Below are 115,343 nucleotides of genomic sequence, written 5' to 3'. Positions count from 1 at the left end.
GCCGAAGTCACCGCCTTGGGCGCCCGCGCCGTCCCCCGGACAGTGAATCTGGCGGACCCCGCCGCGATCGCCGGGGCCGCCCGGGAAGCCCGGGCCGAAGGGCCGCTCGCGCTTCTGGTGAACAACGCCGGGATTGTCCGCGGCGCGTACTTCTGGGACCACACCCCGGACCGTGACATCGCCCTGACCATGGACATCAACGCTCTGGCACCCATGTATGTCACCCTCGAATTCCTGCCGGACATGATGGCCGACGCCGGCCGGCCCCGCCGGATCCTCAACGTCGCCTCCGCCGCCGGCACGGTGTCCAATCCGCGCATGAGCGTCTATGCCGCGTCCAAATGGGCCGTCATCGGCTGGAGCGACTCGCTCCGGCTCGAGCTGGAGCAGCAGGGCTACCGCCACCTGGCCGTCACCACGTTTTGCCCCAGCTACATCTCCACCGGCATGTTCGAAGGGGCCCGCGGTCCCCTGCTGACCCCGCTCATGACACCGGAGGATGCCGTGGACCGGGCCTGGCGGGCCACCGTCGCCGGGCAGCCGCAGCTAATCGCCCCCGGGATGGCCAAACTGGGCAAGGTGCTCAAGGGCATCCTGCCGGTGCGGGCCTGGGACTTCGTGGGCGGGAAGGTCTTCGGGATCTACTCCACCATGGACAAGTTCACCGGCCGCGCCGTCCCCGACACGAAAGCGGGCCCCCGATGACCGCGCCGCTCCCCCTTCCGTGGCAGCGCGCCGCGACGGGCGCCAACCTGCTCTCCCCGGACGGTTCCCTGGGCGTCACGATCTTCGAGGAGATGACCACCCTGGCCCTCAGCACGGGTGCCATCAACCTCGGCCAGGGCTTTCCGGACGAGGACGGCCCCGTGGAGATCAAGGAGGCCGCCCAGGCCGCCATCGCCGCCGGCGCCAACCAGTACGCGCCCGGCAAGGGCATCCTGCCGCTGCGGGAGGCGATCGCCGTCCATCAGCAGCGGTTCTACGGGCTCACTCCGGACCCCGAGACGGAGATCATCGTCACCACCGGCGCCACCGAAGCCATCGCCGCGTCGCTGCTCGCCCTGGTGGGCCCCGGCGATGAGGTGCTGACGTTCGAACCGTTCTATGACTCCTACGGCGCCATCATCGGGCTCGCCGGCGCCACCCATGTCACGGCCCCGCTCCTGGCCCCGGACTTCATGCCGGACCCCGCCGCGCTGGAGGCCGCGTTCAGCGCGCGCACCAAGGTGGTCCTGATCAACAATCCGCACAACCCCACCGGTGCCGTGTTCCCCCGCGAGGTGCTTCAGCGCGTCGTCGAACTCGCCGAGAAGCACGACGCCGTCATCATCACCGACGAGGTCTACGAGCACCTCACCTTCGGCGCCCGGCACATCCCTGTCACCACGCTGCCCGGAGCGGCCGAACGCACTCTGACCATTTCCTCCGCCGGCAAGACCTTCTCCTTTACCGGCTGGAAGATCGGCTGGCTCTCCGGGCCGGAGCATCTGGTGGCCGCCGCCCGGACCGTCAAGCAGTTCCTGAGCTACAGCTCCGGCACGCCCTTCCAGGCGGCCATCGCGGTGGGGCTGGGCCTTCCGGACGAGTTCTACACCGGCATCGCGGACACCCTCCGGTACAAGCGCGACATCCTCAGCGAGGGACTCCGCGCGGCCGGCCTTGACGTCCTGACGCCGCAGGGGACGTACTTCGTGAACGTAGATACCTCTCCACTGGGCATCACCGATTCCGTGGAGCTGGCCCGCAGGCTCCCGGCCCTCGTGGGTGTCGCCGCGATCCCGGTGCCGGTGTTCTGCCACGCCGACGGCGCCGAGCGCACCCGCAGCCTGCTGCGCTTCGCGTTCTGCAAGCAGCTGCACGTGCTGGAGGAAGCGGCCGAGCGGCTGGCGACCCTGCGCGACAGGCTGTGAGGATGGCCGAGCAGCAGCCCGGCGCCTCACGGTTCCTGCGGACCACGGGACAGCACGCCGAGATCGAATCGGATCCCTTTACCGACGGCGGCTTCGTGCTGAGCATCGGCGGCGCGGAGCAGTCCCACGTCAACCTGGCCGATCCCGGGGACATCTTCTACGAATACCTGCGTAGGATCGGGCACGTGGTGGACCTCGCCGCTCCGTGGGGCGAGCCGATCACGGCGCTGCACCTGGGTGCGGGCGCCCTGACGCTGGCCCGCTACATCCAGGCCACCCGCCCAGGCTCGGTCCAGTACGCCGTTGAACTGGAGCGGGAGTTGCTGGACTTCGTGCTGGCGCAGCTACCCCTGCCGGAGGGAACGCAGCTGCACACGGTGATCGGCGATGCCCGCGAGGCCCTCGCCGGGCTTCCGGCGGAGCTGCGCTTCGACGTCGTGATCCTGGACATCTTCTCCGGGCCGGAAGCTCCGGAACATATCGCGTGCACCGAGTTCTATGAGGAGGCTGCAGCACGGCTGACGCCGCGCGGCGTCCTGATTGTCAACGTGGGCGACGAACCCGGGCTGACCCTGGTCCGCAGCCAGGTCGCGGCCCTGCGCCGCGCCATGTCGGACGTCGCGGCCTTCGCGGAGGCCGGGATGTTCACCGGCCGGTACCCCGGCAACATCATCCTGACCGGGACGCAAGGCCCGTGGCCCGAGGTCTGGACGGCGGCCCTCACGGCCCGCGGTCCGCATCCGGCCAAGGTCCTCGCCGGCGTCGAACTGGACGTACTGTCCGATTAATCCGCAGCCGCGACGCCGGGTTCGGCGAACCACAGGCGGGTTTCCCCGTACTTCTTCTCGGCAAATCGTTCCACGCCGTCGGGCCACTCCGGTTCGGGGCTCCGGGAGGAGCGTTCCACCACGACGACGGCCCCCTCGCCCAGGTGCGGCACCAGCTTGGCCAGAACGGCGGCGAGGGCCGGCTCGTCCAGCGGGTACGGCGGGTCCAGGAACACCAGGTCCCAGAGCACGGCGTCGGCGGTCCGTTCCAGGAACGATTCGACCTTGGACCGGTGCACGAAGACCACCTTGCGGCGTGCCACGGTGTTGACCAGGTCCGCGTTCTTCTGGCAGACGGCGCTGGCCTTGGCATCGAATTCGACCAGGTCCACAGAGTCGGCGCCACGGCTGCCGCTCTCCACGCCCAGTGAGCCGGAGCCCGCGTAGAGATCCAGCACCCGGGCACCGGCAATGACGTTGAAGGCGTCCAGCCGGGAAAACAGTGCTTCCTTGACGCGGTCCGTCGTGGGACGCGTCATGTTCCCGGGGACGCTGGTCAGGGGGCTGCCGCCGGCCGCGCCGGCGATGATGCGGCTCATGCGCGATCCCCCGTGGACCTGTTTGCCTGGCTCGTGGTGCTAGCCGCGTTCAAGGAACGCCTCCTTCTCGGGGTTCAAGTATTCATCGATGGCCGCGGCGAGCAAGGGCTGTCCCGCCAGCGTGGGATCGGCGGCCACGATCCGCTGGGCGTCCTGCCTGGCCCGGGCAATCACGTCCTCGTGTTCGAGCACGCGCAACAGCTTCAGTGTGGAGCGCCCGCCGGACTGCGAGGCGCCCAGGATGTCGCCCTCCCGGCGCAGTTTGAGGTCCTCCTGGGAGAGCTCAAAGCCGTCCGTGGTGGCCGCCACGGCGTCCAGCCGGCGGCGGCTCGGATGATCCGGCTCCAGGGTGGTGACCAGCAGGCAGGTCCCGGGCAGGCCGCCGCGGCCCACCCGGCCCCGCAACTGGTGGAGCTGGGAGATGCCAAAACGGTCCGCGTCCAGGATCACCATGAGCGTGGCGTTGTGCACGTCCACGCCGACCTCGATCACGGTGGTGGAGACCAGCAGCTTGGTCCGGTTGGCTGTGAAGGAGGCCATGGTCTCGGACTTCAGGGCGGGGTCCTGCCGGCCGTGCAGTGGCGCGACGGGCACCCCGGCCAGGGCCGGCTCGTCCCGGAGGTGTTCCACGACGCCGGTGACGGAGGCGAGCTCACGCGCGCCGTTCTCGCCTTCCAGGTCCGCGGCGGACGGTTCGGCCTCGCCCGGGGTGAAGTCGCCGTCGTCGTCCTCGCCGATTTTGGGGCACACCACGTAGACCTGGTGGCCGGCGTCGATCTCCTCCCGCGAGCGGGACCAGATGCGGCCGGCCCAGGCCGGGTGCTCGGCGAGCCCCACCACGTGGGTGGAGATCGGCGCGCGGCCCGCGGGGAGTTCGTCCAGGACCGAGGTTTCGAGGTCCCCGAATACGGTCATGGCCACGGTCCGGGGAATCGGGGTGGCGGTCATGACCAGCAGGTGCGGGGGTTTGCTCGCCTTGGCCCGGAGGGCGTCGCGCTGTTCGACGCCGAAACGGTGCTGTTCGTCCACCACGATCAGTCCGAGGTCGTAGAAGGACACGGTCTCGCTGAGCAGGGCATGGGTGCCTATCACGATTCCGGCTGTCCCGGAGGCCGCGTCGAGCATGGCCTGCTTCCGCGCCGCGGTGGGCATGGAGCCGGTGAGGAGCGTGACCTGGACGGCGTCCGGACCGAACCCGCCGAGCATCCCGTCCCGGGACAGCGGCCCGAGCGTGCGCCGGATGGATTCGTAGTGCTGGGCGGCAAGGACTTCGGTGGGGGCGAGCAGGGCCGCCTGTCCCCCGGCGTCCACCACCTGCAGCATGGCGCGCAGGGCCACGATGGTCTTGCCCGAACCCACCTCGCCCTGGAGCAGCCGGTTCATCGGCGAGTCCTGCGCGAGCTCCTCGGAGAGCGTCTTGCCGACGGCGGCCTGCCCGGCGGTCAGCGTGAACGGCAGCTGGCGGTCGAAGGCGGGCAGCAGCCCGTCCGGTGCCGGGCGCCGGGCCGTCGCTTCCTCGGCGGCCAGCTGGGCCCGGCGGCGGGCCAGGGCCGACTGGAGGACCAGGGCTTCCTGGTAGCGGAAGCGGTCCCGGGCGCGCTGCCAGTCCGCCGGGGTTTGCGGTGTGTGGATCAGCCGGTAGGCGTCCGCGACCGCCAGGAATTTCTCCCGCGCCGCGATCTCCGCGGGCAGCGGGTCGCCGAGGGCCTCGAGCTCCAGGGTGTCCAGCAGGGTCGAGATGACCTTTTGGATGGACCAGCTCGTGAGTTTCGCCGTGGCCGGGTACACCGGAATCGGCATGGCCGCGAGCTTCTCCGGGTCCAGGCCCGGGGTGTCGGGGTCCTCGTCGAGCAGCAGGAAATCGGGGTTGGTCAGGCCCAGGGAGCCGCCGTAGCGCGTGACCTTGCCGGAAAACATGGCGCGCCGGCCCGGCTGGAGCTCGGCCTTGGCCCGGAACCCGTTGAAGAAGCTGACCTTGAGCGTGCCCGGCAGTCCGCCGCCGGCCCGTCCGGAACCGGCGGTCCCGGCGTCGTCGGAAATCACGACGTCGGTGAGTGAACCGCGCCGGGCGCGCATGGCCCGGGTGCTGTTGGAGATCACCCGGGCGATCAGGGTCACTTCCTCATCCAGCGGGACCTCGCTGATGGGTGTCAGCTCGCCGCGGCTGAGATAGCGGCGCGGGAAGTAGTTCAGGAGCCCGCCGACGGTGGTGATGCCGAGGTGTTTTTCGATGACAGCCGCGGAGCGCTTACCGATCCGGCGTTCCAGGCCCAGTTCAAGTTCAGCGTGCATATCCGTCGGGGTTTCGGGTTTCAGCGGCCAGGACCGGGGCCACGGCGGCAGCGGTGACGGCGGCCTCTGTCTCCGGGTCGCGCGGCAGGGCGAGCTCGCTCACGGAGATGTCCGTGGGCTCGCCCAGGGAACGGATCAGCGCAACGGCAGGTTCGGCATCCAGGACGTGGACGTGGACGCGCCAGCGGTAGTGCCCGGCAGCATCCACGGCGCCGCCCACCTGGCTCATGATCACGGAGTCGCCCATTTCGTCGAGCCGCTGCCGCATCATGGCGGCGTCCAGCGGGGACAGAGAGATGGTGCACATGAGTTCGACGCCGTCGTCGCGGGGCATGCCGACGTGGATGTGCGGATCCTGGACGTCGTAGCCGTGCAGGCCGTCCAGCAGTTCGCTCTGGAGCTCCTCGCCCAGCACGGCGGAGCGGAGGCAGTCCAGGATCAGGAGCATGCCCACGCCGCCGGCGTCCACCACATGGGCGGCGTGCAGGGCAGCGAGCTGGTCCTCCGTGTGCACCACGGCGGCCAGGGCTGCCTCGACGGCGGCGTCCAGGGCCAGGCCGAGGGTCTGGTTGCTGTCATCGCCGTCGTGCGCGGAGTCCACGGCGGCCACGGCGCGGGCAGCGGCTTCCATGACGGAGAGCATGGTGCCGGGCACGGGATCACTCAGCGCGGACCAGGCCCGGAGCTGGGCCCGGTTCAGGGCCGCAGCCAGCAGCGGCGAGCTGATCCGGGTGTGTCCGGCCAACGGTTCGGCGGCGGCGCAGAGGAACACGGCAAACAGTGTTCCCGAGTTGCCGCGGGCCTGTTCCATGGCCGCCTGGCCGGCCTGCGCCAGGACGGCGCCGACGTCGTGCTGGGCGGGGTCAGCGGCACGGGCCGCAGCCCGGGCGGTCAGGTAGAGGTTGGTGCCGGTGTCGCCGTCGGCCACGGGAAAGATGTTGATGGCGTTCAGGCGGTCGCTGTGGTTTCCGAGCGTTGTCTCCGCCTTGCTCAACCACCGCTTCATCGCTTGCGCGTTGGCGGCAATTTTAGTCTGCAAAGTGATCCCATCCCACAGCGTCAGCGGGCCTGCCCGCGATCTTTACTCCCGTGCTTTCAGTTGGTGCAGGGGTCTCTACCGAGCCTATCGCAGTGAAACCGGCAGGGAGCTGAACCCCCGCGGGGAATGTGGCCAACAGCCCGTGGTCTTCGCCCCCGCCCAGGACCCAAGGCATCGGGTCTGCCCCCAGCAGCTCCGACGCCGGCAGCAGCGGAACAGCGAGTTCCTTCAGTGCGGCGGCGTCCAGGTTCAGCACGGCATGGCTGGCCGCGGCCATGCGGTTGCCGTCGCGGACCAGGCCGTCCGAAATGTCCATCATGGCCGACGCGCCGGCGTCACGGGCCGCAGGGCCCGCGGCGAGCGGCGGCAGCGGCCGGCACTGGGTGTCCATGAGGGCTCGCTGTGCGGCCGTCAGCTCCGCGACGCTGATCTCCGACTCCAGCAGCGCCAGGCCGGCGGCGGCGCGGCCCACCGTTCCGGCCAGGGCCACCGTGTCCCCCGGCCGGGCCCCGGAGCGCAGGACCGGCTCCTTGCCGTCGAGGGTGCCCACGATCGCCACGCTGACGGCCAGTTCGCGGCCGCGGCCCAGGTCCCCGCCAGCCACCGTGCAGCCGCGAGCGCCCAGCTCCCGGATGCCGGCGGTGAGGCCGTCCGCGAAATCCTCCACCCAGGACACCGGGGTTTCCGGCGGCATGGTCAGGCTCACCACAAGGGACGTGGACCGGGCACCCATGGCGTTGATGTCGCTAAGGTTTTGCGCGGCGGCCTTCCAGCCGACGTCGTACCCGCTGGTCCGGTAGCCGTTGTTCCATTGCAGCCGGAAGTCCTGGTCAGCCACCTGCGTGTCGATGCTCAGCACCGTCCGGCCGTCCGGGGCCGCGACAATGGCGGCGTCATCCCCCGGCCCGAGCAGCAAGGACGTGGGCGCCTCCGGCCCGCCGGCGGGCTCCGGAACAATGAGCCGCGGGAAGATGCGCTCCAGCAGCTGGGACTCCGAGAGCCCGGCGACGGTCAGGCCGGCGTCCGCGGGCTGGGTTTCGGACACGGCCGTTACAGGCACGGGAGCTTCAGACACGGGAGTTTCAGGCACAGCCCTACGCTACCGCGAGGGGCTGACACCGGCGAACGGGTATTAGAAGGTGGCCTTGAGACAGCCGTACTGGGTGTTGTCCGAGGACATCCCTGCCACGCCCAGCCCCCAGGAGCAGACGGTGTACACGCCGCGTTTGGTGACCGGGATGACAATCCGGTAGCCGTGGTTGCCGGAGACCTGGAAGACCGAGTTGACGTCGGCCCTGTAGCGGTTGGCCACATACGCTGTGCCCGTGGTGGTGCCCTCCGGGGACGTGACGTACAGGTGGACGGGGACGTTTGCCCGCGTCATCCCCGGATCCAGCGCCCAGCCGCTGGCCACGAGCGCGGATCCCATCCCGCCGAGCTGGACCTTGAGGGACTCGTAGTACCCGATCGGTGCGGGCGTGGCGGCGACACGCACGGTCGAGCAGCCCAGGAGGCTGTTGCCCAGCGGGAAGACGCTGACGGCGATGCCGTAGGCGCAGATCTTGTAGTCACCCGGCGTCGTGACCGGCAGCGCCACCCGGTAGCCGTGGTTTCCGGTGGTCCCCATGACCGTGTTGACGTCGGCCCGGGACTGGTTGGCGGTATATGCGGAACTCTTGGTCACACCCTTGGGGTCGGTGACGTAGAGGTGGACCGGGATGGAGGCGGCCGGAGTTCCGGGATCCAGGCTCCACCCGGTGGCCGTGATGGTGGCCGTCGCCGCGTCCGTCTTGACCACGGTGCTTTCCAGGAAGCCGGCGGGCGCCGGTGTTGCCCGTGGCGTCACGTATTTACAGCCCAGGAGGCTGTTGCCGAGGCTGAATGCCGTGACGGCCATGCCGTAGGCGCATACCTTGTACTGCCCGCTCATGGTCACGGGGAGGTCCGAGGTGAAGCCGTGGCTTCCCGTCACGGACATCACCAGGTTGACGTCGGCGCGGCTCTTGTTGGCGGTGATGGCCTGGGACGTCGTTTTGCCTGCCGGGTCGGTCACGTAGAGGTGGACCGGGATGGACGCTGTGGGCGTCCCGGGATCGTAACTCCAGCCGGTGGCCCGCAGCACCGTTGCCCCGCCGGTCCTGGTGAGTGTCAGGGACTCGAGATAGCCGGCGGTGGCCGGTGTCCCCGCAAGGGTCAGGGACTTGCAGCCCAGGTCCGTTGGTTCGGCGCTGCTCAGGGCGTAGACGCAGACCTTATATACGCCAGCTGCGGTCAGATTGAAGGAACGGGTGAACCCGTGGTTGCCGGTCACCTGCATGACCTTGTTAACGTCCGCGCGGGCCTGGTTGGCTGCGACGGCGTAGCCGGTTGCGGTGCCGCCGGGCGGGGTCACGTAGATGTGGACCGTGGATGATTCGGAGGGCTGGGCGGTGTCGTACGCCCAGCCGGCGATGTCCAGGCTGGCCTTGGCGCCGGAGCGGTTGATGGCCATGGACTCGACGTAGCCGACCGCGGGCGCTCCGGGCGGGCGGATGGTCACGCTGGCCGCGGTGTCGGTGACCGAATCGATGCTCACCTTGGTGCCGGCGTGCGTGGTGAAGGTCTGTCCCGCCTGCCAGGCCTGGGTGTTGCTGTAGTAGCCGTTGAAGGCGGCGGCGCGGGTGTCCGGCGGGAGCAGGATCGAGGAGTTGCCGCCGCCCTGCTGGGTGATCTTGACGCCGCGGTTTCCGGCCTGCGCGATCACGGAGTCGTAGCCCACCGGAGCCCGGAGCTCGAGGTAGTAGACCTCGCCGGATTTCGGGTCCGTGAACTTCGCCGCCCGGTTGGCGGCGTCGCCGGCCCAGGGTGCGAGGGTCACCTTGCGGGGCCCGGAGACTGTGCCCAGGTTGGTGATCTCGTTGCCGTTGCCGAACCGGCCCATTTCCCAGAGGCTGGCGCTGATTTCCGGCATGACGTCCCAGTGCGAGATCCCCATGAGGTCCAGGTTGTCGCCATAGGGCTTGATGCTGCAGGTGGGATCGGCAAAGCCCGCGTAGGGGCCGGAGGCCACGTCCATGGCCCCGCTGCCGCACAGCAGGCTGTTGGCGTGGTCCATGCCCAGGGCATGCCCGAACTCATGGGTCAGCACGGGGGTTGCGAGCCGGCTGTTCTGCGGCATCAGGATGCGCCCGCCCGTGGTGCCGTTGCTGTAGGTCATGCCGGCGGTGCCATTGCTCAGGTACGCGCCGGGGATGAAGATCACCAGCGCGGTGTAGGGGCTCTGCGTCCAGCCCAGCTCCTGGGAGACCGTGTCCACGATCTGCGACGGCGACTGCGTTGAGGTCGCAGCCGACTTGTGCAGCAGTCGGGACGAGCTCAGGGCAATGTCCACGCGCCCGGCGGTGGCGTGGGCCCAGTAGCGGTTGGCCGCGCTGAGCGAGGCCTTCGCCGCGGCCATCGGCACGGCGGCGTCCGTCTCCGCTGCGGTCTTGTCGGCGAGCTGGACGGTCACCAGGGTGGTCTTCAGGGTGCCTGCCAGCGGCGCGCTTACGTAGGTGTATTCGCTCCTCGCCTTGTTGGCCGGCGGCTCGGGCCGGACAAAGTCATCCACCTGCCCCTGAGGGCTCGGGTCCGACACCGCAGGAACGGCACCCGCTGGAACAGCAACGGCCGGAACAGCAACCGAGGGAACGGCCGCCACAGCGGTTTGGGGCAACGCTGCTGCCAGCATCACGGCGGCAATCACTGTTGCCGCTATGTTCAGTTTTCGCAAGATTGCTCGCTTAGGGGTGAGACCGCCGGCGGAGACCTGGTGGTGGGAGCGACGTAAGGTGCCTACAGCATAAACGCCAATTCCCGCCTGTCACCCCACTAACTTTGATCCCTTAAATCACAACTGCATCACGCATTTTTGTTTGCAAGCTTCTGCGCAGTAATGCCGCACCATTTCGCCACCTGAAAACCGCATGCCAAACTCTTAGCCGTGCCTCCTTCCGTCGCCGCGGTCAATACCGCCACCCGCAGGGTGCTTGCCTTCGCCGTCGGAGGCCTCCTGTTAGCGCTGATCATTGCCACCCAGATGTTCGTCAACGTGGATCCGCTCAGCGTTCACCGGACCGACGCCGTCATCATGCTCGGCGGGGCGGCATCTGAGCGACTCCCGGTGGCACGCCAGTTCCAAGCCGAATTCCACATCCCGGTCCTGGTGATCTCCCACACGGACACCGTGGGCAACCGGAGCGCGGATGAGACGTGCAATTCCACAGCCTTCCCCAACCCGGACCTCATCTGTTTCAGGCCCCCGGACCTGGACACCCGCGGCGAGGCTGAGTCGATCTCCCGGCTCATCGAAGCCAACGGCTGGAAGTCCGTCACCGTGGTGACATCCAGCTATCACGTCACCCGCGCGGGTCGCCTGATCGGGCAATGCACGACGGCGGACGTCCAGATGGTTGCCTCCCACCCGGACCTGGATGTCTTCCAGTGGATCCGGCGGTTTGTGGTCGAAACGGGAGGCCTGATCGATGCCACCTTTAGGCCGGAATGCGCCAATCACGGGGCGGAAATGTAACAATTGAACCTCATCCGGTTGAACTGGTCAGCCGGTTCGGGCATCTGACCGAGGCGAGGAGGACACGCTGGAACACTCTCCCGACGGTGCTGCCCCGCTGGTTGCCGCACCCCGGCACCTGCGCAAGCGGCGCATGCACACGGAGATCCCGGACGCCCTTCTGGTGCCCGGGGCGGACCCTCTTCCGCTCAACGCGCCGCCGCCAGCAGCCGCGCAGGCTCCTGTATTTCAGGACCCGGAGGAACCCGCGGATTCAAACCCGGCAGAGTCGGGCCTGGAAGCCGCCATCCAGGAGAAGGAATCCCAGCAAGTCGCCCGCGACATGCTCCACCGGCGCAAACGGCGGGTGGCTCTTCTAGCCGTTCTCGTCGTAGCCCTGGCCGTGCCGGCCATCGTGCTGGCCCTGCTGCTCGGCTAAGCCGGGCCACAGACCTTACCAACCATTCGCACACCCTTGGGGAATAACCATGCACAGCATCATGCCGATCTTCGGAACCAGGCCGGAAGCCATCAAGATGGCGCCGATCGTCAGCGCGCTGCAGGAGTCTCCGCTCTTCCGCTGCATCGTGACGGTCACGGGGCAGCACCGCGAGATGCTGGACCAGGTCAACGAACTGTTCGGCATTGTTCCGGACCATGACCTGAACATCCTGCAGCAGGGGCAGTCGCTCTCGGCCATCATGACGCGGACCATCGACGGACTGGAGAAGCTCTTCGCCGGCACCCGGCCGGACGCCGTCGTCGTCCAGGGCGACACCACCACCTCCACGGCCGCCGCCATCGCGGCGTTCTACCACGGCATCCCGGTGGTCCATGTCGAGGCCGGGCTGCGCAGCGGAGACCTGCTCTCGCCGTTCCCCGAGGAAGCCAACCGAAAGATCACCAGCCAGATCACCCGCCTGCACCTGGCGCCCACCTCCACCAGCAGGGAGAACCTGCTGAAGGAAGGCATCAGCGCCGAGGACATCGTGGTCACGGGAAACACCGTGATCGACGCCCTGCTCGCCACCGTCGACAAGCAGCTCCCCTTCACAGACTCCCGGCTGGAAGCACTGGCGGCCGGCGACCGTCCGGTCCTGCTCGTCACCACGCACCGGCGGGAAAACCAGGGCGAATCCATGCGCAGCGTGGGACGGGCCCTGGCCCGGATCGCCGACGCCGAGCCGGACCTGGTGATCGTGCTGCCGGCCCACAAGAACCCGGTGGTGCGGGAGGCCGTCCTGCCCGCGCTGGAGGGCAAAGCCAACGTCCTGGTGACGGAACCTCTGGCCTACGGCGAATTCACCCGGCTGCTCTCCCGAGCACACATCGTCCTCACGGACTCTGGCGGAGTGCAGGAGGAAGCACCCAGCCTCGGCAAGCCGGTCCTGGTGATGCGGGACAACACCGAGCGGCCAGAGGCCCTGGAAGCCGGCACCGTGAAGCTGATCGGCACGGACGAGGAACGGATTGTTGCCGAGGTGACCAGCCTCCTGCACGATTCCGCGCACTTCGCGGCCATGGCAAACGCCGTGAATCCCTACGGCGACGGCAAGGCTGCGGCCCGGACGGTGGCAGCTATTGAAGAGCTGCTCGGCGTCGGCTACCGGACGGCGGAGTTCAGCGGCGCGTAGGCGCCGGACAACCACCGGCAGGGCTGCCCGGGACCCGGGCCTCGATGTGAGCCGAGAAGGCCTTTCGTGAAACAATTAGTGTTCAGCAGGCAAGGATGCGGGTTGCCAGCATCACGTTGTCCGTCGGCGGATCTGGTACCCCGGATTCGACCCTGAACCGACGGCGACGCCAGGGGGTGCAAGTGGACCGCAGGGACTTTCTACGACTATCAGTGGCGGCCTCAGCCGCCGCCGCCCTGGCGGCGTGCACCCCCGATACTTCGCCCGGCCCCCGACCGCCGTCGACCTCGCCCACACCACTGCCTCGTCGACCCATACCCCCGTACGCGAGCAAGGGCCTCGGCATGCCGCGCTTCGGCGGATTCGGTTTCAAGGAGCTGGATTCCCTGAACCTGGACTGGTTCTACGACTGGGGACCTGACTACCCGCCCCTCCGGGCTGCTTCGAGCCAGGCCGCTGAATTTGTGCCAATGGTCTGGGGGCGCGGCTCCTTGGAACGGAAGGCCATAGAGCAGGTGCGGTCCGAAGTGTCCTGGACAGGCGCCGACAATCTCCTCGGCTTCAACGAACCCGACCACACCGGCCAGGCGGACATGTCCGTGGACACTGCCATCAGTCTCTGGCCCCAGCTGGAACAGGCCGGCCTCAGGCTGGGCTCTCCGGCCCCGGTTCAGGCGCTGGGCGACTGGCTCAAAAATTTCATGGACCAGGCATCCAAGAAGGACCTGCGGGTGGATTTTGTCGCGATGCACTGGTACGCGCCGCCCCACGGGGACTCGTTCCTCCGCACGGTGGAGAAACTGCACGAACGCTACGGGAAGCCCGTCTGGATCACCGAATACGCCGTCGCCGACTGGAAGGCCACTGCGAAGTCGCCCAGCCGGTTCACGGAGAAGGAAATCCTGGCGTTCATGAAAGAGACCGTCACCGGACTCCGGAAGATGCCGTACGTGGAGCGTTTCGCCTGGAAAACGCGGGCCCACGGCGACCCCATCATGGGCGCCTCCGCCCTGTTCCGGAGCAACGGCTCCCTCACCCCCACCGGCGAGCTCTACCACTCCCTCTAGGACCGACCTTCAGCCAGTGCCGGTTGCCGCTGGTGGCCCGCAGAAAACTGCGTCTTTCCTGTGTAAAACCGGGACTTTCCTGAGTATTTGCCGTGCTATGTTGACTTCAGCCACAACTGAATCAGGGACCCCACAGGCCAGAGCAGTCACACCCCGACGCCGCCATCCGTGAGCGGAATCCGTCGGGACGCACGCCGCCGCTGGCCTTTGTTGTCCCCGCAGCAGTCACAGAACCCAGCAACCTTCCACGAAGGGAACTCATGGAACGCCGTAAGTTTCTCACTATGCCCCTGGCTGCAATGGCGGCGCCCGGCGCCCTGCTGGCCGCCAATGCCGGAATCGCACAGGCAGCTACGGCCCCGACCGCGATCCCGACCGTCCCCGCCGTCACGCTGCCCGCCGATACGCAGAAGGGGTTCGGTTGGGGCGGGAAAGACGCCTTGGCGCTCACGCAGATCAAGAGCCTGAAGCTGGACTGGCACTACACGTGGGGGGCGCACTACAACGTCACCACCAACCCGCCCTTTGTTCCCATGGTCAAGAGCGAACGCACGCTGCTGGAGCAGGATGCCCTGGGCTGGGTATCGCGCCAGCTGGCGGAAACGAAGACCAAGCACCTCCTGGGCTTCAACGAGCCCGACAACACGGCCCAGGCGAACATGAGCGTGGACAGGGCCATCGAGCTCTGGCCCAAGCTGATGGCAACCGGGCTGCGGCTCGGGTCCCCGGCGTGCACCAGCCCCCGCAGTGCGTGGCTGGCCGACTTCATGACCAAGGCCAAGAACAAGGGCCTCCGTGTGGACTTCTTGACAACGCACGTCTACGCCTGGCCCAGGGCCGATGACTTCCTGAACAAGATCACCATGATGCACGAGAAATATGGCAAGCCCATCTGGGTGACCGAGTACGCGGTGGCCGACTGGAACGCTACGGCTACACAGCCTTCCATCTATACCCGGGCGCAGACCGAGGACTTCATGCGGGCCACCGTCGCCGGCCTGCGCGCCATGCCGTTCGTCGAGCGCTTCGCCTGGAAGACCCGCCCGGCAGGCGACATCAGGATGGGTTGCTCCGCCCTCTTCCACACCAACGGCTCCCTCACCACCACAGGCAAGCTCTACGCGTCCCTGTGAGGCGCTGAGCGCCTCCTGCTGTGGCCGGACACCCAGGTGTCCGGCCACATTCCGTTAAGCTGTCCGTTAACCAAGGGAAGGATCCCGCCAGAGCGTTTGCTCCGGCGGGATCCTTCCTTGTTGAACGTGTTGTATCAGCTGTGAGGCCGATGTGCCGCTAGTTGGCGGCGGCGAGCTCCAGCAGTTCGCTCTTGTGGCCAAGCGAGACGATGTCCCAGCCTGCCGCGGTCCACTTCTCGTGGTCCAGGACGTTGCGTCCGTCAAACATGCGCTTGTGGGACACAGCGGCGGCCAGCTCAGCGGGATCGACGTTCACGAATTCGTTCCATTCCGTCAGCAGCATGACCAGGTCGGCGTCCGCCACGGCCGTCGCCAGGGAGTCAACGTAGTTCAGGCGCGGGTAGCGCTTGGCGGCGTTGGCATTGGCGGCGGGGTCGTAGACGCTGACGTCCGCTCCGCTGTTGAAGAGCCTGGCGGCGACGTCCAGTGCCGGTGAGTCGCGGACGTCGTCGCTGTTGGGCTTGAACGCGACGCCGAGGACGGCGACGCGCTTGCCTTCCAGCGCGCCTAGCAGCGTCTCGGCGACGTGGACGGCGCGGTCACGACGGCGGAGGTTCACTTCGTCGACTTCGTTCAGGAAGCGCATGGTGCTGTCCAGGCCCAGCTCGGATACCCGTGCCTGAAGCGCCCGAATGTCTTTGGGCAGGCAGCCGCCGCCGAAGCCGATGCCGGCGTTGAGGAAGCGGCGGCCGATCCTGGCGTCGAGGCCGATTGCGTCGGCCAGGGTGCGGATGTTGCCGCCGACGGTCTCGGTGACCTCGGAGAAGGCGTTGATGAAGGAGATCTTGGTCGCCAGGAAGGCGTTCGCCGCAACCTTGACCAGTTCAGCCGTCTCAAAGTCGGTGGAGATGAACGGGGTTTCTCGGCTGATGGCGTCGGCGTAGACCTCGCGCAGAGTCGCTTCGGCGGAGGCGGAATCCACCCCGATGACCAGGCGGTCGGGACGCAGGGTGTCCTCCACGGCGAAGCCCTCGCGCAGGAACTCGGGGTTCCAGGCGAAGTTGACGGTGACGCCGTCGCGCGCTTCTTCGGCGACGAGACCCTTGAGACGGCGTGCGGAGCCCACCGGAACGGTGGACTTCCCGACGATCAGGGAGTCCTTCGTCGCGGCGCGGGCAATGGCTGCCACAGACGCGTCAACGTAGGTCATGTCAGCAGCGTGCTCACCGGCGCGCTGCGGGGTGCCGACGGCGATGAAGTGGACATCACCGAAGGCGCCGGCTTCTTCGAACGAAGTGGTGAAGCGCAGGCGGCCGGACTCAGTGTGCTTGCGCAGGAGCTCCGGCAGGCCGGGCTCGTGGATGGGCAATTCGCCTCGGCTGAGGCTGTCGATCTTTTCCTTGTCGACGTCGACCCCGAGTACCTCGAAGCCGAGCTCCGCCATGCATGCCGCATGGGTCGCGCCGAGGTATCCCGTACCGATCACGGTTAGTCGTAGTGTCACTAGTCCCCCAGTAGCTGCAGTAAATTTCATTGCGTTGGGCGCAGATGGCGCATCCAAACGGGACCACTATATATCGTTTGGTCACGGTGTCCCTCCCCTTGCCCCTGGAAGTGACATAGCTCTAGCGGCTGGCACCCCATCGCACGCCACTTGAAATTACTGGACTCCCTCAGTCATCGAGACCAGCGAGGACAGCCGCGGTGAGGAAATGGCTGATCGGAACATGACTACCATGTATCCATGCTGCAAACGATTCCCGTGATACCTGCCGACAGGATCGACGCTGGTGCGACGAATGTACCCGTCACAGAGGTCTCTGCCCACCTCCCCTTTGCGCCAGCTTCTGGTCACGGAGCCAGCAGGTACTCTGCCGTCTTGTCGGACGGCCTGCCCCTGGAGGCACTTCTCGTCAACAAGAACTCAGATCTGCTGGTTGTAAGCCTCCACGGCGCTACCGACCGCAACAAATACCAACTACCCCGCTTCGAGTGGCTGCGGAGCCTGTTGACCACGGAATTCAGCAGCTTTTACTTCTCGGACCCCACGCTTCATCATCGCGACGATTTGGAGCTGGCCTGGTACACGGGCTCCGCAAACCTCGACTTGTACCCGCTCCTCGCGGAGTGGGCCTGTTCGGCTGCCGATGCAGTCGGCGCGAAAGGAATTCTCTTCCTGGGGTCTTCGGGTGGCGGGCTGGCGGCTCTGCAAATGGCAACTTACATCCCTGGGAGTATGGCGTTGCCGTTCAGCTGCCAGACGAGCATCGCGAACTACCTCATTAACGGGACCCTTATGGGAGCACAGCGCAGGTACGTCGAAACCGTCATGCCGCACCTCGCCCCGGATGGGCCATGGTCACTGACACCAGATGAAGACTGGTCCGTCCCGCTGGGCCCCAGGTCTTCAGCTCTAGTCCGGTACAGCCAGCATCAGCCCAATCTTGTGTACTACGTTCAGAACAGCAATGACTTCGCACACGTCGAACAGCACTACCGGCCGTTCCGCGATGTCATCGAAGCAGGCCCCAACGCTGACAATGTGCGCTTCCACGTCTACGAGGGTCCGAAAGCCCACAACCCTCCCGTTCCCACGGTATTTCACGAGCAATTGGACAATGCCGCGGAATGGCTTCGGAGCACGCTTTAGTTAGTACGGCGCAACTATTTTGCGTGTCGATCTGCCCCAATGACAGGAGTAAGCCACGTGGCTGAAGATAGATATTTGGTCATAGCTAATGCTTACCCTAATGATTCCAATATCTACAACTATGGGTTTTTACATCGCAGAGTAAAAAAATATCTCGACGCCGGCCTGGCTATTGACGTTTTTCGCATCGATGCCAATGAACCCGAGCTAAGAACCTACGTTTTCGACGGAGTCACTGTCACTACGGGGAATCGAGACATTTACACGCAATATATCTTGGCCTCTGATCACGCAAGCTTTCTGGTCCATTTCCCATTGGACTACATCATTGCCCCGCTAAGCACCCACAAACCGTCAACTCCGATCATCGCGTGGCTTCATGGCTACGAGACCCTAAGTTGGCACAGGCGATGGTACGACGCCGTCGACGTTGCGGGATTCATGGATAGAGTGAAGAGCCTCAGAGCGCACGGCGAGAACAAAAAAGTCCCGTTCCTGCGACAGCTCTATCAGGCCGAACATCGTGATATCAGGTTTGTCACCGTCTCCAATTGGTTCCTGAAACACAGCGTAGAGCCGGATGCGGGAGTTCGCGTTTCGAACGTAAGCGTCATACCAAATGTGGTTGACACCGAGCTTTTCCCTTACATTCCTAAAGATCCGGCCCTGCGGCATAAAGTGCTCATCATCAAACCGTTCACGGGGTACAAATATGCCAACGATCTGGTTGTGAAGACAATCCTCACCCTTCGCCAATCGCCTTCCTTTGACAAGATGCAGTTCAGCATCTACGGCGACGGCCCGTTTTTCGATGAGACACTCGAGCCGCTTCGGGGATTGGAAAATGTGCACCTCACCAAAGCATTTCTACTCCAGGAGGATATCGCCCGTCTTCATGCCGACCATGGCATTTTTCTCAGCCCTACGCGCTGGGATTCCCAGGGAGTCTCCATTGGCGAGGCCATGAGTTCCGGACTTGTTCCGGTGTCCACAGCGATTTCAGCTATCCCCGAATTCGTAACCCACGGGACGAGCGGCCTCCTTGCCGCCCCTGAAGACCCTGACGATCTGGCTTCCTGCGTGGAAATGCTGGTGGATTCACCTGAAACTTTTGCCCGCCTCTCCGAACAGGCGACAATCCAGGCCCGGGAGGTTTGCGGGCCAGAAGCAACCACCGACCGGGAAATCCAACTCATCAAGAATCCGGAGCTCGGACGGAATACGGACACAGGAGAAGTGGCCTGGGAAGCTGCTTATTCCGACCTTGAAGACGAGCTTTTCTCTGTATTGAACCATTTCTCGGAAAGACTGGATGCACCGGTCATTGCTGATTCCGCTCCGCCTTCGAAGTAGTCAAATCCCCCCGGCAGCATCTGCACACTGCCGACATATTGGGGGTGTCCCGTGGGGCAACGCGAGTAGGACCAAGTAGGCCGGCGGTGCGCGGACCACCCGTGTGCTTTCTTCTCTTGAGGGATTGACTGCGCTCTAGCAGCCAGAAGTCGTTGAGGCGGCGGCTGCTATCAAACGTTATCCGCGTCTCCCCATATGGTTCGTTTAATCGCGTCCTCCACCGGGACAGGAGCACATCATGAACGTCGCACCCGGCACGGATTCGGGGAAAGGGACTTCTGCAGGGGCCGCAAACCCACGAAGGAGTTCGATGAGCACTTCAGCCAGGCGTGCATCCGCAAGAAGTGAAGCAAAATCCCAACGACCAACCGTCCAGCGCCTGAGCATCGTGGCGACGTGCCTGAGTGCCCTGCTTGTCGCAGGGGGCGCACTACCCGGCCAGGCGTCTCCTCCACCGGATGCCACGCTTAAGCCTGGGCACGGCAAAGTCATCGCAGATCACTTCATCGTCGTCCTCAAAAATGGATCTGATGCTGCGGCGGTTGCGCGCCGCAATAATGTGAAGACGAAGTATGTCTATACCGCTGCGTTGTCCGGGTTCGCGGCAACCTTGTCCAAAGCGGATTTGGCCAGAGTCCGCAAAGACTCCGCCGTCGACTACGTGGAACCAGACGGCGAAGTCACGGCGTCGAAAGAAGCACCACCGCCGGATCCCATGGCCAACAAGGCACCGGGCCAGTTCGGATCCATTTCTCCCGACGTGACCACCGACGCCACACAAACGGGAGCCACGTGGGGCATCGACCGCGTGGACCAACGTACCGGCATCAATGGCACCTACAACTACACCGACACCGGCTCAGGAGTCAGCGCCTACGTCATCGACACCGGCATCAATACCGCCCACACCCAGTTCGGGACCAGAGCCAGCGTCGGTTTCGACTCCGTAGGAGACGGCCGCAACGGACAGGACTGCAACGGCCACGGGACGCACGTCTCTGGAATCATCGGAGGATCCACGTACGGCGTGGCGAAGTCGGTGTCGCTGGTGGCAGTCCGGGTGCTGGACTGTACAGGTTCCGGGACATTCTCCGCGGTGATCGCCGGGATTGACTGGGTCACCTACAACCACAACGGACCCTCCGTCGCCAACATGAGTCTCAGCGGCGGTTTCAACCAGGCAGCCAATGACGCCGTCACGCGATCTATCGCAAGCGGAGTCACGTATGCCTTAGCGGCCGGCAATAGCAACGACAACGCCTGCAACTATTCTCCGTCCTCCACTCCATCAGCATTGACTGTCGGCGCAACCAGCCTGACTGGCGGCACAGACGTCAGGGCATCCTTCTCCAACTGGGGGACGTGCCTGGACGTATTTGATCCGGGAGTCAACATCACCTCGGCGTGGATCGGAAGCACGACTGCGACCAATACCATTTCGGGAACGTCGATGGCCGCCCCCCACGTGGCCGGATTGGTGGCACTCTATCTCAAGAGCAACCCATACGCTTCGCCCGCAACCGTCATGGCGGTTATCAAGAGCACCGCGGTCACCGGAATCGTGAGCAACCCCAACGGATCACCGAACCGCTTTGCCCGCAAGTGGAACGGCAACCTCACCGCGAACGGGGTCAGCGGCTATCAACCTGACGGTTCCTCGTGGTATCAGGCCGGCGCCGGCTATATCCAAGGCTGGCTCGCCGCGACTGCGGGACGGGACACTGATCTCTACCTCGAACGCTGGAACGGCACCACATGGGTCACGGTCGCCGCGTCAGCGACCCTGACACCACGCGAACGCATAGCCTATCTGGGGACAGGGGCCTCGTACTATCGGTTCCGCATCTACCAATTCACCGGTGGGGCCGGAAGCTACGATCTCTGGAGCAACCACCCCTCCTGACGAAGGGCGCGCAGGGCGCAAGAAGAGAGGCTTAGGTGGTTTGACCTTGTCAACCCACCTAAGCCTCTTCTAATCCCCAAATGCATGATGGGGTAAGACCCGCACTTCTGTCAGGAAGCAAATACCGTCAGCGCATTGACCATCATCGCTGCAGCGTTTTGTTGACTTCGATCCGCAAGTATCCTGGAACGGCCCTCGACCTGCGCATCCGCGTACGCTTCGGGAATCAATATCCGTTCCAAGTCAGTTTCCAGATCGACAATCTTGCAACCGACTATCGGGTAGTCGGCAAAATTGGACCAGACGCCTACATCGAGGTTGGGTCCAACTTGGAGCCCGGCGATGCCCCTTGCCCCGGCGGCCAAACACGGAGTGCCCACTGCCAGGCTCTGCATTGCGCCTCTTCCGGCTGAGACGCTAAAGACTGCCTTATTCATCAGGCGCGGAACATCGTCAGCAGGTACCCAGCCGCGCATGACGACAGAGACGTTCGGGTAGTCGACTAAATAGTTTGCCAGCTCGCGATCAACTCTGTTCCGCTCAGGGCCGTCTCCCAGAATCTCAATGTCCCAATGGATATGTCGAGCCTGGTGGAAGAGTCCGCTAATCAGAAGCTTCAGAGCTCGAACTTGGCTGCGTTTGTCCTTATCGATTCTCGACGCCATAACGATGGAACCGTGTCCGTTCACGATCTTCTCGTCGAGACCCAGGAGAGGATACTCGAATCGATCCATGTCCACGCCGTTGGGAGCGACATGGACGCGCTCCGGTTCGATTCTGCACAGGTCCACCAGAAGATCACCGATCTGCTCCGTGGTCACCAGAAAACCGTCAACCAGGTGCTGCCATGTGTAGACAAAGTCATGGTGAAAGCCATGGAACATGGCGACGACTTTGGTCTTCATGACCTCGTTCACGAACAGGGCAAATTTCCGCGACTCGAAAGGCTGCGCGAATACCATGTCATAGCGGGGCCCGTTTCGGACTTCTTCGGCAACCGCGGTCCAGTCTGCCCAGTCAACACGAATCACTTGGGCTCCGACTTCCTCGCCCTTCTCAGCAACGAGCCCGTCCCGCACGACCAGCGTTACTTCGTGGCCGCGCTCAAGAAGCGTTGCCGCAGCCCCAACGACGTATTCGTGGAGCCCACCCCATTCGGCAACGGTATAGGCCGGTAACAGAATTCTCACGAAGTCTCCTCTACGGTCGAGATGTCAGTGGCCCGGTTCGGAGCGGTCAAACTCCAGACCCAAGCCGACCGATCCGAGGAGATCAACGAGAGACGCCAGCTGTTGATCAGTAAATTCAGCGTCCGCCGGGCACACAAGTGTGGAAACTTGGAGGTCAGCAGCGAACAGGACGGCAACGGCAAGGAATGGATAGAGTTGCTCATTCCCGGCCCGCTGTCCCGCGTGAAGCCAGGCGTTGCTGGACAGCGTGAGACGGTCGAACGTAAACAGCCTGCCGGTCGCAATGTCGGAACGGACGACGTTCAGGCCGATTCTCCGGGTTGCATCCAGCGAGTTGATCCGCTCCGACCCAATTACGGCGTCCGTTTCAAGCGCCAGCTCGAGTCCCCCGCGCCACGTAAGCGTTCCAGCACCAGAGGACACGTTGGTCGGGACTATCTGTCCGTTGCCGGAGAAACGGCTGATGGCAGCTGCTACGTCTGACGACATTGCGAAGGGTGCGTGGAACCGTCCGCCCATGTGCGAGCCGAAAACCAAAGTCGTGGCAACCGCCACCCTATCGGCCCAGTTTGATGCCGGCGAGGCATCCATCCAGAATTCCGAGACAACCGGAAAGGCGTCCAAGTATTCGAGGTCGTGAGCCACGAGCCCGGCACGTCCGGATTTGTCGTTGATCCAAGACACCTTCATTATCGATTCACCAATTCCTGAATGCGCAATTCCGCTACTTCCGAATCCAATCCGTCGCTACCGCGCCGGTAGAGCGCCAGATCGGCCTCGTTCCGGCCTTCCACCGCACGCGCAAAGGCCTCAAGGGCCTTCGGCTCGTCTTCGAAGACATACACGGTGAAGGCGAATCGGTAATCTTGACTGATGGAGAGGGTGATTTGCCGCTTGAGGTCTGCCTCTTGCTCCAAGCCAGTCGGAGCGTCGGCGGCATCTGTATTCGTCCAAACGATGGCTGCAGGGATTCGGCCCGGCTTGGCCATGAGTCCGGTCAGCCCTTGGAGCCGACTGCGAAGGGCCCGGTCCAGGATTTCCGCCGGCGCCTCCCTCGGGAGCTCCATTGAAGGGTTAAGTTCACCCTCCAATCGCCCGCTAACGCCCAACTTCTGCATCGCAGCGAGGTCCTCCAGCGTCACGTTCAGGAAGTCGGCGTATTCGCCGACGATTTTTCCGGTTTCATCTTCCTCGCAGAGGATGAAGCTCGTGCTCTTGAGCTTCTGCAGGCGGCTGGCCTTGTTGGCTACATTGCCCTGAACGTGGAGCGAACGTACTGCCAGGTGGTCTGGCAGGTACTTTCCGAAGCTCTCCTCGAGCTTGCCCTTCTCCGCAATCTTGGGCCAAAGGATTGCTTTGCTTTCTTCCTTCAGTGCGGCGATGTCGTCATCGGAACCAGCGAACTGCAGCATGAATCGGGAAAGCTCAGCCGCGTACTTCTGCCGTGTGCCGTCTGAGTTACTCACCTGTGTGGGGTGCATACGACGCAGGAAGAGCACCTTTCCCGTGTGTACCCAGGACACCCCTGACCTCATCATGCGCAGCGCCAAATTGTGGTCCACGGCGCTGGAGATCGTCTCGTTGTATCGGAACTGCCGGATAAGGCGGGTCTCCACGAGCCACGTTGCGTGGCCGGGGGTTTGGCCGGTGACCAATGACACGGGCATGCAGAACTGTTCCCTGATGACATGGAGGACCATCTCGCCGGTGATGTCGTCGAAGTTGACCCAGGAACCGTAGCTGGCTTGAACGCCGGCCTTAATTCCGGAAAGGCTCACTTCGAGTCGCCAAGGCAACATGATGTCGTCGTCGTCGTGGACGGCGGTGAAGGTGCCTCGTGAAATGTCCGCCACCGTGTTCCTGGCAGCGGCGATCCCGCGGTTCTCCTGGTAGACATATTTGACGCGCTCATCGTCGAATGATTCGACTACAAGCCGGGTAGCGTCAGTGGATCCATCATCAACGACGATGAGTTCGAAATCTTCTACTGTCTGCGCCAGCACTGAGTTAATGCTGTCCCGCAGGTAGTCGGCCCGGTTGTACGTCGCAATTGCAACAGTAACCAGGGGCGGGGCGTCTGCTGGGCGGTTCTTCCAACTGGTCACGTTGCGGATGTAGGTCTCGTCTTGCTCAAGCCGGTTGAGCCGCTCGGCAATGTCACCGGCTGAATCGGCACGGGCGGCCGCAGCGTCAGAGTCATCCACGGCCGGAGCCACAAAGCAACGAATTCCCTCGGCAGAGCGCTGATCGAAGATCACTCCCATGCGTTTCATGCGCAGCTTGAGGTCGCAGAAGGCACGAGCGGTTTTCTTTTGTTTCTCGTCGAATCCACGAAGCCGCAGCAGTGAGTCTCGATCAACGAGCACCGGGCTTCCCGGAGCCCAGACGGAACGACTCACGGGGACACGTGCCGCTTCAGACCATTCCAACGTGTCCGTCAACGCGGCCGTGACGAGACGAGGCGGAAGATCCCTCCCGGGGATGATGACCATACTGGCCGCTGCAGACCGGACAGACTCGATGGCGTCCTTCAGACCAGCCGGACTAAACATCATGCAGTCATCGAGCGCAAGAATAACGTCGCCCGTCGAAATTGCGACGCCCGCGTTTAACTGAAGGCCTGCACTGTCCTCGGGATCGCATCCGATGACCTGCATCCCGGTCGCCGGCCTGGACCGCAAATCCAACTCGATGTCGTCAGCACGCTCGCCGTCGACCAGCAGGATAATTTCGTGGTCTATCCCGCTCAATGCAGCGCCGATTGTTTTCGCCGACAGCCATATCCGATCGGGGCCCGAGGTCACGGCATTCACAATGACGGATACGGTCACACGCGTGCTCAATTGAAACTCCCTAGTGGACTCGTGCGAACTACGCTGTGAACCGGACCGGAGGCGGCAGTCACGCTCGGCAGATCGACTTGGGAATACCAAAGTCTGCCAATGACTGTTGGTATTTGCTCGGGGGCCATTTCCGCGTGCCAAACCCGAACGCCGATCCGCATGGAATCAAAAGGTGTCTCACTGGCAAGGAGGCGGGGGATTTTTGTCACGGTCCCTGCCTTCATGGCCGGGACATAGGCGAAAGTCCGCTGTAACGCCTTGGAGTAGTTCCAGTTCATGTCCCGAGGATCCAGAACTTCGGAGCCGGCCGAGACATTCTCCAACGTGAGCATGAATTGCTTATCCGCATCCACATCGGCTAGGGCCTGAATCCCAATCGATAGAGAATTTCTCGGCACAAGAAGTTTTATTTCAAAGCTGTGGAGGCATTTATTATCGCCAGTCAATCTGTAATCCCTCGTCATAGTAGATTTCGCCGTATCTAGCGCTCCGCCAAATGCAAATCCGCATGCTAATCGGGATGTTCCCCATACTTATCACTGTCAAAGACCCTAGCACGCCCGCCGTGACCGATTTTCGACACCGTTAGGTATGAAGTCCCCCGCTTGGCTGCGCCGCGTCCAAGCCCTTGATCTCCGATCAGATGACAGGAGAAAGCTTCATTCACCGTCCATCTTTGCTTCACCCAGCCGGGACCCGAAGAACTCCTGGTGTGCCTCCTGGATATTCCGCAGGAAACGGTGCCGCGCGGGCGGCTCGTGGCCTTTGGACATCGGCTCAAGCACGAAACGGAGCCGTCCCGATGGGTCCATCCCGCCCGTTTCAGGATCAGTGGACCGTACTTGGGCGAACGGCGCGTAGTGTTCTTCGATGTGATCCAGGTCGTTGGAGTTTTGGACATAGCGCACGAAGTTGGGGATTTCCGGCTCGGCATAGAGCCGGCGAAGGTTGACCCGCTCCGCAAAGTCCGCTTCTACGGCGTCAATCGTGTCGTAGCCAGGGAACGCTGCATTCACGAACACTTTGGCAACCCAAGGAATGTAGTCACCCACGCGAGTCTGAGGCGAGAAACTAACAGCAAGCGACTCGGGTATGCGGCGCGAAATAGCCATAGCCGCGTACCCGCCACCGCTGGACCCGGCCAGAACGATGTGCTCGTAGCCGCCGTCGGCTGCCACCTGCTTCACAACAGCAGCGATGTCATCGGCAAGGTCCTGCTCCTTTGTGCCGATATACCACCCGAGGGGAATCTTCTCCCCCAGTTCAAGGGTCGTGTCAGCAATCAGAAGGACCCCGGCGTCCAGGTTGCCGAGCGTCCGGCGCCATTCAAAGCGGGGGAGCTGGAACTTGGACCGCACCAGCGAGCCGTGGAAGCTCACAATCAGCGTCTTGGACGGTCTGGGAGCGTACAGGGTAACAATATCCAAGGGTCCGCCGGAAGGGGACGGCACAACGTACTCGTAATGCTGCGACGCCTTGTGGTCGATCTCGCTGGCCGAGTCGATGCGGCGGATCTCTACAGCATTCCGCTCGTCCCAGGCCGTGCCGGTGGTTGTTTCTTGCAAATTCACAGAGTCTCTCCTGTTTCAAAGGCGCCCACGTTGGAGCCTGTCAGTGCAAGCGGAGCTTCCTCCGCCGGGGTATCGGGAATGGTTAGAATTTCCGGCTGGGCTACGTGGTCACCGACGGACTTTTGTCCGTGCCCGGACTCGGCGATGACCCGGAAGGTGCGTTCGTTGAGCGGAAGCCACCGTACGGGACCACCGAACACGGACAACAGGTTGCGTTCCACTGTCCCGACCTCATACTTGTGTTCATCCGTTTCCCAGTTGTAGGGCGGCTCATCCGTCCACACGGACACGGCGTCCGCTGTGTGACCGCTGCGCAGCTCGCGGCTGTACTGGAATGCGGTGGGATCATACACGTTGACTTGCGCAGAGCGCACGCGGTCCGTCGCTTCGACCCGGATAAGACGCCCTTCGTGGAAGGCCTCCATGAGCTCGTCTGAATACGATGAGTCGATGGAACTCGTGTGAAGCAGGCTCGGATAGTGCATCAGGCCAATCCTCTGTCCCTTCGCGGCCGCAACTGCCAGATGCTCCAGCATCAGCTCGGCCACCAAGGAGTCGGCGCCGAAATCGCCGACAAGCAGAATATCAAGTTCCACGTCCTGCTGATTCGCGCCGGACGGCAGGAACCGTGCAGGTGCCGGAAACGCACGTTCGGCAAGCGGGAAGTCCAAGTAGCCCGTGTGCTCGCCGGCGCGAATCTTCTTGTGCCAGTGCTCGTAGGAGTCGCGGTAGGACACCCGGTCCGGCGACCTGTACCCGAGACGGAAATCCTCCATGGAAAGGTTCGAGGATCCCACGAGGGACAGCGTCAAGGGAGCGTCACAGACCTCCAAGGGCTCGCTGTCATTGACGAGCGCCATGTACCGGAGGATGAACTCCGTATCCGCGGCCTTCCGGACGGAATCCCAGTGACCCAGGTGCTCCCGGATGGTGGCGGTGTGGAACATGGTGGAGACGTGGGCCGGGGTGATGAAGGCTCCGCGCCACCCGCGGTAGTGGAAGAAGAGGTCCTCGTCCGCACGCGTCCAGGGAGCGGAAACAAGCCTTCCGTCGCTTTGCTGCCGGGCACCCCGGACCAACTGCTCGATCTTCTGCGGGTGCTGCCAGTCATCGCCGTCGAAGATTGTGATGAATTCGCCCTGAGCCATGGTGTAACCGATGTTGCGCGACGTGTACGCACCGGCGTTGGGCTCGTTGAGCACCACCTTAGTGCGCGCATCCACGGCCAGCCACTTGTTGAGCCGCTCCGCGGCGTCCCCGCCGGAGCCATCGTCAACGATGATGATTTCGATGTTCCGGTAGCTCTGATCCAGAGCCGACTGGATCGCGAGATCCGTGTATTCGTCCGGCTTGTAGACGGGCATGACGATGCTGACGAGGGGGCCGTCCGTCACCGGGGTCGGCACCTCTGCCTTCAGCCGGAGAAATGCCGGGGCGGACCCTTCGGCGAGCGAAAGCCGGGAAAGCCCTGCCCGCACGTAGATGTCGTTAATCTCGGCGAGCCAGCGCTCGGCGTCGGCTGAACTGTCCTTGAACGGGTTGGCAGCGTTGGCACGGTAGAGGTGGAGGTCGTTGCCGTTCAGTTCGTCGGCCTTGTAGAGACCTTGAAGCCTGATGACTTCCCCGCCTTGACCGGTCCGGGCCAAAGCGTCGAGGAAGAACTCCCCGCGGCGCTTTTTGCCGAACGGCTTTGCGCCGAGCCGCTGGTAGGCGTATTTGTACAGCGTGGCCGCGTTGAGGATGTCGTCCTGGAGAATGTTCTGCCGGAAACACAGATCGGCCAGATGCAGGAGTGCGGAACGCGGCGCCTTGTCCAGGACGGGTTCCACGCTGCGCCGGCTCTTCCCCCCGATCCGGTACATTTCCAGGGCAGCCGACATGTCCCGCCAGCCCCACCGGCCCATGGTTGCCGTGCTCACCAGCACGTCGCGCCCATCAACGGAATGCAGCTTGGTCAACCGCTGGGCAAGACGTGCCTCCGGGATCCGTGAGCGGGCGCCCCATTCGACGAGAGCCCCGGGGCGCGGGGCCGGCGGAGTCGCGGCCAGCTTGGCCCGTGCGGCGATGGCGCGTTTGGTTGCCTGCCGGGACGCCTTGAGAAGCCTGTCCACGTACAGCGCGCCGACGGCCAGCGCGGCTGCGAAGACCACCACCACCAGCCCCAGGAGCCACGGGTTGCGTGCGTAGGCAACCGCAACAACCAGGGCGAAAAGGACAGCGAAGCAAGCGGCGGCCGCTTTCTTCTTCGGGGACAGGCGCGCAATTCTGCGGAGAGCTTGTTGAAGTTTCATTCGCTGAGCATCCTAAACGTGCGGTTTGGTGGTGTAAGCGGAAGGGGAAGGAACGGGCACCCGGGCGAAGTGGCTGCGCATGGCATCGAGCCGTGCTCCTGCCGAAGGCCCCGGAACGGCGCCGATCTGCGGCGGCGGGACGAAACCGTCCCATTGTTCGGCCACGCTCTGCAGGAAGATGCTGTCGTCGGGATTCCAGGTGTGGCCACCGTGTGAATCCGCGCCGGAGTGGCGTTGCATCATGTAGTTCTGGCCGTGGGAGCGGTAGATCAATCCCCCGGCGGCCTGGACGGCCTGCAGGAGGCAGCGATCGACGGCGCGGTGGACCGGCCGCCATCCGCCCAGCTGCCGCAGCTCGTCCCGGCCGAGCATCATGGTGCCACCGGCAACGTGGTCCGAGTACTGCTCGCCAAGCGGCGGCCGGCGGGTGGTGATGTCCAGGCTTTCCAGGTAGACGAATTCAACTTGTGCCCCCACCAGGGTGGCGCCGCTGAAGTCCTTTGCATGAACGAGGTCCCGCAGGTGGTGCGGGCCGTACCAGTCGTCGTCGTCCATCTTGCAGACCAGATCGCCGCTGGCGGCACTGACTCCGGTGTTCAGCACCTCGCCAAAAATCATCTCGGCCGGGACGGAGCGCAGCTGCAGCTCGCCGGGATAGGCCTCGACGGCGCGACGGACCTCGGGCAGATCGGCATCGAAGCCGTGCAGCACCACCACCACTTCCAGGGCTTCCCAGCTCTGGCGCGCCAGCTGACCCAGTGCGGAGGCCAGCTTCTCGGGCCGGCGGGTGGCCAGGACCACGCTCACGGAAGGCACGGGAAGCAGGGGCCTGCCGAGCTGGCCCAACAGGGTGTTCCAGACGGCCTTCGGGCTGTAGAGGTCCAGCGCCGTGCGGCGAAGGTCGATCGACTTCGATTCCCTCAGCACCGGAGGGTCGCCTGCGTCGAATGCCTGGACGCAGTTCACCAGCTGATCGCCGAGCAGGGAACGCACCGGTGCAGCCAGGTCTCGTGCCAGCAGCGGCACGCCGGCGACGGCGAGCTGGCTCAGGCGCCGTGCCAACTGCCAGTCCAGGCCGCCAAAGCGGGTGCCGTCCACCTCGAGGTACTTGTGGGGGCGCAGGGCCGCCAGGCCGGCTTCGCTCAGCTCTCCCCCGTGGCCGAGCTCGCCCGGTTCGAGTGCGCGCGCCGGCTTCTCGGCGTAGGGCAGGAAGCCCATGGGCGAGACGACGGCGGTATCGACCGGGGGGAGCACGGTCCCAGGCGGTGTCCAGACGGGCGGGGTGACGCGTCCGGGGTTGTCCGCTGTCTGCCCGCTCAGCTGCTCCGTGAGTTCGGCGGGCCCGATCAGCACGTCGACGGAATAGATGTCATCCGGCTCGGGCTGCAGGAGCTGCTCCGTCATGAAGCTGCCCAGGGCGTCCCCGGCGAGCCAGGCGCTGGCCGAGGGCTCGGTGATGCCGACCCGCAGTCCGCCCAGCACCGGCCGCGGCGCAACGGGGGCACAGCAGCCCAGTGCGGCCAGGGCGGCAGCATGCACGTTCACCCATTTGCCGCCTTCAACCACGACGGCGAGGCCAAGCCCGGGCACGGTGAGTGCGGTTGTGCCGGCCTTGACCTGGAGGCTGCGCGGGGTCCAGGCCGGGAGATCGGCAGCCGGGAAGAGTCCGCGGATCACCAGCACAAACCGTTGCGCCCGTCCCTCGCTGCGGAACAGGGGAAGCAGTGCCCGGCCCTCGGCCAGCGATTCCGCCTGCACAACGTAGGTGGCCCACCAGAGCTGGTCCGCAGGGACGGCGTGCTGCCAGCCGGCCCCGGTCCGGGGATCACGGTGTTCCCAGTCCGTGCGGGCGTAGTCGAGTCCAAGGTCCAGTGCCAGCTCAGCCATGGAGTGGTCCGTGGAGCCGACCAGGACGCTCTTGATCTGCATGTTCCTAGCTCCCGGCCCGGCCGGTGCGGGCCTTCAGCCGGCCCAGGATGTAAGCCGGACCCTTGCGGGCAATTGCGCGGGCACGGGAGAGGCCCCGGTTCGGGGCAAGGCCCTGCTCCAGGCGGCGGCGTTCGATCTCGGACTTCTTAAGCCGCGCCTCGAGCTGCCGGATCTGCTGCTCATAGTCGTGGCGCGTGGCGCTGTCGGCCAGGTCCCGGACCACGATATTCAGGTCAAGGGTGGCGGCAGCGCCTTTGCGCAGGTGGAGTTTGGGCTTGGGCCGGCGGAAGTCGTGCAGGCCCAGGGCACTGCCGGAGACCCATCGCTCGCCGCCGGCGCTGCGCGCAGATTGCTCGGGGTCGCCGGAGCCGGACAGCTCCCGAAGGGTGGCCGTCGGCCAGAGTTCGATCGCGCCGGGCTGCCCGTCCACCAGTGCCCTGAGGACCAGTGCCTGCGTCTGCTGCAGGGTGTCGATCATGGCCTCCAGCGAGTGCAGGGCCACGGCCGTCCCGGCGCTGAGGACCAGGGTGTAGGAGGACTCGGCAATGTGCTGTCCGTCGTTCCTGACAAAGGCGAAGCGGCGGTCGGTGGCCAGCCATTCCTCGAGCTTGGGCCGGCCGCCGTCTTCCACGAGTATGTCCACGGCGAAGTCCTGGCACGCCGAGCAGAATAGCGATGCGACGGTCCCGGCAATCTCCAGATCCGTAGCTTTCGCGGCCCGGATCAGGATCCGGACAAGTGGAGTCTCCCGCCGCGGCGTGTGCAGGGCCTTGAGCGCAAAGCCGGCCTCGCGCAGCTCTTCTTCAATGGACGCTGTCACTGCGTGGCTTCCCCTATCCACCTACGCTTGCTCCCACGGGGGTATGCGGCCGGCTGGAATCCGCAGGCTCTTGCTGGTTCCAGATGCCCTTGGTGTCAATGACCTGCTTGCCCTCCAGGGCCACGGAGTCAAGAGTCAGGAATTCGTCGTGGTCCACCAGGAGCATCACGAGATCTGCCTTAGCTACGGCTTCCTCCATGCCGTGGAGGCGCGCGAGCCCGGATGCCGCCAGCGCCGCGGGTAGTTCCTCGACGTTCGGGTCGACCACCAGGATGGTGCTGTCCGGCAGCTGCCGGACCAGTTCCTGGACGATCGTCACCGAGGGCGACTCGCGGACGTCGTCGATGTTGGCCTTGAAGGCCAGGCCGAGGACAGCGACGGTGGCGCCCGGCTGATCGGAGAGTGCCTGAACTGCCTGCCGGACCACGTGGTGGGGCTTGGAGTCGTTGACTTCTCGCGCCGTCCGGATCAGTCCGGAGTGCTCCGGGACGGCGTCCACGATGAACCAGGGGTCGACGGCGATGCAGTGGCCGCCGACGCCGGGGCCGGGGCGCAGGACGTTCACGCGGGGGTGGTGGTTCGCGAGCTCGATCAGCCTCCAGACATCGATGCCGAGGCTGTCGCAAATCAGCGAGAGCTCGTTGGCAAAGGCGATGTTGACGTCGCGGAACGTGTTTTCCACCAGCTTGGTCATCTCTGCGGTGGTGGCATCCGTCAGCAGGATTTCGCCCTGGCAGATGACCTCATACAGCCGCTTGGCCAGCTGGGCGCCTTCCTCGGTGAGGCCGCCGATCACGCGGTCGTTGGTGACGATTTCGATCATGATCCGGCCCGGCAGAACGCGCTCCGGGGAGTGCACAACGTGGACCTGCTTCTTCCCGGGAGCCGCGTCGAGCGACAGGTCCGGCCTCAGTTCCATGAGGTGGGCGCCCAGGCGTTCGGTGGTGCCGGGAGGCGACGTCGATTCCAGGACCACCAATTCACCACCGCGGAGCTTCGGCGCGAGGGCCTCGACCGCGCTGCGGAGGTAGGAGAGATCGGCCCCGTTGCCCTCGGCCAGCGGGGTGGGCACGGCAATGATGTAGGCGTCGGCCGCAGGCACGGTGGTCATCGCCACGAGGTTGCCCAAGCTGACCGCGCCCGAGACCACCACGCCCATGTCGGGTTCCACGAAGGGAACTTCTCCACGGTTGACGGCGTCAATGGTGGACTGCTTCACGTCGACGCCGGCCACGAGCTTGCCTTTGGCGGCGAAGCTGGCCGCGGTAGGCAGGCCGATGTAGCCGAGCCCGATGACGGCAACATCAAAAATCGTCTCGTCCATGTCTTCCCTAAACTAAAATGTGGTCTTCGGGCGAACCGAAGAACTGAACTTTTGAAGTAGCCAGGAGCTCTTCATTGGTGATGGGCCAGGTGTGCGAGGCCACGTCGGCGCCGCGCATCTGGCAGTAATTGAAGCGGTCTGCCGAGTAGATCCGTGCGCCGGCCTCGATGACGTCGCTCAGGAAACGCGAGTCCTCTCCGCGTGGCACAGGCTGGAACGGAAAACGCCTGAAGGTGTCCGTGGCGGCGAAGATGGTCGGCCCGGAGACTGCTTCGACGTAGCGGTGTTCCAGTTGCGGGTTGCGCAGGATAGTAGCCCCCGCGCCGGCCAGGTGCATGTAGTGTGCCCGCTTGCCCACCACCTCGGCTTCGGAGTACATCATGGCGTGGACCTGGTCGCCCAGGTACAGGGGGCTATAAACGTCGTCATCGTCCCATTTGGTGGCGAACCGGCCGTCGGCCTTCGCCACGAGGGAATTGAGGCACTCACCGAGCATGGTCTGCTGCGGCTCCTGAAGAACCACGACGTCGAGAATCCCCGCTTCCAGGCATTTGCGCCGGAACGCGGATTCGTCGATCTCAAACCCGTGCGCGAGGTACACCAGCTGGACGTCCACGCCCTGCTGGGCGGCCACCCCTGCGATAACATGCTCCAGCTGCTGCGGCCGGAAGCTCGACACGAGGACCGACACCTGGGCACGGGGGCCCGGGACGGCCAGCTCGGGCCGGGCCGCGGCCGCGATGTTTTGTGCCCGGTGGCTGAAAGTATGCTCGGCCCAAATCCTGCGCTGGGCCTTGTGGACCAGGCGCTGGGCATAGTCCGGGTTGGCGGTCAGTGCCTTCAGCAGGTGTGCGGCGTCTTCGCGCGTGCCTGCCGTGGGGATTTCATTGCCCGGGAAGAATTCCGTGATGGCAGCGCTGGGGGTCGAGACCACGCAGGATCCGGCCGCGGTGATCTCGAAAATCCGCCGCGCGCACATGGACGGCGAGTCCGTAACGGAGTTGACGTTGAGGAAGACTTTGTACGCCTTGTAGGCGGTCAGCATCTGTTTGTAGGACAGGGAGCCCACAACATGCTTCTTCAGGATCCCGGGGAACTGATACTGCGGCTGCCGGCCGAGCTGCCGGGAAAAGATCTCAAAGCCGGGGCGCTTGCCCGCCGTCGCGTCAACGGCCGCTCCCAGCAAGTACTCCATCTGCCGACGGCGGTCCTCGTACTTATGCGCAAAGTACATTCCGGCGAAGGCGATCTCCCGTGCGTGCCAGCCGTGCCGGGGCCGGGCCGGGTTGTGGATGCGCGGCTGCGCGGCGAACGGCAGCACGGAAATCCGGTCGTGACCCAGGTCCTCGCGGTAGCGGGGAAGCATGTTGGAGTCAGTGGTGAAGACGTGGTCGAAGAGTTTCGCGGCAGGAAGGAAGTCCTCGTAGTGGGGCGGGTCTTCCTTGTTCCAGAAGACCGCCGGAAGTCCGGCCGCCCGGCAACCCGCAACGAGGTCGCGGAAGACCGGTGAAGGCCCTGCCGGGCTTGTGATTTTTCCCCGCCAGAGACCGGCGTTGCCGGCCCAGGCGGATTCGACGACGACGAAGTCCAGGGCCTCGTCACGCAGCTGCTCTTCCCAGCTGTCCGGCCTAAGCGCCACGACCGTCCACTCGGCGGAGAACGCGGCAGCGGAGAAATCATCCATGATGATGCCCACGCGCAGCTGGGGATTCCTTGGCTCAGCAACGCCAACCTCGGCTTCACGGAAGATCAGGTGCCGGCCACGTCCCAAGCCGCGCCAGGCCCCTTCCGCTCCGCGGACACCGGAAAGGCTGGCCTCATCGCGTTCGGCGGTGCTGCGGTGCAGGTAGCTCTTGACCTGTCCCATGCCGCCCTGGCGGGCGTGCCACAGCGCGCGGCGCCAATACGCCGTCTTATCTCGAAAACTCATTGGCTACCTGGACCGCTTCCAGCCGTTGGGAAGCAGGGTGGTACGCATTTCGGGCAGGCTCGCCATCAGCTCAGCACGGATTTGGCGGCCGTAGTCGGCATTGCCCTCATTCATGCGCCAAATGAAGTTTCGGTATTCCTTGGCGACCTCGTCCGGGGTTCCGTCCATGATGAAGTCACCCTTGTCGATCCAGATGGCGCGGTTGCACATGCCCGTAATGGTCCCAAGGCTGTGGCTGACCACAAACACCGTTCCGGCCTGGTTCGTGACCGTCTCCATCCGTTGCTTGGAACGTTCCTTGAACTGGGCATCGCCGGTGTTCAGGGCCTCGTCAATGAGCAGGATTTCGGGGTCCACCGCAGCGGCAATGGCAAAGCGGAGGCGCGCGCCCATGCCCGAGGAATAGGAATTCATCGGGTGGTAGACCTCGTGCTCCAACCCGGACATCTCCACGATGTCATCGAACTTCGCATCGATTTGGGCGTGGCTCATGCCCATGGCCAGGCAGCCGAGCCGAATGTTCTGGGCGCCCGAGATGGAGCTGATCAAGGCGGCGTTGACGCCCAGCAGGATGGGGTTGCTCGCGGCGTAGACGGTGCCGGAGTCGGGGATGATCAGCCCCGCCAGAACCTTCATCAGGGTGCTCTTGCCTGAACCGTTGCGGCCAATGACACCAATGGAGTCACCTTGATTGGCCACGAAGGAAATCTTGCTCAAAGCCGTGGTCTTTACCGCTGTGTCGCCGAGACGGCGGTTCCTCAGGCTCTTCACAATGGAGGTCCGGGCATTGGTCCGCCCGGGAGTATGGTTCTTGGTCCGGTAGACCACCGAAATGTCATCCACGACCACTGTTGGCTCCAGGATGGGGCCGCCCGATGCCTCAAACACGTCCATAGCTCTCCTCCCCGCGCCAGAAGACAAAGAGTCCCACGGCGACCGATCCCAGTGCCCACAGGCCCAAGACCGCCCAGGCCCGCCAGGACGGTGTGGTGTCGTAAAGAACCGTGTCACGGATGACCTTGATGACCTGGAACACCGGGTTGAAATCCATGATGGTGCGCATCACCGGGTACTTGCCAAAGCGCTCCTCGGCAAAGAAGACCGCCGAGGCATACATCAGGAATCGAACCACAAATGTGAGCAGCATGCTAAGGTCCGGGACCTTCATGATCAACGGTGCCAGCATCATGCCGATCCCCAGGTTGAACAGGAATTGCAGCAGGATCGCCGGAATGATCAGGAACCACCGCCACGTGATTTCCTCGGCCGGTGCCGTGAAGATCACGAAGAGCAGCATGACGATCGTCACGGGAATGTTGGAGATGAGCTCCCGCACGTTGAGCGCCAGGGGTAGGGCCGCCCGGGGAAACTGGAAGGCCCGGATCATGGACTTGTTACTGGTGAGGGACTTGGCCCCACCCAGGATGGACCGCGTGCTCATCTGGAACGTAAAGACGCCGATGATCAGGTAGCCGATGAAGTTTTCAATGCCCTTGCTGGTGCTCAGGAACACGCCAAAGATCAGGTAGTAGCTGAGGCCGCTCAACAACGGGGTCAAGACGAGCCATGCGGTACCCAGATTGTTTTTGTCGTGGCCGCTCTGCACCCTGGCCCGGGCGTCGAACAGGATGAAACTCCGGCGGTCCCACAACTGGACCAGGTAGTCCAGGAAATCGGGCCGCTGCCCCACCTTGCTCAGCCGGGCAAGGTTCACGGGCACCGAGACGGTGGCAGGCGCCTCCGTCTGCACGGCTTCGGTTTGTTCCGCTTCCGTTTTTTCTTGGATGCTCATCTAGTTACTCCCAGCATTTCCAACTCTCGTGCCAGGGCAACCGCGTTGGCGGCCCATGTTCTTTCCTGCAACACGCGTTCCCGGCCGGAAGCTCCGAACTTTGCTGCAAGCTCCGGGTCCGAAAGCAATTCCCGGATAGCCTTTGCGAAGGCGGCAGGATCCCCCGACGCCGCCAGAAAGCCGGTCACCCGGTCCTCGACGATTTCCGCCAGTGCCGGCAGGTCGCTGGCCACTACGGGCCGTGCGGAGGCCATGGCTTCCACGGGTTTGAGGGGTGTCACGGATCGCGTCACCTCCAAGTCCTTGCGCGGCACAACGAAAACATCCAGCGCTTGATGGTACAGGGCCGTCCGGCTCCGGGGCACGCGGCCTGTGAAGATGATGCGATCGGCGTAGCCGCTTCGCTGCGCCTGTATCTGCAGCGCTGGCAGGGAAGAACCGTCGCCGACTATCAGGAGACGGAGCTGAGGCAGGTCCTCCGCGAGCAGCACAAACGCGGCCAGCAGGTCCTCAATCCCTTCATAGGGTACCAAGCTGCTGACTGTGCCAATGAATTGCCCGTCTTCTGCAAGACCGAGCTCGCGCCGGGCGCTGGCTTTCTCCTGCGGCTCGGAGAGGAAATCACCGCCAACGGCGTTGGGGGCAATCAGGACCTTGCTCCCCGGAATCCCGGCGGCGACAATATTCGCCTTCATGGCGGTCCCGAGGGTCAGCACCAGGTCAGCGTCCTGCATGACGTCCGTTTCCCGGTTCTGAAACAGCCGGTATCTCTCGCTGTTCCGGGCCTCGGGCCCACGGGTGGAGGCCCACGTGTCGGCCAACTGGCCGCGGACCTCGTAGACCCAGGGAATGCCGAGGGCCTGGGCCACGGCCCGCACTACCAGTCCGTTGACGTAGTGCGTGGTGGTGTGCAGGACACTCGGCTTGAAGTCCAGGGCCACGGCGAGCAATTCCTCCGCCTGCTGCTGCAGCCGGGCATCAATGGTCTGGGCCATCGTGGCGGGGAGGAGGCGGTGGTACCGGATGCCGTCCACGGTATCTGTGGCTTTGGCCAGGAGCTTCCCCACCTGCACGGGATACCCCATCCGCGTGACCGCCAGCACGTCCCAACCGGCCGCCTGCTGCGCCAGCAGCGTGGAGTGGGAGCGCTGGGCATAACCGCTGGCGGTGTGCGGCAGGGAATTTGTCAGAAGATGAAGGATCCGGCCGGGAACCGGTGTGTAGTCCCGACGCTCCAGCGACGGCGATGCGTCCGCCAGAATTGCCGCTTCGGCCGCCAGGCGCGCCCGTTGCCGCAAGCCCGCCGCTCCCGCGCCGTCGAGCGCCTCTACAGCTTCGCTGACGGCGCCGTCGTACCAGAGCCGCCGTGCCCGGGCCTGTTTTGCATGCTGCGCCGTGCCTGCCTTGGCCAGAAAGACATCCGACATCGCCGGAAGGTTGGCGGCGAGGGCGACGTCGGCGAGGCGCCGCGCGCGCTCACCTTCGACCTTGCCGCTGGCGGCGATGCGTAGCCGGCGTTCGACGTCGGAGCCGTCTCCGGCGGCGAGTGCCGCGAACAGCACGGCCGCGGAGGTGGAGTCTTTAGGGGCGAGTTGGCACAGGCGCTTCGCGAGCGGAAGCACGGCCGAGGGCATCCTGCGCGAAAGCTGCAGGAACAGGATGACGGGATCGTCGGTCAGGTGCTGCCTGACGACGCTCTGGGCCAGCCTGACGTTGTTGAGGAGCTGCATCATCGGTTAGTGCGGGTTTCCGCGAGCAGTTCGGTGATGAGTTCCATGTAGCGGCCGGCGAGTTGCCCGTACTCGGCGTTCGCTTTGACCCACTGGCGGCTGTCGCCGTTGCGGACCAGGCGGCCGCGGTCGGCCGCCAGTTCGCGCCACAGAGCCGCCAGCTCTTCCGGGTCACTGGCCACGATGTCGCCGGCCTCGGCGTCAGAGACGATTCTGGCCGCTTCTCCACGCACCACGGCGGTGATGTGCCGGCCGATGGCCAGGACCTCGTAGGTCTTGGACGGCACGGTGGTTTCGAAGGACTTCCAGTCGTCCCGCAGGGAGACGATGCAGGTGTCAGCCGACGAGTAGCGTTCCAGCATGTCGTCACCGGTCAGGGGCGGGTGGAAGGTGACCGGAGCCTTCAGCTCACGTGCCAGCTTCTCCAGCGCGGGCCTCTGCGTTCCGTGGCCCACCATGTGCAGATGCATGGAATCTCCCACGAGGGCGCTCGCGCGGATCGCGACGTCGAGCTTCTGGCTCTCGCCGTGGTTGCCCAGGTACAGGGCCTCGAAGACGTCCCGCTCGGGTTCAGGCGGCCCGACGACGGGGATGGCGTCCAGGTGCACGCCGTTGCTGACGGTGGCCACATTGCGGACTCCGCGCGATCGCAGCGTGGCGGCGAAACCCTCCGTGACGGTGACCACGAGGTCCGCCCGGTGCTGGACAAAGTCCACCACGTGTTCTACAACGCTCTTGACGCTGCCTTGGACCAGACGGGCGTCACGGGCCAGGTCCGGCCAGGCATCCCGCATTTCCACGATCAGCGGGACACGGCGCATTTTGGCCAGGGCATAGCCTGCTGCCAGTGACGGCAGACCGGGTGCGGTGACAATGACGACGTCGGGCTTGCGGACCATCATTCCGGCCGGGACTGACAAGAAAGCGGAATAGCACTGATCCAGCAGCCGTGCGGCACGGGAGTTGCCGTGGCGCAGGTACGGGACGTGAAGAATCTTCTCGGTGAACTGTCCGTTGCGCAGCCGGAACGGCCTGCCCGCCATCCAGCGCGGGAGGGCCCGCCTGCCGAAGGGGTAGTGCGCCACCGGCGTTACGACGTCGACGTTCCAGCCCGAGTGGGAAAACTCCTTGATCATGGCCGTCCAGCGCCGCTGCGGCGGACTCTGTTCGGGCCAGTAGGAGTGGGTGATCAGCGTGATCTGCAGGCCGTCATCCGTGGTTTTGGCCGCACTCGACTCCATCAAGACTTGATCTTGCATGGGTGTCAGGACTTACGGGTGCGCGGAAGACCAGTGGCTTTTTTCGAGCTGATGAACCTGAAGTAGACAAAGCCCAAGCCCAGCAGGACAAGCACGGTAATGGCCTGAACAGCCAAGGGGCTACCAGTGGCAACGGCCACTGCAGCCTGGACCTCTGACTTCACCATGACGGGAGGGTCGGTAGGCGTGGCGATGACGGCGGGGGCCGTCGACGGCGCGGCCGTTGGGGTGGGCGTGGGGGTCGGCGTCTCCGACGGGGTTTCTTCAACGACGGGGGCCGGCGCGACAGGTGCAACGACGGCCGGGGTTTCCACCACGGGAGCGGGCGTCTCGAGCGGCACAGCCGGCGGCTCGACGGGCACGACAGGTACGACGGGCGGGACTACCGGCGCCGGGGCCGGGTCCACCGGAACCGGCGTCACAACCGGCGGGGCCGGAGTTTCCACCGGCGTCGGCACGATCACGGGTTCGGTCGGCGTAACGGGCGCCGGATCCGTCGCCGGGACTGTCGGTCCCGGGTCGGCGGGCGTCTGGGAGGGTGAGACCGCCGGAGCCAAGGGGCTCGGGACCACCAGGTCATCGGCGTTTGCGGCTGTCGCCGTGCCCGCGACTGAGGCGGCCAGGAGCAAAGCTCCCAGCCCCATTCGTATAGTTTTCTTTCGGCTGCACGACGTCATCGACAGTCCCTCCCCCACAGTGCGAGATTGAATCAGGTGTGCGTTATGCGGCCAACACTAACGTCATTGTCGGCAGAGCCCCAGAGGTGCACGAGGTCCCAGTCTACTCGAAGGCTAGAGTCAGGCTGTTCAAAGAGATGCTACCCGCAGACCCGAAAGTGTGGCCATAGCGCCACGCGGGGCGGGTTAAGCTGGATGAATGCTCCCGTTCAGCCGCCTTGTTTCCGCGCGTTTTCCCCTTCTTGTGGCGGCTGCCGCAGCCGGCCTGGCGTTGACATCCTGCTCACCGGTAGTCGACGTCACGCCCGCGAAGGACGCCGCGAACGCTGCCTGCGCACCCATGATGCTGGCCCTTCCCGATGCCATTGGCGACGCCAAGCTGCGCAAGACCAATGCCCAGGCGACGGCGGCCTGGGGAGACCCGTCCCTGGTGATCCTGCGCTGCGGTGTCAACGTTCCGGGCCCCACGACGGACCGCTGCGTGAGCGTCAACGGCGTCGATTGGGTCATCAAAGAAGGCAACCCGGTGTGGACGCTGACGACGTTCGGCCGCGAACCGGCCACAGAGATCCTCATGGATCCCGACAAGATCAGCTCGGCTACCGTACTGGCGGATCTCTCCCCGGCGGCGCTGAAGATTAAGGCCACCCGGAACTGCGTCGGCCAAGAGGACCTGCAGAACCTGCCGACCAGCAAGTAAGGGACCCGGCGCCGTGACGCCGGGCCCGGCGCCAGTGCCCCGCGGGGCCTAGCGCAGCCCCGTCTTGCGGTACAGCGCGAGGTAGATCAGCTCGTCGATCAGTTCCGCATAGCCCAGGCCAGTGGCCTTCCACATCTGCGGGTACATGCTCTTGGGCGTGAACCCGGGCATCGTGTTGATCTCATTGATGATGAGCTCGCCCTCAGGCGTGTAGAAGAAGTCGACCCGGCTCAGTCCTTCGGCGCCGACAGCATCGAAGGCGACGGCGGCCAGTTCCCGTACCCGGGCGATTGCCTCGTCGGGAAGGTCGGCCGGGCAGCTGAGCGCGGCGGCGTCGTCCACATATTTGGCGTTGAAGTCATAGAACTCGTGTCCGCCGCCCGCCACGGAAATCTCGCCCGGCATGGACGTCCGGGGAGCATCGGTCCCCCGGCCTTCCAGCACGGCGCATTCAATCTCGCGGCCCGTGATGCCGGCCTCGATGACCAGTTTGGGGTCGTGCTCGCGGGCAGCCTCGATCGCGGCGTCCAGGCCCTCAAGCGAATCCACCTTGGAGATGCCCATGGAGGACCCCGCCCGGGCCGGCTTGACGAACACGGGGAAGCCGAGCTGGTCCACGCGTTTGCGGACGGTCTCGGGATCCGTGAGCCACTGCCGGTCGGTCACGGCGATGTACGGCCCCACGTGCAGCCCGGCCGACTCAAAGACCACCTTCATGAAGTGCTTGTCCATGCCGACGGCTGACGCCAGCACGCCGGCGCCCACGTAGCGGGTGTCGGAGAGTTCCAGGAGGCCCTGAATGGTCCCGTCCTCGCCGAACGGCCCGTGCAGGAGCGGGAAAACGACGTCGACGGCGCCGAGTTCCTGCGGAACCGCGTTCGGGGAGGCGACGATCAACTGGTGCTCGCCGCCGATCTCGGCCAGCGCCACGGTCTGCGTCGACGGCGCCACTTCAGGCAGCGACGTCGCCGAGAGCGACCATTCGTTGGTGTCGCCGGAGGCCAAGACCCACTGGCCGGTCTTGGCGATCCCGATGGGGATGACGTCGTACTTGTCCTTGTCGATCGCACCGAGGACGCCGGCGGCTGTCACGCAGCTGACGGCGTGCTCGCTGGAGCGGCCGCCGAAGAGCACCGCGACGCGGGGTTTGGACTGGCCTGTGCGGGCTTCTGTGGTCATGTTGTTCTCTGACACTCTCAGTAATCGCCTTCGGGTTTCAGGTCCCGGGACAGCAGCAGCGGACCCAGTTCGTCTACGGACAGTTTTCCGGCCAGGACGGCGACGACGGCTGCCGTGATCGGCATGTCGACGCCGAGCTTTCCGGCAAGTTCGTGGACCGCCTGGCTGGACTTGATGCCTTCCGCGGTCTGCTTCATCTCGGCCGTGACCTGATCGAGCGTCAGTCCCTTGCCAAGCAGCCGGCCGGCGGTGTGGTTTCGGGACAGCGGGGAGGAGCAGGTGGCCACGAGATCGCCCAGGCCGGCGAGCCCGGCCATGGTCCGGGCCTCGCCGCCCAGGGCAAGGGTCAGCCGGGAGGTCTCCGCCAGGCCGCGGGTGATCACCGAGGCCTTGGTGTTGTCCCCCATTTTCTTGCCTTCGCAGATTCCCACGGCCAGGGCAATGATGTTCTTGACGATTCCGCCGATTTCGACGCCGACCACATCAGTGGTGGTGTAAGGGCGGAAGTAGGGCGCGGTGCAGCTGCGGGCAATCCAGCCTGCCGTGATCGGATCCGTGCAGGCCACAACGGACGCAGTCGGCTCGTCCCGGGCGATCTCCATGGCCAGGTTGGGCCCGGAAACCACGGCGACGCGGTTGGCGGGCAGGTCCAGCTCCGCGCAGATGACCTCGCTCATGCGGGCATCGGTGTGGAGCTCAAGGCCCTTCATCAGGGATACGACGACGGCGCCCGGCGTCAGGTGCTTCTTCCAGGCCCGCAGCTGCGGGCGGAGGGTCTGCGCCGGAACGGCCAGGATCACGAGTTCCGCACCGGCCAGAACCGCGGCGACGTCCGTGGACGCCGTGATGCTGGACGGAAGCTTGATGTCCTTCAGGTACTGCTCATTGACGTGCAGTGCGTTGATCTGGTCGACGACTTCCGGACGTCGGCCCCAGAGTCGGATGCTGCGCTCGACTCCGGAGGCGGTGGCGGCGTCGGCGACCACTTTAGCGAAGGTGGTCCCCCATGAGCCCGCCCCCAGGACAGCCACGGTGGTGGCGGAATCCGTTTCCCGGAAGGCCGGCGCCGGAAGATCCGCCGTCACTGATTCCGCGGTCATGTGGTGACGTCCGGGTCAATGCGGCCGTGGGTGGGCTGGTTGTGCGCTGCCGGGTCCCAGCGCTCTGCCGGCGGCTGTTCGCCGCGCAGCCCGGCCAGGAGGCCGGTTATCGCGTTCATGATGACGTTCGTGGCGGCGGTGAGCGTCGCCCGGTCCAGCGGGCGGCCTTCGAAGGCGCTCAGGTCCACGGGATCCCCTACTACCAGGCGGGACGTCTTGCGCGGGAAGAGGTACAAACGCTTGGCGTAGCGGGGCAGGACCTCTTGGGCACCCCAATGGGCCATAGGCACCACGGGGATGCCACTCTCCAGCGCCATGCGCGCGGCGCCGGTGTGGCCCTTCATCGGCCACAGGTCAGGATCCCGGGTCAGGGTCCCTTCCGGGTAGATGATGATCGCCCCGCCCTCGTCCACGATCTCCTTGGCGAGTTGCAGCGAGCGGTTCGCTCCCGCCGTCGTGCGTTCCACCGGGATCTGCTTGGTGGACCGCAGGATCGCCCCCAGAACCGGAACCTTGAAGAGGCTGGCTTTGGCGAGGAAGTGCGGCATCCGCTTCTGGTTGTAGAGCATGTGCCCCACTACCAGCGGGTCGATCTCCGTGCAGTGGTTGGGGGCGGCGATGAAGCCCCCGGCGGGCAGCTTTTCCAGGCCTTCCCATTTCTTGCGCATCAGCAGATTCATCACCGGCCGGACGATCCCGGCGACTGTCACAAATGTGGCGTGGCTCTTGGCCGTTTCCTTCACAGGGCCCCCGCTACTTGGCCGACGTGATGTCGAAATCGGCGCCGAGGCCCGCAAGCTTCTCGGTGAAGCGCTCGTAGCCGCGGTTGATGATGTCAATGCCTGTGACGCGGGAGGTGCCGGTGGCGGCCAGTGCGGCGATCAGGTGGCTGAACCCGCCGCGCAGGTCCGGCACGTCGATGTCGGTGCCCTTGAGCTGCGCCGGTCCGGAGATCACGGCGGAGTGCAGGAAGTTGCGCTGGCCGAAGCGGCACGGCACGCTGCCGAGGCACTCGCGGTGCACCTGGATGTTGGCGCCCATGCGGATGAGGGCCTCGGTGAAGCCGAAGCGGTTCTCATACACGGTTTCGTGCACGATCGAGACGCCCTCGGCCTGGGTCAGGGCGACGATGAGGGGCTGCTGCCAGTCGGTCATGAAGCCCGGGTGAACGTCCGTTTCGAGGACCAGCGGGTTGAGCTTGCCGCCGCGGTGGTAGAAGCGGATGCCGTCGTCGCCGATGTCCATGCCGCCGCCGACCTTGCGGTAGGTGTTCAGGAACGTCATCATGTCGCGCTGCGTGGCGCCTTCAACAAAGATGTCGCCGCGGGTGACCAAGGCCGCGGAAGCCCAGGAGGCCGATTCGTTGCGGTCGGAGAGGGCGCGGTGGTTGTAGCCGCCGAGGTCCTGGACGCCTTCGATCCGGATGGTCCGGTCAGTCTGGACGCTGATGATCGCGCCCATCTTCTGCAGCACCGCGATGAGGTCCACGATTTCCGGCTCGGTGGCCGCTCCGGAGAGTTCGGTGATGCCCTCGGCGCGCGTGGCGCTCAGCAGGACCTGCTCGGTGGCGCCGACGGACGGGTACGGCAGGGCAATTTTGGCACCCTTGAGGCCGTTCGGGGCGGAGATGTGGATGCCGCCGGGGCGCTTCTCCACCACGGCGCCGAACTGGCGCAGGACATTCAAGTGGTAGTCGATCGGACGGTCGCCGATCTTGCAGCCGCCCAGGTCCGGGATGAAGGCCTCGCCGATGGCGTGGATCAGCGGCCCGCACAGCAGGATCGGGATGCGCGAATCGCCGGCGTGGGCGTCGATCGCCGTGCTGGAGGCGGTCTTGGCACCCTTCGGGTCAAGCGTCAGATCACCGGTGACGGGGTCCTTATCAACCCTGACGCCATGGAGTTGGAGCAGGCTCGTGACAACCTCGACGTCCTTGATTTCCGGGACGTTGCGCAACACCGATGGTTCATTGCCCAGCAGGGCAGCCACCATGGCTTTGGGGACAAGATTCTTGGCCCCGCGAACGGTGACGCGGCCAGTTAGCGGGACGCCTCCGCGGATTGTCAGAACACTACTCATATACCGGTTTCCTCACGACTACTCGCCCCCAAATCCTTACAAAGGCTCCAGCTAAGCATAGGAGTATCCGTTACCGATCCGAAATACGGAGCCCTTCGGCGGGGCGCGCGGCGGGTGTTTGTGCGGATGTCCAGCCCCGACGAACACGAAAGAAAACGAATGCCGCCGTCGAGTCTTAGGACTCGACGGCGGCACATCATCACCGGACTCAGCGGCCGGCGGCGTCCCGAAGTCCGGAGCCCCGGAGCCGGGGGCACTGCCCCGGGGTCCTAGGACAACCGGGCGGGCAGCGTCTTGGGCTTGAAGGAGGGCCGGGTGGCCTCGTACGCGGTGATGTCTTCTTCGTGTTGAAGGGTCAGCCCGATGTCGTCCAGGCCTTCCAGAAGGCGCCAGCGCGTGTAGTCATCAATCTCGAACGGCGCCACAATGTTGCCGCACTGCACGGTCTTGGAGACGAGGTCCACCGTGACCTCGGTGCCGGGGGCGTTCTCGAGCTCCTTCCAGATGAGTTCGATGTCGTCCTGGGCCAGCTCGGCGGCGAGCAGGCCCTGCTTGCCCGAGTTGCCGCGGAAGATATCGGCGAAACGGGAGGAGAGCACGGTCTTGAAGCCGTAGTCCTTGAGCGCCCAGACGGCGTGCTCACGGGACGAGCCGGTGCCGAAGTCGGGGCCGGCCACCAGGACGGATCCTGCGTTGAACGGCGCCTGGTTCAGGATGAACGACGGGTCCTTGCGCCAGGCGGCGAAGAGCGCGTCCTCGAAGCCGGTGCGGGTGATGCGCTTGAGGTACACGGCGGGGATGATCTGGTCCGTGTCGACGTTGCTCTGGCGCAGCGGGACACCGATTCCGGTGTGGGTGGTGAACTTTTCCATGGCGGATCCTTCTCAGGCTGTATGGATCGAGGCTGGGTGGATCTGGGCTTCAGGGCCGGGTTTGCGGCCTGCGCTTCAGATCCGGGGAGGGGCTAGGCGACGCCGGTTCGGAGCGCCGCGGACTCCGCAGCGGGGTCCAGATCCGAGGGCGAGCTCAGCGTGCCGCGCACCGCCGTCGCCGCCGCCACTGCGGGCGAGACGAGGTGGGTCCGGCCGCCCTTGCCCTGGCGTCCTTCGAAGTTGCGGTTGGATGTGGAGGCGCACCGCTCGCCCACTTCCAGCTGGTCCGGGTTCATGCCCAGGCACATCGAGCAGCCGGCGAACCGCCATTCGGCGCCGAAGTCCTTGAAGACCTTGTCCAGGCCCTCGGCCTCGGCTTCCAGGCGTACCCGGGCCGAGCCCGGAACAACGAGCATGCGGATGTTGGGGTCCTTGGTGCGGCCGCGGATGATGTCCGCTGCGGCACGGAGGTCTTCCATCCGGGAGTTGGTGCAGGAGCCCAGGAATACCGTATCCACGCGGATGTCCTTCATCGGCGTGCCGGCCTCGAGCCCCATGTACTGCAGGGCGCGTTCGGCGGCGGCCTTGGCGTTTTCGTCGCCGAAGTCATTCGGCGAGGGCACCTTCGCGGACAGGGACACGCCCTGGCCCGGGTTGGTCCCCCACGTCACGAACGGTTCCAGAGTGTCGGCGTCGAGGTCCACCTCGACGTCGAACACCGCGCCGTCGTCAGTGCTCAGCGTGTTCCAGTATTCGACGGCTGCGTCCCACTCTGCGCCCTGGGGCGCGTGCGGGCGGCCATACATGTAGTCGTACGTGGTCTGGTCCGGAGCCACCAGCCCGGCGCGGGCGCCTGCCTCGATGGACATGTTGCAGATGGTCATCCGGGCTTCCATGGACAGGGCCCGGATGGCGGAGCCGCGGTACTCAAGCACATAGCCCTGGCCTCCGCCGGTGCCGATCTTCGCGATGACGGCCAGGATGACGTCCTTGGCGCTCACCCCGGGGCGCAACGTGCCCTCGACATTGATGGCCATGGTCTTGAACGGCTTCAGCGACAGTGTCTGGGTGGCCATGACGTGCTCCACCTCGGAGGTGCCGATGCCCATGGCGAGCGCCCCGAAGGCGCCGTGCGTTGAGGTGTGCGAGTCGCCGCAAACCACGGTCATGCCCGGCTGCGTGAGGCCCAGCTGGGGACCCACCACGTGCACGATGCCCTGCTCGGCGTCGCCGAGGGAGTGCAGGCGGACGCCGAACTCCTGGCAGTTGTTGCGCAGGGTCTGGATCTGGGTCCGGCTGGTGAGGTCGGCAATTGGCTTGTCGATGTCCAGCGTGGGAGTGTTGTGGTCCTCGGTGGCGATGGTGAGGTCCGGGCGGCGCAGCTTGCGGCCGGCGAGCCGCAGGCCTTCAAATGCCTGCGGCGACGTAACCTCATGCACCAGATGGAGGTCGATGAAAAGGAGGTCCGGCTGGGCGTTGGCTCCTTCGCCGTCCCCCTTGCGCACCACGTGCGCGTCCCAGACTTTCTCGGCCAGTGTCTTTGCCACGGCCTTCTCCCTTCACTGCGGTGATTAATGTGCGTTCCTGCGGGCTGTTGCTTCCACTGAACCAGCACAGCCAAGTAATACGCCAGCGCATTGACTTGCATCTCAGATAATGAGACGTCAATATCATTACATGGACAATTCTAGTGGAGTCGGTGTCATCGATAAAGCGGCCCATGTGCTTGACGCACTTGAGGCCGGCCCCACCACCTTGGCGCAGCTGGTTGCTGCGACCGGGCTGGCACGGCCTACCGTGCACCGGCTGGCCCTCGCCCTGGTGCACCACCGGCTCGTGAGCCGCGACATCCAGGGCCGGTTTGTCCTGGGCAGCCGCCTGGTGGAACTGGCCTCCGCCGCCGGCGAAGACCGTCTCATCGCCTCCGCCGGGCCCGTGCTCATGCAACTGCGCGACGCCACCGGCGAGAGCGCCCAGATCTTCCGGCGCCAGGGTGACTGGCGCGTTTGCGTGGCCTCCGCCGAGCGGCCGATCGGCTTGCGCGACACCATCCCCGTCGGCACCCAGTTGTCCATGAAGGCCGGCTCCGCCGCCCAGGTGCTGCTGGCGTGGGAAGATCACGACCGCCTGCTGGAAGGCCTCCAGTCCGCCCGCTTCACCCCCACCGTTCTGGCCGGAGTACGACGCCGGGGCTGGGGGCAGAGCCTCGGCGAACGCGAGCCTGGTGTCGCCTCCGTTTCGGCCCCGGTCCGCGGACCGTCCGGCCGCGTGATTGCCGCCGTCTCCATTTCCGGTCCAATCGAGCGCCTGACCCGCCAGCCGGGACGGCTGCACGCCGAAGTGGTCTGCAACGCCGGCCGTGTCCTCACGGAAGCGCTCCGCAAGACCAACGACTAAGTATGCTGTGCCCATGAAAAGCTATGCGGTGTTCCTGCGGGGCATCAACGTGGGCGGTATCAACATCAAAATGGCCGACCTCAAGAACGCGCTCAAGTCCCGTCCCTTTGCCGGCGTCAAGACCTTGCTGGCCAGCGGCAACGTGGTGCTGGCCAGCGAGCTGGACCAGGCCGGCGTCAAACAGGAATTCGAGGCGTGCCTGCGGGAGACCTTCGGCTATGACGCCTGGGTGGTGGTGCTGACGGCGGACCGGGTGACGGCCCTCGTGGAGGCCTGCCCCTACCCGGCCGACGACGCATCCACCCACACCTACCTGACCCTCGCCTCCGATACCGGCGTGCTCGCAGAACTCTTCGAGTCGGGCCGTGCCCTGGACGGGACCGAGCTCACGCAGCTGGGTCCGGAAGCGCTGGCGTGGCTCGCCCCCACCGGCGGAACCCTGGACAGTCCTTTCAGCAAGCTCTCCTCGAAGGCCAAGTACAAGGCCGCCACCACCACCCGGAATCTTCGGACCATGGTGAAAGTCCGCGACGCCGCGGCCGGGTTGTAGCCGGCCGGGGCGGAGCCCGCAGGCAGGCCGGCCGGACCGGAGCCCGCAGCCCCTGCCGCAGGGCCTTGAGCCTGCAACCGTCACCCACGGGCGACTCCACGGGCGACTGTCTTCAGTTGCGCGTTGAACGACTCCAGGCGGCGGACCTCAAGCTATCCGGGCCACAACGGGCTCCACCAAACCGCCGCGCTACACCGGGAGATCTACGAAACCGTTGCCTCGGCGGACATAGCCCCAATGGCCTGATTCCTTGTCACCCTGCATCGGTTGCTCCGTAGCCGCCCTTTTGACCCGCCAGAAGGGCAGTTACGGAGCAATCGACGGGATGAGTGGGGGTTCCGGGGTAAACGGGGGTTCCCGGGCGGCCATCAGGGAAAAGCAAAACGGCCCCGGGCTGATGCCCGGGACCGCTTCCATTGTGACCCCAGCGGGATTCGAACCCGCGTTACCGCCGTGAGAGGGCAGCGTACTAGGCCGCTATACGATGGGGCCGCGTACTTCCAGAACAGCATTTCTGCCATTCAAGCCAAATGATTGTTTCATACACTTGGCCGCTGTTTCAAATCGGCTCAGCCGATTCAAAACTTCCGAATATTCGCGGAAATCCGAGAATTTTCAGAGCTGGGATACCAGGACTCGAACCTAGAATGACGGTACCAGAAACCGTAGTGTTGCCAATTACACCATATCCCAATGGCACTTTCGGACCGGATGTTTGGGCCTAAACCCTCGCTCCCGGCGCCTCAGCACGAGTAATTACTTTACCCGAGAGTTTTCACTTGCACAAATCGGGGATCCGGCGCCGGGGCGAACGGCCCCCTCCGCCCCGAACGGGACGGCCCCAGCCGGAAAACCCGGGCCCACCCTTGCCAATCCGGCGGAAACAAGTTTACGCTCGGTAAGTTACCAACGAGTAACCACCCCTCCCCCACTCTGCTGCGGGCAGCTTTGCGACTATTTTCCAGTGTTAGCTGCATCACAGCTTCCGGGGTGGCCGGTGGCAGAGCAGCTGCCGGCGAGACCGTCGAGAGGATTCATCTGTGTCACAGAGTCGTGCCGCCGCCAGTCAGACCCGCGCCCGGACCCGCGGGCAGCAAATTGCCATCGCCATCCTGGCGCTGCTGCTCATTGCCGTACTGGGGTTCTATACCCTCGTCACGGGACGCATCACGGACGGGTCGGCCAAGCTCAAGGACGGCGCCGGCCAGGCCTCGGCCGGGGCTGATCAGTTGAAAGACGGGGCCGGTAAGCTCGCCAACGGCGCCAGCCTGGCCGATGCCGGGGCTGGCAAACTTTCCGCGGGGGCGGAAAAGGTCTACTCGGGCATCAGCAGCCAGCTCGCCCCGGGGGCGGACAAGCTCCAGGCCGGCGCCGGGGAACTGGCCGAAGGCGCCGTCAAGATCGAGACGGACGTCAACGGCAAGCTCGCCCCCGGCGTCTACAAGGTCGATGACGGTGCGCAGAAGCTCGCGGCAGGGGCCGTGCAGCTGTCCGCCGCCCTGACCCCGACGCCGGCAGGCAACGCAGAGAACAACCTCGCCGACGGCGCCACCCAGCTCGACGGGGGCGCCGCCCAGCTTGCCGGGGGCACCGCCGCACTCGCCGCAGGAACGGACCAGCTCAAGGGCTACCGCGGTGCCAACGGCAATCCCGAAGCCGGAACCGGAACCGCTGCCTTGGCTCAGGCGCTGGAACTCCTGCAGGCCGCTGCCAACGACCCTGTCCAGGGCCTTGTTCCTCTGTCCGTCGTGAAAGACAAGATCGCCAAGATCACCGCAGGCGCACGCAAGCTGGATGCCGGCGCCACCCAGCTGCAGGCCGGCGCGCAGCGGCTGCAGGACGGCGCGGGCCAATTGCATGCGGGGACGGGAAAGCTCACGGCCGGTTTCGCCACGCTGGCCGGCAAGCTCAACAGCCAGGACCCGGCCAACCCGGGCGTGGTGCTGGGCACCCGGCTCCTGGCCGACGGCACCTCCAAGATCCGTGTTGGGATGGACGGGGTTCCCGGCGATCCCGAGCACCCGGGTCTGCTCAAGGCCGCCGCCCGGATGACCGACGGCACCGTTGCCCTGAACGCCGGCATCAAGGGAACTCCGGGCGATCCGGCCAACCCCGGCCTGCTCAACGGCTCTCAGGCGCTGGCATCAGGGGCCTCCGAACTCTCGGCCGGGAACACCAAGCTGGCCGACGGCTCCTCACGGCTTGCCACGGGCGCGGACAAGCTCGCCGACGGGAACGCCCGGATCGCTGACGGCACCGGCACGCTCTATTCCGGTGCCGCAGCGGTGTCTCCCGGCACTGTGCTCAGGCAGTCCGACGCCGCGATGGCGCTAGGACTCGTCGGGGTGCTTGGGCTGGGTTCCGTGGGCGCCTTCCTGACACTGCGGCGGAAGCAGACAGCGGCGCAGGCCTCCTAGCGCGTGCCGGCGACCTTGGCAGTGCCGGCCGACGTCCTCGACGCGGAGACGTACCCAGCCTTGGAACCAGTGACTTTCACCGTCAGCGTTCGGCCCTGGTCAGCGGAGCCAGGCTTGTACGAAGCCCCGGTTGCTCCGCCAATGGCCTTTTGCGAGCGATACCACTGGTAGCTCAGCGTCACCGGGCCGGGGCCCCAGGTGCCGGGCATCGCGGTGATCGTGGTGCCCACCTTGGCGGTGCCCGGGATCGTCGGCACCGGTGCGCTGAGCGGAATGGCGACTACACCTGCGGCATTCCAATAGCCGGCCAGATAGGAGCTCCCCAGGTACTGGATACCGTCCCGGGAGAAGTGGGTGGTATCGCCAGCATTGACGCCGCCGGTCTTGGACTGCGCCAGTGCGGTGTAGGGCACACGCGCCGGGGTCTCCTGGTGGCTCGTGTCGACATTGCTCCGGCCCGGCACGGCTGCAATGCCCTCAGGTGCCATGCGGCCCAGCACAAAGGGCAGCGTGGGCGCAGCGAGTTTTGTCCGGAAGAACCCAATCAACTCATCCAGCTTCGCGCCGTATGCCGCGGCGGACATCGTCGAATTGTTTTCGCCTTGATGCCAGAGAATGCCCTTGACCTCCACCACGTAGCCGGCGGCCCTCGCGGCCCCCATTCCCTCGAGAGTCTGCGTGACCGCCAGGCCCGGGAGATCGAAAGCCGGTGCCGTCGCTGCACCAACAGACCACGTGAGGGTAGCCGGCGCACTTGTGAATCCGGTGCGGCCGTGCGCTGCGGGAATGATGAGGACCCCAACATTAGCGGGTTGGGTTTCCAAGTATTCGCGGGCCATCGTTGTAGCGGGCGAGATCCCGGTCGCAGTGTCGTGCATGTCCAGGGGGACCGTCGCGGCCCGAAAGGTGCGCACTTTTGCGCCGTACTGGAAGATCCGCGGGTCCGCCGCATCGGCCGCTTCGCCGATCGGCAGGCCGCGGCCGGACATGTTCGACTGCCCTGCCGCCAGGAACACATGCAGAATCTTGGTGGACGTCCCCGCGTGCGCGGGAACCACCCCCGCCAGCATCAATCCGGCAACCGCCAGGCCAATCACTAGCCCCCGATAGTATCTGGCCATAGCTTTATACACGGATCCCCCATCCGTCGTTGGGCGAAGCCGCCCGTGCCACTAAAGAACTTGCATTCGAAGGGAATACTACAGCGTCTTTAGTAAAACCTGCGCAAATCCTTGGGAGATTCCGGGGAGAGAATGCGGCGGAAAGGCGCCGTCATAGGGCGGAGGCCTAGGGAACCGGCTACGCCAGCAGGTCCAGCAGGGAGCTGACCTGGCGTCCGAGGAAGCCCGGGGCCGGCTCCCCGCCGCGGTTCAGCCAGACGCCGAGGAGGCCTGCCGCCGTCGAACCTTCAGCGTCGAGTAGCCGGTTGTCGCCGATGTACAGCGTTTCGCCCGGGCCGGTGCCGATGCGGCGGACACCCTCGAGATATATGGTGGGGTCCGGCTTGGCGGCACCGACGGTATCGGTCCCCACCAGGACGGCAATCCGTGCCAGCCCGGCCGCGTCCAGCTTCACGCGCTGGTAGTCGTGGACGTTGTTGCTGACGGCCCCGTAGGGAATGCCGGCGGCGTCCAAGGCATCCAGCAGCGGTCCGACGTCGTCAAACGCCCGGACGTAGCCGTGCTGGCGGCTTGCGTAGGACGTCACCCAGTGGTGGGCTTGCTCGCCGTCTTCCAGTTCGACGCCGAAGTGCTCCAGCGCCGCCCGGCCGCGGAGCAGCCGTTGCTCGTTGAACGTCAACTCACCGGCCAGGTAACGGTCGTAGAAATGGGTGGTCTCGTGGGTGAAGATCCGCCCGAACCTCACCCACCCGGCCTCATCGAGGCCGGGCAGGAGATGCTCACTGACGTCACGCAGAGCGGTCGTCATGGCGAATTCGAGGTCCACCAGGGTGTCATCGATGTCGAACAGAACCCCACGGACAGCGCCGGCGCCCAGACCCGCCGCCAGGATCGCGGGGCCCGGCGTGCGGCCGGCCATGGTCTCGTTCACAGTCTCGTTCACAGTCCCGGATCCGGGCGCGGTGTCCATCGGCGGAACGTCAGCCGCGGAAGGCGCGGAGGCGGGCCAGGGAGGAGTCCTTGCCCAGGATGACCATGGATTCGAACAACGGCGGGGAGATCCGGCGGCCGGAGACGGCCGTGCGGACGGGCCCGAACGCCAGGCGCGGCTTGACGCCGAGGCCTTCCACGAGGGCCTCCTTGAGGGCGGTCTGGATGTTCTCGGCCGTCCAGTCGGCAACGGGCTCCAGCGCGGCCAGGGCGGCGTCGAGGACTTCGGTGAGGTTCTCCGGCAGGCCCTTGCGGGCGTCGTCGGCGACGTCGATCGCGTCGTCGGCCTTGAACAGGAACGCGATCATCTCCGGCGCTTCGCCCAGCAGCGAGATGCGTTCCTGGATCAGCGGCGCGGCCTCGGCCAGGACTTCCTCCTCGCGGGCGGTGAGGGTCTCCCCCACGAATCCGGCGGCCTGCAGGTAGGGCACCAGCCGGCCCCGGAAGTCCTCCGGGTCAAGCATGCGGATGTGGGTGCCGTTGATTGCTTCGGCCTTCTTGATGTCGAAGCGGGCCGGGTTGGCCAGGACGTCGTTGACGTCGAAGTTCTCGATCAGCTGGTCCACGGTGAAAATGTCCTCGTCGGCGGAGAGGCTCCAGCCGAGCAGGGAGAGGTAGTTCAGCAGGCCCTCGGGGATGAAGCCGCGGTCCCGGAGCAGGAACAGGTTGGACTGCGGGTCGCGCTTGGAGAGCTTCTTGTTGCCCTCGCCCATGACGTACGGCAGGTGGGCGAAGACCGGCATGTAGCTTGCGACGCCGATGTCCATCAGCGCCTTGATCAGCACCACCTGGCGGGGCGTGGAGGAGAGCAGGTCCTCGCCGCGGAGCACGTGGGTGATGCCCATGAGCGCGTCGTCTACGGGGTTGACCAGCGTGTAGAGCGGGGAGCCGTCGGCGCGGACAATGACGTAGTCCGGGATGCTGCCGGCCTTGAACGTGATCTCGCCGCGGACCATGTCGTTGAAGGTGATGTCTTCATCGGGCATGCGGACGCGCAGCACGGGCTGGCGGCCCTCGGCCTTGAACGCGGCGAGCTGCTCGTCGGTGAGTTCGCGGTCAAAGTTGTCGTAGCCGAGCTTGGGGTCGCGGCCGGCGGCACGGTGGCGGGCTTCGACTTCCTCCGGTGAGGAGTAGCACTCGTAGGCGTAGCCGGCGTCGATCAGCTTGGCTACGACGTCCTTGTACAGGTCCAGCCGCTGCGACTGGCGGTAGGGCTCGTGCGGGCCGCCGACCTCCACGCCTTCTTCCCAGGTGATGCCCAGCCACTTGAGGGCCTCCAGCAACTGCTGGTAGCTCTCCTCCGAGTCGCGCGCCGCGTCCGTGTCCTCGATCCGGAACACGAACGTGCCCTTGGTGTGCCGGGCGTGGGCCCAGTTGAAGAGGGCGGTGCGGATCAGGCCTACGTGCGGGGTGCCCGTGGGTGACGGGCAGAACCGGACACGGACCGGGGTGTCAGTGGTGACTTCACCGGTGGAGGCAGCAAGCGGGGCGGAGCTGGAGACGGCGTCGGACGCGGAAGCAGTAGTCATAGTGGTACCAACATTACCAATCTCTACCGCGGCCGCTTGTCCGGAATACCGCCACGAAAACGGACAGCCGCACCGTGGATCCACGGTGCGGCTGTCCGAAATCGGCGCGAAAAACGCTTAGCGGCGCACCACAGGGTTGGAGAGGCGTCCGATGCCCTCGATCTCGACCTCAAAACGGTCCCCGGCCTGCACCGCGCCGACGCCGGCCGGGGTGCCTGTCATGATGACGTCGCCGGGCAGGAGGGTGAAGGCCTGCGAGACGATGGAGACGAGTTCCCGGACGCCGCGGATCATCTGGTTGGTGCTGCCGTCCTGGCGCAGTTCGCCGTTGAGCCGGCCCTGGATCTGCAGGTCCTCGGTGTCGAGTTCGGTCTCGATCCACGGTCCCAGCGGCGCCGAGGTGTCGAAGCCCTTGGCCCTGGCCCACTGCAGGTCCGTCTTCTGGACGTCGCGCGCGGTGAGGTCGTTGCCGCAGGTGTAGCCGAAGATCACGTCGTCCACCCGGTCCTCGGGTACGTCCTTGCAGATCCGGCCGATCACGACGCACAGCTCGGCCTCGAAGGACACGTCCTCGGAGAACTCCGGCAGCACAATGGGATCGTTGGGCCCGATCACGGAGGTGTTGGGCTTGAGGAACAGCAGGGGCTGCTGCGGGACCTCGTTGCCCAGCTCACGGGCATGTTCCGCGAAGTTGCGGCCCACGCCGATGACCTTGCTGCGCGGAATGATCGGCGCCAGGAGGCGGACGTCTTCCAGCTTGTGCTTCATGGGGGTTCGTTCCACGCCGTGGAAGAAGGGGTCGCCCTTGATGACAGTGACTTCCTCACTGCCGGGCTCGCCTTCCACGATGCCGTAGAGGGGATCAGAATCAACTACAAACCGGGCGATACGCATGGTTCCAAGCGTACCGTCCCCGGCGGGCGCCCCTCCCCCAACTGGCTCGCACTTGGGGCCGTTATGAGCGCTGAAAACGGCTTCTACTGCGAGTTAGTTGGGTGGGTGCGCAGGTAGTCCAGCTGCGCAGCGACCGAAAGCTCCGCGGCGCGGCGGACGGAAGGATCGACGTCGGCGTACACGGCGTCCGTGACGGCGCGGACATCGGCGTCAGCGCCGACGCCGGCGCCCAGGGCCACGAGCGCGGCCCGGACCTGCTTGAGTCTGCCCTGCCGGTGGTCCCGGTAGGCGCGGGCGACGGCGTCGAGCGCCGGGAGTACGGGGCCGTGGGCCGGCAGCACTGTGGCGGGTCCGAGGCGTTCCAGCTTGTCCAGCGAGTCGAGGTAGTCGCGGAGCGTGCCGTCGGGGTAATCCAGCACGGTGGTTCCAGAGCCCAGGATCGTGTCCCCGGTCAGCACCGAGCCGTGCGGGCCGTCCTGCGGCAGGTGGAAGCACAGCGAATCCGAGGAGTGGCCCGGCGTCGCCAGGACCCTGATCTCCACCCCGGCGGCATGGAGCGTTTCGCCGTCCTGCAGCGGGAGCGCGCCGTGGCAGTGGGCGGGATCCGCGGCCCGTACCGGCGCGCCCGTGAGCTCGGAAAACCTCGCGGCGGCCGCTGTGTGGTCCGCGTGCCGGTGCGTGATCAGGATGAGCTCGATCCGGCCCTCCCCGGCCAGCGCCTTCAGGTGCGGTTCGTCGAGGGGCCCGGGGTCGACGGCGACGCTGGCCGCCGCCGGGGCGCCGATGAGATAGGAGTTGGTTCCGGCCAGGCTCATGGGCCCGGGGTTCGGGGCGAGCCGGAACCGGGTCAGCTCGCTGCTGCGGACAATGCCGGCGGAGGTCTCGGAAGTCACGGTCCCATCCTCGCACTTCCTCCAGAAGGCCTTAGACGAGCAAGAGGGTCGCGATGATGAGCGGCAGGAGCCCTTCTGCGATGGCGCTGCCCCAAAGCCGCCGCTCGGACAGAAACAAAATGAGGCCGAGAACCACATGGCTCGTACAAATGAACAACAGGAGCGCCTGGCCGGCTGCGGCATCGGCTCCCCCGAGCATGATGGCCCCCGCGATGGCACCGATCCCCCAGATCACGTTGTAGAAGCCGAGATTCAACGTCCCCAGCCAGGCGGCCTGGACGTCGTCCGGTTCGGCGACGAATAGCCGCTCCAGACGCTGGTCGCGGATGAAGAACGACTCGGCTACACCGACGACGATCAGCAGGCCCCCGAAGACCACGCCCAGAACCTGGATAAGCCCGGTCATCTGCTCATTGTGCACCCGCGGCTCCAGCCTCGAACAGGGCCGATTGGACAGGTTACGCCGTACTTCAGCGCATTTTTCACCAAAATCTCAGACGCCGACGGCGGCCCCCACCGAAAGGTGCGGGCCGCCGTCGAGAGTCACAATGTTTGTCCTACATGCTGCGCCTGGATTTTGTACCTAGGCGAGGCGGGTCAGCCAGCCGTGAGTGTCCTCCACGGTGCCGGTCTGGATGCCGAGCAGCTGGGCGCGGATGGCCATGGTGGTCTCTCCCGCCTTTGCGTCTTCGGAGCCGATGAACTCGGTGGCATCCTTGAGCACGCCGATGGGGGTGATGACGGCGGCGGTGCCGCAGGCGAAGACCTCGGCGATCTCGCCGGAGGCAACCCCGTCGCGCCACTCATCCAGGGTGATCTTGCGTTCGGTGACTTCGCGGCCCATGTCCCGGGCCACCTGGATCACGGAGGACCGCGTCACGCCCTCCAGGATGGTGCCGGACAGCGCGGGGGTGACGAGCGAGCCGTCCTTCATGACGAAGAAGACGTTCATGCCGCCGAGTTCCTCGACCGCGTTGTCATTGAACTGGTCCAGGAAGAGGACCTGCTTGCAGCCGTGGGCCTCGGCTTCCTGCTGGGCGATCAGCGAGGCGGCGTAGTTGCCGCCGCACTTGGCGGCGCCCGTTCCGCCGCGGCCGGCGCGGGCGTATTCACGCGAGATCCAGATGGAGACGGGTTTGAGCTCGCCGCCGAAGTAGTTGCCGGCCGGGGAGGCGATCACGCGGAAGGAGACCTCGCGCGCTGCCCGGACGCCCAGGAAGGCCTCCGTGGCGATCATGAACGGCCGCAGGTACAGGGCCTCGCCGTCGCCGGACGGGACCCAGTCCTTGTCCGCCGCGACGAGTTCGCGGATGGCGCCGAGGAAGTACTCCTCCGGCAGCTCCGGGAGCGCCAGGCGCCGGGCGGACTTGTTCAGGCGGGCGGCGTTGGCCTCGGGGCGGAACGTCCAGATCGAGCCGTCAGCGTGCCGGTAGGCCTTGAGTCCCTCGAAGATCTCCTGGCCGTAGTGCAGCACCGCGGCGGAGGGGTCCAGGGAAATGGGACCGTAGGGCTCAATTCGCGCGTCATGCCAGCCGCCGTTGCCCTCGGCGTCGACGCTGTAGTCGACAACCGCGGTGTGGTCGGTGAAATAGTCGCCAAATCCCGGGTTCGCCAGGATGGCTGCACGCTCTTCAGCAGACTTCGGGTTCTCCGACAGGTGCTGGGTGAATTCGACGCCATGGGCAGTCTGAGTCATGGTTCCTCCACGATCGGCTGCCTGGTGTGGGAACGTGGTTCACCGTCGGACCACGGCAGCATTTTGGTGATTCGAAACTAGCTTACGCCCGTTGGCAGTACCGGTTCTGCGCTGCCTGCAGTGCAGCGAGTGCGGCCGGGGGGCTACAGCGCCGCCGCGATGGCGTCGCCCACCTCGCTGGTGGTGCGGACGGCGCCGTCGCGGGCCTCGACGTCGGCGGTGACGGCCGCCTCGATCTTCCGGGCGGCGCCAGCGAACCCAAGGTGGTCGAGAAGGAGCGCGGCGGAGAGGATCGCGGCGGTGGGGTCGGCTTTCTGCTGGCCGGCGATGTCCGGGGCGGAGCCGTGGACCGGTTCGAACATCGACGGGGCGGTGCGGTCCATGTTGATGTTGCCGGAGGCTGCCAGGCCGATCCCGCCGGTCACGGCTGCCGCGAGGTCGGTGATGATGTCTCCGAACAGGTTGTCGGTGACGATCACGTCGAAGCGGGCCGGATCGGTGACCATGAAGATCGTGGCGGCGTCGACATGGAGATAGTCGTGGGTGACCTCGGGGAACTCCTGGGCCACGGCCTCGACCGTGCGCTTCCAGAGCTGGCCGGCGAAGACCAGGACGTTGTGCTTGTGCACCAGGGTGAGCTTCTTGCGGGGACGGTCGTTGGCCCGGCGGAAGGCGTCGCGGACCACGCGCTCCACGCCGTGGGCGGTGTTCAGCGAGACCTCGGTGGCGACCTCGTGCGGCGTGCCGGCGCGCAGCGTGCCGCCGTTGCCCACGTAGGGGCCTTCGGTGCCTTCGCGGACCACGATGAAGTCGATCTCGCCGGGGTTGGCGAGCGGGCTGCCGACGCCGGCGTAGAGGCGGGAAGGCCGCAGGTTGACGAAGTGGTCCAGGCTGAAACGCAGCTTCAGCAGGAGCTCGCGCTCGATGATGCCGGAGGGGATCCGGGTGTCGCCGGGGGCTGCGCCGACGGCGCCGAACAGGATGGCGTCGCGGGTGCGGAGGTCCTCGAGGGTGGCTGCGGGCAGGGTCTCCCCCGTCTCCAGCCAGTGCTCCGCGCCCAGCTTGTAGTGGGTCTGCCGGAGCACGATCCCCTCGGCGGCCGCGGCCTTCTCGAGAACCTTCAGGGCTTCGGCGGTGACCTCGGGGCCGATGCCGTCGCCCGGGATGACTGCCAGATCAATCGTGGATGCGCTCATAATTTCAGGGTAGCCAAGGGATCCACATTCTGGTCAAGTCGTCTCACTATTCAAACACCCCCGCCGACGCACCCTCACGTCCTGCAGGAAGAAGCGAAACGCTCCCGCTCCTCCACGGCGGAGGTGCGGGAGCGTCACCCGAAACGCCGCAAGTCTGCGGGAGCGTCCGGAGGTGTGCAGGCTCAGGCGTCGGCGGGTTCCTCGTACTTCGGGAACACCGGGGCCGGAGCGGGCAGCTGGGTGCCGGCGGCGATCGGCGTGCCGAGGGCCGCGAACTGGCGCACCTCGCCCTCGGGCTGGCCGAGCGTGTCCAGGATGGCCGCCGTCGCCGTCGGCATGACCGGCTGGGCCAGGATGGACACGATCCGCAGCACCTCAAGCGTCACGTACAGGACCGTGTTCATGCGCTCGACGTCGGTCTTGCGCAGCACCCACGGGGCCTGTTCGGCGAAGTAGGCGTTCGTGTCGCCCAGGACAGCCCAGATGGCTTCCAGCGCGCGGCTGAACTCCTGCTTCTCGAACGCGGCCCGGACGGTGTCCAGCAGGGCGTTGGCCTGGTCCAGCAGCGCGGTGTCGTCGGCGGAGAAGCCGCCCGGCGCCGGCACGCGGCCCTCGCAGTTCTTGGCCACCATGGACAGCGACCGCTGGGCCAGGTTGCCGAAGTTGTTGGCCAGGTCCGAGTTCATCCGTCCCACGATGGCCTCGTGGTTGTAGTTGCCGTCCGCCCCGAACGGTACCTCGCGCAGGAAGAAGAACCGCACCTGGTCCAGCCCGTACTGCGCGACGAAGTCCGCCGGCGCCACCACGTTGCCGAGGGACTTGGACATCTTGACGCCGTTGTTGTGCAGGAAGCCGTGGATCATGATGCGCTTGGGCAGCTCCAGCCCGGCGCTCATGAGGAAGGCCGGCCAGTAGATGGCGTGGAACCGGGAAATGTCCTTGCCGATCACGTGGACATCGGCCGGCCAGTACTTCTTGAAGGATTCCGATTCGGTGTCGGGGTAGCCGACGCCGGTGAGGTAGTTGGTGAGGGCGTCGACCCACACGTACATGACGTGGGTGTCGTTGCCGGGCACCGGAACGCCCCAGTCGAACGTCGTGCGGCTGATGGACAGGTCCTCCAGGCCGCGCTTGACGAAGCTGATGACCTCGTTGAACCGTGACTGCGGGGCGCCGAATTCCGGGTGCGCCTCGTAGAGCGCCAGCAGCTTGTCCTGGTAGGCCGAGAGCCGGAAGAAGTAGCTCTCCTCGGCCGTCCACGTCACAGCGGTATCGGTTTCGCGGGAGTAGCGGAGTCCGTCATCTTTGAGAACGGTCTCGTCCTCGCCGTAGTAGGCCTCGTCGCGGACCGAGTACCAGCCTTCGTACTTGGACAGGTAGATGTCCCCGTTGGCTTCCATCTTCTTCCAGATGGCCTGCGATGCCGCGTAGTGGTCGGCGTCGGTGGTGCGGATGAAGCGGTCGTAGGAGATCCCCAGGGCGGCGTGGGCCGCCTTGTAGATCTCGGCGTTCCGGTCCACCAGCTCCTTGGGCGTGACGCCTTCCTTCTCGGCGGCCTGGGCGATCTTCATGCCGTGCTCGTCCGTTCCGGTCAGGAAGAAGACGTCGAACCCGTCCAGTCGCTTGAAGCGGGCCATCGCATCGGTGGCGATGTACTCGTACGCGTGGCCGATATGCGGCACCCCGTTGGGGTACGTGATGGCCGTGGTGATGTAGAACGGGGTTTTTTCAGAAGAAGTCACGGTCTAAATCTAGATCAGTTCGGTCAGGGTATCGCTCTGGCGGACCAGTTCGTGGTCATGTGAAGCCACCAGCACGGCAATGCCGTCGGACGTCGTGTCCTTGAGGATGCTGATGATGCGGTTAGCCGCGGCACGGTCCAGGCTGGCCGTCGGCTCGTCGACCACCAGGACCCGGGTGCCGAGGATGAGGGCGCGGGCGATCGCCACGCGCTGGCGCTCACCGCCGGAGAGCTGCGCCGGGCGGTGGCGCATGCGCCGGCCCAGGCCCACGAGGTCCAGGAGGTCCTTGGCCATGTCACGGCGCTTCTCCACCTCGCCATCCGGCACGGCCGGCAGCAGGACGTTTTCGAGTGCGCTCATCCCGTCGATCAGGGCGCCGCCCTGGTCGACATAGCCGATCAGGGCCCGGCGGCGGTCGGCGATCTCGTCGTCGCCCATGGTCTCGAGCGAGTCGCCTTCCCAGAACACCCGGCCCGACGTCGGCAGGGTCAGGCCCGCGCCGACGGTCAGGATGCTGGTCTTGCCGGAGCCGGAGCGGCCGGCGACGCAGTGCATCTCGCCGGCGTGCAGCGTCATGTTGAAGTCGTCCACGACGTTGACGGGCTCGGCACCGCCCTTGCCGCCGCCGTAGTGGATGGTGATGTTGCTCAGTTCCAGCGGGGTGGCGTGGTCCGTGGCCTTCACGATCGTGTTGGCGCGGGTCTTGTGCGCACCGCGACGGGTGCTGGCGGTCATCCGGTCGTGTGCCTCCCGGTCGAGGTTCAGCTCGTTAGTCATTGGACCACTTTCGTTGCAATCGGAATCCAGCAAAGTACAGCCACGAGGCCGGCGAGAGCGGCCCACAGTGCGGCATAGGGGGCGAGGAGGAGGCCGATGCCGAGGGCGCCCACAATACCCAGCGGCAACGCGACGGTTCCCACCATGGCATTTTCGAAGAAACGGACCTGGCCCAGCATGTCCGGGTTCCAGCCCATGGCCCGCAGAGTGCCGAGGTACTGGCGCTTGGCCTGCAGTTCGAACCGCCCGGTGACCATGGTCAGGACCAGGCCGACGGCCACGCCGGACAAGGCCAGGATGATGCTTGGGAGCGCGATGCTGGCCGCGGCCAGCCCGCCCAGCGCACTGGCGCCGGCGGCCCGGGGAATGTCGATCAGCAGGGCGACCAGTCCGCCTACGGCGGCGGCGAAAACACCGACGGCAACAGCCAGCGCGATGGTGTTGAACTTGTTGGTGCTCAGCTGCCGGTTGGCGAAGGTCAGCGGGGAATCAATCGCCATGAGCCGCTCATCGTGCTGCGGTTCCTGGTCCACTTCCTCGCGGTGGCGCAGCTGCTGCGCGGCGAAGAAGGCTGCGCCCACGTACAACGCCAGGACCGAGGCCGAGACGATCGCGGTGGCCGCAGTCCAGGTGATCAGGCTGAGGGCGATCCCGACGACGGCCAGCAGGCCCGCGCCGACGCCGAATTCGGCCAGCACCCAGGAACGGATCCTGCGCTGCGTCCAGCCCATGGCACGCAGGGTACCGGCCTCGCTGCGCCGTTTGCGGACGTAGCTGACGGTGGAGGCACCCGTTAGCAGGGCGGCACCGCACAGGGTCAGGAACAGCAGGGTCAGGTTCGTGGTGGTCAGGGAGCCGGAGACGGCGTCCGCGGCGTTCTGGCGGACCCACGACTGCTGTACGGTGCCCAGCGGCGATTCCTTGCCGGCGTCGTCCTTGGAGTAGCCGGGAACGGCGATGCTGGCGTCTTCGCGGGCGGAACCGGCCACGACGGTGGCTTCCAGGCCCATGTCGCGGATCTCGTTGGCGAGCTTCTCGATGTCGGGCTGCGCCTGCTTCCAGCTGCCGGGGACCTTGGCCCGGACGCGGACGGCGTCGATCACGTTGGCGTTAGTGTCGTATCCGCGGGCGGCGGCGAGGCCGTAGTAGTCGGTGATGGCGCCAGCGGACTGGCTGACCAGGCCTGTGGCGCTCAGGGACGGCTTGAGTTCGGTGCTGGTCTGGTTGCCGGCCGCGTCCTTCGTCAGGGTGAACGGCGCGGGGTCGTAGCCGCCCAGGGGCAGCCGGTTGACGTCGCCGGCAGCTTCCTTGACCGCCGAAGGGTCGAACGTGCCGTAGACCATGGCCAGCGGAGTGGCGAGCTTCTTGCCGGTCTCGAGGTTGTCCCGGTAGGAGCGCTCGTCGACGGGATCGCGCTGGGTCTGGTCGACGGCGGCGCCGTTGGCGGCCTTGTCCGGGAGCCGGTTCACGGTGACCCAGTCGCCGGGCGTGGCGCTCTTGTTCGCCGCGCCGTTGGCGGCGGTTTCACCGTCTTTGTACTTGGGGGCCGCGGCGAAGTTGGTGGTCCAGGTGGCCGGGTCGTAGAGGCCCTGGCTGAAGGCTGCGGTGTCGCCCATGAGCTGGGTGAGGTCCTTGGACCCGGGCCAGGCGAGGGCGAACGGGGACTTGGAGACGAACGGGAGGTAGTCCTTGTCCAGCGAGCGGGTCACGGTGCCGACGTCCTTGGTGACGTTGCCGGAGTCGTCGATTTCCTCGATCTTGACCGAGTACTTCAGGTCCAGGGCGGTGCCGGTGCGCACGATCAGCGGAATCGCCTGCGAATCGGCGGTGAGCTGGCCGTCGCGCTTGGCCTGCTGGTACTGGGTCATCAGCGGGGCCCAGTACTTGAGCTTGACGCCGAGGAAGTCGGGGCCTTCCTTGAGCTCGTCCATGCTGATGCCGTTGGTGAAGAGGCTCTCGAAGTGGCGGCCGATCGCGCCGGCGTTGCGGGCATCCGCGGGCGGGGCCTTCTCCAGCGGAGCCAGGAAGTCACCGGCCGTGCCGAGCAGGGCGCGTTCGGAGACGGGGTCGACGGCGACCACGGACTCGGTCACCTGCGGCGCCATGGGCAGGGAGACGGAGAGGTTGAAGAGGTTGTGCTCGGAGCCGCCGGCGGGGGTGGGGAATTTGATCCCGGTTTCGCCGGCCGGGCCCTGAATGCGGACGTTCTTGCCGCCGGCCACCTGCTCTTCGACCAGCTTGGCCTTGCCGAGGGTTCCTTCGGCCGTGGTCTTGAAGAGGGTCTGGTCGGAGTGGCCGTCGGAGCTGACGGCGCTGGCGGTGAGGCGGTATTTCTTCGGGGTGTCGCTCAGGACAGATTCCGCGGCCGGCCATTTGCTCGGGTCCGTGGCGGTCGGGTCGCCGGCCGTGCCGGCGAGGCCCGCGTTGAAGCCGAGGTAGTCGGTGGCGTCCAGCCGGGGCGCCTCGAGGTTCTGGGTGACGCGGGAGACCAGGCTGATGGGCGCGGCCACCGACGTGCCGGAGAGCTTCCGGATCGCGTCCAGCTGGTCGAAGCTGATGCCGCCCTGCCCGGTGGCGATGTCCGGCTGCATCAGGCCGCCGTTGTCACCGGCCTTGGCCTGGACCAGGACGTCGTAGAGCCCCCGGGAGTTTTGGTCCACGGTCCTGCTCAGCGCCGCCTGGGACTGACCCTGGACGAGGACTGACAGGCACATGGCCACGATCAAAATGGACGCGGTCAGCAGAAGCACTCTGCTTCTGATGAACCTCTGGACGGCGTTCATTGGGCTCCTGAAAGCTGGATTGCGTGCGCACGCCGCAGTTCATTTCCTGCGGAATTGAAGGCGTCCCGTGCCGGGCGTGCAAAAGTAAAGGCCGGTCTGCCGGCCAAGACCCGAAATTCGGTCCTAGCCATTGTACGCAGACCGGCCGCCCGCTCACGGACGCCGGCGGCTCTCAAGCCGCCGCCGGCGCCCTGCGGGGAGGATTTCAGTCCTCGAGGTCGACCTCGCGGACCATGTCAGCGCCGATCCCGGCCTTGATCGCGTCAAGGACCTGCTGGGGAACGGAGCTGTCGATGGTCAGAAGGGCGAGCACCTGGCCGCCTTCTGCCTGGCGTGCCACCTGCATGCCGGCGATGTTGATGTTGTTCATGCCCAGGATGTGGCCGATCGTGCCGATCACGCCGGGGCGGTCCGAGTAGGCCACCACCACGAGGTGCTCGCTGATCGGGATCTCCACCTCGTAGCCGTTGACGCCCACGAGCTTCTGGATCTGCTTCGGGCCGGTGAGGGTTCCCGCGACGGAGATCTGGCTGCCGTCGCTGAGGGCACCGCGCAGGGTCAGCACGTTGCGGTAGGACTCGGTGTCCGGCGTCGTGATGAGCCGGACGTTGATGCCGCGCTGTTCGGCGATCACCGGGGCGTTGACGTAGGAGACCTGCTCGGTCACGACGTCGGCGAAAATCCCCTTGAGGGCCGCGAGTTCCAGGACCTTGACGTCGAGGGAGGAGATCTCGCCGGCCACCTCGATGTCGAACTGCGTGAGGGAGGCGTGGGTCAGCGCGGTGAAGATCCGGCCGAGCTTTTCGATCAGCGGGATGCCCGGGCGGACGTCTTCGGCGATGACGCCGCCGGCGACGTTGACGGCGTCCGGGACCAGTTCGCCGGCCAGCGCGAGGCGCACGGACTTGGCGACGGAGACGCCGGCCTTCTCCTGGGCTTCGTCGGTGGAGGCGCCCAGGTGCGGGGTCACCACGACGTTGTCGAGCTTGAAGAAGGGCAGGTCGGTGCTGGGCTCCTTGTTGAAGACGTCGACGCCGGCACCGGCGATGTCGCCGGCCTGGAGCGCGGTGTAGAGGGCTTCCTCGTCCACCAGGCCGCCGCGGGCGACGTTGATGACGTAGGCCGTGCTCTTCATCTTCTTGAAGGCGTCGGCGCCGAGCATGCCGACGGTCTCCGGAGTCTTGGGCATGTGGATGGTGATGAAGTCCGACTGCGCGAGGAGCTCATCGAGGGTCACCAGCTGGACGCCGAGCTGGGCGGCCCGGGCGGAGGTGATGTAGGGGTCGTACGCGAGGATCTTGGTGTCGAAGCCCTTGAGGCGGGCGGCCACCAGGGCGCCGATCCGGCCGAGGCCGATGATGCCGATCTTCTTTTCGAAGAGTTCGATGCCGGTGTACTTGGAGCGTTTCCACTCCCCGTCCTTGAGCGCGGAGCTGGCCTGCGGAATGTGGCGGGCGAGGCTCAGGATGTGCCCGACCGTCAGTTCGGCGGCGGAGACGATGTTGGAGGTCGGCGCGTTGACCACCATGACGCCGGCCTGCGTGGCGGCCTTGATGTCCACGTTGTCCAGGCCCACGCCGGCACGGGCGATCACCTTGAGGTTCTTGGCGGCGGCGATGGCTTCGGCGTCCACTTGGGTGGCGGAGCGGACCAGGATCGCGTCGACGTCGGCGATCGCGGAGAGCAGCTGGGAACGGTCGGAGCCGTCAGTCTGGCGGATTTCAAAGTCCGGGCCGAGGGCCTCGACTGTGGCGGGTGAAAGTTCCTCAGCGAGGAGTACGACAGGTTTGGTGCTAGTCACCGGTGACCTCTTTAGCTCTCTTGTGTATCTGGTGGGGATTTTGGTGAATCAGGTGGTGCTGGTGAGACGGGTGGTGCTGGACAGCAGGGAAGCCGGACCCCCAGGAAAAAGGTGTCCGGCTCCCCTGCCGGGCAATATTTAGCGGGCCGCGGTCTAGCGGGCTGCGGAACCTTCGACGTAGTCCGCGTCCTGCTGCTGCCAGGCGAACAGGGACCGCAGTTCGCGGCCCACGGCCTCGATCGGGTGCTGCTCGGCCTTGGCACGCAGCGCCTTGAACTCGGGAGCGCCGGCGTCCTGGTCGTCGATGAAGCGCTTGGCGAAGGCGCCGTCCTGGATGTCCTTCAGGACTGCCTTCATGTTCTCCTTCACCTCGGGGGTGATGACGCGCGGGCCGGAGACGTAGTCGCCGTACTCTGCGGTGTCCGAGACGCTCCAACGCTGCTTGGCGATGCCGCCTTCCCACATGAGGTCAACGATGAGCTTGAGCTCGTGAAGCACCTCGAAGTAAGCGATCTGTGGCTGGTAGCCGGCCTCAGTCAGGGTCTCGAAGCCGTACTGGACCAACTGGGACACGCCGCCGCAGAGCACAGCCTGCTCGCCGAAGAGGTCCGTTTCGGTCTCTTCGGTGAAGGTGGTCTTGATGACGCCGGCGCGGGTGCCGCCAATGGCCTTGGCGTAGGACTTGGCCAGCTCCCAGGCGGAACCGGTGGCGTCCTGCTCAACGGCGATGATGTCCGGGATGCCGCGGCCGGCTTCGAACTCGCGGCGCACGGTGTGGCCGGGAGCCTTCGGGGCGATCAGGATGACGTCAACGCCCTCCGGTGCCTTGATGTAGCCGAAGCGGATGTTGAAGCCGTGGGCGAAGGCGAGGGCCTTGCCCGGGGTCAGCTTGTCCTTGATGGAGTCGTTGTAGATCGAGCGCTGGTACTGGTCCGGCGCCAGGATCATGATGACGTCGGCCCATTCGGCAGCGTCTGCGACGTTCTTGACCGTGAAGCCTGCGTCCTCGGCCTTGGCGATGGACTTCGAGCCTTCCTTGAGCGCGATGGCAACCTCGACGCCGGAATCGCGCAGGTTCAGCGCGTGGGCGTGGCCCTGGGAGCCGTAGCCGACAATGGCAACCTTGCGACCCTGGATGATCGACAGGTCTGCGTCGTCGTCGTAGAACATTTCAGTCACTTGCGTAACTCCTCTTGAGTGGTTTTTCGATGTTGTCTGTGGTGCTGCGGTTTGGGACGCAACGCTCGGCCAGGCAGTTGCCTGCGCCGTTACTTGCTTATGCGCTGCGTAAGGCCCTGTCACTCATGGAGCGGGATCCCCGCCCAACGGCCAAGGTGCCGGACTGCACGATTTCGCGGATGCCGAAGGGCTCAAGCACTGACAGGAGTGCCGTGAGCTTCTCGGGGTGGCCCGTTGCTTCAATGACCACCGACTCTGTGGAGACGTCGACCACTGAAGCGCGGAACAGGTCTGCAGCCTGGGTGACCTGCAGGCGTGTTGCGGCATCCGCACGTACCTTGACCAGGATGTGGTCGCGCTGTACGGAAGATTCTGAGGTGAGCTCGACGATCTTGATCACGTTGACCAGCTTGTTCAGCTGCTTAGTGACCTGTTCGATCAGCTCGCCGTCGGCGTCGACCACGACGGTCATCCGGGACATGCCCGGGACCTCGGTGGGGCCGACGGCCAGGGAATTGATGTTGAAGGCCCGGCGGGCGAAGAGGCTGGCGACGCGGGTCAGCACACCGGGCTTGTCTTCGACCAGAACGGACAATGTGTGGCGGGTCATGTTCAGTCCTCCTCTTCCCATTCCGGGGTCATGTTGCGGGCAACCTGGATCTGGTCGTTGCTGACCCCCGAGGGGACCATCGGCCACACCATCGAGTTGGGGCTCACGACGAAGTCGATGACCACGGGGCGGTCATTGATCTCCAGGGCCTTCTGGATGGTGGCGTCGATGTCCTCGTCGCGTTCGCAGCGGAAGGCAGCGCAGCCGTAGGCGTCCGCCAGCTTGACGAAGTCCGGAATGCGGATCGTGTCATGGCCGGTGTTGAGGTCGGTGTTGGAGTAGCGGCCCTCGTAGAAGAGGGTCTGCCACTGCCGGACCATGCCCAGCGAGGAGTTGTTGATGATGGCAACCTTGATCGGGATCTTGTTGATCGCGCAGGTGGCCAGTTCCTGGTTGGTCATCTGGAAGCAGCCGTCGCCGTCGATCGCCCAGACCACGCGGTCGGGTTCACCCACCTTGGCGCCCATGGCCGCCGGTACGGCGTAGCCCATGGTGCCGGCGCCGCCGGAGTTCAGCCAGGCGTGCGGGCGTTCGTACTTAATGAACTGCGAGGCCCACATCTGGTGCTGTCCGACGCCGGCGACGTACACACCCTCGGGTCCGGTCAGGGCACCGATGCGTTCGATCACGCGTTGCGGGGCGCTGAGGCCGTCCTCGGGTTCGGTCCAGCCAAGCGGGTAGGTTTCCTTGAGGTTGTTCAGGAATGCCCACCAGTTGGTCAGATCCGGGGTGCCGAAGGCTTCGAACTGCGTGCGCAGGGCCTCGCTCAGTTCCGGAATGATCTCCTTGACCGAGCCAACGATCGGGACGTCGGCCGTGCGGTTCTTGGAGATCTCCGCCGGATCGATGTCGGCGTGGATGACCTTGGCGTTCGGGGCGAAGGACTTCAGGACGCCGGTCACCCGGTCATCGAACCGTGCGCCGAGCGTGATGAGGAGGTCGGACTGCTGCAGGGCGGTCACGGCGGAAACGGTGCCGTGCATGCCCGGCATGCCAACGTGCTGCGGGTGCGAATCCGGGAACACGCCGCGGGCCATCAGGGTGGTCACGACGGGTGCGCCGGTCAGCTCGGCCAGTTCGCGCAGCTCGGCCGAGGCGTGGGCCTTGACCACACCGCCGCCGACATAGAGCACGGGCTTACTGGCGGCGGTGATGAGCCGGGCGGCCTCGCGGACCTGCTTGCTGTGGCCGCGCAGCACCGGCCGGTAGCCCGGCAGATCGATCTTGGGCGGCCAGGAGAACGTCATCTGGCCCTGCTGGGCGTCCTTGGCGACATCGACGAGGACGGGACCCGGGCGTCCGGTGGAGGCCAGGTGGAAGGCCTCGGCCATGACGTGCGGGATGTCGTTGGGGTCGGTGACCAGGAAGGAGTGCTTCGTGATCGGCATGGTGATCCCGACGATGTCCGCTTCCTGGAATGCGTCCGTGCCGATCACCCCGCTGGACACCTGGCCGGTGATGGCCACCATCGGCACGGAGTCCATGTGGGCATCCATGATGGCGGTGACGAGGTTGGTGGCGCCCGGGCCAGAGGTGGCGATGCAGACGCCAACCCGTCCGGTGACCATGGCGTAGCCTTGCGCGGCGTGGCCGGCTCCCTGTTCGTGACGGACCAGAACGTGGTTCATTTTGGAGGCCATCAAGGGGTCATAGGTGGGCAGGATCGCGCCACCGGGCAAACCGAAAATGTCCTGGACGCCGAGTTCTTCGAGCGAGCGGACAATTGCTTGCGAACCGGTCATAACGGTCGGGGGTACGACGTTGTTCGGTCCGAGGACAGGAGAGACGGCAGCAGTGTCGACGCCGGCGTCAGCCGGACGTTCGACGCGATCCGGAGCCTTGTGGGCTCCAGCGGACTTTGTGGCCATCAGCGAGGGGCTGATCGGCGATCCTTTGCTCATCGGACTCTTCCTTTGTGGATCTTCGGTGATCGTGGAACTTCTTGGGTCTTGCGTGGTGCTGGTGCTGCGGGAAATAAAAAAACCCCTCAGCCGAGTGGCTCTTCGAGGGGTTGCGCGTGACGGTTCGTTACCAGTCGGGCTAGTCAGCCACGCGCTTGGTAAGTACGACGACGGATGCACCGGCGGTAACGATCTCGATCATGCGTTCAGTTTTCCCTCTGAGTGAGACAAGTGTCAACGAGCCGGGCACCTGTCTCACTATTTGGACAACGCTGTCCACTGGATGAACGCCACCCCAACTAGCTCGCAGTTATTGGCCGTTATGCCCGCTCATAACGGCCACAAGTGCGAGCTAGTTGGGTTTAGCTGTTCAGCGTGCGCTACCCGCAGTACGCGCCGGTGGAGGCGCTGTGGACTAGCTTGGCGTACTTCGCGAGAACGCCCTTGGTGAACTTGGCCGGCAGGGGTTCCCAGCCGACCTTGCGGGACTCGAGCTCGGCCTCGTCGACCAGGAGGTCGAACGTGCGGGCCGCGATGTCCACCCGGATCCGGTCGCCGTCCTTGACGAACGCGATCGGGCCGCCGTCGACGGCTTCCGGTGCGACGTGGCCGATGCACAGGCCCGTGGTGCCGCCGGAGAAGCGACCGTCGGTGAGTAGCAGGACGTCCTTGCCCAGGCCCGCGCCCTTGATGGCGCCGGTGATGGCGAGCATCTCGCGCATGCCGGGGCCGCCCTTGGGGCCTTCGTAGCGGATGACGACGACGTCGCCCTTGTGAATCTCGCCCTTGTCCAGCGCGTCCAGGGCGCCCTGTTCGCGTTCGAACACGCGGGCGGTGCCTTCGAAGACGTCCGCGTCGAAGCCGGCGCTCTTGACGACGGCACCCTCGGGGGCCATCGAGCCGTGCAGGATGGTGATGCCGCCGGTCTTGTGGATCGGGTTGTCCATGGCGCGGAGCACTTTGCCGTCCGGGTCCGGCGGGTTGATCGCGGCGAGGTTTTCCGCGACGGTCTTGCCGGTGACGGTGAGGCAGTCACCGTGCAGCAGGCCGGCGTCGAGCAGGGCCCTCATGATGACCGGCACGCCGCCGATCTTGTCGACGTCGGTCATCACGTAACGGCCGAACGGCTTGAGGTCGCCCAGGTGCGGGATCTTGTCGCCGATCCGGTTGAAGTCGTCCAGGGTCAGCTCGACCTCGGCTTCGCGGGCGATGGCGAGCAGGTGCAGCACGGCGTTGGTGGACCCGCCGAAGGCCATGGTGACGGCGATCGCGTTCTCGAAGGCCTTCTTGGTCATGATGTCCCTGGCGGTGATGCCCAGGCGCAGGAGGTTGACCACGGCTTCGCCGGACTTGTGCGCGAAGGCGTCGCGGCGGCGGTCCGCGGAGGGCGGCGCGGCCGAGCCGGGCAGGGACATGCCCAGGGCCTCACCGATGCACGCCATGGTGTTCGCGGTGTACATGCCGCCGCAGGCGCCTTCGCCCGGGCAGATGGCCTTTTCGATGCGGTCCAGGTCCTCGCGGCTCATCTTCCCGGCGGCGCAGGCACCGACAGCCTCGAACGCGTCGATCAGGGTGACTTCCTTCTCGGAGCCGTCCTCGAGCTTGACCCAGCCGGGCATGATCGAGCCGGCGTAGAGGAACACGGCTGCGAGGTCCAGGCGGGCCGCGGCCATCAGCATGCCGGGCAGGGACTTGTCGCACCCGGCCAGCAGGACGGAGCCGTCGATCCGCTCGGCCTGCATGACGGTCTCGACGGAGTCGGCAATGACTTCGCGGGAGACGAGGGAGAAGTGCATGCCCTCATGCCCCATGGAGATGCCGTCAGAGACGGAAATGGTGCCGAACTGCATCGGGAACCCGCCGCCGGCGTGGACGCCTTCCTTGGCGCCCTGGGCGAGCCGGTTCAACGAAAGGTTGCAGGGAGTGATCTCGTTCCACGAACTCGCCACACCGATCTGGGGCTTGGCGAAATCGTCATCGCCCATGCCGACCGCCCGGAACATACCGCGCGCGGGCGCGGCGTGGATTCCATCGGTAACGACCCGGCTGCGGGGCTTGATGTCCGGCTTGGTGTCTGCTGCTGTTTGGGTGTCCTGACTCATGGCTCAAAGTCTAGGGGTCCGCCCCGGACCCCAACGACCCCATGAGGGAGCGTTAAGCGGAAAACCGGGAATATTTCGATCAAATAGTGGACTCTCATCTCACATGATGAAATCCGCGGCCGCTTGGCCGCGGATTCGGTGAGCCGCGTCACGCTGTTGCGGAGCTTCGGCGACAGCTTGGGCCTCGGCCTTCAGCATCGCCAGGACCTGCTGGATGGTGGTCCTGGCCGCGACGTCGGGACGGGCGAGGGCAACAATGCTGCGGTTGGCCTTTACGCCTTCGAGCGGGCGCAGCACGAATCCGCGGTCCTGGTTGCTGACAGCCGTGTACCGCGGCAGCAGGCTCAGCCCGTGGCCGGCGCTGACAAGGGCTTCGAGCACACGCAGATCGGGGAACTGCTGGGCGCGGACGGCCTGCGAGCCGGCCCGCAGCTCAATCTGGCGCAGCACGGTATCGAAGGGAAAGCCCTCGGGAACGCCCATCCAGGGGAAGCCGACGACGTCCTCGGCGCACAGCGTGGCCTTGGCGGCCAGCGCGTGCCCCGCGGGCAGGGCCACGTCCAGGGGTTCCTCCAGCAACGGCACCACGGCCAGGCCCTGACCGCCGAAGACTTCGGGACCGTCGACGCTGTGGGCCAGGACGATGTCGTAGTCCGCGGTCAGCCCGGCGAACCCGGCAACGCCGGGATCCTCGAAGTGCGCTTCGAAGCGGAGGCCCTCGATGGCCTTGACCCGGTGCAGGAGGCCCGGGAGGAACATCTCCGCGGCGCTGGGAAAAAAGGCTGCCACAACCCGCGTCTGCCAGCCCCGCCGGTAGGTGTCGATGGTTGCCTCGGCCCGTGCCATGGCGGTGGACACCTCGGCAGCAGCGCCGGCCATGGCCAGGCCAGCCTCGGTGAGCCGCACTCCCCTGCCGGACTTTTCCACCAGGACCACACCCAGTTCTTCCTGCAGGGTTTTGAGCTGTTGAGACACAGCCGACGGCGTCACGTTCATGGCCTCGGCGGTGGCGCCTACCGTGCCGCGGTCGGCGAGTTCGCGCAGAATCCGCAGTCGCTTGAAATCCATGAGGCGAGGCTACACGGCGGGCCCGGGTCGTTTTCGGTTTCCGGCCAGCTCGCGGGGCCGCCCGTGCCCTCCCGGCAGGCGGCCGTGTCGGCCCCGGGAAGGGTGGACAGCCGGCTTGGCCCGGACGTACCGTCAAGCATCGGCAACCGTGCCTCATGGACTGAATCTCATGGACTGAATATGGACTGAAAGGCTCTGCTATGGACTGGATTGTCTGGCTCGTCGTCATCATCGTGGTGGTCGCTGTGGTCTGGGCCGTGCTCAACCGCAATAAGAGCCGCACAGGCACAGGGTCCACCTCCGCCGGAACCACCAGCACCGGCGGCTCATCCGGCACGTCGGCCGGTTCGACGGCGGCGGGTGCCGGACCGGCGGGCGGTGCGATGGCGGCGCCAGCGCCAGAAGCGATGCAAACACCTGAGGCGCCCTCGGCGGCGATGCCGCCGGCCGAGATGGCTGCACCGGAGAACCCTGCGCCGCAGGCCACTGCAGAGAAGATGACCCCCGCTCCCGAACCGGCAGCGCCCCCGACGATCGAACCGGCCGCGGGCGCAGCCACGGCAGGCGCGCCGGAAGCCGCCGGCGTTGCGGACAGCACCGAGTGGGAGACCCAGTGGTCCGAGACCGCCGCACCGGCCGATGCGCATGCGGCCACGACCCACCACGAACCGGCCCACGCTGCGCACGTTCCAGGAGTTGCCGCCGAAACTCCGACAGCCGCCGAACCGGCGGCTGCTGCCGGGCCTCCGGTGCACCATCCCGAATACACCGAGCCCCACTCGCCGACACTGCCCGGAGCTGAGACGGCAGCCGCGGAGGCGGCCGACAATGAAGGCGCCAACGTCAGCGCCGGCAGCACTGCCCCTGGTGTTGCGAATGCCACCGGCGCCGCCGCCGCAGCGATGCCCGCCGCAGCGATGCCCGAGGCGCCCGGCCCCGCGACAGGAGCAGCACCAGCGGCAGCGCCCCTTGCCGACATGGAGACCACGCAGATGGCCGCCTCGTCCGCGGCAACGGAGGCTTCCGCAAGCCACACGACCGAGCCCACGGGCCACCTCGCTACTGACCAGCCCTACGGCGAGGGATCGGCGGCCCCGGCGGCCGACGGCAGCGGACCGGAAAGCTTCACCGTCAAGGGCAACGCATCGTCGATGACCTACTACGAAGACTCCAGCCCGGCCTACGAAGAAGCCCGGGCAGAAGTATGGTTCGTCTCCGCAGCACACGCCGAAGCCGCCGGATTCCGGCCGCCCCGCCGGACGCGCCAGTAGCAGCCGGCCCGGTTCCTACAACTTTCGCCTTGCTGCTCCGCCATGTCGTGGTCAGGGCAACAGCCCTCGCCGTTGCCCTGTTTGTCTCAAGCGCCTGCACCGGCGGCGGTGCCTCCTCTCCCACGCCCCCGCAATGGGGCGGCCCTGCCACGGGCGCGCCGGGGACGGCGGGTGAGCCCACGGTGGCGGAGCGGATTGACGGCCTGCAGTTGCCGTGGTCCACGGTCTACCTGCCGGACGGCACCGCCGTCGTCTCCGAACGCGACACCGCCCTGCTACGGACCATCAACGGCGGACAACTGGGCACCCTCGGCAAGGTGCCCGGCGTCGTACCCGGCGGCGAAGGCGGCCTCCTAGGCCTTGCCTTGTCCCCTGACTTCGCGACGGACCACTACCTTTACGCATATTTCACCGCGGCCCAAGACAACAGAATCGTCCGCATGCGGCTCGAGGACCGCGGCGGGCGGTGGGAACTGGGCGCCCCGGAGACTGTTTTCACGGGGATTCCTAAAGCTGGCACGCACAATGGCGGACGGATCCGTTTCGGTCCCGACGGCTTTCTGTATGTGGGAACCGGCGATTCGCAGCGCCCGGAGCAGCCGCAGGACAGCAGGGCCCTCGGCGGGAAGATCCTCCGACTCACCGCCGATGGCCGGCCGGCGCCCGGAAACCCTTTCGGCGAGAACCCGGTCTACAGCCTGGGCCACCGGAACGTGCAAGGACTCGCCTGGGACAGCGCCGGCAGGCTGTGGGCCAGCGAATTCGGCCCCGATGTCAACGACGAGCTCAACCTGATCGTGCCCGGCGGCAACTACGGCTGGCCGGACGTGACGGGCGCACCGCACCGCACCGGCTTCCTGGACGCCAAAGTCGTGTGGCCGTCGACGGCGGATTCCTCGCCCAGCGGGCTCGAAATTGTCGGCAACACCGCCTACCTGGGCGCCCTGCGCGGGCAAAGGCTGTGGGCCGTTCCCCTCAAGGGCGAATTCGCCGGCGATCCTGTGAGCTATTTCACAGGAAAGTACGGTCGGATCCGGAACGTTTCACTCGCCCCCGACGGCCGCCTGTGGCTCCTCAGCAACGGCGAAAACCCTGATTTTGCGCTGATTTTGAACCTTCACGCCTAGCTCGATTCCTCCCCCGCGCCTCGATTTCACACCGCGGCCAAACTCGTGTAGAGTTTCATGTCGTTGCGGAGAACAACGGGGAAAGAAAAAGCCCCGATGAACAAGAACAACAGATGCACCTCTAGCTCAACTGGCAGAGCAATTGACTCTTAATCAATGGGTTCCGGGTTCGAGTCCCGGGGGGTGCACCACCAAGAAACCCCGTCTTCGCAGGCTTAGCGGCCTGCAGGGCGGGGTTTCTTTTTGCCGTAATCCCTCCGAGGCGATATTTTGTCATTCCTCCGGACATGGGGGACGCTCCAGAGGAACAACTGGCAGAGACGAACGTTACTTCTTCCGACACGCCGGGTGCCGGGAAGGCCCCTGAACAGGGCTGATAGGCTCCTCCTTTGGAGTCAGGGGACTCTGGCCACTTATCGGACTATCCCAAGGATCAGCTCCCATGGACTACAGCGTCGCCCGAGCACGGGCACGGACTGCGGAAGACAGCCTGCGGCTACAGGAACCAGTCTCCATGCGCTCCATCCAGGCCCACCTGGAGTCCGCCAGGGGGCGCCGGATCGTCATCAAGCCCATCGACAACACACCCACGGACAAGGTCTGCGGCCTGTGGTTCGGACTGGACGACCTGGATCTCATCCTCCACGCCAAGGCGGCATCGGAGGTGCACCGCCAGCAGATCGTGCTGCACGAGTTCGCCCACATGATCCTCCGCCACGAGCAGGAGGACCTCTCGCACGACTACGCCAAGACCTTCTTCCCGGACCTCGGCCCGGAGCGCGTCGTCTCGGCCCTGAAGCGCACCGATTTCTTCAACGAGCTCGAGGTAACTGCCGAACTCCTTGCCGACCGGCTGGCCTCCCGCATCCGCCGCTCCTACCGGCGGCCGGACGCGGAGCCGGGCAACTTCGGGGCGGTCTTCGGATGATGCAGTTCCTCATGGCCGCGGCACTCTTCCTCTTGGCCGGGGCCCGCATTCCCGCCCTGGTTCGCAACCGCACCGACCTGGTGTTCTCCTGCGCCGTGTACGGAGCCATGGGCTCTTTGCTCATGTCCCCGATTGTCTACGTCCCCGTAGACACAGCCCTGGGCGGGATGAACCTGGTCAAACTGATCCTGAACTCCCTGATGATTATCTCCCTCTGGTATCTGCGCCTCGCCGCATACGCGGCCATCGCCCCGGAAGCCGGCGGTCGCCGGTCCTGGTGGACACGCACCCTGCCTCTGACGCTCACGCTGACCCTGCAAAGCGCGTTCTTCCTCCTCACAGGACCCACCATCACGACTCCCGCCTGGGGCATCTACGAGGACCGCTTCCCGGCCCTCCTGTTCTCACTGATGCTCACCCTCTTCATCTGTTCGATGAGCGCGGAAATTGCCGTGATCTGCTTCCGCTACGTCCCGCGTATGAGCCGCTCGTTCCGAGTCGGCTTCTCCATGCTGGGCGCCGGCTGCATCATGGGTTTCCTGGTGATGGCCGAGATGTGTCTCTCCCTGCTGGCCCGACACCTGACATTCCTGGCCATACTGGTCAGGCCTGATTTCCCTTACCATCAGCTGGAGCTGGCCGCGACCGTCCTGGCCGGCGCCGGACTCACGATCCCGGCGGTCGCCGGCAGGGGCGCCCGCAAAAAACTGCACCGCTGGAACACCGAAACCCTCGCGCGCGTCGAGTCCATCTGGGCCAAAGCGCTGCAGAACACTTCTCTTGACCGGACCCTTGAGGCCGACCCCCAGGCGCCGGTACAGGACCGGCTGCACCGGATGGTTGTCGAAATCCGGGACGCTGAACTCGCTGCGGGCACCTCGGCGACCTTCCTGACCGCGGAGGAACGCAGCTACCTGCTCTCCGTCGAAGCAAAGCTCCATGTCGCCCCTGCCCTGGCATAACCTGCGGCAGCTACAGAAAGCCCCCATGCACCTCCTGACGCACCCGACCCGCCGAACACGCCCGAGCGGTACGGACATGTACGGGATCTATCGGAACATGGTCCTCTTCGATTTCAAGACTGAAATCCATTCGGGCTTCTTCGTCGCTTACTACCGCAACTTCGCTATCCCCTCCACAGCGAGGACCCTGGCGGCGACCGGGGAGATGAAATCCCGGCCGATGAAGCGCTCCTACGACACCGGCATCGTCCTCCACGAGATCATCGCCAACGGGTTCGAGCACGAACGCAGCCAGGCCATGATCGAACTGCTCCGCCGGGTCCACAAAGGGGTGCCCGGCACCCCGGACGACTTCGTCTACGTCCTCATGACCTTGCTCGTCCTGCCGCTGCGCTGGACCGAACGTCACGGCTGGCGCCGGCTGACCGGGCTGGAGAGGCAGGCCGCCACGGACTTCTACGCCGAACTGGGCCGGCAGATGGGGCTCGAAGGCATCCCAGCCACCTTCGCGGAGGCGGAACGGTTCCTGGACGAGTACGAGGACCGGAACATGGGCCCGACCCCCGAGGGCTCGATGCTGCTCAATGCGACCGTCGCGGCCTTCGCCAGCCGTATCCCCACCCGGCTTCGCCGGTTCACCCCGACCATCTTGGCGCTGATGATGGACAAACCCGAGGTCGCTGTTGCCCTGGGCCTGAAACCCGCCCCGGCAGCGCTGCGCGTACCGTTCAACGCGGTGCTGCGGTTCCGCTCCCTCAAGGCTAGGCGGTGCCCCTTGCCAACCGCGCCCATATTTGTGCCGGGAAGGATGAACGTCGTGGCATACCCGGACGGATACACCCTGGACCAGATCGGCCCCTGGGGGAAATCAGCCAACGTCTGAGGCTCGGGGCAGCCCGGGCCCGAGCCGCATCCGCTGACCGGTTAGCCCTTGCTGCCATCCGGTGCGGGATCACTCGTCTTCGCAGGCTTAGGGGCCCGCGGGGCCGGGTTTTCTTTTTTGTCCGCTAAGCTTCCCTCATTTCGCGGCCGGCAGGGTCGTTCCCGCCCGGTCGCCAACGGCGCCGTCGGCGGTGATGCCGAAGACCTGCAGGAGGACGTCCTTGTCGCGCTGGATGTCGGTGACCGTGACGGACCGGGCCGACTTGTAAACGCGGCCGGCAGGGAACCCGTTCACGGCCACACCCCAGGAGTCAGCCGTAGGGTCATTCGATTCCCACGTGACCTTCACCTGGGTGCCGTCAGCGGAGACGACCTCGGCCTTGACGTTGGTCGGCGGGACCGGGCGCACGCCCCCTGGTCCCGGGCCCGTGCCGACGTGCACCGGGGTCTTCAGGATGTCGGCGCTGCCGAGCGGGTTAGAGACCCGCAGGATCATCACGCCTTCGAACGGCCGGGCGTAAACGTGCTTGAGGATCGGCGACTGGGTGGTCGTGTCGTAGGTGCCGTCCCCGTCCAGGTCCCACTCGTACTTGCCGATGACGCCCTCGGAGGATGAGGCGTCGAAGTTGATCTCCTGGCCGGGCCTGGCCCAGTAGGCGTTGATCGGCAGTCTAGCTACGACGTCGATCCGGCTGCCGCCCAGGGGCATCGTGTTGATCTGCAGGGCCCCGCCGGCGGCCTGGCTGGGTTGGGCCTGGCTGGGTTGGGCTTGCCCCGTTGGTCCCTGGCTGGGTTGGGCTTGCCCCGTTGGTCCCTGGCTGGGTTGGGCTTGCCCCGTTGGTCCCTGGCTCGCAGACGCCTGGCTGGCGGGTGCGGAGCTGCTCGGTGCCGTTGCCGGGACCTTGGACTCCGACGGCGGGCTCACGGCAGGTGTTGCCTGTCCCGGCTCGTGTGCGCAGCCTGTGGCCAGCATCAGTAATGCCACCGCGGTGGTCCAGCAAATTGCCCGGCACAGCCCCATGAAATCCCCCATTGACCGATCCTGCCACGGGTAAACGCCTACGGATAGATCAAGACGCCAGCAGGAAGCGTCGTTCTACCGCGACACTCACCGGGCCGAGGTTCCGTGCCGGCAGGAGGTGGAACCCTACGATGGGGAGGATGAACTCCATCCGGAAGGCCTGTCGCATAGCCGCAGTGGTTCTCGTGCTCGCGGCGTCGCCGCTCCTCCTGACGCGGCCCGCAGTGGCGACTCCCTGCACGCCTGCCGGCCTCATCCCGGTGAAGATCTGCCCCGCCGCGCCGACGCCGGGCCCGCCGTCCGCTCCCCCGGGTTCCGGTTCGACACCGCCGAGCACCCCGGCACCGTCGACGTCGGCCGCCGCGCCGTCCCCAACGCCACCGTCACAAGGACAGACGGCCCGGCCCGCACAGGTCCCGGCGCCCCCGACGCCCGGCCCGGTTCCATCCGCCGGTCAGGGCGCCGCCGGTCAATCGGCCACGGGGGCCGTTCCGGCCCCGGTCACGGCTGACACATCCGGGACTCCGGCATCGGGCGCCGGCCACGGGACCGTGCCCTCACCAGCCACGCCACCGGGCAGCCCTGCTGGACAGGATGTTCCCGGACCCGACGGGCAGAGCGGCCTCACCGGCGGGGCTCTGTTGGCGCTAAGCGGGCTCCTCCTGGGCTCCTCGGCAGCGATTGGCCTCCGCCGGCCGGGCCGGTCCTAAAGAGGCCGCCGAACCGTCACAGCGAACTGTGGCGGTTCGGCGGCCGCTTGAATGACAGCGTGTTGTCTTAGACCTTCTCGCGGGACCGGTCTACGACGTGTTCCGGCTCCTCGACGGTGAATTCCTTGGTGCGGCGGGGGAAGGCCCAGAACTTGAATTCCTTTGCCTCCGGCCGGGGCTCCCGGCGTTCCCCGGATTCCCGTGCGGCATCCTTCCTGGTATCACGCCCGAAATCCTTGTAGTTCGAATAGCACATCACTGGCCTCCTTCATGGTGATTGCCCTTTAATCGTCCTCCCGATCCGTTGGCACGTCGAGACTCTCGCTACCACCGCCGCCCCGATGTACGCTCTGTCTCAGTGACAGAGATCGCCCGCGCACCGGAAAAGGATGAACAGCCATGACCGTCCCGCCCAGCACATCAACCCCCGGTCCTGGCTGGTATCCGGACCCTGCCGGATCGGGCCGGCTTCAATGGTGGAACGGTACGGCGTGGACCGGGCAATTCAGCACACCGCAGTTCCAGGGCCAGACCCCGCGACCGGTGGAACCCCGGAGACGCATCAGTGACCGGACACCTGTCTACAACGCGTACGTCTGGACGATCGTGGCCCTGCCGCTCGTGCCGCTCATTCTGCTGATGTTCTGGAACCCGACGATCCGGTTGCGGACCGTCGGTGCACGGCAGGTCCAGACCGTTGATCCGGCGTCGATCTTTACAACGCCGTACTTCCTGCTGGTGGCCAGCGGCTTCCTGGTGTACGGCGTCTCCGCCCTCCTGGCCTATCTGGACTGGGACAAGCTGCGCAAGGACGGCGTTGTCAGGCCGTTTCACTGGGCGTGGGTATTCCTCAGCAGGGAGGTCTACGTCATCGGCCGTTCCGTGATTGTCCACGAGGTGGCGCCGCGGCGCGGGCTCGCCCCGGTGTGGGCCACGATCGGCGTAACGGTCCTCGCGGTGGTGCTGGTCGGCTTCAAGATGTCCTCGCTTGTGGCCACCCTGGCGAACCAGGCGGCGTCGATCTAGGCAGCGTAGACGTAGGCAGCCTAGACGTAGGCCGCGTCCGGGACAGGTTCCTAGCTTTCGTCTCCTGTCCGGATGATCAGGAGCGGACACCGGGCGTGGTGAGCCAGCTGGGAGGACACGGAGCCCAGCAGCATCCCCGTAAACCCGCCCAAGCCACGGGAACCGACAATCAGCAGATCCGCTTCGCGCGACGCCTCCACAAGAGCGGCCGCCGCATTGCCCTCGACAAGACGCCCGGTGACCGGAACCCCCTGATCGGCCACGCGCTCAAGTTCGTCGTTGAGGATTGTCTGTGCGTCGCGCTCGAAGCCGGCGTAGTCCCAGGCCTGGCCCGCGGCATCCGTGACGTAGGGGTAGTGCCACGAAGCCAGGACAATCACTTGTCCGTTCCTGAGCTTTGCCTCCTGGATCCCCCAATCGAGGGCTGCTTGGGACTCTGTGGAGCCATCGACCCCTACGACGACCACGAACGGGCTGCTGATAGCCATACCATTTCCTCCGACCCGGTTGAGGCTCCCTGGTTGGCACCATCATCCTCTCGCGGCCCGCGTCCGGACATCCCCCGAATAGCATGGGAAGCAGGGACTTTAGTCCCTGTCGAGAGCCCGAAACCGCGCGTTGACTGGGAAGGTGCTCCGGGCAACGATCCCGGAACGACACCGGTCCCGCAGACCCGGACCGCAGACCCCCGGCCAAGTTCCCGGGCGGAAAACTCCAGTGTTTATCATGTCGACTCCCCGATTCCCTGTCTGGGATCGCGTCCAGAGACGCGGGCTCCCGCCGACGCCAGGCCGGCCTTGCGTGGGCCGTGCGTCGGCGGGAGAAATGGGGACGTCGACCCCCTCTAAGGATCAACGTAATGAACAAGGCTATTCGCATCATCGGAACAACTGCTGTCACGGCGGCATTGGGTTTGGGCGCCAGCGCCCTGCCCGCCAGCGCCGCCGTGACTACTTCCAACATCTCTTGGAATCAATCTTCGTTCGAACACCGGCACCAGATGCGGGACAACCACCAGCACGATACCAATAACGGCTGGTGGGACGGTGAGGACCGGTGGCATGACAACGGCGACGGGTGGGGCTGGCGTGACGACAACGGCAATTGGCGTGACGACAACGACCACAACGGCTGGTGGACCGGCCACGACGGCTGCCGGCATGACAAGGACGGATTCTGGGACCATAACGGAAACCGGCACGACAACAACAAGCACGACAACAACAACAAGCACAACGACAACAAGCACAATGACAACAAGCACCACCCCCACACAATCTGGTGACCGGGCGCCGCTAAGGGCCTGGGGATAGGACTGAGCAGGACGGCGGGAATTCTCCCGCCGTCCTGCTCATCTTCGTCTTCCGTGCGGGGTGGCTAGTTCAGCGGGGTGGCATTCGCCGCGAGACCAGGCTCCGAGGCGACGGCAGGATCCGCGGCAGTGACAATGGCCTTGACCTCGGCAGACGTGGACTTGGTGGCCAGCACCCGCACAACCGCTTGAAGCTCCTGGCGCAACACGTCCGGGTCAATCGGCGTCGCGGCGAGCACTGAGCGCTCCATGTCCGCGGCGGCGGTAACGGCCTCGCGGCCTTGGTCTGTCAGCGACACCACCTGGCTGCGCCGGTCCGAGGCGCTGCGCTGCCGCGAAATGTGGCCGTGCGCTTCCAACCGGCTCAGCGTCTTGCCCATGGTCTGGGCCTGGACCCGCACCAGCTGGGCTAGTTGGGCTTGCGTCATCGGCCCGTTCGCCGAGAGCACCTCCATGGCGATCACCCCGGCATGGGTCAGGCCAATGGCCCCCAATTTTTCGTTCCAGGAGTGTTCTACGAGACGTGCTGCCGTGGACAATAGGCGGCCCGTGGGCCAGCGATCCATATCAGGCATACCCAAGAGTATAGCGAGCAGCGGATTCGTCGGGGGCCATTCCGCTCACTACGCTGGATAATCACGCCACTTAACCCCGCACTTCGCCAAGGAGACACCCGTGCCTGAACGACTCATCCCCGGTGCTGCAGCACCGGACTTCACCCTCAAGAACGCCGAAGGACAGGAAGTCAGCCTCCGCGACTTCCGGGGCCGGAGCACCGTCATCTACTTCTACCCGGCGGCCTCCACCCCGGGATGCACCAAACAGGCCTGCGACTTCAGGGATTCCCTCGCCTCACTGCAGCAGGCAGGCTATGACGTGGTGGGCATCTCCCCCGACCCGGTCGGAAAGCTCGCCAAATTCGCCGCCGCCGAGGGGCTGACGTTCCCGCTTCTCTCCGACGAAGACCACGCCGTCGCGGAGGCCTATGCGGCCTGGGGCGAGAAGAAGAACTACGGCAAGACCTACCAGGGCCTCATCCGCTCCACAATCGTTGTCGATCCCGACGGCACCGTGACGATCGCGCAGTACAACGTCCGGGCCACCGGGCATGTCGCGAAACTCCGCCGGGACCTGAAGCTCGACGCCGAATAGGTACAATGGAGCCTGACGTCCGCCGCCGGGGTTCTTCCCCCGGACGACGACGGCGCCGCGCGCGAGTGGTGAAATTGGCAGACACGCAGGATTTAGGTTCCTGTGCCTTCGGGCGTGGGGGTTCAAGTCCCCCCTTGCGCACACAGAGAGAACCCCGGTCTTCGGACCGGGGTTCTCGTGGTTTACAGCGGATTTTCCGGGGATTCCCCGGGGTTGAAAAAGAATTTCAACCCCTCACCCATCCGCGTCCTCCGAGCAGCCGAATACCCATTGAGACACCAACCAAGGGTCGGTGCCCAACAGTCGGGAAAGGGCCGCAGCGGCAAAGTTCGCCGCCGGCAACCATCGGCACAACAAAGGAGAAACCGAAATGCAGACCATCAAGCGCACCACGTTCGCCGTTGCAGGTATCGCAGCCGCCGCCATGCTCAGCCTCACTGCCTGCGGCGGATCCAGCTCCAGCGCAGCTCCTGCCTCCTCCGCACCGTCGGAAGCCAGCATGGCGCCGTCCCCGTCCATGAGCACCTCGGCCGCAGCGATGGATCCGGCCGCCAACCTCGTCGGACCCGGCTGCGCCGCCTACGCCGCCCAGGTTCCCAGCGGTGCCGGCTCCGTCTCGGGCATGGCCCTTGACCCGGTAGCCACCGCCGCGTCCAACAACCCGGTCCTCACCACCTTGACCGCTGCCGTTTCCGGCAAGCTCAACCCCAAGGTAAACCTGGTGGACACGCTGAACGGCAGCGAATTCACCGTCTTCGCCCCGACCGATGACGCTTTCAAGAAGATCGACCCGGCCACGATCGAAGCACTCAAGACGGACGACGCCACGCTCAGCAAGATCCTGACCTACCACGTCGTTCCCGGCAAGATCACTCCGGACCAGATCGTCGGCACCCACAAGACCGTTGAGGGCGGTTCTGTCACGGTGACCGGCACCAAGGATGCCCTGAAGGTCGACGGCGCCAACGTTGTTTGCGGCGGCGTCCAGACCGCCAACGCCACTGTCTACATGGTCGACTCCGTCCTCATGCCCAAGTAAGCAACATCCAAGCACTCCTGCCCCGGCTCCAGCCTGACTCCCTGGACCACTAGGAGAAGCGATGGCCCGCACCTCGTGGTGCGGGCCATCGCTTTTGCGGGCCCATGCGGCCCGTGACGGTGCGCCGCAAAAGATCCCGGACTCCGCCGTCAACTAGACTGGGGCTGTTCCGCAGCCGGCGGACCATCCAGCTCCCAGAGGTGATTCCTTCAGTGCCCAGCAGTAGAGTGCCCAGCAGGATAGCGCGGCGTATTGCCGCCAGCATCGGGGCCGTTCTCCTTGTGCTGCCGCTTGCCTCCTGCACCGGCGCCCTCGGCCCGGCACCCGGCTCCGCAACCTCCTCGGCCGCCTCCAGCACCGCTCCCACCGCGCTCTTCACCTTCGGCACCGGCTCCGATCCGCTGGGGCTCGATCCCGCCCTGGTCTCCGACGTCGAGTCCTACCGTGTCACCCGGCAGGTCCTCGAAGGACTGGTCGGCGTGGACCAGACCACCGGTGAGCCCACACCGCTGCTGGCCACCGAGTGGTCCCAGAGCGATGACGGCCGCGCGTACACGTTCAAGCTGCGCGAGAAAGTCACGTTCCAGGACGGGACGCCGTTCAATGCCGCCGCCGCCTGCACCAACTTCAACCGCTGGTTCAACTTCCCCGCGGCCCTCCGCCAGCAGGCCACTGGCACCACGTTCAAGGGCGTCTTCAAGGCCCACGCCGACCAGGCGCCGCTGTCAATCTACAAGAGCTGCACCGCCGTGGCGCCGGACAGCGTAAGGATCGACCTCACCCAGCCCTTCACCGGATTTCTCCAGGCCCTCACCCTCCCGGCCTTCGCGATGTCCTCCCCGCAGGCCCTCGCTGCCGGACACGCGGACGTCCTGGACCAGAGCCGCGGCGGCCAGCCCGTGTCCGCCTACGGCCTCCACCCGGTGGGCACCGGCCCCTACTCGTTTGGTTCCTGGGACACCGGCAGCGTCACCCTGACCAGCAACAAGAACTACTGGGGGGACAAAGGTCAGATCGGGACCATCAAGTTCGTGACATACGACAACCCGCAGACCCGGATGCAGGCTCTTCTCGACGGCAAGATCGACGCCTACGACGCCGTCACCGTGGGGAACTTCGACCAGCTGGTCAAGAGCGGCAAACAGATCATCCAGCGGGACCCCTTCTCCGTCATGTACCTGGGCATGAATCAGCAGGTTCCGATCCTGCAGAACCTCAAGGTGCGCCAGGCGATTGAAATGGCGCTGGACAAGGACACCCTGATCCGGCGGTTCTTCATCGACAACACCGCGCAGGCATCCCAGTTCGTTCCGCCCAAGCTCAGCGGCTTCAACAACAACGCCCCGTCGCTCGGCTACAACCCGGACAAGGCTAAGGAACTCCTGGCCGAGGCCGGCTACAAGGGCGAGGAACTGAAGTTCTACTACCCGCTCAACGTCACCCGGCCGTACCTGCCGACGCCGGAAAAGGTGTACGCCGAGATCAGCCGGCAACTGACCGCCGTCGGGCTCAACATCAAACCGGTGCCCGTGGACTGGACCGACGGCTACCTGCAGAAGGTCACCTCGCCCGGCGACCACGCCCTGCACCTGCTCGGCTGGAACGGCTCATACTCCGACCCCGACAACTTCGTTGGTCCGCTGTTCGGCGAGGACACCGGCGAATTCGGCTACCAGGATCCCCAGGTCTTCTCCAAGATCGCCCGGGCCCGGGGATTACCGGACGGCAAGGACCGCACGGCCGAGTACCAGACCATCAATGCGCAGATCGCGGCCACGGTGCCCGCGGTTCCCATTGCCTTCCCGATCTCGGCCCTGGCCTTGTCCGATCGGGTCCTGAAGTACCCGGCGTCCCCGGTGTTGAACGAAGTTTTCACAAAGGTCGAGCTAAAGCCTTGACGCCCGGGCCCAATTTCAGTTAGTGGGCCGTGCGGGGATATTCTGTGACAGCCAGAGCCGCTGCTATCGGAGACTGATTGTGACTTTCATTTCCAAGACCCAACATGCCGACGTCGTCCTGATTGGCGGCGGCATCATGAGCGCCACGCTCGGCGCTTTCATCAAGCAGCTTGAGCCGAACTGGACCATCTCGCTGTTCGAACGGCTCGACGAGCCCGGGCTGGAAAGCTCCGGCCCCTGGAACAACGCCGGCACCGGGCACGCCGCCCTGTGTGAGCTTAATTACTCCCCCGCAGCCAAAGACGGCTCGGTGGACCCCGGCAAGGCCCTGAACATCAACGAGCAGTTCCAGCTGTCCCGCCAGTTCTGGTCCCACCTCGTCTCGAATTCCCTGATCGGCTCCCCCAAGGGCTTCATCAACACCGTCCCGCACATGAGCTTCGTGATCGGCGAGGACCACTCCAAGTTCCTCCGCACCCGCTATGAGGCGCTCAAGCCGAACCCGCTGTTCCGTTCCATGGAGTACTCCGAGGACCAGGCCCAGATCGCGAAGTGGGCCCCGCTGATCGTCAAGGGCCGCGACCCCAAGCAGCGCGTCGCGGCAACCCGCGCCGCCGAGGGCACCGACGTCGACTTTGGCGCCCTGACCCGGGAACTGACCACCTACCTCGGCAACAACGGCGTCGAGATCAACTACGGCCACAACGTCAGCGACATCAAGCGGGCGTCCGACGGCGGCTGGGACCTCTCGCTGAAGCACCCCCGCAGCGGCGAGCACGGCTCGATCCACGCGAAGTTCGTGTTTGTCGGCGCGGGCGGCGGCGCCCTCCACCTGCTGCAGGCCTCCGGAATCCCCGAAAGCAAGGGTTTCGGCGGCTTCCCGGTCTCCGGACAGTTCTTCCGCTGCACCGACGAGACCATCGCGGCCCAGCACAGCGCGAAGGTCTACGGCCAGGCATCGGTCGGCGCCCCGCCCATGTCCGTACCGCACCTGGACACGCGCTACGTCAACGGCAAGCGCTCCCTGCTGTTCGGCCCGTACGCGGGCTTCTCCACGAACTTCCTCAAGAACGGCTCCTACCTGGACCTGCCGCTGTCCATCCGCCCGTCCAACATCATCCCGATGCTGGCCGTGGCCAAGGACAACATGGACCTTACCGCCTACCTGGTCAAGGAGGTCGCCAAGCGCCACGGCGACAAGGTCGAGGCCCTGCGCGAGTACTACCCCGAGGCCAAGGACGGCGACTGGGAGCTCATCACCGCCGGCCAGCGGGTCCAGATCATCAAGAAGGACCCCAAGAAGGGCGGCGTGCTGCAGTTCGGCACCGAGGTCATCGCCGGACGCGATGGCAGCATCGGAGCCCTGCTCGGCGCTTCCCCCGGCGCGTCCACGGCCGTGCCGATCATGATCGAACTGCTCCAGAAGTCCTTCCCCAAGAACTTCAAGGGCTGGCAGTCCAAGCTCAAGGACATGATGCCCGGCTACGGTATCAAGCTCAACGACAACCCTGAGCTCGCCGCGCAGCTGGAGGCCGAGACGGCCAAGACGCTGCAGCTCGAACAAGTCGCCGCTCACAGCTAAACCCTCCGGGCGCGGGCCGCGGCGGCCCTCTGGTTTGGGAGCCGCCGCAACGCTTATGTTGTTCCCGTTGTGCACCAGGGCTGCGCAGTACATCTGGGCACTACATCTGTGCAGTACATCTGTGCAATACGTCGTCGACCCGCCAGGAGACCATGAGATGTTCCGGCTCGCCAAGCTGTCCCTCGCCAACCGGGCCCTGATCGCACTGGTCACGGTGTTCGCCTCGGTGTTCGGCGTGATCACGATGTCCTCGCTGAAGCAGGAGCTCATCCCGTCCATCGAATTCCCGCAGATCACGGTCATCACCTCGATGCCCGGTGCGTCGCCGGAAGTCGTGGACAAGCAGATCAGCGCTCCGTTGGAAACGGCGCTCAACGGCGTCGAGGGTCTGGAGTCGACGTCGTCCACGTCCCGCAACGGCGTCTCACAGATCACCCTGGCGTTCACGTACGGCACCAACCTGGACCGGGCCCGCAACCAGATCGACCGGGCCATCTCCAACGCCCAGCAGGCCCTGCCGAAGGACGTCCAGCCGCAGGCCATCGCCGGCAGCATCAGCGACTTCCCGATCGTGTTCCTCGCCGTGTCCTCGGACAAGCCGCTCAGCGAACTCAACGCCGATCTCGCCCGGCTCAGTGTCCCCCGGCTGCAGAAGCTCGACGGCGTGAGGGGCGCCGACGTCACCGGCGGCGCCACCCAGCACATCCAGATCCTGCCGCGGCCCCGGGACATGGCGGCGTCCGGCGCGAGCATCCAGTCCATCAGTGATGCGCTGAAGAACAACGGTTCGCTGGTTCCGGCCGGCACCGTCGAAGAGCAGGGCAAGACCCTCTCGCTGCAGATCGGCAGCCCGGTGGACTCCCTCGACGCGATCAAAGCCCTGCCCCTGGGCGCCGCCCGCAATGCGGCAACGATCGGCAGCGTCGCCGATGTCAGCCTCGTCGAGGATGCCCGCACCTCCATCACGCGGACGAACGGCAAAGAAACCCTCGCCCTGTCCGTGACCAAGAAGCCCGAGGGCGACACCGTCGCGATCTCCCATGCGGTCAAGGACGCCATCCCCCAGCTCGAGGCCGAACTCGGCTCCAACGCCAAGTTCACTCCAGTCTTCGACCAGGCGCCGTTCATCGAGAAATCGATCAAGGACCTCACCACCGAGGGCCTGCTGGGCCTGGGCTTCGCCGTGCTGGTGATCCTGGTGTTCCTGATGTCCGTGCGCGCGACCCTGGTGACCGCCGTGTCCATCCCGTTGTCCCTGCTGATCACCTTCATCGGGCTTTCGGCGACCGGCTATTCCCTGAACATCCTTACCCTCGGAGCACTCACCATTGCGATCGGCCGCGTGGTGGACGACTCGATCGTGGTCATCGAGAACATCAAGCGCCACCTGAGCTATGGCGAAGACAAGATCACCGCCATTGTGACGGCGATCCGCGAAGTCGCCGGCGCCATCACGGCGTCGACCCTGACCACCGTGGCCGTCTTCCTGCCGATCGCCTTCGTTGGTGATCTGGCCGGTGAGCTGTTCCGGCCTTTCGCCCTCACGGTGACCATCGCCCTGCTCTCCTCGCTGCTGGTCTCGCTGACCATCGTGCCGGTGCTGGCGTACTGGTTCCTGCGCGCGCCCGCCGTCACGGACTCCCCGGCCGCAGTGGCCGCCAAGGCGCACGAGGCCGAGCGGCGCACGCTGCTTCAGCGCGGCTACCTGCCCGTCCTGTCCGGCACGCAGCGCCATCCGGTCCTCACGCTCGTCGCCGCCGCCCTGGTGCTGGGCGCCACCGTGGCGATGTCCCCGCTTCTCGCCACCGACCTGCTGGGCCGTTCCGGCGAGAACAGCATGACCGTCCGGCAGGCCCTGCCGGCCGGCACGAGCCTTGCCGATGCCAGCGCTTCGGCCATCCGGGTCGAGAACGTGCTGCGGGGTATCGACGGGATCCAGGACGTCCAGTCCACCACCGGCAACGCCCAGACCGGTTTCTCGGCCCTGCTGTCCACCGGCGCGTCGAATTCGACATTCACGGTGGTAACGGACGAAAAGGCCAACCAGGACAAGCTCCAGGACACAGTCCGCGCCGAGCTCGCCAAGCTCGGCGACGCAGGCAAGATCACCGTCGGTTCCCAGCAAGGCGGCTTCGGCACGTCCTCCACCGTGGATATCACCCTCAAGGCCGCCACGACCGCTGACCTCCGGACCGCCAGTGACGCGATGGTCAAGGCCATGGACGGGGTCCCCGGCAGCAGCGAGGTGGCCACCAACCTGGCCGCCAGCCAGCCGGTAGTCCAGGTCAAGGTGGACCGGGCCAAGGCCGTCGCGGCCGGCCTGAACGAAGAGCGAGTGGCCGGGGTCCTTGCCGCCACGATCAGCCCTGTTCCCGCGGGGACGGTGCGGATCGACACCGACGACTTCCCGGTCCGGATCGGCGAGGGCACACGCTTCACGAGCATCGACGCCGTCCGGCAGATCCCGCTCCCGACGGCGGCCGGCGCCGTGCCGCTGGGCAGCATCGCCTCCGTGGAACAGGTCGACGTCCCCGTCTCCATTACCGCCAGCAACGGCCAGCGCACGGCGAAGGTTTCCGTGACGCCGTCGGGCGCGAACCTCGGTGCGGTGAGCACGGAAGTCCAGAACCGGCTCACGTCAGTCCAGCTCCCGCCTGGGGTTACCGCCACGATCGGCGGCGCCACGACGCAGCAGGCCGATTCGTTCCGCCAGCTGGGGCTCGCGCTGCTGGCCGCCGTCGCGATCGTCTACGTGATCATGGTGGCTGCGTTCAAGTCCCTCGTGCAGCCTCTGATTCTGCTGGTCTCCATCCCGTTCGCGGCGACGGGAGCCATCGCCCTGCTCGTCGTGACGGGGGTGCCGCTGGGGCTGCCGTCACTGATCGGCATGCTGATGCTCGTGGGCATCGTGGTGACCAACGCGATTGTGCTGATCGACCTCATCAACCAGTACCGCCAGCCGCGCAACGGCGAACCCGGAATGAACGTGGCGGACGCGATCACGCACGGCGCCCGCCAGCGCCTCCGCCCCATCCTCATGACAGCCCTCGCCACAGTGTTCGCCTTGACGCCGATGGCGCTGGGCCTGACCGGCGGCGGCGGGTTCATCTCCCAGCCCCTGGCGATCGTGGTGATCGGCGGCCTGATCTCCTCGACCGCGCTCACGCTCATTCTGGTTCCGGTGCTGTACCGGCTCGTGGAAGGACGTCGTGAGCGGAAGGCGCTCCAGAAGTCGCTCCCCCGGGGACGCCATGCCGGGCCGGCCGTAACCGAGGATGTCCCCGACGATTTCCCTGACAGTTTCCCTGAGGACGCTCCCATACCCAGCAGTTCGCGCTAGGAGGGGGATCCCGGTGCCCCAGCCTTGGCCCGCGCTGCCCTGTGCGGCCTGTGGGTCCCCCTTGACAGCCTGAGCAGGCCACCGGCCGGCTCGACGGCGTCCCTGTGGCGGGGGCCGGCGTGGCGGGGTCCGCCGTTGCGGGGTGCGCCGTTGCGGGGTGCGCCGGGGATTCCTGCAGGACGCGGCTCGGGTGTCGCGGGGGTCATGACTTCGCGCGCCGGGTTGCCGGTATATGTTGCATTTTCCGGGACGTCTTCGCCCTTCATCAGCAGAGCGTCGGCCCCCAGCACTGAACCGTCGTGCATTGTCACCCCGTAGTTGACCCACGAATCCACACCCAGGGTGCAACGGTTGCCGATCACAATGTGGTCGGACTTGAACGTGCCGTCCTCCATGGAGTGGCCCTGAACGTGCGTTCCCTCGTTGAACGTACAATCATCACCAATCGTCACGAGGGTCTTTTCCGGCATGATCAGGCCGGCGTCGTAGAGCCGCTTTCCCACCTTGACGCCCAGCAACCTCCAAATCAGGGGCTTGAAAGGGGTCCCGTTGAACTGCGCCACGGACAGCAGCTTCCAGAGACGCTCGTGCCGCCAGAAGTAGCGGTCGTAGATGGAGCAGTACTGCGGCTTCAGACGGCGGAAGCCCATGACCGAACGCTCCACCAAGGCGGTAAACAGCACCCGGAACACGAGCAGGCCGAGCATCGCGCCCGCGACGGCCAGCACACCGAGGACGCCGTGCGCCGCAACGGCAACGGCGCCGAAGAGTGCGGCGGCAAACAGCAGGAACCAGCGCACGGCCAGGAACAGCACCATGCTCAGGATGTTGTGCCGGTTCTTGGCCGGCAGGCGCCTGTTCATGGCGTCCGCAATCTTGAGTTCGTCAAACTCCGCGTCACGCTGAACGGACCGGGGAATCTCGAAGGCGGGTGACCCCAGCAGCCCCACATCCCGGCGGACCGGGCCGTCAATCGGGATCATCACCTTCGTGGCCAGCAGACAGTTCTCCCCGACCTGCGCTCCCATCGGAAACGTGATGCTGTTCCCCAGGAAGTTACGGCCGGCGATGTGGACCTTAGAGAGCCGGAAGGAGGTGCTGGTGAAATCGGCGTTCATCATGTTCAGGCCGTCCGACACCATGGTGCCTGTTCCTACGGAACTGAGGAATGGCGACTCGTGGGACAGCGTGGGGCCGAAGTTCGATCCTGTTTGTTGCACCTTGCCCAGGTCCCAGCCCAGGACCCGCAGGTAGTGCACGATGTAGGAACTGTCGCCGAAGATGTCTTTGTACAACCTGACGTTCGAGAGCCGGGCAATCAACCGATGGATCGAAAAATGCCAGCCGTAGAGCGGATACACCACGTCCGGTTTGAGGAAGTGGTTCAGCAAGCGCGGAACGCAGATGACCGTCACCAGTCCGGTGATCAGCCCGACAATGAACAGAACCAGCGTTGCAGCCAGTACATCGGTAAAGAACGTGAAGGCTCCCAGTTGCAGGTGGCCGGTATTCAGATAGGGCGGAAGGAGCGCGGCCAGTACGAGAACGCCTGACGGAACAACCAGGACCAGCCGGTTGAGCAACTGAAGCAGGCTGTAGATGACTCTCCGGCGGGTGCTGCACCGGGCAGCCGGAACCCGCAGGTAATTGGCGCCTGTCCGGGCGGCGGGGGAACCGTGCCAAACCTGTCCTTCGGGCACGGCCTGCGAAGTCTGCAGCGATGAAGCATGCCCGAGCTGGGAGTCGTTGCCCATCGACGTTCCGATGTCGAGTGCGGTTCTCTCTGAGACAACAACGTTGCTTCCCAGCGTGACGCTGCCCTTTTCGATCATGCCTGACCGGGCCCGGTAGCACAGGAACGAGGAGTCTTTGTGGATCACCGTATTGTCACCGATAGTGAGCAGGTCCGGGCACGCCGGCACCTTCCGGGAGAAGATCACCACCCCCTTGCCAATCTTTGCGCCCAGGAGCCGCAGGTACAGCACAAAGAGCGGAGAACCGGCGAACAGGACGAGGGGGTTCGCGCGCGTCAGGGTCTTTACAGTCCAGAACCGGAGATAACCCGGGCTCCAGATCCGGATGATGCCCGGCTTCCACCGCCCGACGAGAACCCATTTGGCGATGATCGGGGTGACGGATAGGACCACGAACATGGCGGCACCAAACCCGATGGAGCGCATCCACATGTCAAAGAGGGTGGTTGCTCCCGTCGTCCATTCGTAGCCGACAACCAGCAGCCAAGCGGCATACATCATGTAACCGAGGAAAACCAGTAACTGGACTGCGCCGCACAGTGCGTACTGGAACGAGCTCACCGGGGGCATCGGTGCCGGGAGCGCAGTGCCGGTGTTTGGCACGGCCGCGCTGAGAACCGATGCGCTGTGCCTGGCTTCCAGGCATGTGGCGAGCTGCCGGACCGTCGGGTTTTCGTAGATATCCTGCATTGCTGCCGGCGGCAGGGCGGTTTCTTTTCTGATGCGGGCGCAATAGCGCGCCATCAGCAAGGAGTCCGCTCCCAGGTCATTGAAGAAGTGGGCGTCTGTGGACACCTTGTCAAGGTTCAGCACGGCGCCAAGCTGCTTCGCCAGGGCTTCTTCGGCAGGAGTCGTCGGGGCGGTGTAGGAACCGGCGGCCGCCTGGCTGATCCTGTGTTCCGGGCGGGGCAGCCGCTTCCTGTCCACCTTGTCACTGGCCATCATGGGCAGGGCATCCAATTGTTCAAAATAGGCCGGAACCATGTACCCGGGGAGCCTGGTGCGCAGCATCCGGTGAAGGTCATGGGCATCAACGAACGTGGCGTCATGGCGGAGGGTGTAGTAGGCGGCCAGTTCCACCGTTCCGGGTTCCGGCTCATAGGTTTGAACGACTGTCTGCGCAATTCCGGGCAGTTGCAGGAGGACGGATTCTATTTCGCTCAGTTCGATGCGGTAGCCGCGTATTTTGACCTGCGTGTCGATACGTCCGAAGTACTCGAGCTCTCCGTCGTCGTTGATCCGTCCGAGATCCCCGGTGCGGTAGATCCGGCCGGAGGGGTTGTTCTTGATGCCCAGGAAATCCGGGATGAAGGCCCGTTCCGTCAGGTCCGGCCGGTTGACGTAGCCCCGGGCCAGCCCCACTCCTGCCAAGCCGATTTCCCCGGTTTCGCCCGCAGGCAGGGCCCGGGGCTCCACGGGATCAACAATGACGGCCGTGTAGGTGGGCAGGGGCACGCCAAGGGACACGGGCGTGTCCGGGTCAAGGAGGGACCAGGTGGCAGTCACCGTCGCTTCGGTCGGGCCGTAGACATTCAGGAATCGACGGCCCGGGCGGTGCCAGCGCTGGACAAGGTCCCGCGGGCAGGCCTCCCCGGAGACCAGGAGAAACCGGAGACCGGGCAGATCATCCTCAAGGGTGGCCAGCAGGGTCGGAACACAGCAAAGGGCTGTGATCCGTTTCTCCTGCAAGTACTCCGCGAGCTCGGCCCCCAGCATGCTGGAGCGTCCGGGTTTAGGTACCAGGGTCGCTCCCACCATCCAGGCAACCCAGATTTCCTCCACCGAAAAATCAAAGGCGATCGTCATGCCCTGATACACCCGGTCCGTGGGCTCCATGCCGTAGACACCAGCGGCCACCCGGACAAAATTGCAGATGCTGGCCTGGTCCACCGCCACACCCTTCGGCCGGCCCGTCGAGCCGGACGTGTAGATGATGTACGCCAGCTCATCCTTGGTTCCGCCCTTGGCCGCACCGTTCAGGCGCGAGGGGTCCTTGGCGTCGACCTGGGCCTGTACAGCGTCGAGACACACCGTCACAGCGGCCACCTCGGGCATCAAGTCCTTCAGGTGCGACAGTGACAGGATCATCGCCACATTGGCGTCTTCCACAATGTACTGGAGACGGTCGGGGGGAAACCCCGCGTCCAGGGGAACATAGGCCGCGTGGATCTTCAGGACGGCGAGCATCGCGACGTAGGCACGCCACGGCTGGTCGAACAGCAACGCAATGCGGTCACCCGGGCGGGCACCACACACCAGGAGATGCCGCGCCAGCTGGTTCGCCCGTTCATCCAGTTGCAGATACGTCAGGACGATGTCCCCTGAATCCACGGCGACCTGGTCTTCCAGCCCCTGGTCCCGCAGGCGGTCACAGCGATCCTCAAACAGCTGGTCCAGCCGCTCCCCCCGCTGCCAGCGCGCGGTTTGATCCGGTGCGGCCGATGTGAGGATCGTTCCCCCCTCAGAACCGCCGTTCACCGACATCTTTCCGCGCAACTCAGGGGGTCGGGTGAGGCCGTTGCCGATCCTCGCGGTCTTGCCCATCCTTTAGCTCCTTCGCTAGAAGTGACGTGCCACGGCTCTGTCGCCTCGCGCGACAGGCGTCCTGTCTTTGCCGGATATCGCAATCCAGGTGCCGACCGGGCGGCCGCCGGCGGGCACGAGGGTGCCCATGCGGCCCGTCACCGCCGCCCCGTCCGCTGTCGCCATGCCAAACGCTAGGCGGACGGCCCGTTCGGCATCCGCGAGCCGGTCGGTGGGCGTCACGGCCCCCAGACAGGTCTCCGAGATATCGACCAGATCGAGGCCGACATCGGCGTCGGAAAGGGCCTTCAGGAATGTGCAGAAGATTTCCGGCGAGGACCTCATGCCCAGACCGGTGACGGACACTCTGCCCATCTCGCTGTCGTGCTGTAGGCCCTGAAATCCGATGGCTCCCTTGGCCGCGTTCAACACGGCAAGAGCTTGGTCCGCCTGGGCTGCCGGCAGGATCAGGGCAACGTCCGAGCGCCGCGAATCCGGGCCGGCCGGTGTCTGGACGACCGTCTGGACGTTGGCCCCGGACCGCGAGAGCACTTGGAATATGCGCGAGATACTGTCCGGTTCGTCCGGAATGCCAACGACGATGATTTTCGACGCCGAGTTGACCCCGGCTACTGCGGTCACCACGGGTTGCTCGCCGGCGGGCTGGCGCAGCGCACCGCGGTCAAGGCCAGGCAGGATCAAGGTTCCCGGTTCCGGCACGAAAGAGGACCTGACATGGATCGGAATACCGAACCGGCGGGCATATTCAACGCACCGCAGGTGAAGTACCTTGCACCCGGAGGCCGCGAACTCAAGCATCTCTTCGCTGGAGAGGACGTCCAGCTTGCGCGCTGTCGGGACAACACGCGGGTCCGCGGTATAGACACCGTCAACATCCGTGTAGATCTCGCAAATACCGGCGCCCAGTGCCGCGGCAAGCGCCACCGCGGTGAGATCCGAACCACCGCGCCCGAGGGTGGTGATTTTCCGCCGCTTCTTGGTTCTGCCCTGGAATCCAGCAACGATCGGCACTTCGCCGCGGGCCAGACTCGTGCGGACGCGGCCCGGCCTGACGTCAGTGATGTGGGCCTTGCCGTGAATGTTGTCGGTGATGAAGCCGGCCGCGCTGCCGGTGAACGTCCGCGGCACCTGGCCCAGATCTGCCAGTGCGATCGCCAGGAGTGCCGAGGACACGAGTTCGCCGATGCTCAAGAGGGCATCGAGGTCGCCGGGAAGCGGCCGGGTGGAAACCTCGGCCGCCAGGTCGCAGAGATCATCCGTGGTGTCGCCCATGGCGGACACCACCGCCACCACCCGGAATCCCTCCTCACGCGTCCTGGCGATCCGCTCGGCGGCCCGGATGACGCCTGCGGCATCGGCCAGCGACGAACCACCGAACTTTTGCACAATGACACTTCCCGGGGGGACACTTCCCGGGGGGATGCCCCGTGCTGTTTCCGCTGGATCGCCATCGTTAGCCGCTGTGGCTTTGCGGGTACCCATTTCTCCCCCGAAATCTACTTCGATTCTTGCGAGCGGTCCTTGCCCCACTGCCGGGGCGTCCGTGCGGATGATCAAACAGTGGATGCCAAGGCGACAGGAACGCCGGTGACGGCCTCTGCGGCCCCGGCGAGAATATCGAGTCCCTTCCGCAGGTTCTCGTGGCTCATGGTCAGCGCGGGCATCGCCTTGATGACCTCACCCTGCGGACCCGACGTTTCCACGAGCAGCCCACGGGCGAACGACTCAGCCGCGATCTTTTCCGCAGTCCCGGGGTGGGGGTAGTAGACACCGGCGAGCAAGCCCCGGCCACGGACGGTGGCGCCGTCGATGCCGGCCGCGATCTGCGAAAGCCCGTCGTGCAGTTGCGTAATGAGCCCCGCGACATGCGACTCAAACCTGCCGTCCTGCCAGTAGTGCTCCAGGGCAGCGGCTCCGGTGACGAAGGCGGGGTTGTGGCCCCGGAATGTTCCGTTATGCTCGCCGGGTTTCCAGATGTCCAGCTCGGGCTTGAACAGTGTCAGCGCCATGGGCAGCCCGAAACCGGAAATGGATTTTGACAGGCAGACGATATCCGGGGTTATAGCCGCATCCTCGAAACTGAAGAATGTTCCGGTACGTCCGCAACCGGCCTGTACATCGTCAACAATGAGCAAAATGTCATGCTGGTGGCATAGCTCCGCGAGGCCCTGGAGCCACGATGCCCGGGCGGCTCTGAGCCCGCCCTCGCCCTGGACCGTTTCCACGATCACGGCGGCGGGTTTGTCGAGTCCGGATCCGCTGTCCTCCAGCGCGTGCCGGAGCCACAGGAAGTCCGGCGTCTGACCGTCGAAGAATCCGTCATAGGGCATGCTCGATGCATTCGTCAGCGGCACACCGGCGCCCTGCCGTTTCATGGAATTGCCGGTCACCGACAATGAGCCCAGGGTCATCCCGTGGAATGCGTTGGTGAAGCTGAGGATATGTTGCCGGCCGGTGACTTTACGCGCCAGCTTCAGGGCCGCTTCCACTGAGTTTGTTCCGGTGGGACCGGGGAACATTACTTTGTAATCCAAATGCCGGGGCTTGAGGATGAGCTCCTGGAATGATTCCAGGAAGCGCCGCTTGGCAGGCGTTTTCATGTCGAGCGAATGAACGATGGCGCCGGAAAGTAGGTAATCCACGAGCGGCCGGAGCAGTACCGGGTTGTTGTGGCCGTAGTTCAGTGCTCCGGCCCCGGAAAAGAAGTCCAGATATTCCCTGCCATCCTCACCGTAGAGGGTGCTGCCGGCGGCCCGCTCAAACACGGTGTCCCAGCTGCGGCAATAGCAGCGGACTTCAGATTCCAAAGTTTCAAAGATGTCCATCTTTCGATGTCCCCCGTACTTCTGCGACTAGCGAAGTGTCCCGAGCGTGGATTCAGCTCAGGCTCCCGGATGACGGGCAACGGAAGGACGCAGCACGACATCTGCGGCGTGCTGATCACTGCTCCCACGGAGCCCGTATTTTTTTCACCAATGGAGTATTTCCATACGTGAACGTGGCAGCTAATGCCTGCCCGAATGTGTTGCTATGCCTAGGCTAGTCTCAGGCAGCTCTCAGCACCTGAGTATTAGGTACTTGTTTTTTCCACCCAAACGGCTGGTGGACTACCCGATTCGGTGGAGATCCAACAATTCTGCCAGCGCCTGGCAATGTCGAATAAGGACGTCCGGCCCTTGCGTTGTTGCATCAACTCTTCCGCGCATTGGCGTCTGACACGGGCGCGGACGTCAGGCCTCCGGACATTTCCTTGAGCAGGTCCGGGTTGGTGTTGGCGAGGCTGCCGTAGGCTTCGTGGCAGCAGGGTGTCAGCAACCGGGATGGCCGCAGCCGCAAGGTAAGGGAATATCCGGCCGCTCCGGGCGTTATACCGACCGATACATGCAAATGCATGTAAATCGGTTATAGTGGAAACAGTCCCCGGATCACCGGCCATGGAAAGGCACCTCATGCAGATCGGCGTCTTCAGCGTCAGCGACATCACCACCGACCCCACCACGGGCCGCACCCCCACGGAGCACGAGCGCATCAAGGCGTCCGTGGCGATCGCCAAGAAGGTCGAAGAGATCGGCATGGATGTCTATGCGATCGGCGAGCACCACAACCGCCCGTTCTTCTCCTCCTCCCCCACCACCACGCTGGCCTACATCGCTGCCCAGACAGAGCGCATCATCTTGTCCACGGCCACCACGCTGATCACCACCAATGACCCGGTCAAGATCGCGGAAGACTTCGCGATGCTCCAGCACCTCGCGGACGGCCGCGTGGACCTGGTGCTGGGCCGCGGCAACACGGCACCCGTCTACCCCTGGTTCGGCAAGAACATCCAGGACGGGATCGAACTTGCGATCGAGAACTACAGCCTGCTGCGCCGCCTCTGGGATGAGGACACCGTCAACTGGTCCGGCAAACACCGCACCCCGCTGCAGAACTTCACGTCCACGCCCCGCCCGCTCGACGGCGTCGCCCCCTTCGTGTGGCACGGCTCCATCCGCACGCCGCAGATCGCCGAAGTGGCCGCCTACTACGGTGACGGCTTCTTCGCCAACAACATCTTCTGGCCCAAGGAGCACTACCAGCAGCTGATCGGCCTCTACCGCGAGCGCTACGAGCACTACGGCCACGGCAAGGCGGACCAGGCCATCGTGGGCCTCGGCGGCCAGTTCTTCATGCGGAAGAACTCCCAGGACGCCGTCAAGGAGTTCCGCCCCTACTTCGACAACGCCCCGGTCTACGGCCACGGCCCGTCGCTGGAAGACTTCACCTCCCAGACCCCGCTGACGGTCGGCAGCCCGCAGGAAGTCATCGAGAAGACCCTGACGTTCCGGGAATACTTTGGCGACTACCAGCGCCAGCTCTTCCTGATCGACCACGCCGGCCTGCCGCTGAAGACGGTCCTGGAGCAGCTGGACCTGTTCGGCGAAGAGGTCCTGCCGGTGCTCCGCCGGGAATACGCCGCACTCAAGCCGGCGCATGTCCCCGAGCCTCCCACGCACGCCGGCCGGGTAGCCGCCGCGCTGGCCGCGGGCACCGGCGACGCCGCCGCGGCAGAGACAGCGACAGAGACCACCAGCCAGGACGCGTGATGCACGCCAAGACCACAGAATCGCCGGTGCGCCTGGCCGCGGAAACCTGGGAATCACTGTTCCGCACCCAGGTGGCGGTGATGCGCAAGCTGCAGGCGGCGCCGGCGTTCAAGGCCCTGGCGCTCAATGAGTACGACGTCCTGTTCACGCTCTCCCGCTGCCCGTCCGGCTGGCTGCGCCTGAACGAGCTCAACGACAACGTCCTGCTGAGCCAGTCGAGCCTGAGCCGGCTGGTGGAGCGGCTCGAAAAACGCGGCCTCGTGGAACGGATGCCAGCTCCCGACGACGGCCGGGGCATCCTGATCCGGCTCACCGATGCCGGAAGGGACCTGCAGAAGCAGATCGGCCGGGAGCACGTCCGGGACATCGCCGCGCTGGTGGTGCCGGCACTCTCGGCCGCCGAACAGCAGGAACTGCTGCGGCTGACCGAGAAGCTCCGCGCCTCGGTCGCCGCACGCTGACGGTCGGTGGCCGGCCGACTGCCGGCCTCGCAAAGGCGCCCCTTCCGGATACGTCCGGAAGGGGCGCCTTTGCATATGGTGCCTACCTGATGGCGACGAGCTTCGCCGGGTCTTCCACCGGCAGCACATCCACGATCGCTGTGACTTTGATGTCCTGCAGCGACAGGCTTCCGCCCACCGTCGAGAGGAAAGCTGTGTCCGAGGAATCGCGCCCGGCCGTGATTCGCAGCATGCTTTCCCGCGGTGCCAGGCCGGTGGGGTCGATGATGTGCCAGGCTCCGTTGATGTGTGCTTCGGCCACAGCGTGGAAGTCCATCGGGGTCAAGCCCGGCGCATACACGGCCGCCAGCCGGGCCGGGACGTTCTTGGACCGCAGCAGGGCAATGGCGAGGTGGGCGAAGTCCCTGCAGACACCACGACGGTGCAGGAGCGTTTCGACGGCGCCGTCGGTCCCCCGCGAGGAACCGCTGACATAGCGCAGTTCGCTGAAGACCCAGTTGCGGACAGCGTGGAGCAGCTCTTCGCCCTGAAGGCCGCCGAATTCGGCATACGCTGTGGGCAGCAGCCGGTCAGACTCCGCGTAGCGGCTGGGCCGGACATACCGGATCAGTTCCATGAGGCCCGGTTCTTCGGGCAGAGCTACACCGGTGACCGTGGCCGAGTACTCCACCAGGACTTCTGCGGGTTCGGCGAATTCCATGTAGTGGAACCGCCCGCCGTGGTGGTCCGAGAGCTCCGTCAGCGGCACCTGCCCGCCGCCCGCGGTCACCGACAGCGACTCTTCCAGGGAGTCGTACCCGGCGTTTCGGGCCACGGCCACGGCGAGCGCCACTTTGGTCTCGGCGACGGTTTTGAAGGCCAGGCGGGCGGCTACAGTGCGTTCCATGTATCTCCGGGATGTGAGGTGAGGGCAAGGAGAAGTCGCCGTCGACGGCCCGGGGATGTGCGGGTGTGCGGGACTAGTTTTTGATCTTCAGAGACATTAGCATCCGCTGGACGTTGGCAAATTCGGACCCGTCGTTAACGTACTTGGCGGCCTGGTCAAGGGTGTCGAACGCCTTTGCCGGAGCGACCTTCTGGTCCGGAGCCAACGGCTTGAGCACCGTCAGGTCGGCAAAGGAATAGTCGCCCTTGCCGTCCGGGCCGCGGACCACGTTCGGCAGCGCGCAGCTCTTGCCGCCGGCCCCGCCCACCACGTTCGTGATGCCGTAGGAGCCGAAGTACTTGTAGCCCTGGATGACCCGGAACACCACGTGCGGATCGATGGTCCCCTCGCCGCCCCGGTGCGGCAGGTCGACGGGCACGCTGCTGACCACGACGTAGTTCCGCGCGTCGCCGTCCGAGCAGGCGGGGACGGGCTGCGGCGCGAGCCCCGTCTGGAGGGTGGCCAGATAGGCGCCTTTGGCGTCTTTGACCTCGATTTTCAGTGCGCCCGGGAGCGTGCCGGCGTCGGGGGCAACGGACTGGACAATCCAGTCCTGCGGCACCTCAAAACTGACGGTCTTTGCCGGATCGGTGAAGAGTTTCCAGGCCGACGCCGTGGAGCCCGGGGTGGCGGAAACGCTGGCGGACGGCGTCGGGCTCTGGGCGGGAGCCGACGTCGTACTTTCCGTTGCGCTGCTGCCGGCCGTCCACACGGGCGCCCCCTTGCCGTCGCTGCTGCAGCCCGAGAGCGCCACCGACGCGACCGCGAGCGCGACGCCGGCGCGCAGCGCGGCGTTCCGAGTCCCGGCGGTGCCTGATCCTTTGGCAGGGTCCCTCCCAGTCATGGAGTCAGCGTAGCTTGGGTCCTGGTCCAGCGCCGGGATCCGGGGCAGAAATGCGGCACAGGGAAAGCGGATACGCTGGGGGCATGGCCGAACAGCACTTTGACGGAACGCATTTTGGGGAGCACGGCGATGCGGCAGGCATGTCAGCGCTCGATATCGCGGACTGGCGGCTGCGCACCTTTGCCCTGTACGCCACCACGCGCAAGATCGCGGCCGACAGCCCGGCGGAGGCCCATTCCTACTGGCGCCAGGAGCGGGACCGCATGTTCGGCACGCACCCTGCGTCGGCGCTGACCGCCGAGGCCAAAGCGAGCTTCGGCGGATTGAAGACGGCGGACTACGATCCGATCTACCGGTTCTATGTTCCCCTGACCCTGGAAGGCGCAGGCCGGGAAATGAACGTGGAGACCGGGACCGACGGCCTGGTGCGGTTTGTCCGGCTGGGCACGTTCGATCTTCCCGAGATGGGACAGCTCGCGGTCTGGAAACTCCGGGGCTACGGGGGCGGCATCTTCGTGCCGTTCCGTGATGCCACGGCCGGCCAGCCGGGCGGCAGCTACGGGGCCGGACGCTACCTGCTGGATACCATCAAGGGCGCTTTCCACGGTGTTCGGGGCTCCGGGCCCGACGCCGAATTCATCCTGGACTTCAATTTCGCCTACAACCCCTCGTGCGCCTACAACGAAGCGTGGGCCTGTCCCCTTGCGGGTCCGGCCAACCGGCTGGCCGTGGACATCCCCGTGGGCGAACTGTACTGAGCGGATGGAGTCCCAGCTCGAACAGCAGTCCCCCGCACCCGGCGTCGTCCGCGGGCCGAAAACCCGGCGCCACCGCGGAATCCTGCGTTACCCCGTGGTCCGGCAGCTCCTCCGGTTCACGGGCGTCGGCATTGTCTGCACGCTGACGTCCCTTGCCTTGTACGCCCTGTCCCGGCCCTGGCTCGGTGCCCAGCCGGCCAACGCGACGGCCCTGGTCCTGACCTCCTTCATGAACACCGCACTCAACCGGCGCCTGACATTCAAGATCACCGAACGCCGCCGGATGAAGCGCGACCACCTCAACGGCCTCATCGTAATCCTCGTGGCGCTGCTGATCACCGGCGGCAGCCTGGCCGTCCTGCACTGGGTCCGTCCCGAGGCCACGGTGGCCGAAGAGCTCTGGACCACTACCCTCTCCGGCTTCGCCGCCACCGCTGTGCGGTTCACGATGCTGCGGCACTGGATCTTCCGCCGCGCCCGTCACCGCTAGCGTCACCCCCGCCGAATACCTCCGTTGCGCTATCACTTATGGCTGCTCCGGGCGCCCCGGAACAGCCATAAATGATAGAGCAACGATTCAGGTGCCGAGGGTCTGGACCCCGGCGACGGCGACGCCCACGGCAGCGGCGGCCTGACGGAGCTCCTCCGCGGTCACGGTCGCATCGAAGCTGAACCGCACGGCCGTCTGGGCGACCTCGGGTTCGATCCCCATGGCCAGCAGCACGGGCGACGGCGCGTCCGAGCCCGCCGCGCACGCCGACCCGCTGGAGCAGATCACGCCCTGGCGTTCGAGTTCCAGCAGCACTGACTCGCCACTGGTGCCCGGGAAGCAGAAGGAAGCCACGGAGGGCAGCCGCTCGGTGGGATGCCCGGTGAGGATGGCCCCGGGAACACCGGCCAGCACAGCCGCGATGAAGTCCTCGCGGAGGTCCGCGACGCGCCGGGCCGGGTCCTGAGCCGGTTCTGCCGCCACGTCGGAAGCAACGCCCTCGGCCGTTTGTCCCGCCGGTCCCGGCTGTGCGGCCCGGGCAAGCGTCAGTGCCGTCGCCAGCGCCACGGCTCCGGCGACGTTTTCCGTGCCGGAGCGGCGCCCGCGTTCCTGGCCGCCGCCGTGGACCAGCGGTTCCAGCCGGGTCCGGCCGCGCACGAACAACGCGCCGCTGCCTTTGGGCGCGCCCAGCTTGTGGCCTGAAATGCTCAGCGCATCCACACCCAGCGCGCCCGTGTCCAGCGGCAGCCAGCCGGCGGCCTGGACGGCGTCGGTGTGGAACGGGATTCCGCGGCCCCGGGCCAGCGCCGCGAGCCGGGCGATGGGCTGCACCGTCCCGACCTCGTTGTTGGCGTACATCACGCTGACCAGCGCGGTCCGGGGCCCCAGCAGGGCGGCCAGCGCCTCTTCCGTGACCTGCCCGTAGCGGTCCACGGGAATCACGTCGACGCCGAAGCCATGGACGCGTTCGAGGTACCGGGCGGATTCTTCCACCGCGGGATGTTCGACGGCGCTGATCGCCACCCGGTCCAAGCCCGGATCGGCGGCGCGCCGGGCCAGGGCGATGCCCTTGACGGCGAGGTTGTCCGCCTCCGTGCCGCCGGAAGTGAAGATGATCTCCCCGGACCGGCAGCCCAGGGCCTTGGCTGTCGCGGCCCGGGCCCCGGCGAGCGCCGTGGCAGCCGTGTCCCCCAGGGAGTGGTGGCTCGACGGGTTGCCGAACTCGCCCGTAAGGTACGGCCACATGGCTTCCAGCACCTCGCGGCGGACCGGGGTGGTGGCCGCGGCGTCGAGGAAGATCACGGCGGGCCTCAGCCCGCTGCCGGGTCGGCGGCGGGGGCGACAGCCAGCTCGATATCGAGGCCGAGATCCAGGGCCGTGACGCTGTGGGTCAGGCCGCCGATCGAGATGACGTCCACCCCGGTGGCCGCGATGTCCGCCACGGTGGCGAGGTTGACGTTGCCGCTGGCTTCGACCCGGGCCCTGCCGCCCACCAGCCGGACGCCGGCCGCCAGATCGGACAGGGAGAAGTTGTCCAACATGATGGTATCCACCCCGGCGGCCAGGACCGGCTCGATCTGCTCCATGGTGTCCACTTCCACCTCGAAGTGAGTCGTGTGGCCGAGCTGGGCCTTGGCGCGCCGCAGCACCTCGGTGAGCTTCGCCGGATCGCCCCCGGTGAGGACCGCCAGGTGGTTGTCCTTTGCCAGGACGGCGTCCGAGAGGCTGAAGCGGTGGTTGGCGCCGCCGCCGCAGCGCACGGCGTAGCGTTCCAGGACCCGGAGCCCCGGCGTTGTCTTGCGGGTGTCGGTGATCCGCGCGCCGGTCCCGTCCACGAGCGCCACGAACTCGGCGGTCCTGGTGGCGATGGCGCTCATCCGCTGCACCAGGTTCAGCCCGACGCGTTCGGCCAGCAGCACGGCGCGGGCGTTCCCGGTCACCCGGGCCAGTGCAGTTCCGGCAGCAAAGGACTCGCCGTCGTTGACGAGGAGTTCGACGACGGCGTCAGGGTCGGTCAGCGTCATCGCCGCGGCGAACACCTCGCCGCCGCTCAGCACGCCGGGAACGCGGGCGTTCAATACCGCCGTCGCACGCGCCTGCGCGGGGATGAGCGTCTGCGAGGTGATGTCGCCGTACGGGGCGTCCTCCTGGAGCGCCGTGTGGAGGACGGCCAGGACGGCGGCCTGGGGCAGGCTCCCGGCGAGCGCCGCGGTGCGGGAGGGCAGGGTTTCCGGGGCAGCGGTTGCTGTCATGGCTAGATCCTTTGCATGGAGCGGGCAGCGGCATGATGCCGGCCGCTGGAGGTCAGTGAGGCGGGACCGGACTGCACGGCAGCCTCGGCATGGTCTTCCGTGGGTGCAGTGTCGTTCGAGCGGGCGGCGTCTGCCAGGCGGGAGGTGACGGCCCGGGCGGTGTCCGCCCGGTAGTGGGCTCCGACGGACTGCGTGCGGTTCAGGGCAGCCGCCACAAGCAAGCGGGCCGCGAGGAGCAGGTTCCGGTCCTCGCGGGCGCCCTGGTCCAGGCCGGCACTGTCCCCGGCGGCAAGCCCCGCCGCCCACTGCGCCAGCTGAAGCGCGGCGGCGGCGAGCTCGGCGCCGGTGCGCGTCACTCCGGCAGCCGCGGTCATGAGCCGGCCGAGGGCTGCACGGCTGAAGGGAACCCCGGCGGCGCCGGTGCGTGGAGGAACAGCGGCCGCGGACAGGTCGATGCTACCGGCGTGGACGTCCCCTCGCGCCGGTGAGAACCATGTCGTCTCCGGCGCGGGGGCACGCAGGAAGTCTTCGACGGCGCGGCGGCCGAACACGAGACCCTCCAGCAGCGAGTTGCTCGCCAATCGGTTGGCTCCCTGGGCGCCGGTGCGGGCAACCTCGCCGGCGGCATACAGGCCCGGAACGGACGTGCGGCCCCACAGATCGGTGCAGACGCCACCCATCCAGTAGTGGGCGGCCGGGGACACGGGTACCGGCTCGGCGGTCCAGTCATAACCGGCGCCCCGGGTGGCGGCCGTGATGGTCGGGAACCGCCGGGCGAGGAAGCCGGTGCCGCGGGCGGACTCGATGCCGCGCGCGTCCAGGTAGACCGGGCTGTCCGGTGCGGCGCCCGTGGCGGCCAGGTGGAGGGCGATGCTGCGGGAGACGACGTCGCGTGGGGCGAGCTCGGCGTCCGGGTGGTAGTCCGGCATGAAGCGGTAGCCCGCGGAGTCCAGCAGCACCGCCCCCTCGCCGCGGACCGCTTCGGAGATGAGCAGGGCCGGCGGGCCGCCGGGGACCTCCTCGGCGGCAAGGGTGGTGGGGTGGAACTGGAAGAACTCGAGGTCCCGCACCGCGGCGCCGGCACGCCAGGCCAGGGCGAGGCCGTCGGCGGTGGCGACGGAGGGGTTGCTCGTGCGGGCAAACAGCCGGCCGGCACCCCCGGTGGCGAGGAGGACGCCGTCGGCGGCCAGCTGGTGGGTCCGGCCGCCGGCCAGATATTCCACGCCGGTGACCCGGGGCGGCGTCGTGCTGCCGGGCCGCGAGGGTGATCCGGGCTGACCGTCGGGCCCGGCGTCGGTCAGGAGGTCCGTGACGAACGCACTGGTCTCCACCCGGAGCAGGCCCTGGACGGCCCGTTCCAGGACAGCGGCGACCAGCCCGCGGGCGATGCAGGCGCCCGTCGCGTCCCCGCCGGCGTGCAGGATGCGCGGCGCGGAATGCGCGGCTTCGAGGCCCAGGGCCGGGCCGCCGTCGGGACGGGCGTCAAAGTGCACGCCGTAGCGGCCCAGGCCGGCGATGTCCCGGACGGCCTCCGTGCAGAGGACCCGGACGGCCTCGGCGTCGTTGAGCCCGGCGCCGGCGGCGAGGGTGTCGCCGATGTGGGCGGCTACGGAGTCCCCGGGGGCGGCGTCCTCGGCCGCCAGGACGGCAGAGACACCGCCCTGGGCGTAGAAGGTATTGCTTTGCTCCAGCGTCCCCTTGCTCAGGAGGACCACCTCGATGTCACGGCCGCTGCCGGCAGCCGCGTCGGAAGCGAGCAGCGCGGCGTAGAGCCCGGCAACGCCGCTGCCGACGATCACCAGCCGCCTGGTCACGGCCGCGCCGCCAGCATGCGTTCCAGCGCCACCTTTGCCGGGGCCGCGACGTCGTCCTCCACCGTGATGCGGTTGACCACTTCGCCCCGGACGAGCGCTTCCAGGACCCAGGCAAGGTAGCCGGGGTGGATGCGGTACATCGTGGAGCAGGGGCAGATCACCGGGTCCAGGCAGAAGATGGTGTGCTGCGGGTACTCCGCGGCCAGCCGGTTGACGAGGTTGATCTCCGTGCCGACGGCGAAGGTGGTGGGCTCCGTGGCGGCGGCGATCGCCTTGCGGATGAAGTCGGTGGAGCCGGCGGAGTCGGCGGCGTCGACCACCTCCATGGGGCATTCCGGGTGCACGATGACCTGCACGCCGGGGAACTCGGCCCGGGCCTTGTCGATCTGGCCGACGTTGAAGCGCTTGTGGACGGAGCAGAAACCGTGCCAGAGGATCACGCGGGAGTCCTGCAGCGCCTGTTCATCGTTGCCGCCGAGGTCCTTGCGCGGGTTCCACATGGGCATCCGGTCCAGCGGAACGCCCATGGCCTTGGCGGTGTTGCGGCCCAGGTGCTGGTCCGGGAAGAAGAGCACGCGCTGGCCGCGCTCGAACGCCCATTCGAGCACGGTGGCGGCGTTCGAGGAGGTGCAGACGATGCCGCCATGCTCGCCGCAGAAGCCCTTGAGGGCGGCCGAGGAGTTCATGTAGGTGACCGGAATGACCGGAACCCGGCCGTCGGCGTCGGGTTCCGTGCCGAAAAGCTCCTCGAGCTGTTCCCAGCACTCGGTGACCGAGTCGATGTCCGCCATGTCCGCCATGGAACAGCCCGCAGCCAGGTTGGGCAGGATGACGGCCTGCTCGGGCCGGGACAGGATGTCCGCGGTTTCGGCCATGAAGTGGACGCCGCAGAAGATGATGGCTTCGGCTTCCGGGCGGGTCAGTGCCGCGTTGGCGAGCTGGAAGGAATCGCCCACGAAGTCGGCGTATTCGACCACTTCGTCGCGCTGGTAGAAGTGCCCCAGCACGACGGCACGTTCCCCCAGTGCCGCTTTCGCGGCGCGGATGCGGGCGTCGAGTTCGGCGTCGCTGGCGAGCTTGTACTCCTCCGGCAGCTGCCCCTGCCGCGGGGTCGACGCCGGGGCGGCGTCGGCGGATGAGGCGCCGGGACCGTACGCGGGCACCCCGGCGAGGGCCTCGGCGAGGTCGAAGTCCCACGGCCCGCGCGCCAGGGCGGGGCTGCAGGTGTTGGCCGCCGCGCCGCCTGCCATGGTGGTGGCCTGTTCGCGCGTGATCAGCTGGATTGCCGTGTTGACGCTGCTCATGGTGTGCTCCTGTTGTCTGGGTCAAGGCCGGGGCGGCCGGTAAAGCGGTAGAGGCGGGGCGGGCGGTGCTTGCCGCCCTGCAGGTATTGGTCGGTTTCTTCGATTTCCGGCGTGGCCTTGACCTGCCGGCGGAAGTTGGCCGGATCGAGTTCGCGGTCCAGGACGGCCTCGTAGACTTCCCGGACCTGGGCGAGGGTGAAGTACTCGCCCAGCAGGTGGTACGCGATGGATCCGTAGGCCATCTTGTTGCGCAGCCGCCACAGGGCGTAGTCGATGATCGCGTTGTGGTCGAAGGCGAGCTCGCCGAGCCGGTCGGCGCGGAACCAGCGCACGTTTTCCGACTCGTCCGCGAGCGCGGCCTCCGTGGGCTGGACCAGCGCCCAGTACACGATCGAGACGACTCGCTGGGTGGGTGAGCGGTGCAGGCCGCCGAAGGCGTAGAGCTGCTCGAGGAAGTTCGGGGCCAGTCCGGTGGTCTCGCGCAGGTTCCGGGACGCGGCATCCTGGAGGGACTCGGAGTGCGTGAGCGGGCCGCCGGGCAGTGCCCAGAGGTCCTTGAACGGTTCCCGGATCCGGCGCACCAGCGGGATCCAAAGGGTGGGCCGCCCGGACCGCTCGCTGGGACGCAGTGCAAAGATCACGGTGGAGATGGCCAGCGACGGCGGGGCGAGCTGGCGCTCCGAGACGTTGGCAGCTGTCGTGTAAACGGCGATTCACCCCGCATTCCAGACTTCTGGGCGGTCCCCGTGGGGACCCCCGGAAGGTGCCGGCCCGACCGCCGGACTAGTTATAGTCAATGTGACTAGAACTAATTCTACGACCACTGGCTCCTGAAGCGAAATGTTGCGGCCCTGCCGTCACTGCCGCCGCGGTTGGAAGCTCACGCCGGCGGGACAATAATCGGCGGTATGGATGCCGTGGAGATTAGATACTGCTACCTCGGAGCGGCGCGTGCGTTCCTCGAACTGGTGGAACACGTGCCCGAAGCCGCCTGGACCAGGCCGGCGCTGGGCGAGTGGGACGTCCGCGCACTGACGGGCCACACGAGCCGTGCGCTGAGCACCGTCGAGACGTACCTCTCCACCCCCGCCAGCGGAGACAGGCTCGACGGCCCGGTAGCCTATTTCCTGGCGATCCGCGGTGGCGTGCTGCCCGAGGCCATCGCCGCGCGCGGCCGCGAGGCCGGCGAAGCCCTCGGGCAGGACCCGGCCGCCGCCGTCAGGAAGCTCGTGGACCGGGTCACGGAACTCGTCGGGAAGACCCCGGACGACGCGCCCGTCGCCACCGCCGCCGGGGCAATGACCCTGATCGACTACCTGCCGACCCGCAGCTTCGAACTGGCCGTGCACGGCCTGGACCTGGCCCGCGCCATCGGCCTCCCGCCGCCCGATACGCTCTCCCCCGCTATCGCCGCGTCCCTGGAACTCGCCGGGGCCATCGGCGCGCGGCTGCCCTCGGCCCCGGACCTGCTGCTCCTGCTCACGGGGCGCTCCGGACTGCCCGGGAACCTCAGCGTCGTGTAGGGCCGCCGTGGATTCACCGGCGTCCGGCCGCGGCCTCCAGCAGCGGCAGGGTGCGCCCCTGGAAGTGGGTGTTGAGGACGATCACGGAGGAGGAGCGCAGGACGGTCCTGGTGCCGATCATGGCATCGAGGACGCGCTGGAGGTCTGAATTGGAGCGTGCGGCTATGCGGGCCATGAGGTCCGAACTCCCGGAGACGGTGTGGATTTCAATCAGCTCGGGGATCTGCGCCAGGGCCTCCACGACGGCGTCGTGCCCGAGGTCCTGGTTGATCGTGAGGGAACAGAACGCCACCACGGGGAAGCCGAAGTGCGCCGGATCGGGCTGCGGCACCCAGGAGCCGATCACGCCGCCGTCCTGCATCCGGTCCAGCCGCGACTGCACGGTGGCGCGGGCCACCTTCAGGACCCGCGAGGCTTCCAGGACAGAGGCCCTCGGTGAATCCGTGAAAAATCGGACAATCTTTGCGTCCAGCGGATCGACGTCCATGGATTCTTCCCTCCCAAGCAGCCCGGGCCGGACAAACCGTTGCCGAATTCCCGATTCAGTGAGCAAACTGCCACCATGCTCTCACGGCCTTGGCACTGCGGCGGCCGGAAAGGCCGGGCGAAAGACGGTAAATTCAATAGGTCCCATAAGGACGCCCAGATCAAAAACCACACGAAGGTTCGCCACATGACAACGAAGTCCACCGCGAAGTTACCCGCCGCCCGTCCGGCCCCGGCCCTGGGGCACAGCATGAAGCCGCGGCAGCTGACCATGATGGGACTGGGCAGTGCGATCGGCGCCGGCCTGTTCCTCGGCTCAGGTGCCGGAATCCAGGCGGCGGGGCCGGCCGTACTGATCTCCTACCTCGTCGCAGGAACCCTGATCATTTTGGTCATGTGGGCGCTCGGCGAGATGGCCGCTGCCAACCCCAACAGCGGCGCGTTCTCCGTCTACGCGCAGAAGGCCATGGGCAAGACCGCCGGCGCGACCGTCGGCTGGCTCTGGTGGCTGCAGCTCGTGGTGGTCATCGCCGCTGAGGCGCTGGGTGCGGCCGCCCTCCTGTTCACCGTATGGCCGGTGATCCCCGTCTGGGCGCTGTCCCTGATCTTTATGGCCCTGTTCACGGCGGTCAACCTCGCCGGCGTGAAGAACTTCGGCGAGTTCGAGTTCTGGTTCGCCATCCTCAAGGTGGCTGCCATCCTGCTGTTCCTCGGCATCGGCGCGGCCCTGCTGCTGGGCTGGCTGCCGGACGTCCCGTCCCCGGGACTGAGCAACTTCACCTCCAATTTTGCCCCGGCGGGCCTGGGCGGCATCGCCACCGCGCTCTTCGTGGTGATCTTCGCCTTCGGCGGCACGGAGATCGTCAGCGTCGCCGCGGCCGAGACGGAGAACCCGCAGCACAGCGTGGCACAGGCGATCCGCACCGTGGTCTGGCGGATCCTCGTGTTCTACATCGGCTCGGTATTCGTCATCGCCGCCGTCCTGCCCTCAACCTCGGCGGCCTTGAAATCCCCCTTCGCCGGCGTGCTCGACGCCGCCCGGATCCCCGGCGCCGGCGCCGCGATCACTCTGGTCGCCGTCGTCGCACTGCTGTCCGCCCTGAACGCCAACCTCTACGGCGCATCGCGCATGGTGTACTCGCTCGCCGAGCGCGGGGAGGCCCCGCGGTTCCTCTCGAGGCTCAACACGGCCCGGGTCCCCGTGCTGGCCGTCAGCGTCTCTGTCGCCTTCGGCTTCCTGGCCGCCGTCCTGGAGTTGCTCTTCCCGGACCAGATCCTGCCGGCCCTGTTCCAGCTTGTCGGGTCCACGTGCCTCGTGGTGTGGGGCTCAGCCCTCGTGTCGCAGCTGATCCTGCGCCGCCGCGCGGACCGGGACGGCACCCCGCTGCCGCTGCGGATGAAGGGCTTCCCCGGGCTGACGATCTTCGGCCTGGCGCTCCTGGCGCTGATCTTCGCCGTCGGCTTCAGCAGCCCCGAGAGCAGCAAGCAGCTCTTCAGCACCCTGGCCCTCGTCGCCGGCATCGCCGCGGCATGCTGGATCGGCGCCCGCGTCACCCGCAACCGGGCCGCCGCCCGGCAGTCCGAATAGCCTGGAGGGAGTGCCGCTTCGCTTCCGCGCAGCGGCACTCCCCCGGCACGGCCGTTGCGCCCGCGCGGCACCCCGGAGGCGGGGCACGGCCACGGCAGGCCGGATTCACGGGACGCTAGACAACTTGCCACATGTTTAGGCTTAGGGTGACGCAGAATTATGCAGTCTGGCCAGCAATACCTAGGCTGATTGCCCACCCTGCCGCCGGTGACTAGGGTCACAGGCATGGACACACTTCTCCCCGTGGCTTCCGGCGCCGATGCCGGGGCCCTTACTGCCGATGAGCTCCGCGAGCTCTATTCGCTGATGGTGGCCGTCCGGCACCTCGACACCTCGGCCATCGCCTGGCAGCGGCAGGGCATCATCCCCGGCTACGCGCCCGAACTCGGCCAGGAAGCCGCCCAGGTGGGCAGCAGCTACGCCGTGGACACCACCCGCGACTTCGTCTTCCCCACCTACCGTGAGATGGGCGTCGCCCGCACCATGGGCGTGGACATGGTGGCCTACATGTCCACCCACAAAGCCACGTGGCATGGCGGGCTGTACAACCCGATGGAATCCCGGCTGGCCCCGATCCAGGCGGTCGTCGCAGGTTCCGTGCTGCACGCCGTCGGCTGGGCCCACGGCCAGACGCTGGACGGGAAGGACGGCGTCGCCCTGACGTATTTCGGCGACGGCGCATCGTCCCAGGGCGATGTCCATGAGGCCATGAACTTCGCCGCCGTGATGAAGGCGCCCGTGGTGTTCTTCATCCAGAACAACGGGTGGGCCATCTCCGTGCCCACCGAACGTCAGGTAGCCGGTGGTTCCGTCGCCGCCCGCGCCGCCGGGTACGGCATCCCGGCACTGCACATCGACGGCGACGACGTCGCCGCCGTCGTCGAGGCAACCCGCCGCGCCTTCGCGCACGCCCGGGCCGGCAACGGACCCGTTGTGATCGAGGCGATGACCTACCGCCGCGGACCGCACTCCACCTCCGATGATCCGGGCCGCTACCGCTCCCTCGACGAGGAGCGCGACGGCGCCGGCATCGATCCGCTCGAACGGCTCCGCCAGCGGCTGCTCGCGGACGGCATCGCCGACGAGGCCTTCTTTGCGGAGGCCCTCGCAGCGGCCAAGGCCGAAGAGGAACAGATCCGTACCGGCGTCCAGGCGCTCGGATCCCGGCCCGGCACTGAAATGTTTGACCTGGTCTTCCAGGAAACCACCCCTGCCCTGCAGGCCCAGGCCGCCAACTGGCGCGAGGAGTCCGAACATGTCTAACTCGATGCTTGAAAGCGATGCTGTGGTGGAAAGTCCCGCATCAACCACCGTGATGTCCATGCAGCAGGCGCTCAACCGAGCCCTCGACGAGGTCCTGGCGGACAACCCGAGAACCCTGATCTTCGGCGAGGACTGCGGCCGGCTCGGCGGCGTCTTCCGGATTACGGACGGCCTGCAGGCCAAGCACGGCCCGCAGCGGGTCTTTGACACCCCGCTGGCGGAATCCGGCATCCTCGGCATGTCCGTCGGCCTGGCGATGGCCGGCTTCCACCCCATCCCCGAGGTCCAGTTCGACGGCTTCGCCTACCCGGCCATCAACCAGATCGTGTGCCAGATCGCCCGGATGAACTACCGCAGCCGGGGCACCATGCCCATGCCGATCACGCTGCGCGTGCCCAGCTTTGGCGGCATCCGGGCACCCGAACACCACGGCGAAAGCCTCGAGGCGCTCTTTGCCCACGTCCCGGGCCTGAAGGTCGTCTCGCCGTCGAACCCGCACGAGGCCTACCACCTGCTCAAGTACGCCGCGACGCGGCCGGACCCGGTCATCTTCATGGAACCGAAGTCCCGCTACTGGCAGAAGGGCGAAGTCGACCTCGCCAGGCACGATGCGGCCGGGGTCTCCCCCACCGGGGCCAAGGTCATGCGCGAGGGCCGCCACCTGACGCTCGTCGCGTGGGGCGCCATGGTGGCC

The 115,343-nt window shown here is 66.0% G+C and carries 94 protein-coding genes, 4 tRNA genes and 1 pseudogene (2 of these 99 running past the window's edge); 38 read left to right on the top strand and 61 right to left on the bottom strand.

The genetic code is table 11. The features are described from left to right. The 3 genes in view from ACVWZ7_RS18625 to ACVWZ7_RS18615 are tightly spaced (at most 2 nt apart) and all read left to right on the top strand, a layout consistent with a single transcriptional unit that may run on beyond the window. Positions 1–705: the 3' portion of an SDR family NAD(P)-dependent oxidoreductase gene (locus tag ACVWZ7_RS18625; RefSeq protein WP_344365535.1), read on the top strand. The gene continues 204 nt to the left of window position 1, outside the view; 705 of the gene's 909 nt are visible here — the last part of the coding sequence; the start codon falls outside the window, past its left edge; it ends in the stop codon at positions 703–705. After that, positions 702–1,910 (top strand): aminotransferase class I/II-fold pyridoxal phosphate-dependent enzyme, encoded by a 1,209-nt coding sequence (locus ACVWZ7_RS18620; protein WP_456508712.1) that lies wholly within the window; start codon positions 702–704, stop codon positions 1,908–1,910. The genes ACVWZ7_RS18625 and ACVWZ7_RS18620 overlap by 4 nt, the downstream gene beginning before the upstream one ends. 2 nt (positions 1,911–1,912) lie before the next feature. After that, a complete protein-coding gene (locus ACVWZ7_RS18615; RefSeq protein ID WP_456508711.1) occupies positions 1,913–2,698 on the top strand; it encodes a spermidine synthase in 786 nt (261 codons plus the stop codon). Here ACVWZ7_RS18615 and rsmD read toward each other — a convergent pair. From rsmD to ACVWZ7_RS18590, 5 genes and pseudogenes are all read right to left on the bottom strand, one after another. Then, positions 2,695–3,285, bottom strand: a pseudogene (rsmD, locus tag ACVWZ7_RS18610) (16S rRNA (guanine(966)-N(2))-methyltransferase RsmD); the annotation flags it as partial. The gene ACVWZ7_RS18615 and the pseudogene rsmD overlap by 4 nt on opposite strands. 30 nt (positions 3,286–3,315) lie before the next feature. Further along, positions 3,316–5,568 carry an ATP-dependent DNA helicase RecG gene (locus tag ACVWZ7_RS18605; RefSeq protein ID WP_456508710.1) on the bottom strand — a complete coding sequence of 751 codons (2,253 nt, stop codon included), beginning with the start codon at positions 5,566–5,568 and terminating at the stop codon, positions 3,316–3,318. Next, positions 5,558–6,574 (bottom strand): DAK2 domain-containing protein, encoded by a 1,017-nt coding sequence (locus ACVWZ7_RS18600; protein ID WP_237563386.1) that lies wholly within the window; start codon positions 6,572–6,574, stop codon positions 5,558–5,560. Before ACVWZ7_RS18600 ends, ACVWZ7_RS18605 begins: the two co-directional genes overlap by 11 nt. 22 nt (positions 6,575–6,596) lie before the next feature. After that, on the bottom strand, positions 6,597–7,622 hold the full coding sequence (gene thiL, locus ACVWZ7_RS18595) for a thiamine-phosphate kinase (RefSeq protein WP_456509149.1): 1,026 nt from the start codon (positions 7,620–7,622) through the stop codon (positions 6,597–6,599). A gap of 117 nt (positions 7,623–7,739) precedes the next feature. Beyond that, positions 7,740–10,358, bottom strand: a complete 2,619-nt coding sequence (locus ACVWZ7_RS18590) for a hypothetical protein (protein WP_456508709.1) — start codon at positions 10,356–10,358, stop codon at positions 7,740–7,742. 210 nt (positions 10,359–10,568) lie between these two features. On the opposite strand from ACVWZ7_RS18590, the gene ACVWZ7_RS18585 reads away from it, so the two are divergent. The 5 genes from ACVWZ7_RS18585 (at position 10,569) to ACVWZ7_RS18565 (ending at position 14,969) form a co-directional block, all read left to right on the top strand. Then, entirely contained in the window at positions 10,569–11,156 is a 588-nt protein-coding gene (locus tag ACVWZ7_RS18585) for a YdcF family protein (protein WP_456508708.1), read from the top strand. Between the two features lie 133 nt (positions 11,157–11,289). After that, positions 11,290–11,574, top strand: a complete 285-nt coding sequence (locus ACVWZ7_RS18580; RefSeq protein WP_456508707.1) for a hypothetical protein — start codon at positions 11,290–11,292, stop codon at positions 11,572–11,574. A gap of 49 nt (positions 11,575–11,623) precedes the next feature. Continuing rightward, entirely contained in the window at positions 11,624–12,769 is a 1,146-nt protein-coding gene (gene wecB, locus ACVWZ7_RS18575) for a non-hydrolyzing UDP-N-acetylglucosamine 2-epimerase (RefSeq protein WP_456508706.1), read from the top strand. Between the two features lie 344 nt (positions 12,770–13,113). Further along, positions 13,114–13,836, top strand: coding sequence for a glycosyl hydrolase (locus ACVWZ7_RS18570; protein ID WP_456508705.1), 723 nt, complete (start codon positions 13,114–13,116; stop codon positions 13,834–13,836). A gap of 284 nt (positions 13,837–14,120) precedes the next feature. Further along, on the top strand, positions 14,121–14,969 hold the full coding sequence (locus ACVWZ7_RS18565) for a glycosyl hydrolase (protein ID WP_456508704.1): 849 nt from the start codon (positions 14,121–14,123) through the stop codon (positions 14,967–14,969). 157 nt (positions 14,970–15,126) lie between these two features. On the opposite strand, the gene ACVWZ7_RS18560 is transcribed toward ACVWZ7_RS18565, so the two are convergent. Next, complete coding sequence (locus ACVWZ7_RS18560) at positions 15,127–16,503, bottom strand: UDP-glucose dehydrogenase family protein (RefSeq protein WP_116766579.1); 1,377 nt, start codon at positions 16,501–16,503, stop codon at positions 15,127–15,129. 210 nt (positions 16,504–16,713) lie between these two features. Here ACVWZ7_RS18560 and ACVWZ7_RS18555 point away from each other — a divergent pair, with 210 nt between their 5' ends. The 3 genes from ACVWZ7_RS18555 to ACVWZ7_RS18545 all read left to right on the top strand — a co-directional run bounded on the left by ACVWZ7_RS18555 (position 16,714) and on the right by ACVWZ7_RS18545 (position 20,875). Next, positions 16,714–17,619, top strand: coding sequence for a hypothetical protein (locus tag ACVWZ7_RS18555; protein WP_456508703.1), 906 nt, complete (start codon positions 16,714–16,716; stop codon positions 17,617–17,619). Positions 17,620–17,676: 57 nt separating this feature from the next. Next, complete coding sequence (locus ACVWZ7_RS18550; RefSeq protein WP_456508702.1) at positions 17,677–18,972, top strand: glycosyltransferase family 4 protein; 1,296 nt, start codon at positions 17,677–17,679, stop codon at positions 18,970–18,972. 238 nt (positions 18,973–19,210) lie between these two features. After that, entirely contained in the window at positions 19,211–20,875 is a 1,665-nt protein-coding gene (locus ACVWZ7_RS18545; RefSeq protein WP_456508701.1) for a S8 family peptidase, read from the top strand. A gap of 110 nt (positions 20,876–20,985) precedes the next feature. On the opposite strand, the gene ACVWZ7_RS18540 is transcribed toward ACVWZ7_RS18545, so the two are convergent. The 15 genes from ACVWZ7_RS18540 to ACVWZ7_RS18470 form a co-directional block, all read right to left on the bottom strand. Then, complete coding sequence (locus ACVWZ7_RS18540; protein WP_456508700.1) at positions 20,986–22,065, bottom strand: glycosyltransferase family 4 protein; 1,080 nt, start codon at positions 22,063–22,065, stop codon at positions 20,986–20,988. A gap of 24 nt (positions 22,066–22,089) precedes the next feature. Continuing rightward, positions 22,090–22,749 carry a hypothetical protein gene (locus tag ACVWZ7_RS18535; protein WP_456508699.1) on the bottom strand — a complete coding sequence of 220 codons (660 nt, stop codon included), beginning with the start codon at positions 22,747–22,749 and terminating at the stop codon, positions 22,090–22,092. 5 nt (positions 22,750–22,754) lie between these two features. Beyond that, positions 22,755–24,908 (bottom strand): glycosyltransferase family 2 protein, encoded by a 2,154-nt coding sequence (locus ACVWZ7_RS18530; protein ID WP_456508698.1) that lies wholly within the window; start codon positions 24,906–24,908, stop codon positions 22,755–22,757. Further along, positions 24,905–25,354, bottom strand: a complete 450-nt coding sequence (locus ACVWZ7_RS18525; RefSeq protein WP_456508697.1) for a hypothetical protein — start codon at positions 25,352–25,354, stop codon at positions 24,905–24,907. The genes ACVWZ7_RS18530 and ACVWZ7_RS18525 overlap by 4 nt, the downstream gene beginning before the upstream one ends. Positions 25,355–25,567: 213 nt before the next feature. Then, a complete protein-coding gene (locus ACVWZ7_RS18520) occupies positions 25,568–26,479 on the bottom strand; it encodes an alpha/beta fold hydrolase (RefSeq protein WP_456508696.1) in 912 nt (303 codons plus the stop codon). Beyond that, positions 26,476–28,770: a glycosyltransferase family 2 protein gene (locus tag ACVWZ7_RS18515; RefSeq protein WP_456508695.1), complete on the bottom strand. Its 2,295-nt coding sequence runs from the start codon at positions 28,768–28,770 to the stop codon at positions 26,476–26,478. Before ACVWZ7_RS18515 ends, ACVWZ7_RS18520 begins: the two co-directional genes overlap by 4 nt. Positions 28,771–28,782: 12 nt before the next feature. Next, positions 28,783–30,699: a glycosyltransferase gene (locus ACVWZ7_RS18510; RefSeq protein WP_456508694.1), complete on the bottom strand. Its 1,917-nt coding sequence runs from the start codon at positions 30,697–30,699 to the stop codon at positions 28,783–28,785. A gap of 4 nt (positions 30,700–30,703) precedes the next feature. Next, positions 30,704–31,519, bottom strand: coding sequence for a hypothetical protein (locus ACVWZ7_RS18505; RefSeq protein ID WP_456508693.1), 816 nt, complete (start codon positions 31,517–31,519; stop codon positions 30,704–30,706). Positions 31,520–31,532: 13 nt separating this feature from the next. Next, complete coding sequence (wecC, locus tag ACVWZ7_RS18500) at positions 31,533–32,843, bottom strand: UDP-N-acetyl-D-mannosamine dehydrogenase (protein WP_456508692.1); 1,311 nt, start codon at positions 32,841–32,843, stop codon at positions 31,533–31,535. A gap of 7 nt (positions 32,844–32,850) precedes the next feature. After that, complete coding sequence (locus ACVWZ7_RS18495) at positions 32,851–34,773, bottom strand: glycosyltransferase family protein (RefSeq protein WP_456508691.1); 1,923 nt, start codon at positions 34,771–34,773, stop codon at positions 32,851–32,853. Between the two features lie 3 nt (positions 34,774–34,776). Continuing rightward, positions 34,777–35,661 carry an ABC transporter ATP-binding protein gene (locus tag ACVWZ7_RS18490; RefSeq protein WP_456508690.1) on the bottom strand — a complete coding sequence of 295 codons (885 nt, stop codon included), beginning with the start codon at positions 35,659–35,661 and terminating at the stop codon, positions 34,777–34,779. Beyond that, positions 35,654–36,565, bottom strand: coding sequence for an ABC transporter permease (locus tag ACVWZ7_RS18485; RefSeq protein ID WP_116766566.1), 912 nt, complete (start codon positions 36,563–36,565; stop codon positions 35,654–35,656). Before ACVWZ7_RS18485 ends, ACVWZ7_RS18490 begins: the two co-directional genes overlap by 8 nt. Then, positions 36,562–38,298 carry a glycosyltransferase family 4 protein gene (locus ACVWZ7_RS18480; RefSeq protein ID WP_456508689.1) on the bottom strand — a complete coding sequence of 579 codons (1,737 nt, stop codon included), beginning with the start codon at positions 38,296–38,298 and terminating at the stop codon, positions 36,562–36,564. The genes ACVWZ7_RS18485 and ACVWZ7_RS18480 overlap by 4 nt, the downstream gene beginning before the upstream one ends. Further along, on the bottom strand, positions 38,295–39,536 hold the full coding sequence (locus ACVWZ7_RS18475; protein ID WP_456509148.1) for a glycosyltransferase family 4 protein: 1,242 nt from the start codon (positions 39,534–39,536) through the stop codon (positions 38,295–38,297). Before ACVWZ7_RS18475 ends, ACVWZ7_RS18480 begins: the two co-directional genes overlap by 4 nt. Positions 39,537–39,559: 23 nt before the next feature. Beyond that, the gene (locus tag ACVWZ7_RS18470) at positions 39,560–40,198 is read right to left on the bottom strand and encodes a hypothetical protein (protein WP_456508688.1); all 639 of its coding nucleotides are present in this window, start codon (positions 40,196–40,198) and stop codon (positions 39,560–39,562) included. Between the two features lie 232 nt (positions 40,199–40,430). Between ACVWZ7_RS18470 and ACVWZ7_RS18465 the strand changes: the two genes are divergently transcribed. Next, positions 40,431–40,931 carry a DUF3515 family protein gene (locus ACVWZ7_RS18465; protein WP_116766562.1) on the top strand — a complete coding sequence of 167 codons (501 nt, stop codon included), beginning with the start codon at positions 40,431–40,433 and terminating at the stop codon, positions 40,929–40,931. 48 nt (positions 40,932–40,979) lie between these two features. Here the strand turns inward: ACVWZ7_RS18465 and ACVWZ7_RS18460 are convergent, their stop codons facing one another. From ACVWZ7_RS18460 to leuC, 6 genes are all read right to left on the bottom strand, one after another. After that, on the bottom strand, positions 40,980–42,110 hold the full coding sequence (locus ACVWZ7_RS18460) for a D-alanine--D-alanine ligase family protein (protein ID WP_456508687.1): 1,131 nt from the start codon (positions 42,108–42,110) through the stop codon (positions 40,980–40,982). 17 nt (positions 42,111–42,127) lie between these two features. After that, complete coding sequence (locus ACVWZ7_RS18455; protein WP_344365476.1) at positions 42,128–43,210, bottom strand: NAD(P)H-dependent glycerol-3-phosphate dehydrogenase; 1,083 nt, start codon at positions 43,208–43,210, stop codon at positions 42,128–42,130. After that, a complete protein-coding gene (locus ACVWZ7_RS18450) occupies positions 43,207–43,953 on the bottom strand; it encodes a lysophospholipid acyltransferase family protein (protein ID WP_344365474.1) in 747 nt (248 codons plus the stop codon). The genes ACVWZ7_RS18455 and ACVWZ7_RS18450 overlap by 4 nt, the downstream gene beginning before the upstream one ends. A 10-nt stretch (positions 43,954–43,963) precedes the next feature. Beyond that, on the bottom strand, positions 43,964–45,289 hold the full coding sequence (gene murA, locus ACVWZ7_RS18445) for a UDP-N-acetylglucosamine 1-carboxyvinyltransferase (RefSeq protein WP_091253277.1): 1,326 nt from the start codon (positions 45,287–45,289) through the stop codon (positions 43,964–43,966). 269 nt (positions 45,290–45,558) lie between these two features. Further along, a complete protein-coding gene (leuD, locus tag ACVWZ7_RS18440) occupies positions 45,559–46,161 on the bottom strand; it encodes a 3-isopropylmalate dehydratase small subunit (RefSeq protein WP_456508686.1) in 603 nt (200 codons plus the stop codon). Between the two features lie 92 nt (positions 46,162–46,253). After that, positions 46,254–47,708, bottom strand: a complete 1,455-nt coding sequence (gene leuC / locus ACVWZ7_RS18435; RefSeq protein ID WP_456508685.1) for a 3-isopropylmalate dehydratase large subunit — start codon at positions 47,706–47,708, stop codon at positions 46,254–46,256. Between the two features lie 130 nt (positions 47,709–47,838). On the opposite strand from leuC, the gene ACVWZ7_RS18430 reads away from it, so the two are divergent. Continuing rightward, positions 47,839–48,558 carry an IclR family transcriptional regulator gene (locus tag ACVWZ7_RS18430; RefSeq protein ID WP_026266447.1) on the top strand — a complete coding sequence of 240 codons (720 nt, stop codon included), beginning with the start codon at positions 47,839–47,841 and terminating at the stop codon, positions 48,556–48,558. Positions 48,559–48,571: 13 nt separating this feature from the next. Continuing rightward, positions 48,572–49,108, top strand: coding sequence for a DUF1697 domain-containing protein (locus ACVWZ7_RS18425; protein WP_456508684.1), 537 nt, complete (start codon positions 48,572–48,574; stop codon positions 49,106–49,108). Between the two features lie 419 nt (positions 49,109–49,527). On the opposite strand, the gene ACVWZ7_RS18420 is transcribed toward ACVWZ7_RS18425, so the two are convergent. Both ACVWZ7_RS18420 and ACVWZ7_RS18415 read right to left on the bottom strand, forming a co-directional pair. After that, positions 49,528–49,600: transfer RNA gene (locus ACVWZ7_RS18420), tRNA-Glu, on the bottom strand. Between the two features lie 129 nt (positions 49,601–49,729). Then, positions 49,730–49,801 (bottom strand) — tRNA-Gln (locus ACVWZ7_RS18415). 347 nt (positions 49,802–50,148) lie between these two features. Here ACVWZ7_RS18415 and ACVWZ7_RS18410 point away from each other — a divergent pair. Continuing rightward, positions 50,149–51,525 carry a hypothetical protein gene (locus ACVWZ7_RS18410; protein ID WP_456508683.1) on the top strand — a complete coding sequence of 459 codons (1,377 nt, stop codon included), beginning with the start codon at positions 50,149–50,151 and terminating at the stop codon, positions 51,523–51,525. Here the strand turns inward: ACVWZ7_RS18410 and ACVWZ7_RS18405 are convergent. From ACVWZ7_RS18405 to ACVWZ7_RS18325, 17 genes are all read right to left on the bottom strand, one after another. Beyond that, entirely contained in the window at positions 51,522–52,646 is a 1,125-nt protein-coding gene (locus ACVWZ7_RS18405; protein WP_456508682.1) for a sialate O-acetylesterase, read from the bottom strand. The genes ACVWZ7_RS18410 and ACVWZ7_RS18405 overlap by 4 nt on opposite strands. A 178-nt stretch (positions 52,647–52,824) precedes the next feature. Next, positions 52,825–53,565, bottom strand: coding sequence for an HAD family hydrolase (locus tag ACVWZ7_RS18400; RefSeq protein WP_456509147.1), 741 nt, complete (start codon positions 53,563–53,565; stop codon positions 52,825–52,827). A gap of 61 nt (positions 53,566–53,626) precedes the next feature. After that, a complete protein-coding gene (gene gltX, locus ACVWZ7_RS18395; RefSeq protein WP_456508681.1) occupies positions 53,627–55,165 on the bottom strand; it encodes a glutamate--tRNA ligase in 1,539 nt (512 codons plus the stop codon). A gap of 117 nt (positions 55,166–55,282) precedes the next feature. Continuing rightward, on the bottom strand, positions 55,283–56,059 hold the full coding sequence (locus ACVWZ7_RS18390; RefSeq protein ID WP_116766554.1) for a fumarylacetoacetate hydrolase family protein: 777 nt from the start codon (positions 56,057–56,059) through the stop codon (positions 55,283–55,285). Between the two features lie 83 nt (positions 56,060–56,142). Continuing rightward, the gene (locus ACVWZ7_RS18385) at positions 56,143–56,952 is read right to left on the bottom strand and encodes an MBL fold metallo-hydrolase (protein ID WP_456508680.1); all 810 of its coding nucleotides are present in this window, start codon (positions 56,950–56,952) and stop codon (positions 56,143–56,145) included. A 31-nt stretch (positions 56,953–56,983) separates the two neighbouring features. Continuing rightward, on the bottom strand, positions 56,984–57,358 hold the full coding sequence (locus ACVWZ7_RS18380; protein ID WP_133247500.1) for a DUF1304 family protein: 375 nt from the start codon (positions 57,356–57,358) through the stop codon (positions 56,984–56,986). Between the two features lie 177 nt (positions 57,359–57,535). Next, the gene (locus ACVWZ7_RS18375) at positions 57,536–58,648 is read right to left on the bottom strand and encodes a branched-chain amino acid aminotransferase (protein ID WP_344365414.1); all 1,113 of its coding nucleotides are present in this window, start codon (positions 58,646–58,648) and stop codon (positions 57,536–57,538) included. Positions 58,649–58,791: 143 nt separating this feature from the next. Continuing rightward, positions 58,792–59,844, bottom strand: coding sequence for a 3-isopropylmalate dehydrogenase (locus ACVWZ7_RS18370; RefSeq protein ID WP_344365412.1), 1,053 nt, complete (start codon positions 59,842–59,844; stop codon positions 58,792–58,794). Positions 59,845–60,026: 182 nt separating this feature from the next. Beyond that, a complete protein-coding gene (gene metG, locus ACVWZ7_RS18365) occupies positions 60,027–61,586 on the bottom strand; it encodes a methionine--tRNA ligase (protein ID WP_456508679.1) in 1,560 nt (519 codons plus the stop codon). A 9-nt stretch (positions 61,587–61,595) separates the two neighbouring features. Then, a complete protein-coding gene (locus ACVWZ7_RS18360; protein WP_371129565.1) occupies positions 61,596–62,363 on the bottom strand; it encodes an ABC transporter ATP-binding protein in 768 nt (255 codons plus the stop codon). Beyond that, positions 62,360–65,146: an ABC transporter permease gene (locus ACVWZ7_RS18355; RefSeq protein ID WP_456508678.1), complete on the bottom strand. Its 2,787-nt coding sequence runs from the start codon at positions 65,144–65,146 to the stop codon at positions 62,360–62,362. Before ACVWZ7_RS18355 ends, ACVWZ7_RS18360 begins: the two co-directional genes overlap by 4 nt. A 205-nt stretch (positions 65,147–65,351) precedes the next feature. Continuing rightward, positions 65,352–66,947 carry a phosphoglycerate dehydrogenase gene (gene serA / locus ACVWZ7_RS18350; RefSeq protein WP_456508677.1) on the bottom strand — a complete coding sequence of 532 codons (1,596 nt, stop codon included), beginning with the start codon at positions 66,945–66,947 and terminating at the stop codon, positions 65,352–65,354. 153 nt (positions 66,948–67,100) lie between these two features. Beyond that, positions 67,101–68,126, bottom strand: coding sequence for a ketol-acid reductoisomerase (gene ilvC, locus ACVWZ7_RS18345; protein ID WP_091253334.1), 1,026 nt, complete (start codon positions 68,124–68,126; stop codon positions 67,101–67,103). A gap of 97 nt (positions 68,127–68,223) precedes the next feature. Then, complete coding sequence (gene ilvN, locus ACVWZ7_RS18340) at positions 68,224–68,736, bottom strand: acetolactate synthase small subunit (RefSeq protein WP_018773531.1); 513 nt, start codon at positions 68,734–68,736, stop codon at positions 68,224–68,226. A 2-nt stretch (positions 68,737–68,738) separates the two neighbouring features. Then, positions 68,739–70,637, bottom strand: a complete 1,899-nt coding sequence (locus ACVWZ7_RS18335) for an acetolactate synthase large subunit (RefSeq protein ID WP_091253335.1) — start codon at positions 70,635–70,637, stop codon at positions 68,739–68,741. A gap of 380 nt (positions 70,638–71,017) precedes the next feature. After that, complete coding sequence (gene ilvD / locus ACVWZ7_RS18330; RefSeq protein ID WP_116766546.1) at positions 71,018–72,739, bottom strand: dihydroxy-acid dehydratase; 1,722 nt, start codon at positions 72,737–72,739, stop codon at positions 71,018–71,020. A 99-nt stretch (positions 72,740–72,838) separates the two neighbouring features. Then, positions 72,839–73,807 (bottom strand): LysR family transcriptional regulator, encoded by a 969-nt coding sequence (locus tag ACVWZ7_RS18325; protein ID WP_116766545.1) that lies wholly within the window; start codon positions 73,805–73,807, stop codon positions 72,839–72,841. A 200-nt stretch (positions 73,808–74,007) separates the two neighbouring features. On the opposite strand from ACVWZ7_RS18325, the gene ACVWZ7_RS18320 reads away from it, so the two are divergent. The 6 genes from ACVWZ7_RS18320 to ACVWZ7_RS18295 all read left to right on the top strand — a co-directional run bounded on the left by ACVWZ7_RS18320 (position 74,008) and on the right by ACVWZ7_RS18295 (position 78,978). Continuing rightward, positions 74,008–75,078 carry a sunset domain-containing protein gene (locus ACVWZ7_RS18320; protein ID WP_456508676.1) on the top strand — a complete coding sequence of 357 codons (1,071 nt, stop codon included), beginning with the start codon at positions 74,008–74,010 and terminating at the stop codon, positions 75,076–75,078. 29 nt (positions 75,079–75,107) lie between these two features. Further along, positions 75,108–76,205, top strand: a complete 1,098-nt coding sequence (locus ACVWZ7_RS18315) for a PQQ-dependent sugar dehydrogenase (protein ID WP_456508675.1) — start codon at positions 75,108–75,110, stop codon at positions 76,203–76,205. 115 nt (positions 76,206–76,320) lie between these two features. Further along, positions 76,321–76,396, top strand: a tRNA-Lys gene (locus tag ACVWZ7_RS18310). A 251-nt stretch (positions 76,397–76,647) separates the two neighbouring features. Further along, entirely contained in the window at positions 76,648–77,133 is a 486-nt protein-coding gene (locus ACVWZ7_RS18305; RefSeq protein WP_456508674.1) for a hypothetical protein, read from the top strand. After that, positions 77,130–78,095 (top strand): hypothetical protein, encoded by a 966-nt coding sequence (locus tag ACVWZ7_RS18300; protein ID WP_456508673.1) that lies wholly within the window; start codon positions 77,130–77,132, stop codon positions 78,093–78,095. Before ACVWZ7_RS18305 ends, ACVWZ7_RS18300 begins: the two co-directional genes overlap by 4 nt. Positions 78,096–78,120: 25 nt before the next feature. After that, the gene (locus ACVWZ7_RS18295; RefSeq protein WP_456508672.1) at positions 78,121–78,978 is read left to right on the top strand and encodes an oxygenase MpaB family protein; all 858 of its coding nucleotides are present in this window, start codon (positions 78,121–78,123) and stop codon (positions 78,976–78,978) included. A 135-nt stretch (positions 78,979–79,113) separates the two neighbouring features. Here ACVWZ7_RS18295 and ACVWZ7_RS18290 read toward each other — a convergent pair whose 3' ends face one another. Next, a complete protein-coding gene (locus tag ACVWZ7_RS18290; RefSeq protein WP_456508671.1) occupies positions 79,114–79,686 on the bottom strand; it encodes a PKD domain-containing protein in 573 nt (190 codons plus the stop codon). Positions 79,687–80,116: 430 nt separating this feature from the next. Here ACVWZ7_RS18290 and ACVWZ7_RS18285 point away from each other — a divergent pair, with 430 nt between their 5' ends. Beyond that, complete coding sequence (locus tag ACVWZ7_RS18285) at positions 80,117–80,509, top strand: hypothetical protein (protein WP_456508670.1); 393 nt, start codon at positions 80,117–80,119, stop codon at positions 80,507–80,509. A 266-nt stretch (positions 80,510–80,775) separates the two neighbouring features. Here ACVWZ7_RS18285 and ACVWZ7_RS18280 read toward each other — a convergent pair whose 3' ends face one another. Further along, positions 80,776–80,964 carry a hypothetical protein gene (locus ACVWZ7_RS18280; RefSeq protein WP_116766536.1) on the bottom strand — a complete coding sequence of 63 codons (189 nt, stop codon included), beginning with the start codon at positions 80,962–80,964 and terminating at the stop codon, positions 80,776–80,778. 143 nt (positions 80,965–81,107) lie between these two features. On the opposite strand from ACVWZ7_RS18280, the gene ACVWZ7_RS18275 reads away from it, so the two are divergent. Further along, positions 81,108–81,734, top strand: a complete 627-nt coding sequence (locus ACVWZ7_RS18275) for a DUF2510 domain-containing protein (protein WP_344365380.1) — start codon at positions 81,108–81,110, stop codon at positions 81,732–81,734. Between the two features lie 50 nt (positions 81,735–81,784). Here ACVWZ7_RS18275 and ACVWZ7_RS18270 read toward each other — a convergent pair whose 3' ends face one another. Beyond that, positions 81,785–82,222 (bottom strand): universal stress protein, encoded by a 438-nt coding sequence (locus ACVWZ7_RS18270; RefSeq protein ID WP_116766534.1) that lies wholly within the window; start codon positions 82,220–82,222, stop codon positions 81,785–81,787. Between the two features lie 371 nt (positions 82,223–82,593). On the opposite strand from ACVWZ7_RS18270, the gene ACVWZ7_RS18265 reads away from it, so the two are divergent. Continuing rightward, positions 82,594–83,019 (top strand): hypothetical protein, encoded by a 426-nt coding sequence (locus ACVWZ7_RS18265; protein WP_456508669.1) that lies wholly within the window; start codon positions 82,594–82,596, stop codon positions 83,017–83,019. 92 nt (positions 83,020–83,111) lie between these two features. On the opposite strand, the gene ACVWZ7_RS18260 is transcribed toward ACVWZ7_RS18265, so the two are convergent. Further along, positions 83,112–83,621 (bottom strand): MarR family winged helix-turn-helix transcriptional regulator, encoded by a 510-nt coding sequence (locus ACVWZ7_RS18260; protein WP_237563374.1) that lies wholly within the window; start codon positions 83,619–83,621, stop codon positions 83,112–83,114. A gap of 100 nt (positions 83,622–83,721) precedes the next feature. Here ACVWZ7_RS18260 and bcp point away from each other — a divergent pair, with 100 nt between their 5' ends. From bcp to ACVWZ7_RS18230, 6 genes are all read left to right on the top strand, one after another. Beyond that, entirely contained in the window at positions 83,722–84,198 is a 477-nt protein-coding gene (bcp, locus tag ACVWZ7_RS18255; RefSeq protein ID WP_116766532.1) for a thioredoxin-dependent thiol peroxidase, read from the top strand. A 59-nt stretch (positions 84,199–84,257) separates the two neighbouring features. Then, positions 84,258–84,339 (top strand) — tRNA-Leu (locus tag ACVWZ7_RS18250). Between the two features lie 229 nt (positions 84,340–84,568). After that, positions 84,569–85,237, top strand: a complete 669-nt coding sequence (locus ACVWZ7_RS18245; RefSeq protein ID WP_344365370.1) for a fasciclin domain-containing protein — start codon at positions 84,569–84,571, stop codon at positions 85,235–85,237. A gap of 239 nt (positions 85,238–85,476) precedes the next feature. Then, positions 85,477–87,135 (top strand): ABC transporter substrate-binding protein, encoded by a 1,659-nt coding sequence (locus ACVWZ7_RS18240; RefSeq protein ID WP_456509146.1) that lies wholly within the window; start codon positions 85,477–85,479, stop codon positions 87,133–87,135. Positions 87,136–87,214: 79 nt separating this feature from the next. Continuing rightward, positions 87,215–88,717 (top strand): malate:quinone oxidoreductase, encoded by a 1,503-nt coding sequence (locus ACVWZ7_RS18235; RefSeq protein WP_116766530.1) that lies wholly within the window; start codon positions 87,215–87,217, stop codon positions 88,715–88,717. Between the two features lie 157 nt (positions 88,718–88,874). After that, positions 88,875–92,057 (top strand): efflux RND transporter permease subunit, encoded by a 3,183-nt coding sequence (locus ACVWZ7_RS18230; RefSeq protein ID WP_456509145.1) that lies wholly within the window; start codon positions 88,875–88,877, stop codon positions 92,055–92,057. On the opposite strand, the gene ACVWZ7_RS18225 is transcribed toward ACVWZ7_RS18230, so the two are convergent. From ACVWZ7_RS18225 to ectB, 3 genes are all read right to left on the bottom strand, one after another. Next, positions 92,054–96,355, bottom strand: a complete 4,302-nt coding sequence (locus tag ACVWZ7_RS18225; RefSeq protein ID WP_456508668.1) for a Pls/PosA family non-ribosomal peptide synthetase — start codon at positions 96,353–96,355, stop codon at positions 92,054–92,056. The two genes, ACVWZ7_RS18230 and ACVWZ7_RS18225, sit on opposite strands and share 4 nt — an antisense overlap. A gap of 15 nt (positions 96,356–96,370) precedes the next feature. Continuing rightward, on the bottom strand, positions 96,371–97,837 hold the full coding sequence (locus ACVWZ7_RS18220; RefSeq protein WP_456508667.1) for an aspartate kinase: 1,467 nt from the start codon (positions 97,835–97,837) through the stop codon (positions 96,371–96,373). A gap of 71 nt (positions 97,838–97,908) precedes the next feature. Further along, complete coding sequence (gene ectB / locus ACVWZ7_RS18215) at positions 97,909–99,180, bottom strand: diaminobutyrate--2-oxoglutarate transaminase (RefSeq protein ID WP_456508666.1); 1,272 nt, start codon at positions 99,178–99,180, stop codon at positions 97,909–97,911. 624 nt (positions 99,181–99,804) lie between these two features. Here ectB and ACVWZ7_RS18210 point away from each other — a divergent pair. Together ACVWZ7_RS18210 and ACVWZ7_RS18205 are read left to right on the top strand one after the other, a co-directional pair. Then, a complete protein-coding gene (locus ACVWZ7_RS18210; RefSeq protein ID WP_344365586.1) occupies positions 99,805–100,941 on the top strand; it encodes an LLM class flavin-dependent oxidoreductase in 1,137 nt (378 codons plus the stop codon). Beyond that, a complete protein-coding gene (locus ACVWZ7_RS18205) occupies positions 100,941–101,402 on the top strand; it encodes a MarR family winged helix-turn-helix transcriptional regulator (protein WP_456508665.1) in 462 nt (153 codons plus the stop codon). The genes ACVWZ7_RS18210 and ACVWZ7_RS18205 overlap by 1 nt, the downstream gene beginning before the upstream one ends. A gap of 82 nt (positions 101,403–101,484) precedes the next feature. Here ACVWZ7_RS18205 and ACVWZ7_RS18200 read toward each other — a convergent pair whose 3' ends face one another. Continuing rightward, a complete protein-coding gene (locus tag ACVWZ7_RS18200) occupies positions 101,485–102,288 on the bottom strand; it encodes a transglutaminase-like domain-containing protein (protein WP_116766524.1) in 804 nt (267 codons plus the stop codon). A gap of 73 nt (positions 102,289–102,361) precedes the next feature. Next, positions 102,362–103,171, bottom strand: a complete 810-nt coding sequence (locus ACVWZ7_RS18195; protein WP_456508664.1) for a hypothetical protein — start codon at positions 103,169–103,171, stop codon at positions 102,362–102,364. Positions 103,172–103,254: 83 nt separating this feature from the next. On the opposite strand from ACVWZ7_RS18195, the gene ACVWZ7_RS18190 reads away from it, so the two are divergent. Beyond that, on the top strand, positions 103,255–103,929 hold the full coding sequence (locus ACVWZ7_RS18190) for a DUF1684 domain-containing protein (protein WP_116766523.1): 675 nt from the start codon (positions 103,255–103,257) through the stop codon (positions 103,927–103,929). A 4-nt stretch (positions 103,930–103,933) separates the two neighbouring features. Next, on the top strand, positions 103,934–104,419 hold the full coding sequence (locus ACVWZ7_RS18185) for a GtrA family protein (RefSeq protein ID WP_344365332.1): 486 nt from the start codon (positions 103,934–103,936) through the stop codon (positions 104,417–104,419). Between the two features lie 87 nt (positions 104,420–104,506). On the opposite strand, the gene ACVWZ7_RS18180 is transcribed toward ACVWZ7_RS18185, so the two are convergent. Genes ACVWZ7_RS18180 through ACVWZ7_RS18160 form a run of 5 tightly spaced genes read right to left on the bottom strand, consistent with a single transcriptional unit; the run spans position 104,507 to position 110,502 of the window. Beyond that, positions 104,507–105,721, bottom strand: a complete 1,215-nt coding sequence (locus ACVWZ7_RS18180; protein ID WP_456508663.1) for a cysteine desulfurase family protein — start codon at positions 105,719–105,721, stop codon at positions 104,507–104,509. An 8-nt stretch (positions 105,722–105,729) separates the two neighbouring features. Beyond that, positions 105,730–106,671: a carboxylating nicotinate-nucleotide diphosphorylase gene (gene nadC, locus ACVWZ7_RS18175; RefSeq protein WP_456508662.1), complete on the bottom strand. Its 942-nt coding sequence runs from the start codon at positions 106,669–106,671 to the stop codon at positions 105,730–105,732. Between the two features lie 2 nt (positions 106,672–106,673). Beyond that, positions 106,674–108,485: an L-aspartate oxidase gene (nadB, locus tag ACVWZ7_RS18170; RefSeq protein ID WP_456508661.1), complete on the bottom strand. Its 1,812-nt coding sequence runs from the start codon at positions 108,483–108,485 to the stop codon at positions 106,674–106,676. After that, the gene (gene nadA, locus ACVWZ7_RS18165; protein ID WP_344368134.1) at positions 108,482–109,789 is read right to left on the bottom strand and encodes a quinolinate synthase NadA; all 1,308 of its coding nucleotides are present in this window, start codon (positions 109,787–109,789) and stop codon (positions 108,482–108,484) included. The genes nadB and nadA overlap by 4 nt, the downstream gene beginning before the upstream one ends. Next, on the bottom strand, positions 109,786–110,502 hold the full coding sequence (locus tag ACVWZ7_RS18160) for an NUDIX hydrolase (RefSeq protein ID WP_091253495.1): 717 nt from the start codon (positions 110,500–110,502) through the stop codon (positions 109,786–109,788). The genes nadA and ACVWZ7_RS18160 overlap by 4 nt, the downstream gene beginning before the upstream one ends. A gap of 195 nt (positions 110,503–110,697) precedes the next feature. Between ACVWZ7_RS18160 and ACVWZ7_RS18155 the strand changes: the two genes are divergently transcribed. Then, entirely contained in the window at positions 110,698–111,312 is a 615-nt protein-coding gene (locus ACVWZ7_RS18155; RefSeq protein ID WP_456508660.1) for a maleylpyruvate isomerase N-terminal domain-containing protein, read from the top strand. A 13-nt stretch (positions 111,313–111,325) separates the two neighbouring features. On the opposite strand, the gene ACVWZ7_RS18150 is transcribed toward ACVWZ7_RS18155, so the two are convergent. Beyond that, positions 111,326–111,799, bottom strand: a complete 474-nt coding sequence (locus tag ACVWZ7_RS18150) for an Lrp/AsnC family transcriptional regulator (RefSeq protein ID WP_344368137.1) — start codon at positions 111,797–111,799, stop codon at positions 111,326–111,328. A 186-nt stretch (positions 111,800–111,985) separates the two neighbouring features. Between ACVWZ7_RS18150 and ACVWZ7_RS18145 the strand changes: the two genes are divergently transcribed. The 3 genes from ACVWZ7_RS18145 to ACVWZ7_RS18135 all read left to right on the top strand — a co-directional run. Next, positions 111,986–113,386 carry an amino acid permease gene (locus ACVWZ7_RS18145; RefSeq protein WP_456508659.1) on the top strand — a complete coding sequence of 467 codons (1,401 nt, stop codon included), beginning with the start codon at positions 111,986–111,988 and terminating at the stop codon, positions 113,384–113,386. Positions 113,387–113,611: 225 nt separating this feature from the next. Further along, complete coding sequence (locus ACVWZ7_RS18140; RefSeq protein WP_456508658.1) at positions 113,612–114,649, top strand: thiamine pyrophosphate-dependent enzyme; 1,038 nt, start codon at positions 113,612–113,614, stop codon at positions 114,647–114,649. Further along, positions 114,642–115,343, top strand: partial view of an alpha-ketoacid dehydrogenase subunit beta gene (locus ACVWZ7_RS18135; RefSeq protein ID WP_456508657.1) — the 5' portion only. 342 nt of this gene lie beyond the right edge of the window; 702 of the gene's 1,044 nt are visible here — the first part of the coding sequence; its start codon is at positions 114,642–114,644; its stop codon lies off the right edge, out of view. The genes ACVWZ7_RS18140 and ACVWZ7_RS18135 overlap by 8 nt, the downstream gene beginning before the upstream one ends.

Source organism: Arthrobacter sp. TE12232, assembly GCF_054062615.1.
The sequence above is the reverse complement of the archived record's forward strand: the minus strand, read 5'-3'. Positions and strand labels throughout refer to the sequence as shown.

Excerpts from the sequence above, each read along its gene's own strand:
- ACVWZ7_RS18620 (WP_456508712.1), top strand. The coding sequence starts at position 702 with ATGACCGCGCCGCTCCCCCTTCCGTGGCAGCGCGCCGCGACGGGCGCC.
- ACVWZ7_RS18615 (WP_456508711.1), top strand. The coding sequence starts at position 1,913 with ATGGCCGAGCAGCAGCCCGGCGCCTCACGGTTCCTGCGGACCACGGGA.
- ACVWZ7_RS18605 (WP_456508710.1), bottom strand. The coding sequence starts at position 5,568 with ATGCACGCTGAACTTGAACTGGGCCTGGAACGCCGGATCGGTAAGCGC.
- ACVWZ7_RS18600 (WP_237563386.1), bottom strand. The coding sequence starts at position 6,574 with ATGAAGCGGTGGTTGAGCAAGGCGGAGACAACGCTCGGAAACCACAGC.
- ACVWZ7_RS18580 (WP_456508707.1), top strand. The coding sequence starts at position 11,290 with ATGCACACGGAGATCCCGGACGCCCTTCTGGTGCCCGGGGCGGACCCT.
- wecB (WP_456508706.1), top strand. The coding sequence starts at position 11,624 with ATGCACAGCATCATGCCGATCTTCGGAACCAGGCCGGAAGCCATCAAG.
- ACVWZ7_RS18570 (WP_456508705.1), top strand. The coding sequence starts at position 13,114 with ATGCCGCGCTTCGGCGGATTCGGTTTCAAGGAGCTGGATTCCCTGAAC.
- ACVWZ7_RS18565 (WP_456508704.1), top strand. The coding sequence starts at position 14,121 with ATGCCCCTGGCTGCAATGGCGGCGCCCGGCGCCCTGCTGGCCGCCAAT.
- ACVWZ7_RS18560 (WP_116766579.1), bottom strand. The coding sequence starts at position 16,503 with ATGAAATTTACTGCAGCTACTGGGGGACTAGTGACACTACGACTAACC.
- ACVWZ7_RS18555 (WP_456508703.1), top strand. The coding sequence starts at position 16,714 with ATGCTGCAAACGATTCCCGTGATACCTGCCGACAGGATCGACGCTGGT.
- ACVWZ7_RS18545 (WP_456508701.1), top strand. The coding sequence starts at position 19,211 with ATGAACGTCGCACCCGGCACGGATTCGGGGAAAGGGACTTCTGCAGGG.
- ACVWZ7_RS18515 (WP_456508695.1), bottom strand. The coding sequence starts at position 28,770 with ATGAAACTTCAACAAGCTCTCCGCAGAATTGCGCGCCTGTCCCCGAAG.
- ACVWZ7_RS18510 (WP_456508694.1), bottom strand. The coding sequence starts at position 30,699 with ATGCAGATCAAGAGCGTCCTGGTCGGCTCCACGGACCACTCCATGGCT.
- wecC (WP_456508692.1), bottom strand. The coding sequence starts at position 32,843 with ATGGACGAGACGATTTTTGATGTTGCCGTCATCGGGCTCGGCTACATC.
- ACVWZ7_RS18495 (WP_456508691.1), bottom strand. The coding sequence starts at position 34,773 with ATGAGTTTTCGAGATAAGACGGCGTATTGGCGCCGCGCGCTGTGGCAC.
- ACVWZ7_RS18485 (WP_116766566.1), bottom strand. The coding sequence starts at position 36,565 with ATGAGCATCCAAGAAAAAACGGAAGCGGAACAAACCGAAGCCGTGCAG.
- ACVWZ7_RS18480 (WP_456508689.1), bottom strand. The coding sequence starts at position 38,298 with ATGATGCAGCTCCTCAACAACGTCAGGCTGGCCCAGAGCGTCGTCAGG.
- ACVWZ7_RS18475 (WP_456509148.1), bottom strand. The coding sequence starts at position 39,536 with ATGGAGTCGAGTGCGGCCAAAACCACGGATGACGGCCTGCAGATCACG.
- ACVWZ7_RS18470 (WP_456508688.1), bottom strand. The coding sequence starts at position 40,198 with ATGGGGCTGGGAGCTTTGCTCCTGGCCGCCTCAGTCGCGGGCACGGCG.
- ACVWZ7_RS18465 (WP_116766562.1), top strand. The coding sequence starts at position 40,431 with ATGCTCCCGTTCAGCCGCCTTGTTTCCGCGCGTTTTCCCCTTCTTGTG.
- ACVWZ7_RS18460 (WP_456508687.1), bottom strand. The coding sequence starts at position 42,110 with ATGACCACAGAAGCCCGCACAGGCCAGTCCAAACCCCGCGTCGCGGTG.
- ACVWZ7_RS18455 (WP_344365476.1), bottom strand. The coding sequence starts at position 43,210 with ATGACCGCGGAATCAGTGACGGCGGATCTTCCGGCGCCGGCCTTCCGG.
- murA (WP_091253277.1), bottom strand. The coding sequence starts at position 45,289 with ATGAGTAGTGTTCTGACAATCCGCGGAGGCGTCCCGCTAACTGGCCGC.
- leuD (WP_456508686.1), bottom strand. The coding sequence starts at position 46,161 with ATGGAAAAGTTCACCACCCACACCGGAATCGGTGTCCCGCTGCGCCAG.
- ACVWZ7_RS18430 (WP_026266447.1), top strand. The coding sequence starts at position 47,839 with ATGGACAATTCTAGTGGAGTCGGTGTCATCGATAAAGCGGCCCATGTG.
- ACVWZ7_RS18425 (WP_456508684.1), top strand. The coding sequence starts at position 48,572 with ATGAAAAGCTATGCGGTGTTCCTGCGGGGCATCAACGTGGGCGGTATC.
- ACVWZ7_RS18405 (WP_456508682.1), bottom strand. The coding sequence starts at position 52,646 with ATGGCCAGATACTATCGGGGGCTAGTGATTGGCCTGGCGGTTGCCGGA.
- ACVWZ7_RS18400 (WP_456509147.1), bottom strand. The coding sequence starts at position 53,565 with ATGGCCGGCCGCACGCCGGGCCCCGCGATCCTGGCGGCGGGTCTGGGC.
- gltX (WP_456508681.1), bottom strand. The coding sequence starts at position 55,165 with ATGACTACTGCTTCCGCGTCCGACGCCGTCTCCAGCTCCGCCCCGCTT.
- ACVWZ7_RS18390 (WP_116766554.1), bottom strand. The coding sequence starts at position 56,059 with ATGCGTATCGCCCGGTTTGTAGTTGATTCTGATCCCCTCTACGGCATC.
- ACVWZ7_RS18380 (WP_133247500.1), bottom strand. The coding sequence starts at position 57,358 with ATGACCGGGCTTATCCAGGTTCTGGGCGTGGTCTTCGGGGGCCTGCTG.
- ACVWZ7_RS18375 (WP_344365414.1), bottom strand. The coding sequence starts at position 58,648 with ATGACTCAGACTGCCCATGGCGTCGAATTCACCCAGCACCTGTCGGAG.
- ACVWZ7_RS18370 (WP_344365412.1), bottom strand. The coding sequence starts at position 59,844 with ATGAGCGCATCCACGATTGATCTGGCAGTCATCCCGGGCGACGGCATC.
- ACVWZ7_RS18360 (WP_371129565.1), bottom strand. The coding sequence starts at position 62,363 with ATGACTAACGAGCTGAACCTCGACCGGGAGGCACACGACCGGATGACC.
- ACVWZ7_RS18355 (WP_456508678.1), bottom strand. The coding sequence starts at position 65,146 with ATGAACGCCGTCCAGAGGTTCATCAGAAGCAGAGTGCTTCTGCTGACC.
- ilvN (WP_018773531.1), bottom strand. The coding sequence starts at position 68,736 with ATGACCCGCCACACATTGTCCGTTCTGGTCGAAGACAAGCCCGGTGTG.
- ACVWZ7_RS18335 (WP_091253335.1), bottom strand. The coding sequence starts at position 70,637 with ATGAGCAAAGGATCGCCGATCAGCCCCTCGCTGATGGCCACAAAGTCC.
- ilvD (WP_116766546.1), bottom strand. The coding sequence starts at position 72,739 with ATGAGTCAGGACACCCAAACAGCAGCAGACACCAAGCCGGACATCAAG.
- ACVWZ7_RS18325 (WP_116766545.1), bottom strand. The coding sequence starts at position 73,807 with ATGGATTTCAAGCGACTGCGGATTCTGCGCGAACTCGCCGACCGCGGC.
- ACVWZ7_RS18320 (WP_456508676.1), top strand. The coding sequence starts at position 74,008 with ATGGACTGGATTGTCTGGCTCGTCGTCATCATCGTGGTGGTCGCTGTG.
- ACVWZ7_RS18305 (WP_456508674.1), top strand. The coding sequence starts at position 76,648 with ATGGACTACAGCGTCGCCCGAGCACGGGCACGGACTGCGGAAGACAGC.
- ACVWZ7_RS18300 (WP_456508673.1), top strand. The coding sequence starts at position 77,130 with ATGATGCAGTTCCTCATGGCCGCGGCACTCTTCCTCTTGGCCGGGGCC.
- ACVWZ7_RS18295 (WP_456508672.1), top strand. The coding sequence starts at position 78,121 with ATGCACCTCCTGACGCACCCGACCCGCCGAACACGCCCGAGCGGTACG.
- ACVWZ7_RS18290 (WP_456508671.1), bottom strand. The coding sequence starts at position 79,686 with ATGCCCCTGGGCGGCAGCCGGATCGACGTCGTAGCTAGACTGCCGATC.
- ACVWZ7_RS18280 (WP_116766536.1), bottom strand. The coding sequence starts at position 80,964 with ATGTGCTATTCGAACTACAAGGATTTCGGGCGTGATACCAGGAAGGAT.
- ACVWZ7_RS18275 (WP_344365380.1), top strand. The coding sequence starts at position 81,108 with ATGACCGTCCCGCCCAGCACATCAACCCCCGGTCCTGGCTGGTATCCG.
- ACVWZ7_RS18270 (WP_116766534.1), bottom strand. The coding sequence starts at position 82,222 with ATGGCTATCAGCAGCCCGTTCGTGGTCGTCGTAGGGGTCGATGGCTCC.
- ACVWZ7_RS18265 (WP_456508669.1), top strand. The coding sequence starts at position 82,594 with ATGAACAAGGCTATTCGCATCATCGGAACAACTGCTGTCACGGCGGCA.
- ACVWZ7_RS18260 (WP_237563374.1), bottom strand. The coding sequence starts at position 83,621 with ATGCCTGATATGGATCGCTGGCCCACGGGCCGCCTATTGTCCACGGCA.
- ACVWZ7_RS18245 (WP_344365370.1), top strand. The coding sequence starts at position 84,569 with ATGCAGACCATCAAGCGCACCACGTTCGCCGTTGCAGGTATCGCAGCC.
- ACVWZ7_RS18230 (WP_456509145.1), top strand. The coding sequence starts at position 88,875 with ATGTTCCGGCTCGCCAAGCTGTCCCTCGCCAACCGGGCCCTGATCGCA.
- ACVWZ7_RS18225 (WP_456508668.1), bottom strand. The coding sequence starts at position 96,355 with ATGGGCAAGACCGCGAGGATCGGCAACGGCCTCACCCGACCCCCTGAG.
- ACVWZ7_RS18220 (WP_456508667.1), bottom strand. The coding sequence starts at position 97,837 with ATGGGTACCCGCAAAGCCACAGCGGCTAACGATGGCGATCCAGCGGAA.
- ectB (WP_456508666.1), bottom strand. The coding sequence starts at position 99,180 with ATGGACATCTTTGAAACTTTGGAATCTGAAGTCCGCTGCTATTGCCGC.
- ACVWZ7_RS18210 (WP_344365586.1), top strand. The coding sequence starts at position 99,805 with ATGCAGATCGGCGTCTTCAGCGTCAGCGACATCACCACCGACCCCACC.
- ACVWZ7_RS18205 (WP_456508665.1), top strand. The coding sequence starts at position 100,941 with ATGCACGCCAAGACCACAGAATCGCCGGTGCGCCTGGCCGCGGAAACC.
- ACVWZ7_RS18200 (WP_116766524.1), bottom strand. The coding sequence starts at position 102,288 with ATGGAACGCACTGTAGCCGCCCGCCTGGCCTTCAAAACCGTCGCCGAG.
- ACVWZ7_RS18195 (WP_456508664.1), bottom strand. The coding sequence starts at position 103,171 with ATGACTGGGAGGGACCCTGCCAAAGGATCAGGCACCGCCGGGACTCGG.
- ACVWZ7_RS18190 (WP_116766523.1), top strand. The coding sequence starts at position 103,255 with ATGGCCGAACAGCACTTTGACGGAACGCATTTTGGGGAGCACGGCGAT.
- ACVWZ7_RS18185 (WP_344365332.1), top strand. The coding sequence starts at position 103,934 with ATGGAGTCCCAGCTCGAACAGCAGTCCCCCGCACCCGGCGTCGTCCGC.
- nadC (WP_456508662.1), bottom strand. The coding sequence starts at position 106,671 with ATGACAGCAACCGCTGCCCCGGAAACCCTGCCCTCCCGCACCGCGGCG.
- nadA (WP_344368134.1), bottom strand. The coding sequence starts at position 109,789 with ATGAGCAGCGTCAACACGGCAATCCAGCTGATCACGCGCGAACAGGCC.
- ACVWZ7_RS18155 (WP_456508660.1), top strand. The coding sequence starts at position 110,698 with ATGGATGCCGTGGAGATTAGATACTGCTACCTCGGAGCGGCGCGTGCG.
- ACVWZ7_RS18150 (WP_344368137.1), bottom strand. The coding sequence starts at position 111,799 with ATGGACGTCGATCCGCTGGACGCAAAGATTGTCCGATTTTTCACGGAT.
- ACVWZ7_RS18145 (WP_456508659.1), top strand. The coding sequence starts at position 111,986 with ATGACAACGAAGTCCACCGCGAAGTTACCCGCCGCCCGTCCGGCCCCG.
- ACVWZ7_RS18140 (WP_456508658.1), top strand. The coding sequence starts at position 113,612 with ATGGACACACTTCTCCCCGTGGCTTCCGGCGCCGATGCCGGGGCCCTT.